The organism is Proteus sp. NMG38-2, from assembly GCF_020640995.1.
In the GTDB taxonomy this organism is placed as follows: domain Bacteria; phylum Pseudomonadota; class Gammaproteobacteria; order Enterobacterales; family Enterobacteriaceae; genus Proteus.
The window spans coordinates 2,305,912-2,421,254 of record NZ_CP085481.1 but is presented as its reverse complement, the minus strand read 5'-3'; the positions used below and the strand labels follow the sequence as shown (position 1 = coordinate 2,421,254).

Annotated in this window: 103 protein-coding genes and 6 tRNA genes (2 of these 109 only partly in view); 68 read left to right on the top strand and 41 right to left on the bottom strand. The window is 36.7% G+C overall.

All coding sequences use genetic code 11. The features are described 5' to 3' along the window. The 4 genes from LG402_RS11535 to LG402_RS11520 form a co-directional block, all read left to right on the top strand. Positions 1–156, top strand: the final stretch of a protein-coding gene (locus tag LG402_RS11535) for a DUF4878 domain-containing protein (protein WP_166540535.1). 252 nt of this gene lie to the left of the window's left edge; only the last 156 of its 408 coding nucleotides appear in the window; its start codon lies off the left edge, out of view; it ends in the stop codon at positions 154–156. Further along, the gene (locus LG402_RS11530; protein ID WP_227335451.1) at positions 153–710 is read left to right on the top strand and encodes a YiiX/YebB-like N1pC/P60 family cysteine hydrolase; all 558 of its coding nucleotides are present in this window, start codon (positions 153–155) and stop codon (positions 708–710) included. The genes LG402_RS11535 and LG402_RS11530 overlap by 4 nt, the downstream gene beginning before the upstream one ends. A gap of 255 nt (positions 711–965) precedes the next feature. Then, on the top strand, positions 966–1,679 hold the full coding sequence (locus tag LG402_RS11525) for an RNA ligase family protein (RefSeq protein WP_227335449.1): 714 nt from the start codon (positions 966–968) through the stop codon (positions 1,677–1,679). After that, complete coding sequence (locus LG402_RS11520; RefSeq protein WP_227335447.1) at positions 1,666–2,802, top strand: AAA family ATPase; 1,137 nt, start codon at positions 1,666–1,668, stop codon at positions 2,800–2,802. Before LG402_RS11525 ends, LG402_RS11520 begins: the two co-directional genes overlap by 14 nt. A gap of 151 nt (positions 2,803–2,953) precedes the next feature. On the opposite strand, the gene LG402_RS11515 is transcribed toward LG402_RS11520, so the two are convergent. After that, on the bottom strand, positions 2,954–3,445 hold the full coding sequence (locus LG402_RS11515) for a DUF4822 domain-containing protein (protein ID WP_109407685.1): 492 nt from the start codon (positions 3,443–3,445) through the stop codon (positions 2,954–2,956). Positions 3,446–4,461: 1,016 nt separating this feature from the next. Between LG402_RS11515 and LG402_RS11510 the strand changes: the two genes are divergently transcribed. The 4 genes from LG402_RS11510 (at position 4,462) to LG402_RS11495 (ending at position 8,575) form a co-directional block, all read left to right on the top strand. Then, the gene (locus LG402_RS11510) at positions 4,462–5,682 is read left to right on the top strand and encodes a PfkB family carbohydrate kinase (RefSeq protein WP_227335445.1); all 1,221 of its coding nucleotides are present in this window, start codon (positions 4,462–4,464) and stop codon (positions 5,680–5,682) included. 27 nt (positions 5,683–5,709) lie between these two features. Then, positions 5,710–6,447, top strand: coding sequence for a glutamine amidotransferase (locus LG402_RS11505; RefSeq protein WP_166540531.1), 738 nt, complete (start codon positions 5,710–5,712; stop codon positions 6,445–6,447). Positions 6,448–6,576: 129 nt separating this feature from the next. Further along, positions 6,577–7,533 carry a DMT family transporter gene (locus tag LG402_RS11500; protein ID WP_166540530.1) on the top strand — a complete coding sequence of 319 codons (957 nt, stop codon included), beginning with the start codon at positions 6,577–6,579 and terminating at the stop codon, positions 7,531–7,533. Positions 7,534–7,543: 10 nt separating this feature from the next. Continuing rightward, the gene (locus tag LG402_RS11495) at positions 7,544–8,575 is read left to right on the top strand and encodes a phosphotriesterase (RefSeq protein WP_166540529.1); all 1,032 of its coding nucleotides are present in this window, start codon (positions 7,544–7,546) and stop codon (positions 8,573–8,575) included. Between the two features lie 108 nt (positions 8,576–8,683). Here the strand turns inward: LG402_RS11495 and glpX are convergent, their stop codons facing one another. Further along, positions 8,684–9,664 (bottom strand): class II fructose-bisphosphatase, encoded by a 981-nt coding sequence (glpX, locus tag LG402_RS11490; RefSeq protein ID WP_227335444.1) that lies wholly within the window; start codon positions 9,662–9,664, stop codon positions 8,684–8,686. 206 nt (positions 9,665–9,870) lie between these two features. On the opposite strand from glpX, the gene LG402_RS11485 reads away from it, so the two are divergent. The 10 genes from LG402_RS11485 to LG402_RS11440 all read left to right on the top strand — a co-directional run bounded on the left by LG402_RS11485 (position 9,871) and on the right by LG402_RS11440 (position 17,579). Continuing rightward, entirely contained in the window at positions 9,871–12,903 is a 3,033-nt protein-coding gene (locus LG402_RS11485; protein ID WP_227335442.1) for a DUF2339 domain-containing protein, read from the top strand. A gap of 97 nt (positions 12,904–13,000) precedes the next feature. Then, a complete protein-coding gene (locus LG402_RS11480) occupies positions 13,001–13,405 on the top strand; it encodes a GFA family protein (protein ID WP_166540526.1) in 405 nt (134 codons plus the stop codon). 197 nt (positions 13,406–13,602) lie between these two features. Continuing rightward, on the top strand, positions 13,603–14,286 hold the full coding sequence (locus LG402_RS11475; RefSeq protein WP_227335440.1) for a LuxR C-terminal-related transcriptional regulator: 684 nt from the start codon (positions 13,603–13,605) through the stop codon (positions 14,284–14,286). Further along, on the top strand, positions 14,270–16,102 hold the full coding sequence (gene uvrC / locus LG402_RS11470; protein ID WP_227335439.1) for an excinuclease ABC subunit UvrC: 1,833 nt from the start codon (positions 14,270–14,272) through the stop codon (positions 16,100–16,102). The genes LG402_RS11475 and uvrC overlap by 17 nt, the downstream gene beginning before the upstream one ends. Positions 16,103–16,157: 55 nt before the next feature. Continuing rightward, complete coding sequence (pgsA, locus tag LG402_RS11465; protein WP_109407677.1) at positions 16,158–16,706, top strand: CDP-diacylglycerol--glycerol-3-phosphate 3-phosphatidyltransferase; 549 nt, start codon at positions 16,158–16,160, stop codon at positions 16,704–16,706. Between the two features lie 141 nt (positions 16,707–16,847). Further along, positions 16,848–16,923 (top strand) — tRNA-Gly (locus tag LG402_RS11460). Between the two features lie 25 nt (positions 16,924–16,948). Further along, a tRNA-Cys gene (locus tag LG402_RS11455) sits at positions 16,949–17,022 on the top strand. 5 nt (positions 17,023–17,027) lie between these two features. Then, positions 17,028–17,114: transfer RNA gene (locus LG402_RS11450), tRNA-Leu, on the top strand. 126 nt (positions 17,115–17,240) lie between these two features. Further along, positions 17,241–17,327, top strand: a tRNA-Leu gene (locus LG402_RS11445). 165 nt (positions 17,328–17,492) lie between these two features. Next, positions 17,493–17,579: transfer RNA gene (locus LG402_RS11440), tRNA-Leu, on the top strand. Positions 17,580–17,630: 51 nt separating this feature from the next. Here the strand turns inward: LG402_RS11440 and LG402_RS11435 are convergent. From LG402_RS11435 to LG402_RS11425, 3 genes are all read right to left on the bottom strand, one after another. Then, positions 17,631–18,800, bottom strand: coding sequence for an iron-containing alcohol dehydrogenase (locus LG402_RS11435; protein ID WP_227335437.1), 1,170 nt, complete (start codon positions 18,798–18,800; stop codon positions 17,631–17,633). Positions 18,801–19,041: 241 nt separating this feature from the next. Beyond that, positions 19,042–19,953: an AraC family transcriptional regulator gene (locus LG402_RS11430; protein WP_227335436.1), complete on the bottom strand. Its 912-nt coding sequence runs from the start codon at positions 19,951–19,953 to the stop codon at positions 19,042–19,044. Positions 19,954–20,121: 168 nt separating this feature from the next. After that, positions 20,122–20,487 (bottom strand): DUF305 domain-containing protein, encoded by a 366-nt coding sequence (locus LG402_RS11425; protein ID WP_109407674.1) that lies wholly within the window; start codon positions 20,485–20,487, stop codon positions 20,122–20,124. Between the two features lie 291 nt (positions 20,488–20,778). On the opposite strand from LG402_RS11425, the gene LG402_RS11420 reads away from it, so the two are divergent. From LG402_RS11420 to LG402_RS11400, 5 genes are all read left to right on the top strand, one after another. Then, positions 20,779–21,564 (top strand): class I SAM-dependent methyltransferase, encoded by a 786-nt coding sequence (locus tag LG402_RS11420; RefSeq protein WP_227335434.1) that lies wholly within the window; start codon positions 20,779–20,781, stop codon positions 21,562–21,564. A 202-nt stretch (positions 21,565–21,766) separates the two neighbouring features. Next, positions 21,767–22,186 carry a hypothetical protein gene (locus LG402_RS11415; RefSeq protein ID WP_227335433.1) on the top strand — a complete coding sequence of 140 codons (420 nt, stop codon included), beginning with the start codon at positions 21,767–21,769 and terminating at the stop codon, positions 22,184–22,186. A 462-nt stretch (positions 22,187–22,648) separates the two neighbouring features. Further along, complete coding sequence (locus LG402_RS11410) at positions 22,649–23,878, top strand: sugar transporter (RefSeq protein ID WP_166540521.1); 1,230 nt, start codon at positions 22,649–22,651, stop codon at positions 23,876–23,878. 133 nt (positions 23,879–24,011) lie between these two features. Continuing rightward, entirely contained in the window at positions 24,012–24,344 is a 333-nt protein-coding gene (locus LG402_RS11405) for an SMR family transporter (RefSeq protein WP_072068325.1), read from the top strand. A gap of 33 nt (positions 24,345–24,377) precedes the next feature. Next, positions 24,378–24,686, top strand: a complete 309-nt coding sequence (locus LG402_RS11400) for a DUF333 domain-containing protein (protein WP_166540520.1) — start codon at positions 24,378–24,380, stop codon at positions 24,684–24,686. Positions 24,687–24,760: 74 nt separating this feature from the next. On the opposite strand, the gene dsbB is transcribed toward LG402_RS11400, so the two are convergent. Beyond that, positions 24,761–25,285 (bottom strand): disulfide bond formation protein DsbB, encoded by a 525-nt coding sequence (gene dsbB, locus LG402_RS11395; protein WP_227335431.1) that lies wholly within the window; start codon positions 25,283–25,285, stop codon positions 24,761–24,763. A 174-nt stretch (positions 25,286–25,459) separates the two neighbouring features. Beyond that, positions 25,460–27,004, bottom strand: a complete 1,545-nt coding sequence (nhaB, locus tag LG402_RS11390) for a sodium/proton antiporter NhaB (RefSeq protein ID WP_227335430.1) — start codon at positions 27,002–27,004, stop codon at positions 25,460–25,462. 233 nt (positions 27,005–27,237) lie between these two features. Between nhaB and fadR the strand changes: the two genes are divergently transcribed. The 5 genes from fadR to LG402_RS11365 all read left to right on the top strand — a co-directional run bounded on the left by fadR (position 27,238) and on the right by LG402_RS11365 (position 34,060). Next, complete coding sequence (gene fadR, locus LG402_RS11385) at positions 27,238–27,957, top strand: fatty acid metabolism transcriptional regulator FadR (protein ID WP_109407668.1); 720 nt, start codon at positions 27,238–27,240, stop codon at positions 27,955–27,957. Between the two features lie 472 nt (positions 27,958–28,429). Further along, positions 28,430–29,734: a D-amino acid dehydrogenase gene (locus LG402_RS11380; RefSeq protein ID WP_166540518.1), complete on the top strand. Its 1,305-nt coding sequence runs from the start codon at positions 28,430–28,432 to the stop codon at positions 29,732–29,734. 13 nt (positions 29,735–29,747) lie between these two features. Then, complete coding sequence (alr, locus tag LG402_RS11375) at positions 29,748–30,860, top strand: alanine racemase (protein WP_227335428.1); 1,113 nt, start codon at positions 29,748–29,750, stop codon at positions 30,858–30,860. A 49-nt stretch (positions 30,861–30,909) separates the two neighbouring features. After that, on the top strand, positions 30,910–33,213 hold the full coding sequence (gene hypF, locus LG402_RS11370) for a carbamoyltransferase HypF (RefSeq protein ID WP_227335426.1): 2,304 nt from the start codon (positions 30,910–30,912) through the stop codon (positions 33,211–33,213). Between the two features lie 94 nt (positions 33,214–33,307). Continuing rightward, entirely contained in the window at positions 33,308–34,060 is a 753-nt protein-coding gene (locus LG402_RS11365) for a MipA/OmpV family protein (protein WP_227335424.1), read from the top strand. A 72-nt stretch (positions 34,061–34,132) separates the two neighbouring features. Here the strand turns inward: LG402_RS11365 and LG402_RS11360 are convergent. The 3 genes from LG402_RS11360 to gapA form a co-directional block, all read right to left on the bottom strand. After that, positions 34,133–35,343 (bottom strand): IS3 family transposase gene (locus LG402_RS11360; RefSeq protein WP_227335422.1). Its coding sequence is split into 2 segments (ribosomal slippage): positions 34,133–35,001 and positions 35,001–35,343, totalling 1,212 coding nucleotides; the frame shifts between segments, so codons are not numbered across the junction. 118 nt (positions 35,344–35,461) lie between these two features. Continuing rightward, positions 35,462–36,346 carry a D-hexose-6-phosphate mutarotase gene (locus LG402_RS11355; protein ID WP_166540514.1) on the bottom strand — a complete coding sequence of 295 codons (885 nt, stop codon included), beginning with the start codon at positions 36,344–36,346 and terminating at the stop codon, positions 35,462–35,464. 114 nt (positions 36,347–36,460) lie between these two features. Continuing rightward, the gene (gene gapA, locus LG402_RS11350) at positions 36,461–37,456 is read right to left on the bottom strand and encodes a glyceraldehyde-3-phosphate dehydrogenase (protein ID WP_036936343.1); all 996 of its coding nucleotides are present in this window, start codon (positions 37,454–37,456) and stop codon (positions 36,461–36,463) included. Between the two features lie 343 nt (positions 37,457–37,799). On the opposite strand from gapA, the gene msrB reads away from it, so the two are divergent. Continuing rightward, the gene (gene msrB, locus LG402_RS11345) at positions 37,800–38,237 is read left to right on the top strand and encodes a peptide-methionine (R)-S-oxide reductase MsrB (RefSeq protein WP_072068316.1); all 438 of its coding nucleotides are present in this window, start codon (positions 37,800–37,802) and stop codon (positions 38,235–38,237) included. 82 nt (positions 38,238–38,319) lie between these two features. Continuing rightward, the gene (locus LG402_RS11340) at positions 38,320–38,601 is read left to right on the top strand and encodes a YeaC family protein (protein WP_036912841.1); all 282 of its coding nucleotides are present in this window, start codon (positions 38,320–38,322) and stop codon (positions 38,599–38,601) included. 106 nt (positions 38,602–38,707) lie between these two features. On the opposite strand, the gene pncA is transcribed toward LG402_RS11340, so the two are convergent. From pncA to sppA, 3 genes are all read right to left on the bottom strand, one after another. Beyond that, positions 38,708–39,352, bottom strand: a complete 645-nt coding sequence (pncA, locus tag LG402_RS11335; protein ID WP_227335417.1) for a bifunctional nicotinamidase/pyrazinamidase — start codon at positions 39,350–39,352, stop codon at positions 38,708–38,710. 22 nt (positions 39,353–39,374) lie between these two features. Continuing rightward, positions 39,375–40,397, bottom strand: a complete 1,023-nt coding sequence (ansA, locus tag LG402_RS11330; RefSeq protein ID WP_109407661.1) for an asparaginase — start codon at positions 40,395–40,397, stop codon at positions 39,375–39,377. A 245-nt stretch (positions 40,398–40,642) separates the two neighbouring features. Next, entirely contained in the window at positions 40,643–42,499 is a 1,857-nt protein-coding gene (gene sppA / locus LG402_RS11325; protein WP_227335412.1) for a signal peptide peptidase SppA, read from the bottom strand. 546 nt (positions 42,500–43,045) lie between these two features. Here sppA and LG402_RS11320 point away from each other — a divergent pair. From LG402_RS11320 to LG402_RS11310, 3 genes are read left to right on the top strand one after another with little or no spacing between them, the layout of a single operon-like run. Continuing rightward, complete coding sequence (locus LG402_RS11320; protein WP_227335411.1) at positions 43,046–43,597, top strand: NAD(P)H nitroreductase; 552 nt, start codon at positions 43,046–43,048, stop codon at positions 43,595–43,597. Between the two features lie 15 nt (positions 43,598–43,612). Continuing rightward, a complete protein-coding gene (gene selD / locus LG402_RS11315; RefSeq protein WP_227335409.1) occupies positions 43,613–44,656 on the top strand; it encodes a selenide, water dikinase SelD in 1,044 nt (347 codons plus the stop codon). 4 nt (positions 44,657–44,660) lie between these two features. Next, complete coding sequence (locus LG402_RS11310) at positions 44,661–46,622, top strand: DNA topoisomerase III (protein WP_166540508.1); 1,962 nt, start codon at positions 44,661–44,663, stop codon at positions 46,620–46,622. A gap of 66 nt (positions 46,623–46,688) precedes the next feature. Here LG402_RS11310 and xthA read toward each other — a convergent pair whose 3' ends face one another. Next, positions 46,689–47,495 carry an exodeoxyribonuclease III gene (xthA, locus tag LG402_RS11305; RefSeq protein WP_227335408.1) on the bottom strand — a complete coding sequence of 269 codons (807 nt, stop codon included), beginning with the start codon at positions 47,493–47,495 and terminating at the stop codon, positions 46,689–46,691. Positions 47,496–47,936: 441 nt separating this feature from the next. Here xthA and LG402_RS11300 point away from each other — a divergent pair, with 441 nt between their 5' ends. Continuing rightward, entirely contained in the window at positions 47,937–48,800 is an 864-nt protein-coding gene (locus tag LG402_RS11300) for a LysR family transcriptional regulator (RefSeq protein WP_166540506.1), read from the top strand. Between the two features lie 30 nt (positions 48,801–48,830). Here LG402_RS11300 and LG402_RS11295 read toward each other — a convergent pair. The 3 genes from LG402_RS11295 to LG402_RS11285 form a co-directional block, all read right to left on the bottom strand. After that, positions 48,831–48,915, bottom strand: a tRNA-Tyr gene (locus LG402_RS11295). A gap of 254 nt (positions 48,916–49,169) precedes the next feature. Continuing rightward, positions 49,170–50,018: a formyltetrahydrofolate deformylase gene (gene purU / locus LG402_RS11290; RefSeq protein ID WP_166540505.1), complete on the bottom strand. Its 849-nt coding sequence runs from the start codon at positions 50,016–50,018 to the stop codon at positions 49,170–49,172. Between the two features lie 38 nt (positions 50,019–50,056). Next, complete coding sequence (locus LG402_RS11285) at positions 50,057–50,530, bottom strand: YchJ family protein (RefSeq protein WP_109407654.1); 474 nt, start codon at positions 50,528–50,530, stop codon at positions 50,057–50,059. A 149-nt stretch (positions 50,531–50,679) separates the two neighbouring features. On the opposite strand from LG402_RS11285, the gene rssB reads away from it, so the two are divergent. From rssB to LG402_RS11270, 3 genes are all read left to right on the top strand, one after another. Then, complete coding sequence (gene rssB, locus LG402_RS11280) at positions 50,680–51,699, top strand: two-component system response regulator RssB (protein WP_227335406.1); 1,020 nt, start codon at positions 50,680–50,682, stop codon at positions 51,697–51,699. A 179-nt stretch (positions 51,700–51,878) separates the two neighbouring features. Next, positions 51,879–52,787, top strand: coding sequence for a UTP--glucose-1-phosphate uridylyltransferase GalU (gene galU / locus LG402_RS11275; protein ID WP_109407652.1), 909 nt, complete (start codon positions 51,879–51,881; stop codon positions 52,785–52,787). A gap of 270 nt (positions 52,788–53,057) precedes the next feature. Then, complete coding sequence (locus LG402_RS11270; protein WP_109407651.1) at positions 53,058–54,065, top strand: NAD-dependent epimerase; 1,008 nt, start codon at positions 53,058–53,060, stop codon at positions 54,063–54,065. Positions 54,066–54,295: 230 nt separating this feature from the next. On the opposite strand, the gene hns is transcribed toward LG402_RS11270, so the two are convergent. Continuing rightward, positions 54,296–54,700 (bottom strand): histone-like nucleoid-structuring protein H-NS, encoded by a 405-nt coding sequence (hns, locus tag LG402_RS11265; protein WP_072068302.1) that lies wholly within the window; start codon positions 54,698–54,700, stop codon positions 54,296–54,298. Positions 54,701–55,209: 509 nt separating this feature from the next. Between hns and LG402_RS11260 the strand changes: the two genes are divergently transcribed. Further along, positions 55,210–55,806, top strand: coding sequence for a thymidine kinase (locus LG402_RS11260; RefSeq protein WP_072068301.1), 597 nt, complete (start codon positions 55,210–55,212; stop codon positions 55,804–55,806). A gap of 1,259 nt (positions 55,807–57,065) precedes the next feature. Here LG402_RS11260 and adhE read toward each other — a convergent pair. After that, the gene (gene adhE, locus LG402_RS11255; protein ID WP_109407650.1) at positions 57,066–59,732 is read right to left on the bottom strand and encodes a bifunctional acetaldehyde-CoA/alcohol dehydrogenase; all 2,667 of its coding nucleotides are present in this window, start codon (positions 59,730–59,732) and stop codon (positions 57,066–57,068) included. Positions 59,733–60,246: 514 nt separating this feature from the next. On the opposite strand from adhE, the gene LG402_RS11250 reads away from it, so the two are divergent. Then, the gene (locus LG402_RS11250; RefSeq protein ID WP_109407649.1) at positions 60,247–60,891 is read left to right on the top strand and encodes a YchE family NAAT transporter; all 645 of its coding nucleotides are present in this window, start codon (positions 60,247–60,249) and stop codon (positions 60,889–60,891) included. Positions 60,892–60,972: 81 nt separating this feature from the next. Here LG402_RS11250 and LG402_RS11245 read toward each other — a convergent pair whose 3' ends face one another. The 5 genes from LG402_RS11245 to LG402_RS11225 form a co-directional block, all read right to left on the bottom strand. Further along, positions 60,973–61,686 carry an ABC transporter ATP-binding protein gene (locus tag LG402_RS11245; RefSeq protein ID WP_227335404.1) on the bottom strand — a complete coding sequence of 238 codons (714 nt, stop codon included), beginning with the start codon at positions 61,684–61,686 and terminating at the stop codon, positions 60,973–60,975. Next, positions 61,676–62,512 (bottom strand): ABC transporter ATP-binding protein, encoded by an 837-nt coding sequence (locus LG402_RS11240; RefSeq protein ID WP_227335402.1) that lies wholly within the window; start codon positions 62,510–62,512, stop codon positions 61,676–61,678. The genes LG402_RS11245 and LG402_RS11240 overlap by 11 nt, the downstream gene beginning before the upstream one ends. Then, complete coding sequence (locus LG402_RS11235) at positions 62,505–63,335, bottom strand: ABC transporter permease (RefSeq protein WP_109407646.1); 831 nt, start codon at positions 63,333–63,335, stop codon at positions 62,505–62,507. Before LG402_RS11235 ends, LG402_RS11240 begins: the two co-directional genes overlap by 8 nt. Beyond that, positions 63,335–64,378, bottom strand: coding sequence for an ABC transporter permease (locus LG402_RS11230; RefSeq protein ID WP_109407645.1), 1,044 nt, complete (start codon positions 64,376–64,378; stop codon positions 63,335–63,337). The genes LG402_RS11235 and LG402_RS11230 overlap by 1 nt, the downstream gene beginning before the upstream one ends. A gap of 76 nt (positions 64,379–64,454) precedes the next feature. Next, positions 64,455–66,020 carry an ABC transporter substrate-binding protein gene (locus tag LG402_RS11225; protein ID WP_227335401.1) on the bottom strand — a complete coding sequence of 522 codons (1,566 nt, stop codon included), beginning with the start codon at positions 66,018–66,020 and terminating at the stop codon, positions 64,455–64,457. A gap of 604 nt (positions 66,021–66,624) precedes the next feature. Here LG402_RS11225 and nirB point away from each other — a divergent pair. The 9 genes from nirB (at position 66,625) to oppF (ending at position 79,038) form a co-directional block, all read left to right on the top strand. Continuing rightward, positions 66,625–69,171, top strand: a complete 2,547-nt coding sequence (gene nirB / locus LG402_RS11220; protein WP_227335399.1) for a nitrite reductase large subunit NirB — start codon at positions 66,625–66,627, stop codon at positions 69,169–69,171. Beyond that, positions 69,168–69,512, top strand: a complete 345-nt coding sequence (gene nirD / locus LG402_RS11215) for a nitrite reductase small subunit NirD (RefSeq protein WP_227335397.1) — start codon at positions 69,168–69,170, stop codon at positions 69,510–69,512. The genes nirB and nirD overlap by 4 nt, the downstream gene beginning before the upstream one ends. A gap of 14 nt (positions 69,513–69,526) precedes the next feature. Then, complete coding sequence (gene cysG / locus LG402_RS11210; RefSeq protein ID WP_227335396.1) at positions 69,527–70,909, top strand: siroheme synthase CysG; 1,383 nt, start codon at positions 69,527–69,529, stop codon at positions 70,907–70,909. A 654-nt stretch (positions 70,910–71,563) separates the two neighbouring features. After that, positions 71,564–73,201 carry an ABC transporter substrate-binding protein gene (locus LG402_RS11205; protein WP_227335394.1) on the top strand — a complete coding sequence of 546 codons (1,638 nt, stop codon included), beginning with the start codon at positions 71,564–71,566 and terminating at the stop codon, positions 73,199–73,201. Between the two features lie 272 nt (positions 73,202–73,473). Further along, complete coding sequence (gene oppA, locus LG402_RS11200; protein WP_227335393.1) at positions 73,474–75,111, top strand: oligopeptide ABC transporter substrate-binding protein OppA; 1,638 nt, start codon at positions 73,474–73,476, stop codon at positions 75,109–75,111. 78 nt (positions 75,112–75,189) lie between these two features. Next, positions 75,190–76,110, top strand: coding sequence for an oligopeptide ABC transporter permease OppB (gene oppB, locus LG402_RS11195; RefSeq protein WP_023581988.1), 921 nt, complete (start codon positions 75,190–75,192; stop codon positions 76,108–76,110). 18 nt (positions 76,111–76,128) lie between these two features. Continuing rightward, positions 76,129–77,037, top strand: coding sequence for an oligopeptide ABC transporter permease OppC (gene oppC / locus LG402_RS11190; RefSeq protein WP_166540494.1), 909 nt, complete (start codon positions 76,129–76,131; stop codon positions 77,035–77,037). 10 nt (positions 77,038–77,047) lie between these two features. After that, positions 77,048–78,034 carry an ABC transporter ATP-binding protein gene (locus tag LG402_RS11185; protein WP_166540493.1) on the top strand — a complete coding sequence of 329 codons (987 nt, stop codon included), beginning with the start codon at positions 77,048–77,050 and terminating at the stop codon, positions 78,032–78,034. After that, positions 78,031–79,038: a murein tripeptide/oligopeptide ABC transporter ATP binding protein OppF gene (gene oppF / locus LG402_RS11180; protein ID WP_036936438.1), complete on the top strand. Its 1,008-nt coding sequence runs from the start codon at positions 78,031–78,033 to the stop codon at positions 79,036–79,038. The genes LG402_RS11185 and oppF overlap by 4 nt, the downstream gene beginning before the upstream one ends. A gap of 94 nt (positions 79,039–79,132) precedes the next feature. On the opposite strand, the gene LG402_RS11175 is transcribed toward oppF, so the two are convergent. Continuing rightward, positions 79,133–81,340, bottom strand: a complete 2,208-nt coding sequence (locus LG402_RS11175) for a hypothetical protein (RefSeq protein ID WP_227335391.1) — start codon at positions 81,338–81,340, stop codon at positions 79,133–79,135. After that, a complete protein-coding gene (locus tag LG402_RS11170; RefSeq protein WP_227335389.1) occupies positions 81,340–82,092 on the bottom strand; it encodes a hypothetical protein in 753 nt (250 codons plus the stop codon). Before LG402_RS11170 ends, LG402_RS11175 begins: the two co-directional genes overlap by 1 nt. A 605-nt stretch (positions 82,093–82,697) precedes the next feature. Here LG402_RS11170 and LG402_RS11165 point away from each other — a divergent pair. Next, entirely contained in the window at positions 82,698–83,597 is a 900-nt protein-coding gene (locus LG402_RS11165) for an endonuclease/exonuclease/phosphatase family protein (RefSeq protein ID WP_166540029.1), read from the top strand. A 72-nt stretch (positions 83,598–83,669) separates the two neighbouring features. On the opposite strand, the gene LG402_RS11160 is transcribed toward LG402_RS11165, so the two are convergent. Together LG402_RS11160 and LG402_RS11155 are read right to left on the bottom strand one after the other, a co-directional pair. Next, entirely contained in the window at positions 83,670–84,827 is a 1,158-nt protein-coding gene (locus tag LG402_RS11160) for a pyridoxal phosphate-dependent aminotransferase (protein WP_166540028.1), read from the bottom strand. Between the two features lie 159 nt (positions 84,828–84,986). Further along, entirely contained in the window at positions 84,987–85,862 is an 876-nt protein-coding gene (locus LG402_RS11155; RefSeq protein WP_166540027.1) for a LysR family transcriptional regulator, read from the bottom strand. 202 nt (positions 85,863–86,064) lie between these two features. Here LG402_RS11155 and LG402_RS11150 point away from each other — a divergent pair, with 202 nt between their 5' ends. Further along, the gene (locus LG402_RS11150) at positions 86,065–86,679 is read left to right on the top strand and encodes a LysE family translocator (RefSeq protein ID WP_166540026.1); all 615 of its coding nucleotides are present in this window, start codon (positions 86,065–86,067) and stop codon (positions 86,677–86,679) included. Positions 86,680–86,741: 62 nt separating this feature from the next. Here LG402_RS11150 and LG402_RS11145 read toward each other — a convergent pair whose 3' ends face one another. Next, positions 86,742–88,784, bottom strand: coding sequence for a choline transporter (locus LG402_RS11145; protein WP_109407622.1), 2,043 nt, complete (start codon positions 88,782–88,784; stop codon positions 86,742–86,744). Positions 88,785–88,993: 209 nt separating this feature from the next. Here LG402_RS11145 and betI point away from each other — a divergent pair, with 209 nt between their 5' ends. The 5 genes from betI to LG402_RS11120 all read left to right on the top strand — a co-directional run bounded on the left by betI (position 88,994) and on the right by LG402_RS11120 (position 95,699). Next, on the top strand, positions 88,994–89,596 hold the full coding sequence (betI, locus tag LG402_RS11140; RefSeq protein WP_109400562.1) for a transcriptional regulator BetI: 603 nt from the start codon (positions 88,994–88,996) through the stop codon (positions 89,594–89,596). A 24-nt stretch (positions 89,597–89,620) separates the two neighbouring features. Next, positions 89,621–91,096 carry a betaine-aldehyde dehydrogenase gene (betB, locus tag LG402_RS11135; protein WP_227335388.1) on the top strand — a complete coding sequence of 492 codons (1,476 nt, stop codon included), beginning with the start codon at positions 89,621–89,623 and terminating at the stop codon, positions 91,094–91,096. Positions 91,097–91,135: 39 nt separating this feature from the next. Next, positions 91,136–92,815, top strand: coding sequence for a choline dehydrogenase (gene betA, locus LG402_RS11130; protein WP_227335386.1), 1,680 nt, complete (start codon positions 91,136–91,138; stop codon positions 92,813–92,815). Positions 92,816–93,181: 366 nt separating this feature from the next. Beyond that, positions 93,182–94,432 carry a cytosine permease gene (gene codB / locus LG402_RS11125; protein ID WP_166540023.1) on the top strand — a complete coding sequence of 417 codons (1,251 nt, stop codon included), beginning with the start codon at positions 93,182–93,184 and terminating at the stop codon, positions 94,430–94,432. Beyond that, entirely contained in the window at positions 94,422–95,699 is a 1,278-nt protein-coding gene (locus LG402_RS11120) for a cytosine deaminase (protein WP_227335384.1), read from the top strand. Before codB ends, LG402_RS11120 begins: the two co-directional genes overlap by 11 nt. Positions 95,700–95,760: 61 nt before the next feature. Here LG402_RS11120 and LG402_RS11115 read toward each other — a convergent pair whose 3' ends face one another. Beyond that, the gene (locus tag LG402_RS11115; RefSeq protein WP_227335382.1) at positions 95,761–96,501 is read right to left on the bottom strand and encodes a hypothetical protein; all 741 of its coding nucleotides are present in this window, start codon (positions 96,499–96,501) and stop codon (positions 95,761–95,763) included. Between the two features lie 289 nt (positions 96,502–96,790). Between LG402_RS11115 and LG402_RS11110 the strand changes: the two genes are divergently transcribed. Then, on the top strand, positions 96,791–97,009 hold the full coding sequence (locus LG402_RS11110) for a hypothetical protein (protein ID WP_036912865.1): 219 nt from the start codon (positions 96,791–96,793) through the stop codon (positions 97,007–97,009). Between the two features lie 2 nt (positions 97,010–97,011). Continuing rightward, the gene (locus LG402_RS11105; RefSeq protein WP_227335381.1) at positions 97,012–97,356 is read left to right on the top strand and encodes a low molecular weight protein tyrosine phosphatase family protein; all 345 of its coding nucleotides are present in this window, start codon (positions 97,012–97,014) and stop codon (positions 97,354–97,356) included. A 112-nt stretch (positions 97,357–97,468) separates the two neighbouring features. Here LG402_RS11105 and LG402_RS11100 read toward each other — a convergent pair whose 3' ends face one another. The 4 genes from LG402_RS11100 to LG402_RS11085 form a co-directional block, all read right to left on the bottom strand. Beyond that, positions 97,469–97,933 carry an HIT family protein gene (locus tag LG402_RS11100; protein WP_109407612.1) on the bottom strand — a complete coding sequence of 155 codons (465 nt, stop codon included), beginning with the start codon at positions 97,931–97,933 and terminating at the stop codon, positions 97,469–97,471. Between the two features lie 171 nt (positions 97,934–98,104). Continuing rightward, positions 98,105–99,082, bottom strand: coding sequence for a porphobilinogen synthase (gene hemB / locus LG402_RS11095; protein WP_072064069.1), 978 nt, complete (start codon positions 99,080–99,082; stop codon positions 98,105–98,107). A 315-nt stretch (positions 99,083–99,397) separates the two neighbouring features. Continuing rightward, positions 99,398–99,760: a hypothetical protein gene (locus LG402_RS11090; RefSeq protein ID WP_006536483.1), complete on the bottom strand. Its 363-nt coding sequence runs from the start codon at positions 99,758–99,760 to the stop codon at positions 99,398–99,400. 697 nt (positions 99,761–100,457) lie between these two features. Further along, positions 100,458–100,679, bottom strand: a complete 222-nt coding sequence (locus tag LG402_RS11085; protein ID WP_036936466.1) for a DUF2594 family protein — start codon at positions 100,677–100,679, stop codon at positions 100,458–100,460. A 263-nt stretch (positions 100,680–100,942) separates the two neighbouring features. Here LG402_RS11085 and LG402_RS11080 point away from each other — a divergent pair, with 263 nt between their 5' ends. The 7 genes from LG402_RS11080 (at position 100,943) to LG402_RS11050 (ending at position 105,675) form a co-directional block, all read left to right on the top strand. Beyond that, entirely contained in the window at positions 100,943–101,827 is an 885-nt protein-coding gene (locus LG402_RS11080; RefSeq protein WP_227335379.1) for an NAD(P)H-hydrate dehydratase, read from the top strand. 142 nt (positions 101,828–101,969) lie between these two features. Next, positions 101,970–102,398 carry a universal stress protein gene (locus LG402_RS11075; RefSeq protein ID WP_036912874.1) on the top strand — a complete coding sequence of 143 codons (429 nt, stop codon included), beginning with the start codon at positions 101,970–101,972 and terminating at the stop codon, positions 102,396–102,398. A 114-nt stretch (positions 102,399–102,512) separates the two neighbouring features. After that, positions 102,513–102,851: a hypothetical protein gene (locus LG402_RS11070; protein WP_109407610.1), complete on the top strand. Its 339-nt coding sequence runs from the start codon at positions 102,513–102,515 to the stop codon at positions 102,849–102,851. Between the two features lie 66 nt (positions 102,852–102,917). Beyond that, on the top strand, positions 102,918–103,355 hold the full coding sequence (locus tag LG402_RS11065; RefSeq protein WP_109407609.1) for a universal stress protein: 438 nt from the start codon (positions 102,918–102,920) through the stop codon (positions 103,353–103,355). 239 nt (positions 103,356–103,594) lie between these two features. Beyond that, positions 103,595–104,017 (top strand): hypothetical protein, encoded by a 423-nt coding sequence (locus LG402_RS11060; RefSeq protein ID WP_227335378.1) that lies wholly within the window; start codon positions 103,595–103,597, stop codon positions 104,015–104,017. A gap of 390 nt (positions 104,018–104,407) precedes the next feature. Then, positions 104,408–105,211, top strand: a complete 804-nt coding sequence (locus LG402_RS11055) for a threonine/serine ThrE exporter family protein (RefSeq protein ID WP_109407607.1) — start codon at positions 104,408–104,410, stop codon at positions 105,209–105,211. Continuing rightward, positions 105,202–105,675, top strand: coding sequence for a threonine/serine exporter (locus LG402_RS11050; protein WP_176694679.1), 474 nt, complete (start codon positions 105,202–105,204; stop codon positions 105,673–105,675). Before LG402_RS11055 ends, LG402_RS11050 begins: the two co-directional genes overlap by 10 nt. A gap of 4 nt (positions 105,676–105,679) precedes the next feature. On the opposite strand, the gene LG402_RS11045 is transcribed toward LG402_RS11050, so the two are convergent. Next, positions 105,680–105,862, bottom strand: coding sequence for a hypothetical protein (locus tag LG402_RS11045; RefSeq protein WP_036912881.1), 183 nt, complete (start codon positions 105,860–105,862; stop codon positions 105,680–105,682). 253 nt (positions 105,863–106,115) lie between these two features. Between LG402_RS11045 and LG402_RS11040 the strand changes: the two genes are divergently transcribed. Beyond that, positions 106,116–107,099, top strand: a complete 984-nt coding sequence (locus LG402_RS11040) for an endonuclease (RefSeq protein WP_227335377.1) — start codon at positions 106,116–106,118, stop codon at positions 107,097–107,099. Positions 107,100–107,114: 15 nt separating this feature from the next. Here the strand turns inward: LG402_RS11040 and LG402_RS11035 are convergent, their stop codons facing one another. Next, complete coding sequence (locus tag LG402_RS11035; RefSeq protein ID WP_109407605.1) at positions 107,115–107,558, bottom strand: methyltransferase family protein; 444 nt, start codon at positions 107,556–107,558, stop codon at positions 107,115–107,117. Positions 107,559–107,908: 350 nt separating this feature from the next. Here LG402_RS11035 and phoH point away from each other — a divergent pair, with 350 nt between their 5' ends. Beyond that, positions 107,909–108,694 (top strand): phosphate starvation-inducible protein PhoH, encoded by a 786-nt coding sequence (phoH, locus tag LG402_RS11030; RefSeq protein WP_109407604.1) that lies wholly within the window; start codon positions 107,909–107,911, stop codon positions 108,692–108,694. A 101-nt stretch (positions 108,695–108,795) separates the two neighbouring features. On the opposite strand, the gene LG402_RS11025 is transcribed toward phoH, so the two are convergent. From LG402_RS11025 to LG402_RS11005, 5 genes are all read right to left on the bottom strand, one after another. Continuing rightward, the gene (locus LG402_RS11025) at positions 108,796–109,641 is read right to left on the bottom strand and encodes a siderophore-interacting protein (protein ID WP_109407603.1); all 846 of its coding nucleotides are present in this window, start codon (positions 109,639–109,641) and stop codon (positions 108,796–108,798) included. Between the two features lie 392 nt (positions 109,642–110,033). After that, positions 110,034–110,417 carry a DUF805 domain-containing protein gene (locus LG402_RS11020; protein ID WP_088495407.1) on the bottom strand — a complete coding sequence of 128 codons (384 nt, stop codon included), beginning with the start codon at positions 110,415–110,417 and terminating at the stop codon, positions 110,034–110,036. A 526-nt stretch (positions 110,418–110,943) separates the two neighbouring features. Then, positions 110,944–111,105: a DUF2474 domain-containing protein gene (locus tag LG402_RS11015; RefSeq protein ID WP_072068259.1), complete on the bottom strand. Its 162-nt coding sequence runs from the start codon at positions 111,103–111,105 to the stop codon at positions 110,944–110,946. Further along, a complete protein-coding gene (cydB, locus tag LG402_RS11010) occupies positions 111,086–112,093 on the bottom strand; it encodes a cytochrome d ubiquinol oxidase subunit II (protein WP_109407602.1) in 1,008 nt (335 codons plus the stop codon). The genes LG402_RS11015 and cydB overlap by 20 nt, the downstream gene beginning before the upstream one ends. Beyond that, positions 112,083–113,417 carry a cytochrome ubiquinol oxidase subunit I gene (locus tag LG402_RS11005; protein WP_166540016.1) on the bottom strand — a complete coding sequence of 445 codons (1,335 nt, stop codon included), beginning with the start codon at positions 113,415–113,417 and terminating at the stop codon, positions 112,083–112,085. Before LG402_RS11005 ends, cydB begins: the two co-directional genes overlap by 11 nt. Positions 113,418–113,547: 130 nt before the next feature. Between LG402_RS11005 and LG402_RS11000 the strand changes: the two genes are divergently transcribed. After that, the gene (locus tag LG402_RS11000) at positions 113,548–114,963 is read left to right on the top strand and encodes a PLP-dependent aminotransferase family protein (RefSeq protein WP_227335375.1); all 1,416 of its coding nucleotides are present in this window, start codon (positions 113,548–113,550) and stop codon (positions 114,961–114,963) included. Between the two features lie 115 nt (positions 114,964–115,078). Beyond that, positions 115,079–115,343 carry the beginning of a HutD family protein gene (locus LG402_RS10995; RefSeq protein WP_166540015.1) on the top strand. 305 nt of this gene lie beyond the right edge of the window, so 265 of the gene's 570 nt are visible here — the first part of the coding sequence; its start codon is at positions 115,079–115,081; its stop codon lies beyond the right edge, outside the window.

The window sequence follows — 115,343 nt, the reverse complement described above, 5'->3', positions numbered from 1 at the left end:
GGCTTGAGTAAAGTTGAAATTATCAGCGTTGAATATAGTGAAGATAAAAATAGTGCGATTGTGACATTAAAAACTAAATTAAAAGATGGTGTGGAAAAAACTCAAGCACAAGAGATGATTAATGTTGATGGTAAATGGAAAGTTAATTTTAAGTGATTACTCGTGCCTTTACTATTTTAATTTTATTCTTAGCGGGTGCATTTTATGCGCTCGCTTTACCTCTTGATTTAAAAAATGGAGATTTAGTTTTTCGTGAAGGTGATGAAGTTATTAGTGAAATAATTAAGCAAGTTGATAGAAGTGGATTTAGTCACGTAGGAATGGTGTGGATTTCAGATAATGGTATTAAAGTGATCCATTCAACACCAAGTGAGCATATAGGTATTAAAGATGGTGTTACCATTGATAATATAGACTTCTTTATTAGTCGAGCAAAACCCAATACTGTTCGTTTTTATCAAGTAAAAGGAAGCGAGGAAGCTAGAAATAATGCCGTAAAGATCGTATTAAAGCGCGTGGGAGAAAACTTTAGCATTTATTCCAAGCAAGGGGTTTATTGTACAGAATTAGTTGCTGATGCATGGCTAAAAGCGGGGGTATCTATTTCAACAGGAACTCAAACATTAGATATGCCGTTTATTTCAGATACTCCTCTTATTTTTCCTGAAAATTTAATTAATTCTGAAAATGTAATTCTTTATCCTCAATAAACGCTATGATTAGCTTCTTTTCAAATCTCTACTAATACAAAGAGACAAATAAATTTGAAGATTAAATATCTAGCTCTTTTTGAAACTTACATGTAATATCCCTCCAGATTTATTTCCTTTCCCTTTTGATTATTTAGGTTGTAGTTATGTAATACGCATTAAGGCACTGAAGTCACGGTGCAGAAACAGAAAATTCACTTACCGAATAACTAGTTAAATTTGGTAGAACCTCTGTTACTTAATGAGTACAAGATAATGAATAATCAATCACAAAAATATGATAGAACCTATCACTATCCTTTTTCACCAGGCACAACAAACGACGATCGTATAAATGCGCAATGGTGGCAGGATATTTGCCAAATAAAACATCTTATCCATACAGAAAAGTTGGATGGAGAAAATAATTGCCTAAATAAAATGGGAGTTTTTGCTCGCTCTCATGCTACACCAACGCAATCCGCATGGACTTCTCAATTGCGTCAACGTTGGCAAATGATGAAAAACGATTTAGGTGAGTTAGATATTTTTGGTGAAAATCTATACGCCATTCATTCTATTGAATATGCACACTTAGAAGAATATTTTTATGTGTTTGCGGTTCGTTATAAAGATAAATGGCTAGGTTGGGAAGAAGTGCAGTTTTATGCTTCTCTGTTTGATCTTCCTACAGTGCCAGAAATTAAATTGCCGGAATGTCGGGATAAAACAGAGTTTGAAAATATGATTGTTTCACAAGCCAAACAGGCGAGTTTTTTTCAATCTCAAGATGTTTTAACACAAAAACCAAGCCCAATGGAAGGTATTGTGACACGAGATGCTCAGTCATTTTCTTTAAATGATTTTTCTCATCGCGTTTTTAAATATGTTAGAAAAGATCATGTAAAAACGGATGTTCATTGGAAAAAAAACTGGCGACGTGCTCCGTTAATCTGGGAAAAAACACAGGGATTTCATGATGCTTCATAAGAAATTACACACTGAGATGTCATGGGAACACCTCTGTGAATTATACGATGAAATTAGTGATATGGCAGGTGTTATGCAGGACCCTATTCATCATGCAGAAGGTGATGTGGCGATACATACACAAAGAGTAATCAATTCAGTTAAATCATTACCTGAATATGGAACCCTGACAGAAAGAGAGCAACAAATTTTATGGATCTCGGCACTTCTTCATGATGTAGAAAAACGTTCTACAACACGGGAAGAAGAGGGGCGTATTATTTCTCCGGGTCATGCGCGTAAAGGTGAATTAACAACACGTTGTTTTCTCTACGAAAAAGTACCTTTAACTTTTGCCGATAGAGAGCAAATTGCAGCTTTAGTTCGCTTTCATGGATTACCTTTGTGGGTAATGGATAAGCCTGATCCTAAAAAAGCATTACTTGCAGCATCGTTAAGAGTGGATTGTTATTTGTTGGCCTTACTGGCTAAGGCAGATATTTTAGGACGAGATTGTGATGATAAACAAGGGCTTTTTGATAAAATTACGTTATTTACACTTTATTGTGAAGAGTTAAATTGTTGGCGTAAACCTGCTCCATTTTCTTCAAATAAAGCCTGTTTTCACTATTTTCATACAGAGAATAGTACTGATTGTAATTATGAGCCTTATCCTGAAAAAGGAAGTGACGTCACGGTGCTTTGTGGGTTACCTGGGATGGGAAAAGATACCTATATTCGCCAATATTGTGCAGATATTCCTATCGTGAGTTTAGATGAGCTACGCCGCCAACATAATATTAAACCTGATAATCGAGATGCTAATGGTTGGATAGCACAACAAGCAAAAGAGCAAGCTCGAGTTTATTTACGAGAGCATAAACCTTTTGTTTGGAATGCTACTAATATTACAAGAAAAATGCGAGATCAGCTGATCTCTTTGTTTTATCGTTATAATGCAAAAATAACGCTGGTTTACATTGAAGTGCCTTATGCTCAATGGCAAAAGCAAAATAATGCAAGGAACGAAGTGGTACCTATTAAAGTAATGGATCGTATGTTAAGTAAATTGGAAGTTCCAACACCAGAAGAAGCACATAAAGTAATTTATTGGATTGAAGGAAAATCACAAACCTTGATTTAATTTAGTGGGTTAATTTTGGTGTTTAGCATCATTCAAATAGTTACATGAGAAGTACGCTATAACCATAAAGCAAGGGCTATTTTGTTTCTACAAAATAGCCCTTTTTCTTGTTTATGAGGGATTTATTGGCAGGTAAAACAACGTATTAAATTTATTTTTTAATATGATGCACAATATCGAAATAGGTGTTGCGATCTTCAGCGTTTGGATAAATACGATAAGTATATTCATCATTTTTAATCGTGATATTTTCTACATCACGGGTAAACAACGTCTTACCATTAGTGTCTTTAGCAACTAAGGTACGTATTTTACCATCATCTGACATAGACCAATCGCCTTGCATTTTCTGTTTACCTTCCGGTGTAAACATAATAAATGTGCCATTAGGATAATATTCAGCAAGGCCAAAATAATTACTCACTTGGGCATTATCTGCGTCTGTTTTATTGCCTTTTTCATCAATCGCCTCGGTCGTTACCCAGACTTTTTCTATCATGAGTTTCTCATAGTTATTTAGTTCTTTTTGAGCTTGAATAACACCTTGAGCTTGCATATTAGTGGATGATGTTGAATTCTCAGCGGCAAAAAGAGAAAAGCTAGCGCTTAATAATGAGATTGCGATAAGTGATTTTATTTTCATTTATATATCCTTATTTTACGTTATACTTTTTGTCAGGAATTTATGTTGTGTCTGACGATATGTATAAATTTAGGCATAAAATGGATGAAGTGCGAGGAAAGAAGTATGACAAAATGTTTCTGATAAAAAGGTTAACTGACAAAAATAATTAGCGATAAATATCGCTCGTGTGGTTTTTTTTAATCTTATTCTCTGATTTTATTCTTATCCTAGTGATAATTACTTCAAACTGGGCGTGTAAAAAACGAATAGTCTTCATTAATGGCAAGTAAAAAAAATAAAATTCCTGTTTGATTTACAAAACAAAATTAAAGTTTGACTAAATGATGTATTAAATAGACAAAGCATAATGGATTTTTTTGATAAAAATCGCTAGAAAAAAATATAAATTCAAAAAATAAGTTTTATTTCTCCTAAAAAAGAACTTTGCTATCTGACTTAACGTAATCAAGATCACAAAAATGAAAGATAGAAATTGAGTATTTTTTTATCATTGCGTTTATATTTCTTAACTAAATCATTTTAATTTATAGAGAGAGAACGATTTCCATGTAAATATAATAATTAAAATCTATTCATTATAAGAATATTGTTAAAATAGCAATCATAAGTATAGTTAATGTATCATCTAGTTCAATTAAATCGTATTTGAATTAAGTAATATTACTTATTTTTATGCAGGGTTAAATTTGTTTTTTTTAACCTATTATCTTTAAAAGTAAATTTTATTTTTTTGTTTTAAATTATATTTTCATTCATAGTAAATAAATAAATTTTAGTATTAAATTTTTTTATGATAAATAAATTAAAAATAAATAATTTATCGAATAAGTTTTTTCTTAAAAAATTAAAATATTTATTAAATAATTTTACTATTGCTGTTTTTTATTTCTGTTTACTTTTGTTTTTCATTTTTTATTTCTGTTTTTTTTTGCTTTTAACAAATAACATATGATTGTAATCACAATCCCATAATAACCAATAAACTAAAGTTGTTGATATAGAGGGAACATTAAATGAAAGCAGAACGTCATAAAAAAATAATTAATCTGATTAAAGGTAATGGTGCAGTAAAAGTTTCTTTCTTAGCGAAAGAACTTGATGTTACCAAAGAAATAATACGTTCAGATTTAAATAAACTAGCTGAAAAAGGAATTATAAAAAGATGCCATGGTGGCGCTTTTATAGAATTTGAAACGTTGGATAAAGTTGCTAAGAAAGAAATCATACAATTTCTAGAGTGTAATGATCAAATTGATAAAAGCGATTTAGTGAATAAAATAGCAATCAATAAAGTATGTGTACTTGGCTCATTTAATGTCGATATGATTAGCTATTTGCCTAGATTACCAGAAGCTGGGGAATCCTTATTATCGAATAAGTTTATCTTTTCACCAGGCGGTAAAGGTTGTAATCAAGCACTCGCTGCAAGCTATGCTGATGCACAAGTGCACTTTATTACCAAAATAGGTACTGATCAATTTAGTGATTATGCAGTTAATTTTATATCGTCTTCAAGAATAAAAACATCAACGATATATCAAACTGAAAATTATCAAACAGGTACAGCCTCTATTTTTGTTTCAGAGGAAAGTGGCGAAAATATTATTTCCATTTACTCTGGTTCTAACATGGATATCTCTGCAGATGAAGTGAAAATACAGAAAGATAAAATTATTGATGCAGACATTATATTATTACAGTTAGAAACGAATATTGAAGCATTAAAAGAAATTATTGCTATTGGAAATGAAAATAATATTCCTATTATTCTTAATCCAGCGCCTTATAACAAAATAGTTAATGAATTACTTCCTATGGTAGATATATTAACACCTAATGAAACGGAAGCGAGTTTATTATCTGGAATAGAAGTTCTGGACATAGGATCTGCAAAGAATGCAGCAGTTTCTATTTATCAACAAGGTGTAAATAAGGTAGTTATTACGCTAGGTAGTAAAGGTTCGTTAGCTTACGACGGATATAAATATATTTATTCACCAGCATATCCGGCAGTGGTAAAGAATACCGCAGGGGCAGGTGACGCTTTTAATGGTGCGCTCGCTGCCTCATTGGCAAAAGGAAAGCAGTTTTCTTATGCGTTACGCTATGCATCAGCTTTTTCATCATTAGCTGTTGAGACGAGTAATGCTTCAGAAATGCCTGAAGATATTAATGTCATGCATCGCATCAATCAAACAACATATTCACAGATTGTCACCCAATCCCCCGAATAAATAATCTTTTTTGAAAGAGGAATCAAAATGAAAATCTTATTTATTGGTGAGTCATGGCATATTCATATGATCCACTCTAAAGGCTACGACAGTTTCACATCCAGCAAATATGAAGAAGGTTCAACGTTCTTATTAAGTTGCTTAAGAGAGAATGGTATTGAAGTCGATTATATGCCTGCTCATACCGTTCAGGTTGCTTTTCCACAAACAGCAGAATCATTGGCTAAATACGATGTCATTGTCATCAGTGATATTGGTGCAAATACGTTCCTTCTGCAAAACGATACTTTTTACAATATGAAAGTTATTCCTAATGCATTGGGATTAATTAAAGAGTTTGTAGCGAATGGCGGCGGCTTATTAATGATTGGTGGTTACCTGTCATTTATGGGGATTGAAGCTAAAGCAAACTACAAAAATACATTACTTGCAGAAGTTCTACCTGTCGAAATGCTAGATGGTGACGATCGTGTTGAAGCGCCTGAAGGTGTATTTGCAAGTGCCGTAAATGCTGAACACGTATCAGTGAAAGGTTTTGGTGAATGGCCAATGTTCCTTGGCTATAACAAAGTTTCAGCTAAAGAGAATACAGAAACTGTATTAAATATTGGCGAAGATCCATTACTGGTATTTGGTCAATTCAAAAAAGGGAAAACAAGTTGCTTTATGAGTGACTGTTCACCGCACTGGGGGAGTAAACAGTTTTTAGCATGGCCACATTATACCGATATGTGGGTCAACATTCTTAATCAAATAGCACGTTAGTTTGAATTAAAAATGACTGTTATAAAAAGTAAAAAGCGCAGAGTTGCAGCTCTGCGCAAATAAAAAATCGATTACTTAAAAAATAAAAAAAGAAATCACTCATAACCAATAATCCAAAAGGAACGTCTTATGAGTACAAAAAATTTATCAGTGCCCTTACTAATGTTAGCAACGGTGTTAGCGGGCATGCTATCACCAATGCAATCTGCGGTTAATGGTGAGTTAGGACACGTTTTAAACGATGGTAACGCTTGTGCAGTTATCTCTTTTGGCGGTGGTTTAGTGGTAATGTTTTTTATCATTATATCGAAAAAACAGTACCGTCAACAATTTGCTTCAATACCAAGTTTAATTAAAACACGTAAAATCCCATTATGGAACTGGCTTGCCGGTCTTTGTGGTGCGATGGTTGATTTCTCTGAAGGAGCTTCGGCAAGTGTATTAGGGATTGCTACATTCCAAACGGCATTAATTTCGGGAATGATATTGTCAGGTTTATTGTGTGACCGCTTTGGTGTGGGTGTGGATGAGAAAAAATATTTCACGCCATACCGTGTATTAGGTGCAGTGTTGGCCGTTGTTGCAACTCTATTGGTTGTTTATCCACAATGGCAATCAACGTCATTTATTTATTTAGCTAGCTTACCTTTCATTGCAGGTTTATTGGCCGGTTGGCAGCCAGCGGGTAACTCTAAAGTAGCAGAAGCAACGGGTTCTGTGATGGTGTCTATCACTTGGAACTTTATTGTTGGCTTTGCTATTTTAGCGATTGTTTTAGTTATTCGTATGGCATTAGGCCATATCACAATTGAATTACCTGGAACATGGTGGATGTATTTAGGTGGTCCTTTAGGACTGATGTCTATCGCATTAATGGCTATTTTAGTGCGTGGTTTAGGCTTGCTGATGTTAGGTGTTGCATCCACAGCGGGTCAGTTATTAGGTTCTGTCTTAATTGATCTGCTATTACCTGCATTAGGCAATACCGTTTATTTAATGACAATTATCGGTACATTATTTGCGTTAGTGGGCGCGATTGTAACCACAATCCCTGAATTTAGAGCCACTAAGTCAGCGAAAGCATAGGAGTAACATGATGAAAGATTATATTCAAACTGTGATGGGCCCCGTTAAAAAAGAAAATATGGGGCTGACATTACCTCATGAACATCTATTTAATGATCTCTCTAGTGTTGTTGATGAACCTTTTTATGAGTTCTCGCATGTATTAGTTGATAAAAAAGTCAGTGCAGATATTCAATGGGGACTAAAATACGATCCTTATTGTTGTTGCGATAACATGGATGAAAAGCCAATTGATGATGTTATTTTTGAATTAAATAATTTTAAAGAATTAGGTGGCGGAACAATTGTTGATGCAACGGGTTCTTCATCCATTGGTCGTGATATTAGAAAGCTAAGACAAGTTGCAGAAATAACAGGAATTAATATTGTTGCATCCTCAGGACTTTATATCGAAAAATTTGAAGGTCAACGTCTTGCTGATGATATAGAAGCAATGGTGAAAATTATTGATGACGAATTAAATGTCGGCATTGATGGTACAGATATTCGTGCAGGAATGATTGGTGAAATTGGGGTTTCTCCTTTCTTTACTAACGGTGAAAAAAATAGCTTACGTGCAGCAGCAATTGCTCAAAATAATAATCCTCATGTTTCTATGAATATTCATATGCCAGGCTGGCAACGTCGTGGTGATGAAGTTTTAGATATTCTGTTATCTGAAATGGGCTGTAACCCGGCTAAAATTTCATTGGCACACTCTGATCCCTCGGGTAAAGATATTGATTATCAATGCAAAATGCTAGATCGCGGTGTTTGGCTTGAGTTTGATATGATTGGCCTTGATATCTCTTTCCCTAAAGAGGGCGCTGCGCCAAGTGTTATGGATACTGTTGAAGCTGTCGCAACCTTAATTGAAAGAGGTTATGGTAGCCAAATTGTATTAAGCCATGATGTGTTTTTAAAACAAATGTGGGCAAAAAATGGGGGAAATGGCTGGGGATTTGTTCCGAATGTATTCCTTTCATTATTAGCTCAACGTGGTATCGATAACTCTATTATTAAAAAGTTATGCGTTGATAATCCAGCAAATTTATTGGCTTAAATCTGAGTTCAAATAAATAACAATAAACATACCCCTTGAAATATTTAGCGGCACCTTAATCGAGTGCCGCTTTTTTATGTCTCAAGGAGTAGAAGACAAACAGAAAAATTAACGTAAATGGTAATTTTCAATATAACGTAGTGAATGAGTTGAACCATTAATCACTAAAGAATGTGTCTGTAGATATTGGGATTGTTGCTTAACACCAGATAAAAGATCTCCAGCCGTAATAGCGGTTGCTGCAAACATCACATCTTGATTACGAACTAATGTATCTAGTGATAATTTGATGTTCACATCAGTTCCCATTTTATGACAGCGAGCAATTTCACTGACAGCAAGTTCTCTATTTTCTGCAGTATTTCCTTTTGCGGTATCACGTGTAATCAGACGAGCTTGCATATCACCACCAAGTGCTTTAGCTATTGCTGCACTAATAACACCTTCTGGAGCTCCGCCAATACCGTACATAACATCAATACTATTATTTGGCATTGTGGCATATAAAGAAGCAAGAACATCACCATCAGGTAGTGTAATGACATTAATCCCTTTGGAACGAAGGTCGTTAATAATTTCGTGGTGGCGAGGCTTGTCTAAAATAGCCAGTGTAAGTTGCTCAACTGATTTATTTAATGTTTGTGCAATAGCATCAAGGTTATATTCTAGGCAGTGGTTCAGATCAATGACACCTGCAGCTTGCTTACCGACAATTAATTTTTCCATATACATATCGGGAGCTTGTAAAAAACTGCCTTCAAAACCTGCAGCTAAAATAGCAAGAGAATTGTTTTCGCCCATAGCGACCATGCGAGTGCCATCAATAGGGTCAACAGCAATTTCTATTTTTTCACCTTTGCCATTACCGACTTGTTCACCAATATAAAGCATTGGTGCTTCATCTATTTCGCCTTCACCAATAACGATTTCACCATTGATATTTAAGCTATTTAAACGTGCTCTCATGGCACTTACGGCAGCATCATCCGCTGCATTTTTATTTTGTTTTCCGATCCAAGGCATGGCTGCAATGGCCGCAGCTTCTGTTACAGAAGCAATTGCGTTAGTTAGTTCGTCATTTAATTTCATATTATGAGTGTGTTTTTTAATACAAATGGAAGATTAAAGGAGTTGATAGATCATACCTTTTTTTTGAAATTGTGTGCTAGGTTTAAATCAAAAGTTCTTGAAATTGATTATTTAGGAATAAACTAAGATAAATCTGTGAAAATTAAAGTATAACTAAGGTTAAGAGATTAAAAATATACGGTGTATTATGCAAAAGGATTAGGTTGATGGATGATTTTCTGACACTCATCGTTACGATATTTGTCGTGGTATCTTTGTATTGGCAATATCATTCCTATACAAATACTAACTCATTGTTGTATCGAATTAAGCAACTTGAAGAAAAGCTTACTGAACAACAAGCTAAATTACTTAAGTTATTAAATAAAAATAGCTCTGCAAATGAGAGTGCAGATCTTGATGATAATAAAAATGAAATAGGCGATTTATCGCGTGAAATAAAAGGAGAGCCAAAATCAACTTCATCAAGTTATCAGCCTAAAACAAGCTCATTCATTAACAAAACAGAAGAGATACAAAATAAGGTTGAAAATAAAGAGCCACCTGTTTATCAACAAGCACAGGTATCAAGAGAAACAACATTCGATAAAGTTTCTCCTAAAGAACAACCTTCGATCGCAGATACTTCTATTAGCAAGGAACTTAATGTAGAAAATCCACACTCCAATAAGTCAACCTTCTCTAAGCAGGAGCAAAAACCTTACCAACCTAAAATTTCAACGAGCCGTTTTGCTCATCATTATCAGAACGAGCCTAAAAACACACCAACTGAAATTTCACCAACTCCACTTACAGAGAATATTGTGAATGTAGCGAGAGCCAATCAATCTGGATCTCAAACAGATAATATAGGTACAACAGCTCAAGCCAGACCCGCATCACAATATAGACCTGCTTTAAATCCTCGACCAAAACGTCAACAAAAATCAATTTTGGGACTTATTTGGAATTGGGTAGTAACAGGAAATCCGTTAGCTAAAATAGGGATGTTATTACTCTTTTTTGGTCTATCTTATTTACTTAAATACAGTATTGAGAATGAACTTGTCTCAGCATCAACACGTTTAATGATGGCTGGCACAGGATGTTTGGTCTTATTAGGCCTCGGCTGGTGGCTTAGAAAGAAAAATCTGATGTATGCACTTATTTTGCAAGGAGGCGGAATAGGTGGGCTGTATATCACTATTTTTGCAGCTACTAAAATTTATGATTTTATTCCTATTGGCATCGCATTAGCCATTCTGGTGTTTATTTGTATAGTCAGTGTTATTTTAGCGGTTCTTCATCGAGCAATTAGTTTAGCTGTATTAGCTTCATTAGGCGGTTATTTAGCACCTGTTTTATTGTCTACGGGCAGTGGCAATTATATTGCATTGTTTAGCTATTATCTTATTCTTTCCATAGGCATTCTTATTATTAGCCATTGGCAAGTTTGGCGTTTATTAAATCTTATTGGTTTTGCTTTTACTTTTGGTATTGGTTTTATATGGGCAATACCAAATTACACTCATGCCGATTATTTACCTTGCCAGCTATTTTTAATTGCAAATTGGTTGATTTTTGGTGTTGCAACGGAACTTTCAACATTAAAAAATAAGCTGAGGCTCAATATTCCTTTTGATGCCACATTATTATTTGGTACACCGTTGATTGGTTTTATTTTCCAACACCGATTAGCGTCAGAATGGGAATACGGCGTTGCTATTGCTTCATCTCTTTATGGATTAGCCTATTTTGCGTTGAGTTGGTTTGTCCTTAAACGCTATCGCGAAGAGGGTAAATTACTGGCTATTGCTTTCTTTATGCTATCAGCCACATTTGCTACTTTAGCTGTACCATTTGCTTTCTCTGCTGAATGGACATCTATGGTATGGGCAATTGAAGGAGTTATGATCCTTGCGTTTTCTGTTTTACAGCAACAAAAGAAACCAGCTATTGCCGGGACTATTTTAGTTGCAGTTTCCTTTGTTCTGTTATTTAACATGCGTGTTATTTCGTTAAGCGATTGGCTAATGTTTATAACACAAATGATTGTTGTATTTGCAGTGGCGATACTGTGGTATCGAGCTAAATTTATTAATATTGATAACCGTACTATTGGATATGTAACACTATTTATTGCTGCGGTGAGTTGGGGATATTGCGTATTCACTTTACAAGAGTATGGCGAATATTGGTTCTCTCCAAGTGTGAAATCCATCACTTTTGCTTTTATTCTTATTAGTTGCTGGGGAATGTATTTCGTAGGTAAAAAAACACAAATTTCTGAATTAGCGAGTTGCTCTGTTTTGTTGTGGCCAATGTCAGCGCTTATTCTGTTAGTGTATATTTTCCTTGCTGGGTCATTAATTGACAATTGGTTAAGTGCCATTGTATGGATAGCAATATTTGTGAGTGGCTTCTATTTACTTAAGGTTAATACGTTATTGCCTACACAAAGGTTAAATAAAGCATTAATTCATGTTATGCATCTTGTTTTTATTGGTTTGTTCTTATTCACTGAAATAATTTGGCTAATAGATACCACTTATCTTTATGTAAGCCTGCATTTTGCCAGTGTTATTTTTTCCATTAGTTTATATATAGCAATAAGCACTATACTTGTTATGAGAGTTAATTGGATTAAAGTATATCTAAATACTTATTTAGTAATAACAGTACCTGTTTTAGCTTTACTCGCTCTTTCTTTAATTTTTGCAAATATGAATAATGGCACTGAAAGTGGTATTAAATTTATACCACTCTTTAATCTGATGGATCTCATGGGAATTGTGGGGATATGGGTTGGCTATAAATTTATTTCAGTAATGAAACAGTCTCCTAAATATCAACAGTTATTACAAAATAACTTCCCATTATACAATTATATTATTCCTGCGATGATTTTCTGGTGGGCTAACGGAGTTTTATTAAGAGGATTAGTCTTTACTACTGATATTGACTGGACAATGTATGAGATCATTAACTCTAAAGTGATCCAAACAGTATTAGCCATTATTTGGGCAATTACTGCATTAGTGACAATGATAATGGCGACACGCAAAAAATCACGTTCAAGTTGGTTTATTGGTGGTGGGTTATTAGCAGTTGTCATCGCTAAGCTCTTCTTAATTGATACATCGCTAAGTAGTGGATTACTTAGAGCATTGGCCTTTATTGGTGTTGCTATATTGATTTTGTTAATCGGTTATTTCTCACCATTACCGCCTAAAAAGCAAAGTCAGAAGACAAAAATGTAGGAAATATTCACGCTTAAAAATACTTATTTGAGAAATTAAATCATGCATATAATCTTAAAAAATTTATGCATGATTTAAAAAGAAGAGGAGAGTATCGATGCATCAAGGCCAATGTTTGTGTGGTGGTGTTAAATTGTCAACCACACGAGATATTTCTGATCTCAGCGCTTGCCATTGCAGTATGTGTTTACGTTGGAATGGTGGTCCTGGGTTTTCAATTGATTGTCAGTCAGATTTGAGTATCGAAGGTGAAGAAAATATCACACTCTATGATTCATCATTATGGGGTGAGAGGGCATTTTGTAAGCACTGCGGTTCTCATCTTTTTTATCATTTGAAAGAAGCCAATATTTATTATGTATCAGCAGGATTGTTTTCTGAAACCAAAGAAAGCAAGCTTACTCTACAAATTTATATAGATAATAAACCTCATTATTATAACTTTATAGAAAAAACACCGATGCTTACAGAAAAAGATATTATGGATATGTTTAATAAATAATATTGGTATTATTTATTAATTGTATACATTTACATTTTTGATTGTAATAAAGGCTCATTTATATGAGCCTTTATTTATATCTGAACAGTTAATAGATTGATTTAATAAAAATAAGATATGGTTGGGGAAAAAACTAGAATGTTAATGAGCAATGCAATATGATAATTAGATATTTAAATAAATACAGATTTTTTAACATGTTAACTGAAAAGGAAAAATTATTGATAAATACAATAATAATAAGTCAGGTTGAGTTATTTAGTTTGGGAATAAAAACACTTCTTAGTCAAATCAAAAAAATCAATATTAGAAATATTATGACTGATGAAACAGAAGCATTCCGCTATTGTCGTCAGTTTTCTATTAACCTTATTATTATCTACTCATCTCCTTCAGTTTCATTAATTGATTCAATAAAAAGGATTAAACGTTCATTCTTATCAATTAAAATTATTGTTATTTCACCTAATACTGATTCCATTTTATCTATACCGCTTCTTCAATTAGGAATTGAAGGTTTTGTGGTCATAGATGCCTCGTGTGAAAATATTCTTCAAGCCATTCGGCAAGTGTGCATTGGCCAGCGTTATTTAAGCCAAGAGCTTGCTATGGATATAGCATTGGCTAAATTACAAAAAGATTTGAATCCATTACATCATTTATCTGAAAGAGAATTGCAAGTGATGTCTATGATAATTAGAGGAAAAAAAATCACACAAATCGCAGATGAGCTAAATCTCAATACAAAAACAGTAAATAGTTACCGTTATCGAATGTTTAGTAAACTTAAAATCTCAGGTGATGTAGAATTAACTCATATAGCAATACGTTATGGGTTAATTGAGATAGAGAGTCATTTACAAAGTGGAAGACAAATTTGACGCCAAAGCATTCTTAAGCCGAGTCACTGATAAACCAGGTGTTTATCGAATGTACGACGCAACAGATACTGTAATTTATGTCGGTAAAGCCAAAGATCTGAAAAAAAGGCTTTCGAGTTATTTTCGTGTGCAAGTAAATAGCCGTAAAACCGAGGCATTGGTTAAGTGTATTGCAAATATTGATGTGACTATTACACATACAGAAACAGAAGCATTGTTGTTAGAGCATAGTTACATTCAGCGCTATCAACCTCGTTATAATGTGTTATTACGAGATGATAAATCTTATCCTTATATTTATTTAAGTGGAGATAAACACCCAAGACTTGCTAGCTACCGTGGTGCAAAGCATGCAAAAGGGGAATATTTTGGGCCTTTTCCTAACTCTTTTGCAGTAAGAGAAACCTTGGCATTGATGCAAAAATTATTTCCTATTCGTCAATGTGAAGACAGTGTGTATCGCAATCGTTCAAGGCCTTGTTTACAGTATCAAATTGGTCGCTGCCTGGCACCTTGTGTGAAAGGTTATGTTTCAGATGAAGAATACGCTCAACAAGTTAATTATGTACGGCTTTTTCTTTCTGGTGATGATACACAAGTGATTGAAGGCCTTGTGGCGAGAATGGAAAAAGCAAGCCAAGATTTACGCTTTGAAGAAGCCGCACGCATTCGTGATCAGATTCAAGCTGTAAGACAAGTGACGGAAAAACAATTTGTTGCCAATATTGGTGATGATCTTGATGTGATTAGTGTTGCTTTTAATGGCGCGATTGCTTGCGTGTATGTTCTCTTTTTCCGACAAGGTAAAGTGTTGGGAAGCCGAAGTTATTTTCCTAAAATTCCAGCAAATACTTCACTTGATGAGGTTGTTCAAACTTTTATTGGTCAATTTTATTTACAAGGAAGTGCTATTAGAACATTACCGACTGAAATTCTGCTCGATTTTAATTTGGAAGATAAAGCGATCCTTTCTGAATCTATCTCATCCATTGCAGGGCGAAAAATTCAAATTCAAACTAAACCTCGTGGTGATAGAGCACGTTACTTGAAATTAGCTAGAACAAATGCAGCAACAGCATTGGCCTCAAAACAAGTCGAACAATCGACAATTTCACAACGCTATGCCTCACTGATGTCTCTTCTTGATATGAAAGAGATAAAACGAATGGAATGTTTTGATATTAGTCACACCATGGGGGAACAAACTGTGGCTTCATGTGTAGTATTTGATATGAATGGCCCATTAAAATCGGAATATAGACGTTATAATATTAGTGGTATTACTCCTGGTGATGATTATGCGGCGATGAATCAAGTACTCACTCGACGTTATGGTAAATCATTAGAAGAAAATAAAGTTCCTGATATTATCTTTATTGATGGTGGTAAAGGGCAATTAGCACAAGCAATAGAAGTATTTGCTTCTCTGGATGTTGATTGGGATAAGTCACACCCTAAATTAATTGGCGTTGCAAAAGGGAGTGATCGTAAAGCAGGACTTGAAACCTTGTTTTTTGTCCCGGAAGGTGAAGGTATGGCATTACCTTCTGATTCACCTGCATTGCATTTGATTCAACATATACGTGATGAATCGCATCGCCATGCAATAACTGGGCATCGTCAACGTAGAGCGAAAGTGAAAAATACTAGCTCATTAGAGTCTATTGAAGGTGTGGGGCCTAAACGTCGTCAAATGTTATTGAAATATATGGGAGGGCTACAAGCTTTACGAGATGCAAGTGTAGAAGAAATTGCGAAAGTCCCCACAATTTCGACAGCATTAGCAGAAAAAATATTTAATGCGTTGAAACACTAAGTGTATTGATGCACCATATTAATAACTCTCACTTTTCTAGGTCGTGTAGAACGCTATGCAACTAAATATCCCAACTTGGCTAACTCTATTTCGTGTCGCTTTAATCCCATTCTTTGTTTTGGTGTTCTATTTACCATTCAAAGATGCTCCATTAGTATGTGCTATTATTTTTATGGTAGCCGCTGCAACTGATTGGTTTGATGGGTTTTTAGCACGTAGATTGAAACAAACTACTCGCTTTGGGGCTTTTCTTGACCCTGTGGCAGATAAAGTAATGGTTGCAACAGCACTTGTTTTAATTACAGAGTATTATCATGAGTGGTGGATAACTTTACCAGCAGCAACCATGATCGCTCGTGAAATAATTATCTCTTCATTAAGAGAGTGGATGGCAGAATTAGGGAAACGCAACAGTGTTGCTGTTTCTTGGATTGGAAAAGTGAAGACAACCGCACAAATGGGATCATTAGTTGTGTTATTATGGCGTCCTACGGTTGAAGCTGAATGGTTTGGATTTGCATTATTGTATATCGCAACCGTGTTGACTTTCTGGTCAATGTTTCAATATTTGAGCGCTGCATGGTCAGATTTGCGTGAAGCTTGATCGAAATGACTGAAAATTCACCGAACAGTCAAAAAGATGCAAATATAGTGTTGACTAGATTCAGGAAATCAGTAGAATGCAACGCATCGAAAGGCACAACGGTTTACAGAAATAAATAAGTAAATCAGCAAGTTCGGTAAAGCGGGAATAGCTCAGTTGGTAGAGCACAACCTTGCCAAGGTTGGGGTCGCGAGTTCGAGTCTCGTTTCCCGCTCCAATCTCTTATGAGATTGAGCAGTTGAGGCGCGTTGGCAGAGTGGTCATGCAGCGGATTGCAAATCCGTGTACCTCGGTTCGATTCCGGGACGCGCCTCCATTAATGCCCAGGTGGTGAAATCGGTAGACACAAGGGATTTAAAATCCCTCGGCTGTAAGGCTGTGCGGGTTCAAGTCCCGCCCTGGGCACCATCTCTTTTAGATAAAGAGTTTGGTGCAAAAGAAAAGTCCATTGTGAATGGCATTGTGTAGCAGTTAAGTCGTCCATACCAGTATTTATCTTAATTATAAGAATTTACGGACGCACCACAGAATTTAGCCCAGGTGGTGAAATCGGTAGACACAAGGGATTTAAAATCCCTCGGCTGTAAGGCTGTGCGGGTTCAAGTCCCGCCCTGGGCACCATATAAAACGCGGACCTCAACTTAGGTCCGTTTTTTCTTCCACTAGCAGCAAGTTAGTGAAAGAAAAGTAAAAGATTAAAGTTAGTGATTTTAGAAGTAAGTGCTTTAAATTTATTTGTTACCTTGTTTATTAACAATATTATCTGTAACAGATAAATACAATTTGGCCCAGGTGGTGAAATCGGTAGACACAAGGGATTTAAAATCCCTCGGCTGTAAGGCTGTGCGGGTTCAAGTCCCGCCCTGGGCACCATATAAAAAAGCGGACCTCATTGAGGTCCGTTTTTTTTGTATTTAAATCGTATTAAAAACAGTCCTCTAAGATAGTAAGCACATCTTTAGTTGTTAACTTTTTATAACCTTTACCAATAATTGTTGTGGATTGAGCAATACTTGGTAGCATTTCTTTTGTCGCACCTAGTGCTTCTAATGAAGTTACTATACCGCACTCTTTTGTGAAGCGTTCAAGTGCATCAATACCTTCAAGTGCAATTTGATCTTGATTTTTACCTTCAGTAGAAATTCCCCATACTTGAGTAGCAAAGCGTACAAACTTTTCAATGCCGAATTTATAGATAAAACGATAATAAGGCAGAGAAATTGCAGCAAGCCCCATTCCATGAGCACAATCGGTATAAGCGCCTAATTGATGTTCAATCATATGAACTTGCCAATCTTGTGTTTTTGAAAGCCCTGTCAAAGTGTTTAATGCCAGAGTTGCATTCCACATCAGATTACTTCTTGCTTCATAATCAGTTGGGTTTTTAAGTGCGATACGCAAATTATCAATAGAAGATTTTAATAAACTTTCAATTAAATAATCGGTTGTATTTGCGCCTTGATCTGAAAAGTATTGTTCCATCAGATGGGACATTGTGTCATATACGCCACTCACCATCTGATACTGAGAAACTGTAAAGGTATATTCTGGATTTAAAATTGAAAATTTAGGAAATACATTGGCTGGAAAAACACGGCCAATTTTATATTTTGTTTCTTCATGCGTAATGACTGAACCGCCATTCATTTCAGAGCCTGTTCCTACCATGGTAAGAATTGACGCGACAGGAATAATTTTATTTTCAATTTCTTGATATTCAACCCAATACTTTTGAAAAGGATCTTCATTTTCACAATAAGCAGAAACAGAGATGCCTTTGGCACAATCAATAACGGAACCTCCACCCACAGCTAAAATCAAGCTGACATTATGTTCACGCACTAATTGAGCACCTTCCATCATTTTTGCATAGGTTGGATTAGGCATAACGCCAGATAACTCAACTACATTTTTTCCTGCATGTTTTAGTATTGCCATGACCTCGTCATAAAGGCCATTAGATTTGATAGCATTACGGCCATACATCAGCATGATGGTTTCGCCATAATGTGATAATTCATCATTTAATTTAGCAAGAGAGTTCTTACCAAAATGAATGGTTGTCGGATTGTAGTAAGTGAAATCGAGTTGCATTTTGATATCCTATTGCAATATTAAGTTGATAGCTATCCCGTTGAAGTATAGTTTATTTTTCAACATCAAAAGATATGGTCTTTTTTGGGGTGATATAAATGCTATCGTTTTCGCATTTAGATATGAATGTCCGATCTTCTTAGTCTCTTGCCTATTTTTCCAAAAAACTAAAAAAATGATAATAAATAATATAAATAGACAATAATGATAAAACGATTGGGCTTATAAAAAGTGATTGTATTCAAACATTAGTAGATTCTTTGAGCATTTTAATATCAGTTGCAGGAGGTGCTCCAAATAATCGGCTATATTCACGACTGAATTGAGAAGGGCTTTCATAGCCAACACGAAATGTTGTTGTTATTGCCCCTAAATTTTCAGTTAACATTAATCGTCGAGCTTCGTTGAGGCGAAGTTTTTTCTGAAATTGGAGTGGTGTCATTGATGTCATTGTCCGAAAATGAGTATAAAAAGCAGATTTACTCATTCCTGTATATGAGGCTAATTCATTGATATTGAGTGGTTTTACAAAATTGTTTTTTAACCAATCAACGGCTTTTGATATTTGATGGCTATGACTACCCGCAGTAACGATTTGATTTAATCGCTCACCTTGCTCTGTTAGCAGCAAACGATAAAAAATCTCACGTTTTATACCTGGAGCAAGAATTTTAATACTATCAGGGGTATTAAGAAGATCGAGTAAGCGAATAAATGCATTTAATAGAGGCTCTGATAATTCACCAATTGCAATCCCTTTTTGAGCGCTTGAATTTAAATTAAATATTAATTCACTATCGACGATCAGTTGAGATATTTCTTGTAGATCTAATTCCATTACAAGCCCTAAAAAAGGTTTATCCTCACTGGCTTTCATAATATTTGCCATAACGGGAAGATCGATGGAAGAAATTAAAAAATGGTTGGCATCATAAATAAAACTTTCTTCCCCTAAAATCACTCTTTTTTCACCTTGAGCAATTAAGCATATACCTGACTTATGTGTATGACTGGTAATAGATGTAGGGGAAGTCCAGTGTGTTAGTGCTAATCCTGGAATTTGGCTATCAAAATAATGTGTATTATGAGTCCATTTTGCAATTTGCATGGCAAGTCTTTGGGTTAATAATGCCATGTTTTCTCTATTATTCATGTGGACTCCATACAGGGTAAAGCGAAAAATATTACTCCAATAGTAAAATTATAATGTATGAGATGAATATTAGACAATTATTTGATTTAGCTTGAATAGGAAATTTGGCAGGGAATATTAAAAATAAAACCGGCTATGATCTAAAAGATCATAGCCAATAGGAATCTATTACTTATTAGTTTTATTCTTTTCTAACCATTTTTGCATTTGTTCAATTTCAGGGCCTTGAGCATCAATAATGGCTTGAGCTAGCTTGCGCATTTCAGGATCTGTACCATATTTCAATTCAATTTTAGCCATATCGATAGCGCCTAAATGGTGGGCAATCATACCATCAGCAAAAGCAACATCTGCATTATCTGTGTTCATTCCTTTTGCCATATCAGCATGCATTTTATTCATAGATTCATTGAGCTCTTTTTGCATTGGAGAGCTATTATGTGATGTATCCATATTCATATGTGTATTGTTTGCCATTGCGCCAAAAGAAATAGCACTCATTAAAATAATAGTGGCAGGTAAAATCTTTTTCATAACAGTTTCCTTTACTTTATCGTGAAATTGTTATCACTCTAAAGATTCCCCTTAGGGGAAGGTCAATGTTGTTATCCAAAGTTTAATATTCTTTACTTTTAATGACGTAATTACAGAGTAGTTTATTTAACTCATTCTATTTCAATAAATTTCATCTTACATTTAAGAATTTATTTATTGTGCACTTTAAGATTTTATTTATAAAAAAACGAGAAAAGCAATGATAACTATTCCCATCAAATGTTTTTTATTATAAAGTTGCATTATTAATGCAACTTTATGGGTGGCAATATGGAAACTCAAACAACAACACAATCTATATCTCAAGAACAGTCAAAGGCAGGGCATACTTTTTTAGCTAGTTTAGGAAAAACACGCTTAAGACCGGGTGGTGTGGAGGCATCTGATTGGTTAATTAATAACGGGCATTTTACAACCTCAAGTTATGTTTTAGAGATTGCTTGTAATATGGCGACAACGTCAATTGAAATAGCACAAAAATATGGTTGTCACATTATTGCGATTGATATGGATGAAAAGGCATTAGCTAATGCACAACATAATGTTGAAAATGCGCAGTTATCACATTTGATTCAGCTAACAAAAGCCAATGCCTTATCTCTGCCTTTTCCCGACAATAGCTTTGATATTGTTTTAAATGAAGCGATGTTGACAATGTATGCGGATAAAGCCAAAGCTAAATTAGTAAAAGAATATTATCGTGTTTTAAAACCCGGTGGTTTGTTATTAACACATGATATTATGAAAAAAAATAATGATGTAGATAAAGATAATTTAATTGGGGTCGTAAAATCGAACGTGGCTCCTATGTTTAAGCAAGAGTGGCATGACTTGTTTGCTAATATTGGGTTTTCAGAAGTAAATATGAAATCAGGCAATATGAGTCTAATGTCACCTACAGGTTTAATTCGTGATGAAGGTTTACTTAGAACCGCAAAAATAATTAAAAATGGGTTGAAAAACAAACAGAATAGAGAAAGGTTTCTATCCATGTTTCGTTTTTTTAGAGAAAACCGCCATAATTTAAATTATATTGCGTGTTGCTCTAAGAAATGATTTTTATCAAGATAAATTTATATATGATTATAAGCACCTACAATTAGGTGCTTATTTTTTATAAAAATAAAATAAGAATAATTAGAACTGTATACCTCAGTAATAAAATGTAAAAAATAAAAAGAATCGTAATCCAGATTGAACCTGAATTATTTAAACTATATATATTAAAAACAGAGATAACTAATATGTGGAGTTAAAGATGAAACATATACTCATTATTGCAGGGGGGCTTTTATCACTGACAATCATGTTGGCTATTTTTATTGCCATTTTAATGGTGTCTGTCTTTAAAGAAACAACAGCTGAACTTTGGAATGAAGGCCGTGAAGTCATTGAAAATTCATCATCAAAAATGAGCGAAACTATTTCTACGGTAGAAGCAAAACGCGATACACTTATGGTTGTCTATAAGTCAAAAGAGAATAATGGTAGTTGCCAGCAATTAGCTCAAAAGCTAAATGAGGTTGATCATGCACTTTCTAATGGGCATTTAATTTTGCCTCGTCCGGCAGTAGAACAAATAGCTACCATTAAAAATGCTTTTGATGAATCAACTTCGCCCACAAGAAACATAGCTTGCGAGCAAGCAATTCAAGTTATTGATAATTTAAGTCAGTAATTACTATATCCTTCCTATTTTTATTCGTTTTTCATATCAAATATAAGAATATTTTTAATAAATAAATTAATATTTCTTATCTTAATTCAATGAATATACTGCGTATTTTTACTCGGATTTGTTTGTTTTTATTATTTTAATTAGATTGCGAATGAGATATTTATATCTGCAATCTTTGTATGCTTAGAATATGTTAACGTTAAAAAGAAGTTGCACTAGGGATTTAAAGTCATGAGATGAATATGCTAAAATTGATAGCTGATTCGCTTTAGCTACAAAGTTTAGTCATAATTTGGTTTGTTTTTTGTTTTTAAAAAACACATTTTTTGTATTTATGCCATTTTTTTATTACCAATAAACCTAAACTTTTTAGAGTAAGTGGACAAAGCGCGTTACATGAAGGCTTATATTATAAAGCAATGATATATACATCAATATTATTTAAGAATGCATCGACTAATTATGAATATCGCAACACCAAACATAAATGAAGTAAGCCGCCAAACAGCGTGGGTCAGGGTAATAATATTGTCGTTTGCAGCTTTCGTTTTTAATACAACAGAATTTGTTCCTGTTGCTCTGTTAAGTGATATTTCTGAAAGCTTTGGAATGATCCCAGCTCAAACAGGTTTAATGATCACAATATATGCTTGGGTGGTTGCTTTAATGTCGTTACCATTAATGATAATGACAAGTAAAGTTGAACGCCGTAAGTTACTTATTATCTTATTTATTCTTTTTATTTTAAGTCATATTTTGTCTGGTTTAGCATGGGATTTTAACTCGTTGATTGCAGGGCGTATAGGCGTTGCTTTTTCTCATGCAGTTTTTTGGTCTATTACTGCCTCATTGGCAATTAGAGTCGCACCTCCTGGTAAACGAGCACAAGCATTAGGTTTATTAGCAACAGGAACAGCATTAGCTACGGTTCTCGGCTTACCTATTGGGCGTGTTGTTGGGCAATGGTTAGGATGGCGTGCAACCTTTATGGGAATTGGTATTTTAGCTTTAATTACCATGTTTGCATTAATGCGTTATTTGCCTTTATTACCCAGTGAGCATTCAGGTTCATTAAAAAGTGTACCTGTATTATTAAAACGCGGGCCATTAATGGGGATTTTCCTGTTAACAGTTATTGCCGTTACTGCACATTTTACGGCTTATAGTTATATCGAGCCTTTTGTTATTGATATTGCAAAATTAAATCAAAACTTTGCTACGTTAGTTTTACTTATTTTTGGTGGTGCTGGTATTATTGGCAGTGTGCTATTTAGTCGTTATAGTGCCAAGTTGCCAACATCATTTTTATTTTTTGCACTAATTTTACTTACTGCTTGCTTAAGTTTATTAATGATAAGTAGCCAAAATTTAACGACATTCATTGTGTTGATTATATTTTGGGGGATTGGTTTTATGTGTATCGGCCTTGGTATGCAAGTTAAAGTGATTGATTTAGCTCCCGATGCAACAGATATCGCGATGTCTATTTATTCTGGTATTTTTAATATTGGCATTGGTGCAGGGGCTTTGATTGGTAATCAAGTTATCTTACATGCGGGTATGCCAAATATGGGTTATGCAGGAATGATATTAAGCATTATTGCTGTTATTTGGTGTGGCTTTATTTTTAGCCGTTATCGCGTTTCTATGGGGGGAAAGCCCCGTAAAAAGAATCAGCTTCATCAACACTAAATAAGTATTTTTATTTTAAAAGGCATCTATTCAATATGAAAGATGCCTTTTTTATTTGTTGTAGATGAATATCCTTAATATGGCTTGTGATAGAATTCACAAAATTGACTTTATATAAGATTAAGGCGAAAAAATGAATGGATTAACTTATCTAATGTTGGCGATTATATCGGAAGTGATTGCGACAACAATGTTAAAAGCCTCTGAAGGCTTTAGTCGATTATATCCATCAATTGTTGTTGTCATTGGCTATTGTTTTTCTTTTTGGGCACTTTCTCAAGTGGTAAGAGTTATGCCTTTGGGTATTGCTTATGCAATATGGAGTGGTTTAGGGATAGTGTTAGTCTCTGTTGCGGCAGTTTTTATCTATCAACAAAAACTTGATTTACCTGCCATTATTGGTATGGGATTGATTATTGCTGGTGTTTTAGTCATAAACTTACTCTCAAAAAGTGCTTCACACTAATAGTGAATAACAGCAGACATTAGGGTGCCTTTGATGCAAAAAAAATTTAAAACAACATGTTATCTGTTTATGTTAGTTGGCTTTGGTTTTATTGCAGGATGCAGTAGTTCAACCCAGACAGAATATTCATCAACACAAGCAGTGAATAAAAGCAGAACAATACCGACAACAAGTCTTAGTGTTCCTTTAGATGAATCGGCTAAGGCAACATGTGTTTTTTCAGGAGGGATACCTTCTTTAAACTATGAATTACATGGTGGGCAGACACCTGTGTGTCAGTTTGCTAATGGTAAACGCTGTAGTGAACAGGCTTTAATTGAAGGTGCTTGTATTCCAGGTTAGAACTATTTAGTCAATGTTGAAGTTTTATTTTTCGACAATAAATAGCCCTTAGTGTGTTACTAAGGGCTATTTTTTTATTCTTTTGATTTAAAAGAACTTGTGATTTGGCTCATTAAGACCAATAGACCCACAACAAAATAAGCAGAGAAAATAATTAGCATCCACTGAGGCATTTCTAATGTTAAGAATTGCCATTGGCTGACAGAGCAGTCACCCGTTGCTTGGAATACAGCAGGGAACCAATTTTGTAATGCAAACCAAGAAGGTAATGTGACAAAGAAGTCACATGTTGCAAAAGGTGATGGATTAAGAATAAGTTGCGTATGCTCCCAAGCCAATTCAATGCCTCGGTAAGCTGAATAAAGCCATAAAAAACTACCTGCCATACGCATGAGTGCCATTTTGGGTGCGCTTACACCAATAAATGCGGCAACTAATATTCCTAATACTGCGATGCGTTGATAAACGCACATCACACAAGGCATTAATTCCATTCCGTACTGAAAATACAATGCAGCACCTTCAAGACCTATTGCTGTTAATGCAAGCAATAGCCATGAAAAACGGCGTTGTGACCAGTGACGAAGAGCAGTCAGCATAATAATGTCCATTTAAATATTAAAATAAGTGTCTATTTTGCCCAAAATTCAAGTGCAAAAAAAGTTAAAACCTGTTATTTCACAAATATTTACATTCAACCTTCTTTTAATGAAAAAAATAGGACTTTTATCAAGTAAAAGTCCTATTTATGTGGTGTAACTGTAGAACTATTGTTATGGAATAGCAACTAAGCCTATTTCATAAAACCAATGTGTTGTAGGAACTAGCCAGAATTCAACCGCTAGTAGACCAAATAATGTCATTACAATAGTATATGGCAGAGCCATTATTACCATTCGTCCATACGATAAACGAATAAGTGGAGATAGCGCAGAGGTTAATAAGAATAGGAATGCAGCTTGGCCATTAGGTGTGGCAACAGAAGGTAAGTTTGTACCTGTATTAATAGCAACACCAATATGTTCATATTGTGATTGACTAATTAATCCATCTTGTAAGGCCGTTAAGGCTTCGCTGATATAAACAGTACCCACAAAAACGTTATCTGAAATGGCAGACAATAGACCATTAAACAGATAGAAGAGAGAGAGCTGTGAGGACTCTGAAGCTTGGAGAACAAACTGAATAATTGGGCCGAATAATTGTTGGTCAATAATAACTGCAACAATTGAGAAGAAAACGGTCAATAATGCAGTGAAAGGTAAGGCTTCTTCAAATGCTTTACCGAGCGCATGCTCTTCTGTAATACCACAAAATGTAGTCGCAAGAATGATAACAGATAAACCAATAATACCGACTTCTGCTAAATGAAGAGCTAAAGCAACAATTAACCAAACCCCAATTAATGCTTGAATCATCAATTGTGCTTTTTCTTGAGAAGTGCGTTTTTCACTGTTTTTCTTATCGTATTCAGTTAAAACTTTACGAACTAAATCAGGTAATTCAGCACCATAACCAAAAAGCTTAAAGCGCTCAACCAAATAGCACACAGCAAGGCCTGCAAAGAAAACAGGAATTGTTACAGGTGACATTCGAATAAAGAAAGTCACAAAATCCCACTCTAAATGTTTTGCAATAATCAGGTTTTGCGGTTCACCTACCATGGTCATTACGCCACCTAATGCAGTACCTACACCAGCATGCATCATTAAGCTACGTAAGAAAGCACGGAATTGTTCTAATGTTTGTTTTTTCTCAGCGGTATCAATAAATCCATCATTATTTAGCTCTGTTCCTGCTTGGTTAGAGGCGAAATTATGATAAATAGAGTAGAAACCGAGAGAAACACTGATCACAACAGCGATAACGGTTAAAGCATCTAAAAAGGCAGATAAAAATGCACTTGCGAAGCAAAAAGCAATAGATAACATTCGTTTAGAACGAATGGATAAAAGCAGTTTGGTAAAAGCAAAAAGTAATAATTGCTTCATAAAATAGATACCCGCAACCATAAAGACTAAAAGTAAAATAACTTCAAGGTTGTTGGCAATTTCATGACCAATTTGTTTTGGGCTAGTCATTCCAATAATGACAGCCTCAATGGCAAGTAGTCCTCCTGGTTGTAATGGGTAACACTTTAACGCCATAGCTAGAGTGAAAATAAATTCTACAACTAATAGCCAACCGGCGACAAAAGGGTCAACAAAGAAAAAAATCAGTGGGTTGATAATTAAAAAAGTAAGAATAGCAAGCTTATACCAATCGGGAGAGTTTCCCATAAAGTTCTTCAGTAGTGCTTGTCTTATACTCATATCCATTAGGTTTCTCATCCTCCAAACAGAGATTTTAAGCGCAATCATGCGCGATCTAACCATAGTACGCGTTAATTGCTGTGAAATTAAGCGCGTTAGTAATAATAAATTGATAAAACAACATCAGGTTTTATGATGCCACTCACTATTTAATGATGGTTGAGCTATATCAAAATTCCGCATTCTGATATTATCTTTTTCATTATTAGCAGAAAAATCGCTTCGGAAGAAATAAAAATATGGTTATTAAGGCTCAAAGCCCCGCAGGTTTCGCGGAAGAGTATATTGTTGAAAGCATCTGGAATAATCGTTTTCCCCCTGGTTCTATCCTACCAGCGGAACGTGAACTATCTGAATTAATTGGTGTAACAAGAACCACATTAAGAGAAGTATTACAGCGTCTTGCTCGTGATGGATGGTTAACGATCCAACATGGAAAGCCAACAAAGGTAAACAATTTCTGGGAAACATCTGGCCTTAATATTCTTGAAACTGTAGCTCGTCTCGATCATGATCGTGTACCGCAATTAATTGATAATTTATTGGCGGTAAGAACTAATATTTCAGCTATTTTTATCCGCACTGCGTTTAGAAGCAATCCTGAAAAATGTATTGAAGTTTTAAACCATGAGCTTACTACTGAAAATAGTGCTGATGAGTTTAGTGAACTGGATTACAACATTTTTCGTGGCTTAGCTTTCGCATCAGGCAATCCAATTTATGGCCTTATCCTCAATGGTTTAAAAGGTCTGTATACGCGTGTTGGTCGTTACTATTTTTCAAATATTCAAGCCAAAGAGCTTGCTTTAGCATTCTATAAAAAATTAGCTGCATTGTGTGAACAGAAAGATGTTGAGCATGTAATGGAGTGCGTTCGCCAATATGGTAAAGACAGTGGGATTATCTGGCAAAGCTTGCAATCACCACTCCCTAGTGATTTGGAAGAAATTAAACGCTAATTTTTGCGGTTTTTGTCATAATAGAAAAAGCCAGTATCCTCATTGATTTGTGATACTGGTTTTTTTATGCTTTTAAAAAACAAAGTGTCATATTTTAGGCAATGCTTTAAATAGGCTAATTTTAGTAAAAAGAGTTACCAAAGTTAGTTAATTAAAAAATTATAATCTAATGTTTTTGCTATATTTGGTTTTTAATAAAACTCACACTCGGGTTTTCTACGGATTAAATTCTCATCAAAGTAAATTAATTTATTAACAAATATTCTTATAATTTATATATAAAAAAATATCTTGTTGATTTTATTTGTTAATTTGACAATTCTCGTTAAAAATTACTTATTCAATATTAGCCAAATGTGACTTAACTCTAAAATTTGCTTTTTTATTCGCCTAGATGATTATTCTATATTGGCTTTTTGTGTATGGAATATTATTCTTATGTTATATCAATGTAAATTATTGGAGTCTTGCCATGAAAGTGATCATCTTAGGTGGCGGCGTTATTGGTGTAACAAGTGCGTGGTATCTTGTGCAGCAAGGGCATGAAGTCATTGTTGTTGACAGACAAAATAGTGCAGCAGAAGAAACCAGTGCGGGTAATGCTGGTCAGATATCGCCAGGATATGCAACCCCTTGGGGCGCTCCGGGTATTCCATTAAAAGCAGTAAAATGGATGTTCCAGAAACATGCACCTTTAGCCATTAAACCGGACGGTTCACTTTTCCAATTACGCTGGATGTGGCAAATGTTACGTAATTGTGATGCATCACATTACACTATGAATAAAAGTCGTATGGTGCGCATTGCTGAATATAGCCGTGATTGTATTCGTCAGTTGCGTCAAGATACGGGAATAGAATATGAAGGGCGCCAAGGGGGAACTCTTCAACTTTTCCGTGATCAAAAGCAATTTGATAATGCCGCCAATGATATTGCTGTCTTAAAGCAAGAAGGCGTTGCTTATGAATTATTGACGGCAGAGCAACTTAAATTCGCAGAGCCTGCATTAGAGCATGTTAGTCATAAACTCACCGGTGGTTTGCGTTTACCAAATGATGAAACAGGTGACTGCCAAATTTTTACGAAAAAACTCGCTAAAATGGCAGAAGACGCGGGTGTTACATTCTTATTTAACAAAGAAATCAAACATTTGTTATTTGATGGTGATAAAGTAGCGGGCGTTCAATGCCATGATGGATTACTTACTGCGGATCATTACGTTGTCGCAATGGGTTCTTATTCAACGGAATTTCTGAAAAATAAAGTCGCCATTCCTGTTTATCCGCTTAAAGGTTATTCACTCACGATGCCGATTATTGATGCTTCAAGAGCACCAACATCAACTATTCTCGATGAAACCTATAAAATAGCAGTAACTCGTTTTGATGAGCGAATCCGTGTTGGTGGAATGGCAGAAGTTGTTGGTTTTAATTTGAATGTTTTAAAATCGCGCTGTGAAACATTAAAAATGGTTGTACAAGATCTCTATCAAGGTGGTGGCGATATAGAAAAAGCCACATTCTGGACAGGACTAAGACCTATGACACCAGATGGTACGCCTATCGTTGGGCCAACGGCTTATCGTAATTTATCTTTAAATACGGGGCATGGCACATTAGGTTGGACGATGGCATGTGGCTCTGGGCAATTATTAGCTGATTTAATTTCAGGGAATAAACCTGCGATTGCTGCTGATGATTTATCGGTATTTCGTTATATCGATGGCTTTAATACTAAATTGCTCTTACCGGGGCAAAAGCTTGATGCTGCTTATTAATTGAGGAAAAAACATGTCCAGACCCACAAAAGTAACTATTAACCTCGATGCATTAAGCCATAACCTGTCTGTTATCAAAGAGAGAGTAAAAGGTAGCAAAGTGTGGTCTGTTGTGAAAGCAGATGCTTATGGGCATGGATTATCCTGTGTTTGGCCAGCATTGAGTCATACGGATGGTTTTGCATTAATTGAATTAGACAAAGCCATTATGCTAAGAGAGCAAGGATGGGTTGGCCCCATCCTTTTACTTGAAGGTTTTTTTAAACCTGAAGATGTTTATTTATTAGAACGTTATTCTCTAACAACAACAGTACATTCTGATTGGCAATTTGATGCCATAGAAAAAGCACAATTAGAACGCCCCATTAATATCTATCTTAAACTTAATAGTGGAATGAATAGATTAGGTTATCGTTCTGATGGTTATCAACAAGCTATCACCCGCGCTAAAAGCATCAATAACATTGGTTCTATTATTCAAATGTCGCATTTTGCTAATGCAGATACAGGACTGAATATGGATGCGCAAAAAGCGGTAATTAATCAAGCGATGGTCAAAGAATTACCTCGATGCTTAGCAAATTCGGCAGCAACGTTGTTTAACCCTGAAACATATCAAGATTGGGTGCGACCAGGCATTATTTTATATGGTGTTTCGCCTTCGGGTGTTTGGCAAGATATTGCTGATTTCGATTTACAACCCGTAATGACATTTAATAGTGAGATATTAGCCATTCAACAAGTGAAAAAAGGTGAGCCAATAGGCTATGGCAGTCGATATATTGCTGAGCGTGATATGCGAATAGGGGTTGTTGCCTGTGGTTATGCCGATGGTTATCCTAGACATGCGCCAGATGGTACACCAGTCATTGTTAATGGGCATAAAACACAATTAGTAGGGCGCATTTCGATGGATATGTTAACCGTTGATGTTACGGATTTCCCCGATATCAATTATGGTAGCCCAGTTGAATTATGGGGTGAACAACTACCTGTTGACGATGTTGCAACGGCCTGTGGCACTATTGGCTATGAGTTACTGTGTGCAATAGCGCCTCGAGTTACAGTTGAAGTGATGATAAATTTACCTAATTCCACTTTTTCTGATCTAAATGAAAGTTGTTGATAATCACTAAACTAGAATAAGCTTAAATTTATTTTGATTTGGTGATCCTATGAGTAACGGCATTGCATTGCGTGTGAAAGGTAAGGTTCAAGGCGTGGGTTTTCGTCCATTTGTTTGGCAATTAGCCCATCGTTTTGGTTTATTCGGGCAAGTGAGTAACGACAGTTTAGGTGTATTGGTGCATTTAACGTCTTCACCTAAAAATACACTTTTTATCGAAGCACTAAAAGCTGAATGCCCTCCATTAGCACGCATTGAACGTATAGAAGAATCACCCTATCAATGGGAACAGTTACCGACAGACTTTATTATTGTAAAAAGTGGTGGCGGTGAAATGGATACACAAGTGGTACCTGATGCCACGACTTGCAAAGCATGTATTGATGAACTGTTTGATCCCCAAAACCGTCGTTTTCATTATCCTTTTATTAACTGCACACACTGTGGACCTCGTTTTACTATCATAAAAAAAATGCCTTATGATAGGCCATTTACCTCGATGTCTGAATTTCCATTTTGCCCTGAATGTAAACATGAATATGAAGATCCTGCAGACAGACGATTCCATGCTCAGCCTAATGCGTGTCCTGTCTGTGGGCCTTATATTTGGCTTGCGAATGAGCAGGGAGAAGAGTTTGCAATCAAAGAATTTGCATTAACTCAAGCCTGCGAAGCGTTACTTGCTGGAAAAATTGTTGCTGTTAAAGGTATTGGTGGTTTTCATTTAGTATGTGATGCACGTAATAATGAGAGCGTTGCATTACTACGAAAACGCAAATACCGACCTGCGAAGCCATTAGCTGTGATGATCACTGGAATTGATCAAATTAAAGAAGATAATCAAGATCCTGATTTTCTTCCAACCGCTATCCAAACTCTGCAAAGCACTGCAGCTCCAATTGTATTAGTCCCTAAAACGGTTGCGCCTAAACTTGCGGAGCTTATTGCGCCAGGATTAACTGAAATTGGTGTTATGTTGCCAGCCAATCCATTACAACATTTATTAGCGCGCGGCACGAATATTCCACTGGTTATGACATCAGGAAATGCATCTGGTCACACTCCTGCATTAAGTAACGAAGATGCTTTAATGCAGCTTCACGATATTGCTGATCTATTCTTGATGCATAATAGAGAGATTATACAGCGAGCTGATGATTCATTAGTGCGTATTGAAGATAAGCAGAGTGTTATGATCCGCCGTTCTCGTGGCTATGTTCCTGATGCTATTTCATTACCTGACGATTTTGAACCACAACCCTCAGTGCTTGCAATGGGGGGGGATCTCAAAAATGTATTTTGCTTATTACGTCAGCATCAAGCCATTATGGGGCCTCATTTAGGGGATCTTGATGATTTAAGTGTACGCCAACAACTGATGAAATCATTAGATCTTTTTCAGCAAATTTATCGCTTTACGCCTAAAGCAATTGCGGTAGATGCACATCCTAATTACATTAGTCATCAACTGGGTAAACAATTTGCTCAAGAACAAAATATTCCTCTCATTGAAGTTTTTCACCATCATGCGCATATTGTTTCTTGTCTAGCTGAACATGGACATACCCATCAGCAAGGTGCTGTAGTAGGCATTGCACTTGATGGTTTAGGCTATGGGCAAGATGGTTCTTTATGGGGGGGAGAATGCCTACGGGTGGATTATCAAAAATCAGAACGAATAGGTGGGCTTCCTGCAGTTGCTATGCCTGGGGGAAATTTAGCTTCGATTCAACCTTGGCGAAACTGGTTCGCACATTTAGCTACTTTTTCTAAGAATTGGCAAGGTAGTGTTATCACCCAATTGATACCTAGTAATGATTTGCAAATATTAAGTAAGGCAGTAGAACGTGGTTTAAATTCGCCTAAAGCCTCTTCTTGTGGGCGTTTATTTGATGCGGTTTCAGCATCATTAGGATTAGCTCCTAAAGAAATAAGTTGGGAGGGTGAAGCAGCCAGTTACCTACAAACAGCAGCATTAGCGTGTCAAAAAGAAAAACAAACGGAAATTATCAAGCAATATGGGCATTTAATGCCTATAAAGAATAACTTGCTTGAACTGTCTGTTTTTTGGTCGCAATGGGAAAGTGTGAAGCTCAATGTCAGTGAAAAGGCGTGGCTATTTCATTATTTATTAGCTGAAAGTTTAGGCAATATTGCATTGCAATATGCCGATGAACATCAGATTGAGACCGTTGTACTTACGGGCGGTGTGTTAAATAACACATTACTCAAACATATGTTTAAGAAAAAATTAAACAATAAAAAAGTACTAACCCCTATGATGTTGCCCGTTGGAGACGGTGGTATTGCATTAGGGCAAGCACTGATTGCTACACATTTAATGCAAAACTAAAATAATTATAGGTAAAATAATATCGGTTCTAGTTAATTGTGACTGAAATTGGTTTTTGGTTGCTACTTTATTAATGACAATATGGAAAATCATCGTGAGTAATAAGAAGATTATCATTTCTTTAGCCGTTATTGCAGGACTTAGCACACCAGCAGCATTTGCTGGAGAATGGTCAATTGGTGGCTCAGTCTTAGCACAAGTCACTCCTTATAAAGGGGCTAAATCAAAAGATTATTTATTACCCGTGCCACAAGTTAACTACCAATCAGAAAATTTCTATTTTGCGACATTAGCCGCAGGGTATTACTTGTGGAACACACCTAAAGATAAACTTTCTGTTGATTTGCACTATTATCCTCAAGCTTATAAACCAAGTGATAGCGATGACGAGCAAATGAAAAAATTGAATCGTCGTCGTGATACTATGATGGGGGGGTTTACTTATAAACACCATGAATCATGGGGTAGCTTAAGAGCGATTGTTTCTGGTGATATGCTGGGTAAAAGTAATGGTATTATTGCTGATGCTGCCTATTTATATCCTTTCGAATTAGGTAATTGGTCTTTCCAACCTGGTGCGGGTATTGTTTGGGAAAACAAAAAGCAAAATCGTTATGCGTATGGTATTACTCATGCAGAATCACAGCGTAGTGGTTTAGCTGAATACACACCAAATGATAGTTGGAGACCTTATTTCGAGATTTCTGCCAACTACAAATTTGCTGAAAAATGGAACTTCTTTGCTATGGGGCGTGTTGACCATTTACCAAGTGAAGTTAAAGACAGCCCAATGGTGAATAAGTCTGTAACTGCGATTGTGTGGACTGGTGTGACTTATACATTCTAATCAATGTCTGTATGACGCTATAGATATTTTAATAGGCTATTTTGACTAGTCCTGATATAAGTTGACAACTTTTCAGGCATAAAACGCTCGATGTACTTCATCGGGCGTTTTATAGTTTAACGATAAGTGTGGCCGTTTTTCATTATAGAGTTGAATTGATTCTTCTACTAATTTTCTTGCTTGTTCCAGATTACTCGGTTTTATCAGTAGATACTCCATTTTTAATATTCCATTAATTCGTTCTGCTAAGGCATTTTGATAACAATCATACCCATCAGTCATAGAACATTGAATATTATGCTCTTTATGTATCTCCTGATATTCCGAAGAACAATACTGTATCCCTCGATCTGAATGATGGATTAACGAAGTTGTCGAAGTCCGTTTTTTTAACGCCTGAACCAACGATTTCTTCACTGAACTTGTTTTCATATTGTTATCTAAATGATATCCCACGATTTTTCGTGAATACGCATCCGTAATTAAACTTAAATAAGTATCACCTTCATGCGTCGATAAATAGGTAATATCTGCCACCCAAAGCTGTTCTGGTTGTGTGGGGATAAACCCTGACTTAATTAAATTAGGATGCCGATGAAAACGATGATGGCTTAAGGTTGTTCGATGATAAGCCCGTTTATTAGGCACCAGTAACTGATGTTCTTTCAATAAAGAAAATAGCCGATCACGACCAATAACCATCTGTTTTTGCTTTAAAATAAAATGTAATTTACGCCCACCCAGTCGAGGTTGTAAGACTCGTTCAGATTTAACAACATCAATAATGGCCGAATCTGCTTTCTTTCGTTCCTCAGTTCTATCCAGCCTCTTGTAATAAGCCTGTCGGCTGATCTGCATAAAACGGCAAGCAATTGTTACGGTGAGGTTTTTAACCGTTTTTTCTTTAATAACTCGGCTTTGCGCTTTTTTGACAAACGAACTCCAAAGTCTCTATCCATGACTTTAACCACAGCTTCGAAAAAATCGGATTTAAGCCGAGCTTCTTCAAGTTCCTTTTCAAGGATCTTAATGCGTTGTTCCGGCGTTTGTTGTTCAGAAGATTGGGTCATAGCTGAACCTCTATAAAAAGTATCAGGGGTACCGTTTGACCAATCTAACCTACCATGCTTACGAAGCCAAACTAAAACAGTAGAGCATCCTTGTATACCATAGTGATCTTGGGCTTGTTTATAGGTTATTTCGCCTTTTTCAACTTGGTCAACAAGCTGTAATTTAAAAGCGAGAGAATAATCGCGTTGAGTTCGTTTAGTGATTGGTTTCATTACATTCTCCAATTTCAGATTGGAAAAGTGTCAACCTTATTTAGGACGGGTCATTTATGACAAAAAAAGCTTCGATTTAAACCTCGAAGCTTTTTTATTTGTAATATGTGAATAATATTTATTTTTCAGCAATATTTTTACGAACACGTACTACCAGAGATAAACGACCAGGATGCACATTGTCTGGTTTTAATGGTTTATGGATACGTGCAGTTTCTACACAAGCCATTTTACGATAGCCGCCTGCACTCATATCTTTCATTGAACTTGCAAGCTCTGCGCCGGGGTTCCAGCACACCACATCACTATGGTGATAATGATGAACTTCAATTGTGCGATCCCAACCATCATCATGAATAAGATTAAAATCGTCAGGCTCTGTGTAAAGCCTGTCAGTGCGTCCATTAAAATGTAATGCGGTTTCATCAGTATAGACTTCTTTGTCCGCTACAGTGTCAATGTAGTGGCCTCCTAATCCGGTAACGGAGACATTATCAATATCACTCACATTAAAATAAGAGTGAAGGGCAGCTGTTGCTTCATAATCACCGTAAGATTCTAATTCTACTTCACAAGTTGCCCCTAATTTAAAACGAGCAATTAAAGTAAACGGATGAGGCCAATATTTTTGTGTTTGTTGGCTCTCTTTTAGTGTCATTGTAATAAGTACGCCGTCATCTTGTTCTGTGTGAGCGCTAAATTCCCAAGGTAGAATACGTGCAAATCCATGACTAGGTGTACCTGCTGAAGCGAACCAAGGCCAGCAAATAGGGATACCGCCACGAATGGCAACACCGGGAGTGAATAGAGATGCTTCACTGAGCCAAAAGACAGGGTGTTCTTGTGCTGGTTGCCAAGCAATTAAATGTGCACCTTGAAGGCTAATAGCTGCTCGTACTTTAGGATGTGAAATAACAAGGATAGGAAGTTCACCTAATTGCCGACGACTTAAATAAGGTGATATTTGTTCAATAATCGGCAATGAAAATATTTTCTCGTTCATTATCTTTTGGCCTTCTGTCACTGACTATTTCAATACAATAAACTGACTGGCTGGAAAATAAAAGAGCCACCTAAAAGGTGGCTCTAAGCAAAATCTTGATTTACTAGGCTCTAATTATTTAGAGATATGAGAAATCAGATCCAGAACTTTGTTTGAATAACCAACTTCGTTGTCGTACCAAGCAACTAATTTAACAAAGTTGTCGTTCAGAGCGATACCTGCTTTAGCATCAAATACTGAAGTCAGAACTTCGCCATTGAAGTCAGTTGAAACAACTGCATCTTCAGTGTAACCCAGAACGCCTTTCAGTTCGCCTTCAGCTGCTGCTTTGATAGCATCACAGATTTGTGCGTAAGAAGCTGGTTTTTCCAGACGTGCAGTCAGGTCAACAACAGAAACGTTAGGAGTAGGAACACGGAAAGACATACCAGTCAGTTTGCCGTTCAGTTCAGGAATAACTTTACCTACAGCTTTAGCAGCACCAGTTGATGATGGGATGATGTTTTGAGAAGCACCACGACCACCACGCCAGTCTTTTGCAGAAGGACCATCAACAGTACGTTGAGTTGCAGTTGTTGCGTGAACAGTAGTCATCAGACCTTCAACGATACCGAAGTTGTCGTTGATAACTTTAGCTAAAGGCGCTAAGCAGTTAGTAGTACAAGATGCGTTAGAAACAATATCTTGGCCTGCGTATGATTTATGGTTTACGCCCATTACGAACATAGGAGTGCTGTCTTTTGAAGGACCAGTCAGAACAACTTTTTTCGCGCCAGCTTGGATGTGTTTACGAGCAGTTTCGTCAGTTAAGAACAGGCCAGTTGCTTCTGCAACAACGTCAGCACCGACTTCGTTCCATTTCAGATTTGCTGGATCTCTTTCTGAAGTTACGCGGATGGTTTTACCATTAACAACGAGGTGGCCATCTTTTACTTCAACAGTACCGTTGAAACGGCCATGAGTTGAATCGTATTTCAGCATGTATGCCATGTAGTCTGCGTCTAACAGATCGTTAATACCTACGATTTCGATATCTGAACGTTCTTGAGCAGCACGGAAAACGATGCGGCCGATACGACCAAAACCATTAATACCTACTTTGATAGTCATATGTATTCCACCAGCTTTAATTTAGTGAATTAAAAAGTTGCTTCTAAAGTTACCAAAACCGCGCCAATCGTCAAGCGGAATCGTGTCAATAATTGCAAAAAATCAATTAAAAAAACACTTTTCGCTTAAAGATTGGTCGTTTTAGCTAAATGTTACGCTGTGTATTATCGGGATCAACGCCGATAAATGAAGTTACCTTTGCTCCGTTATGTGAAATTCATCACATTTCAAAAACTAAAGATTACTCTTGATGATTTTAGACTATATTTTTCAGATTTGTTGTTAAATCTTTGTTATTATTCACTGTTGTTTTAAAAAGCATTTTTCTGAGCACGAGGTCGATATGGCAGATAATGAAAAGAAAGTGAATATTTCAAGCAATAACAATCACCTTGATTTATCAACACTCAATGAAATGCAACGTTATGTGACGCAACAACACGGCACAGAGCCTCCGTTTAGTGGTAAGTTATTACATAACCGTCAAACTGGGATTTATCACTGTTTATGTTGTTCTGCTCCTTTATTTTATTCAGATACAAAATTTGATGCAGGATGTGGCTGGCCTAGTTTTTACCAACCTGTTAACAGTGATGCGATCCGCTATATTGATGATTTTTCTCATAATATGAAAAGAACGGAAATACGTTGCCAGCAGTGTGATGCACATTTAGGTCATGTCTTTAATGATGGCCCTGCCCCTACAGGGGAGCGTTATTGTGTTAATTCAGCTTCACTGTCATTTACAAACAGTGAGACAGGTGAAGAGCAGAAAGGTTGATAGCCATTAAATTAACAAAAATATAACAAATGAAAAAACGATTCAGCCATTTTAAGTGATGATTTAGCTTATGGAGCAATCAATGGAAGTTAATGAACTTATTTCGATGGTAACCCCTGAAATTTACCAACGTATTTCCACCGCAGTTGAATTAGGCAAATGGCCTGACGGCGTTGCATTGACTGATGAACAAAAAGAACATTGCATGCAGATTGTTTTATTATGGCAAGCAAAAAATAACCACACACCTGAGCATATGACAGTAGGCACTAATGGGCAAATTACCATGAAGAGCAAACAAGAATTAAAAGCTCAGTTTCAATCTGAACGTTTGGCAACGCTAACGCCAATGGATGATGACTAAAACATATGGTGAATGGATAGAATTAATATAAAAAGGGCTACTTATTAACTGAATTGGTTAAAAATAGCCCCTTTCTGATTTTATGAAGATAAAGAAAGTAACGAACCTATTGATTGTTACGATTAAGCCAATGTGCTGAATCTATTAATGTCGCTCCCTTTGCTTGCATCTCTTCTAGCGCTACTTGGCTGTCATTATCTTGAATATTGACACCACGGCAACCGTCAGTAATAACAGATACTTGATAACCTAACTGTAAAGCATCCATGACTGTAAATTTAACGCAGTAATCAGTAGCAATACCAAGAATATAAAGATGTTTTATATTAAGCGTTTGCAAAAGGGTATGTAAGCCTGTTTGATATTCATGGTCGTTATCAAAAAAGGCACTATAGCTATCAATAAGGCGGTTTTGGCCTTTGTAAATAATATGGTTAATCAGTGTGTGATTGAGCTCAGGATGAAATTCAGCGCCGTGAGAATTTTGTACGCAATGTACTGGCCACCAAACTTGAGGTAACCCGTTCAGTTTCCCTATTTCACCTACAACAGTACCTGAGTTTTCAGCAAAACTAAGATGATCGGCAGGATGCCAATCTAAACTTGCAATAATTGGGCTTTTAGTTCGCTTGAAACCATTAATGAGCTGATTAGCTGTTTGAATAACCATCTCACTCTCGTTAACAGCTAAAGCACCCCCTGTACAAAAATCGTTTTGTATATCAACCAGTAATAGCGCAGAGTTTTTCACGAAAGTTGCCCTTTTATTAAGCTTAGTCGTTATCGTTTAATGTCATTTCACCGCGAAGGTTTTGTTGCATTAAGCGACAAATTTCAGTGTAATCATATTGTTGGCTAAGGAGATAATGCAGTTTAGTTAATGTTGCCTCAAATGTCATATCATAACCACTAATAACGCCGACTTCAGCTAAGGCTTGACCTGTTGCATAACCTTCCATATTCACTCGACCAGAAATACATTGTGTAAGATTAATAACCACAATGCCACGCTCTGTTGCTTCGCGCAGTGTAGAAAGTAAAGCAGGGTGTGACGGCGCATTACCCACGCCATAAGAACGTAATATTAATGCTTTCACGGGCTGCATCAGAATATTTTTAACTATTTCATCTGAAAGGCCTGGGTAAATGGTGACAACACCAATGGGTTGAGGCGTAATATTATGCGCAATAAATTCTCCTTTTCCTTTTGGAAATGAATTAATTTTAAATTGCTTAATATTAATCCCTGCTTCTAAAAGAGGGGCGCTATTCGGTGATGCAAACGCATTAAAACCATCTGCATGTGCTTTTACTGTGCGGTTACCGCGATACAGTGTGTTATTAAAGAAAAGTGCGACTTCATTAATTGGATGATGTGCAGCTAAATAGAGCGCATTTAATAGATTCGTTTGTCCGTCAGAACGCAAAGCTTCTAAAGGAATTTGAGAGCCAGTGACAATAATGGGTTTACTGAGATTCTCGAACATAAAAGAGAGTGCTGAGGCTGTAAATGCCATGGTATCAGTACCATGAAGAATAACGAATCCGTCATAGTTATGATAATTATCATTAATATCATCAGCGATAGATTGCCAGTCTTCAGGTGTGATATTTGAAGAATCAATTAAAGGAAGGTGCTCTTTGATTGTAAAATCGGGCATCTCTTCACGATGGAATTCTGGCATTTTAGCTAATTGGCGTTGTAAATGCCCTGATACAGGAATATAGCCATGTTCAGAATGTTGCATACCAATAGTACCGCCAGTATAAACAACGTAGATTGATTTCTTTTGCATCAGACAAAGCACTCTTATTAAGCTGTGAGAAATACCTGATTATAGGGAGTTTGTAGAATAAAAAAAGGAAAGGGCGCTAAAAAAAAGAAAATAGAAACTATCTAATATCTGCTTTAAATCATTGTGTTAAAAATTGCTTGAATACAAACGAACAAAAAGTATTTATCAGAAGATTATTCTACCAAAGGCCAGAAAAATAGAGGAATACACCCACTCTATATGAGCAGGTGTATAGATTGAAAAGATTATTGAATATCACCACAAGATAAACAATACGCATAGCGATTTAGCGGATCGTTCATATTGCGATAAAACTCAGTCTGTGTTTTAACTTCTTTTAAAACAGGTGCTGGCAAATAAGCTTGTAATGGATCAGGAATAAGCGCTTTTGCGTTAGAGGATAAACTCATTATGATCTGTTCTGACAGACTTAATTCAGGTTTCATCCAATCAACAACCGGTTGATCGATTTTTGCCATTTTAGCAACTGTATCAATAGCATCATCAAAATCACCAAACTCATCGACTAAACCGACATTTTTTGCATCTATTCCTACCCATACACGACCTTGAGCAATCAGATCAATTTGAGCCGGTGTTTTCTTCCGTGATTCAGCGACTAAATTAAGGAAAGTCTTATAACCACTTTCGATATTTAGCTGTAAAAGCTCTGCAAACTCTTCCGGTAGCTTATTAGTGACAGATAATCCGGCTAAGGGTGAAGTTGTGACGCCATCAGTATGAACACCAATAGACTCTAAGCTGTTTTCAAACGTATTAATAACGCCAAAAATACCAATAGAGCCTGTTAATGTTGAAGGGCTAGCAATAATCTTATTTGCAGGGGTTGAGATCCAATATCCGCCTGATGCAGCCATGCCACCCATTGATACAACCACATGTTTTTTCTGTTGTTTAAAAGCAGCAACTTCACTGCGTATTTGCTCTGAAGCTGAAACACTACCACCAGGGCTATTTACACGTAATACAAGCGCTTTAATGTTCGGATCTAAACGTGCTTGGCGAATTTGATTCGCAATAGTTGAACCACCCGCTGAGCCAGGGATGCTTTCACCATCAATAATGGCACCTTGGACAACCACTACGGCAATATTTCCTTCATCACTTGCAGGCAATGAAGAGGTTAGCGTATCGGCATAATCATAAATGCTGATATTGTTAAATTGCTTATTCTCTTTATCCCACTGGAAGGTTTCTGTCATATCAGCTTCAAATTGAGCGTATGAGCTTACAGAATCCACTAATTTACGATTTAGCGCATAAGTTGCGTTATCCCCATCTGCTTTGCGCAGCTGAGCAATCATCTCTTTTGCACCTGGGAAAACATCTTCTGTGGTAATACTACGGTTTTCGGCAACTTGGGTTAAATATGCAGACCACAGCGCATTAACTAAACGTAATGAAGCTTCACGAGACTCTGCTGACATATCATTGCGCATTAATGGCTCAACCGCAGATTTATACGTTCCTACGCGGAAAATATGGGTACTAATCTTTAAATTTTCTAACAGTGTTTTGTAATAGAGGTTTTGAAAACCAAAACCGTAAACACCCACCCCACCTTGGGGCGTGAGATAGACTTTATCGGCATAAGAGGCGAGGTAATATTGAGACTGGCTGTAATAACCACTTACTGCAAAAATAGGTTTACCTGTCTTTTTAAACTCATTAAGCGCTTTACCAATATAATTTAGTGAAGGTTGATCAGCACCTGCGAATTCATCAAGTTTTAATACCATTCCTTTAATTTTCGGATCTTGAGAAGCTAGGCGTAGCGTATCAACAACTTCAAATAAGGAGTTTTCTTGAAGTTGGCTACTTGATACACCTAAAAGCTCACGTCCAACTTCACCTAAAGGGTTTTGTGTTGCGGTTTGGTCAACAATCACACCTTTAAGATCAACAAGAAGGGCGCCTTCATAATCAACTGGTTTTTGTGCTTCTTTGGTGATTAAGAAAATACCAAAGACCATAAAGAGAAGGAAAAAGAAAATAACGTTTAAGATTAATTTCCTGATAAAGTTAATGGCTTGCCAACTAAATTTTAATATTGCGCCGATTAACTCCATAATTTTATTCATATTATCTCCACATCATGTAAAGCTAAATTTTAATCCTAAACAGTCATGCTAGAATTATTGGTAAGCAGGCTACATCCACATAATCTCATACTATTAAAACAAAATATGTTGTTAGCAATAGAGGGAATAGCAATAACAATGAAGGAATATTCTAATATAGCTCTTATTGAATGTCTGTCATTGATTTTTAGGAAACCATTAATGATAACCTTTTGTTTAAGGTGTTATTAAGCAAACATTTATCTTACGTGAAAATATCTAAAAAATGTCACATAAAAAGGCATCAAAGTAATATAGGAAATAGTCGAATTACAAAGGAAAGTAGGTTCAAAATAAGTTTAAATTAACTTAGGTAAGTTAAGATTAATCATTTTGTGAACAATAAATTACGATTAAATAATCATACAACTGATTTTTAGAAAAATTCCCGCCTAAATCTGTGGATGGTGGTAATATAACAGTTTGTTATACTGCGAATTGATAAGAACTGTCCATCCCCATAAGAATGGGATCTTGCTAAAATAAAATGCTGACAGGAGAATAAAAATGGATGCATTAACACTGCTTTTGAAACGCCGTTCAGCTTCTCGACTGACTACTCCAGCCCCCGATAGTGAAGCCCTTAATACTATTTTACAGGCGGGTATGCGCGCGCCTGATCATGGTGCACTTAAGCCTTGGCACTTTATTGTGATGCAAAACGAAGGCATTGAGCGTTTTAGCCAATTACTGCATAAAGCGGCTGTTGTGGGTAATTTAGGGCCAGAAGTTGAAGAAAAAGCAAAAAATGCACCTTTTCGTGCCCCTTTGATCATCACAGTTATTGCAAAAGTGAAAGATCATCCGAAAGTGCCTGAATGGGAACAAGTGGTTGCTGCTGGTTGCAGTGTACAAGCAATGCAAATGGCCGCTGTTGCACAAGGATTTGGGGGAATTTGGCGTTCAGGCTCTTGGACTCATGATGCAGTCGTAAGAGAAGGACTTGGCTGTGGTGAACATGACCAAATTATTGGCTTTCTGTATATAGGTACACCAGCCTTAAAAGCGCCAAACACGGTTTCTCCTGCCGACTTAACTGATTTTGTGACTTATTTTTAAAAAGGATGGCATGTTATGTCTGAAGCAATTCGTTTAACACAATACAGTCATGGTGCAGGCTGTGGTTGTAAGATCTCGCCAAAAGTTTTAGAAACTATTTTGCACAGTGAGCAAGCTAAATTTCATGATCCTCATTTACTCGTGGGTAATGAAACCAAAGATGATGCTGCTGTTTATGATTTAGGAAATGGCACCGGTATTATTAGTACCACAGATTTCTTTATGCCTATCGTTGATAACCCTTATGATTTCGGGCGCATCGCTGCAACGAATGCTATCAGTGATATCTTTGCCATGGGTGGAAAACCCATCATGGCAATTGCTATTTTGGGATGGCCTATTGATAAATTGGCACCTGAAATTGCACGTGAAGTGATTGAAGGTGGGCGAGCCGCTTGCCAAGAAGCTGGAATTTCACTGGCTGGTGGACATTCTATTGATGCACCAGAGCCTATTTTCGGACTTGCTGTAACGGGTGTCGTTCCTGTGAGCAAAGTAAAGAAAAACAGTGAAGCGAAAGCCGGATGCCAGTTATTTTTAACAAAACCTTTAGGCATTGGTGTGTTAACAACTGCTGAGAAAAAAGGTTTATTAAAACCAGAACACCAAGGTTTAGCAACAGAAATGATGTGCCGTATGAACAAAGCTGGTGCTGATTTTTCTGATATCGAAGGTGTTACTGCAATGACCGACGTTACAGGGTTCGGTTTATTAGGTCACTTGAGTGAGATTTGTGATGGCTCTGGTGTGCAAGCTACTATTCATTTTTCACAAGTACCAAGATTGCCAGAAGTTGAATCATATATCGAAAAAGGTTGTGTACCAGGAGGTACTGGGCGCAATTTCGAAAGTTATGGACACTTGATTGGTGAAATTACTGAAATGCAACGCAAATTACTTTGCGACCCACAAACTTCAGGTGGCTTATTATTAGCTGTATTACCTGAAGCTGTAGAACAAGTTAAAGACGTCGCGGCTCGTTTTGATATTGAACTAACCTCTATCGGTGAGTTAACTGAGCCAGTGGCAGGAAAAGCGTTGATTGAAGTGATTAACTAACGTAATGAGATTATTTATTGCAGAAAAACCCAGCCTTGCTCGTGCTATTGCTGATGTATTGCCAAAACCCCATAAACGGGGTGATGGCTTTATTCTTTGTGGTGATAACCAGTATGTGACATGGTGTGTTGGTCACTTGCTTGAACAAGCTGAGCCGGATGCATACGACCCGCGGTACGCCCGCTGGTCGTTAGATGATTTGCCTATTATTCCAGAAAAATGGCAACTCAAGCCTCGAGCTGATGTTAAAAAACAGCTAGAAACAATCAAGACACTACTTAAGCAGGCAAAAGAAGTGATCCACGCAGGTGACCCCGATCGCGAAGGCCAGTTGTTAGTCGATGAAGTACTTAACTATTTAAATATCAGCGAAGACCAAAGAAAGCAGGCGCGTCGTTGCTTAATTAATGACTTAAACCCAGCTGCTGTGACGCGCGCTATTGATAAATTACGTTATAACCATGAATTTATTCCATTATGTGTATCGGCTTTAGCAAGGGCAAGGGCTGACTGGCTTTATGGAATAAATATGACTCGAGCATATACGCTCTTAGGCCAGCGCAATGGTTATCAAGGCGTATTATCTGTAGGGCGAGTACAAACACCAGTATTAGGCTTAGTGGTTCGTCGTGATGAAGAAATTGAAAATTTTGTGCCTAAAGATTTCTTTGAAGTAAGAGCGCACGTTGTGACACCTGCAGATGAGCGCTTTACTGCAATTTGGCAGCCTAGTGAGCATTGTGAACCTTGGCAAGATGAGGAAGGGCGATTATTAAACCGAAAACTGGCAGAGCATGTTGTTGAGAGAATTAAAGACAAACCTGCCAATGTAACGGATTATCAAGATAAGCAAGAGTCTGAAATAGCACCACTTCCTTTTTCACTTTCCGCATTACAAATTGAAGCGGCAAAACGCTTTGGTTTAAGCGCACAACAAGTCTTAGATACCTGTCAGCGATTATATGAAACACATAAATTAATCACATATCCCCGTTCTGACAGTCGTTATCTCCCAGATGAACATTTTGCAGGTCGTCATGCGGTGATTAATGCCATTAGCGTGCATGACGGAAGTTTATTACCGCAAGAAACCTTAGATATTGATAAAAAGAATCGTTGCTGGGATGACAAGAAAGTGGATGCGCACCACGCCATTATTCCAACAGCAAAAACAGGTAATATTTCGTTAAATGAAAACGAAAAAAATATTTACTATCTTGTTGCTCGCCAGTATTTAATGCAATTTATGCCTGATGCGGTTTATCGCAAATGCGTGATTGAACTTGATATTGAAAACGGTAAATTTATTGCTAAAGCTCGATTTTTAGCTCAAGCAGGTTGGCGTGTGTTATTAGGTGCCAAAGAGCAAGATTCGGAAAATGATGGTTCTGCATTACCTATAGTAAAAAAAGGTGATGAACTGTTGTGTGAAAAAGGTGAGATTGTTGAAAAACAAACACAACCTCCAAGGCCTTTTACAGATGCAACATTACTTTCAGCCATGACAGGTATTGCGCGCTTTGTTCAAGATAAAGAACTTAAGAAAATCCTAAGAGCGACGGATGGATTAGGTACTGAAGCGACAAGGGCGGGCATCATTGAATTACTGTTTAAACGTGGTTTTTTGCAAAAGAAAGGACGAGCCATTAATTCAACGCCAGCGGGTAGAGCATTAATTCATGTATTGCCAGATATGGCAACCTTACCGGATATGACTGCACATTGGGAGTCGATACTCACACAAATTAGTGAGAAACAATTTAAATATCAAGATTTTATGATGCCATTAAATAACACCTTGATAGAATTGATTACTCAAGCGAAACGTCGCCCGAATATTCAAGCTTTCAGAAATCTTCCTGCGCCAGCGCATAATAAAAAGCGCAAGACAGCAACTAAAGGAAGTAACAAAGCAAGCGCCACAAAAAATAAAGCGCAGAGTAAAGAAGCTGCGACTGATAATTAAGCCATAAATAAAAAGCACTTCCTTAAATAATAAGGAAGTGCTTTTTTGAATAATGATTAAAGACGATTAGATTTTAAATTCAGCCCATACAGGGGCATGATCGGATGGTTTTTCCATTCCACGAATATCGTAATCAATTCCTGTTGAAATACAATTATCCGCTAAACAACGACTGGCTAAGAGTAAATCGATACGTAGTCCACGGTTGTCATCAAATCCTTTAGAACGATAATCAAACCACGAGAATTTATCATCTGTTTCAGGATGTTGTTGGCGGAAAGTATCTGTTAATCCCCAGCCCATCAATGTTGCCAGCCATTCACGCTCTTCAGGTAGGAAAGAACATTTCCCTGTTTTTAACCAGCGTTTCATATTATTTTCGCCAATGCCAATATCTTTATCTGTTGGGCTAATATTTAAATCACCCATAATAAGCACTGGGGAGGTTGGTTTTAAACTGGTAGTTAGGTAATTTTGTAAATCAGCATAGAATTTTTCTTTTGCTGGAAATTTAGTTTCATGATCACGACTTTCACCTTGAGGAAAGTACCCATTCATTACAGTGAGTAATCCTGCGGGTGTTTCAATATCTGCCATGATCATTCGACGTTGAGCATCTTCGTCATCGCCAGGAAAGCCTTTACGTATTGCAACAGGTTTTGCTTTTGTTAATAAGGCAACGCCATAATGTCCTTTTTGGCCATGATAAAAAACATGGTAGCCCAAAGATCCCACACTTTCTAATGGGAACATATCATCATGAACTTTCGTTTCTTGAAGCCCGATAACGTCAGGTTGGTGTTTTTCTATGATAGCTTCAAGTTGGTGAGGGCGAGCACGTAAACCATTAATATTGAAAGAGACAAATTTCATGTGACTGTAACCATTTATATATTGAATAATAGGATGCCTTATACTATCAGGATCATAAAATGAATGTAAGTAAATCACTTAAATCATGGCACGGCTTATCAATAGAAAAATAAAATCAGATAAAATAAAGAGCAATCAAAGAAAGTACGATAAATTAATAAAAATAGTTAATTGCATAATAAAAATTATTAATTAAACAAAGTAGAAACATAAACTAATCTTTGATAGAAGAATATAAGTATTATTATTCTTTATATGTAAGGAATAATGACATAATAAAAATAGCATTGCGGTTATAAATTGTATTCATTAAAAGGAGGTAAGGAAATATTTATATAAAACTATATTTATATAAAATTAATTTTTAAATTAATTAATCTATATTTACATTAAATGAATTAATGAAATTATTTGTTCAACACAGCAAAGGAATGGTGAATTATGTTTTTTTCTCGTAAATTAGAAGCCTTTATGGCCGTAGTTGAAAATGGTTCATTAAGTAAAGCTGCTCGTGTCATGAATCGAACGACACCTCCAGTTGCTAAGTCTATAAAGGACTTTGAGGCAGTATTGGGAAAGCGTCTATTTAAGCGAGAGAAGTTTGGTATGAGCTTAACGCAAGAAGGGCTTGAACTTTATAATGATTTAAAATCACTTTATCTTCAGGAAAAAGAGATAACAAAAAAACATACCACAGGTATTATTAATAATAGTATTCATGTTTATTATGATTGGGGGAAAAGCCAGTATTTAACACAACTTTATCAGGCAGCTAATAAAAATTATTCACATATAAATATAATGCGATTCTCAAAAGAAAACTTTGATGAAATACCCGACTATGATGGAAATACATTAATATTAAGTTCAGAGAAAATTATTAGTGAAAGATTTAGTCTTATTCATAAAATAGACAATAAATATCTGGGGATTTGTTGTCAGCAAGAAGTTGCTAATAGTGCTAATAAGAATATTGATAAACTCTTAAGTGAAAATATTTGGTTATGTGATCCCGCATTATACAAAACAGCTAAAATAAAAAAATTAGAGAATGAAATAAGAGATGGGGGAAAATCTGTTTGCGTTAGAATGATGGATGATCTTAATTGTTGTTTACGTTTTATTCAAACGCACCATTCTCTTTTATTTACAGATGAAAACCCATTGAAAGATGAGTATGACGGAGAGCTCTGTTTTATTCCTTTAACTCAACCTACAATACTGTACAACTGTTATATTTATAAATCTAAGTATCATTCAAGCGTGTTGAATCGTTTTATTGATTTGATTGGAAAAATGGGATAAAAAATCTATTGGGATGAAGCTAAGAAGAGATGGTGGTGGGAGAAGGATTCGAACCTTCGAAGTCTGTGACGGCAGATTTACAGTCTGCTCCCTTTGGCCGCTTGGGTATCCCACCAACATTAAATTGTTCTGCTGTCCGTGACAGCGGGCGCAATAATACCAAATACCGAAGATCTGTAAAGCGCTATTTTGCTAAAAGTAGATCGTTTGCTGTAAAAATGTGCGTATTGTTCAGCTTTTGCGCTCTATCGTATTGATTTTAAGCAAAAACGTGAAAATTAATAGAAGATAAAACAAACCGCGATATGTTTTGTATCGCGGTTTATTTTTAGATAACTACAATGTATTCAATATTCATGGTTTGAGAACTTATAAAATAATTGTTCTGTTACCATAAACGAAGACACGTTGTGAAAGTACCCAATATAAAGCATGGCTAAGTACATTTTTCTCAACATCACGACCAGCTCTCATCATATCTTCTGCAGAAAATGTGTGGTCAACGTTAATTACGTTCTGTGTGATGATTGGGCCTTCATCTAAGTTATCATTTACGTAGTGAGCTGTAGCACCAATGATCTTGACTCCGCGCTCGTAAGCCTGATGGTAAGGGCGAGCACCAATAAAGGCCGGCAAGAAGGAGTGGTGAATATTGATAATTTGATTTGGGAAGTTTTGTACAAATGCAGGTGTTAATACACGCATGTATTTTGCGAGTACAACATAATCAGGTTTGTATTGATTAATTTGTGCAATTAACTTTTCATCATGTTGATCACGGGTTAATCCTTCATGACTAACAAGATGGAAAGGAATATCAAATTGCTCTACTAAATGTTTTAACGTGTCATGATTACCAATAACAGCGGCAATTTCCACATCCAGATCGCCAAATGCGCTCTTCATTAATAAATCGCCAAGGCAATGTGCTTCTTTGGTCACCATAACCACAATGCGACGACGACCTGCGGTATTCAATTCACGTTGAGAACCTTGCGGTAATGCATCATCTAAATCAGCAAGAAAAGTTTCATCATTAAAGATACCTTCAAGCTCAGTACGCATAAAAAAGCGACCAGTACGATGATCAACAAATTCACTATTTTGAACAATATTTAATTGATGCTTGTAGCAAATATTGGTGATTTTAGCGATAAGTCCTTTTGCATCAGGACAAATAGTACGCAGTATTTTTTTTTGAGTATTTGGGTGTTGCATGTATGGATAAATCCTTTCTTTTACTTCTGTGTTTGCAATTATTTGATGTTATTTTCACAACATTTTTTGTATTTACGCCCTGAACCACAAGGGCAGGGATCGTTTCGTCCCACTTTCGGTTTCACACCGTCAATATAAAACCAACAGCCATCTATTTTTAGAAAACGAGAGCGTTCATGTAAGTACTGTTTATCATCGGCATTTCTTTCAATAAAGCAAGCCGAGAATTCAACGTATGCCTCATTTTTATTTGTGCTCGCCTGCAATGAGATAATATTGAGCCCAAGCCATTGCGTATTTGGAAAGCCTGAAGTTAATTCATCGTGCAAGGATGCAACACGGCAAGAGGGGTGCCACGTCTTTATTAAGTAATCAGCATTATGTTTAACGAACGCGCTATAACGCGAACGCATTAATGCTTCTGCTGTTGGGGCATTTTTTTGCCCCGAATGGTAAGGCTCACAGCAATCAGAGTAGAATAATTGGCTATTACAGGGGCATAAATTCGACAAAATAATGTCCTAACTCACGTTATTAGTATGACGATTTCCCATAGATTGAAAAAAGTAATGATTGAGAATAATTAACGTCAATGTTGAACTAAACTAGTAATGTATCGCTAATTTATCAGCATGTGAAACGATAGTTACTGGAGTAACCAATGAATAAAGCCTTAGTGGGTAAAAAAATCTTGATAATTGATGATGAGGTTGTTTTTCGCACTATGCTGACGGAATACTTCTCACATGAAAAAGCGTGTGTTTATACAACCGATAACGGTAGCCAAGCATTATCTTTATTAGATAAGGGATTATTACCAGACCTTATTTTATGTGATATTCGTATGCCGGTTATGAATGGCCCTACGTTTTTGTGTCACCTTGAACAACGTAAACTTGCTATTCCTGTTATTGCTATTTCATGTACAGATAATATGTCTGAAGTAGATGATATGTTGCGCTTAGGGGCGCAAGAAATTTTTCTTAAGCCAATAATACATCTCGATAAATTAAAACAAAAAGTTATTGAAGTATTATGCCCAGGTTTTTTTGAATCAGTATTAATAGAAGGTATACATTTAGAACCTCTTTGGAATAGCTTGCGAAAAGATACACATTATATTCAGTCGTTCATAAAACAGATGCAACCTCAGGTTAAACAAGTTGTAGCGGGATATTGTGTTAATTATCGTCAGTTAAATGATATTGCTAAAATGGGATTGTTATTTGATATTGCTGCCTTATCAGAAGATCAAATTATTTTTTATTGTGTTGATATATCACGGGATGACGAAAATGGGCTTTTGGTCGCTTTACTCTTACGAGTTGTATTTAATGATGTATTAAAATCGTCAGAAAAAAATCGTTCCCTTCCAAGTATGTATAACATGTTGAATAAACTTAATAAAATGCTGAATGAAATAGGTGTAAAAGGGCAGTTTCCTATCACTTTAGGGTATTATCATACACAGAAAAAAAATATATTATTGGCATCAGCAGGATTACGAGCTGAAATAAAAACAGAGAGCAAAAAATTCGAATTGAATAGCGGTGTTCCTTTAGGTACTTTGCAACTTTTATATATTAACCAAATAAAATGTGAAGGAACAAACTGGCAATGTAAAATTTGGGATAATACGAATCAGATTAAATTAATGTTTTCCCCTATCTATAAAAGTTAAATTTAGATTAAATAAATACAGAATATCGTGCATATATTAAACATAAATGAAGAACTATCTCAATTAAGCGGTAGGGCTCTGTTTATCCTTAGATATTAGCTGGTATACTCTGGCGATTATTTTTTTATGTACCCATTCATATTTAAAAATAGAACGGTACGAATTGCAGGAGAAGTATAATGTCATCAGCAGTGCGTAAAGTTAGAAAAGCGGTGATCCCTGTTGCTGGATTAGGTACAAGAATGTTACCTGCAACTAAGGCAATTCCGAAAGAAATGTTGCCTGTGGTTGATAAACCACTTATTCAATATGTGGTTAATGAATGTATTGCAGCAGGTATTAATGAAATTGTCCTTGTCACACATTCTTCTAAAAACTCCATTGAAAACCATTTTGATACCAGCTTTGAATTAGAAGCTATTTTAGAAAAACGAGTTAAACGCCAGCTATTAGAAGAAGTACAAGGTATTTGCCCAAGCCATGTCACTATCATGCAAACTCGTCAAGGGATCGCAAAAGGATTAGGTCACGCTATTTTATGTGCAAAACCTTTAATTGGTGATGAGCCTTTTGCCGTTATTCTGCCTGATGTCATTTTAGATAGATACAGCGCAGATTTAACCAAAGTTAACCTGAAAGAGATGCTTTCCCATTTTGAGCGCTCTGGGGCAAGCCAAATTTTAGTTGAACCAGTACCCGAAGATGAAGTTTCTAACTATGGTATTGTTGATTGCATGGGAGAACAATTATGCCCAGGTGATAGCAAACCAATTACTCGTGTTGTCGAAAAACCGAAGAAAGAAGAAGCCCCTTCAAATTTATCTATCGTGGGCCGTTATGTGTTATCTGAAAGTATTTGGCCATTATTGGCAAAAACAGCGCCAGGTGCGGGTGATGAAATTCAGTTAACTGATGCGATTGCGATGCTGATTGAAAAAGAAGCCGTTGAGGCTTATCACCTACAAGGGAAAAGCCACGATTGTGGTAATAAATTAGGGTATATGAAAGCATTCGTAGAATATGGTATACAGCACGAAGAGTTTGGTGAAGATTTCGCACAATGGTTAAAATCATTAAAAGTAGAGTGAAATGACTCTGAGTGATAATCATTTTGTATGGTAGCTTTTATTGTATGATTCTTGCGAATACATCGTATTTTATAGGCAGATGATTTTGTGAGAAATGCTAGATAAAGTGATCACAAGAGATTAAGGTATGGCTCAATGCAATCATGTATTGAGCCATACTGATTTTTGTAAAGTATGATAATGTTAAGCGTTATGATGTTTAATCAAGGTGATATTAAGCATGATAACGTTGACGTGAATAATAATTAATTGGGTTATTTGAGTGATAATATGAAAATATTAGTAACAGGTGCTGCGGGGTTTATTGGCTCTCATTTAAGTCAGCGTTTAATTGAAATGGGCTATCATGTTGTTGGAATAGATAATCTTAATGATTATTATGATGTACGCTTAAAAGAAGCTCGATTAGCTAAATTACAACAGTTAGAAAAGTTTCAATTTGAGAAAGTTGATATCGTTGATTCAGCAAAAGTGGCTCAATTATTTGTAACTCATCAGTTTGATCGTGTTATTCATCTAGCGGCTCAGCCTGGAGTACGCTATTCAATTGAAAATCCAATGGCCTATATTGATGCAAATATTGTCGGTCATATTAATATATTAGAAGGATGTCGTCACAATAAAGTAGGGCATCTTATCTATTCCTCTTCAAGCTCTGTATATGGTTTAAATCAAAAGCAACCGTTCTCAACGGAAGATAGTGTTGATCATCCTGTTTCATTATATGCAGCAACTAAAAAAGCCAATGAGCTAATGTCTCATAGTTATTCGCATTTATATCAATTACCCACAACTGGATTACGATTCTTTACCGTATATGGTCCTTGGGGTCGCCCAGATATGGCATTATTTAAATTCACAAAAGCAATGCTTGCTGGTGAACCTATTGATGTTTATAACGGCGGAAATATGACACGCGATTTCACTTATGTCGCTGATATCGTAGAGTCAGTTGTTCGTTTAATTGATATTGTTCCTAAAGCGGATGAAAGCTGGACAGTAGAAAAGGGCGAGACATCGTCTAGTTCTGCACCTTATAAAATCTATAATGTAGGTAATGGGCAACCAACAAAACTAATGGATTTTATTAAGGCAATTGAAAAATCATTAAATATTAAAGCAAAACTAAATTTAATGCCGATGCAAGATGGTGATGTCCTTTCTACCTGCGCCGATTGCCAAGATTTATCTCAGACTACCGGCTTCTCACCAAATACAAATGTAGAATACGGTGTAAAACAGTTTGTTGATTGGTATTTAAGTTATTATAAAAACTAAAGTTGTTGACTTAATAGAAACGAATAAAAAAGGAGCTATAAAAGCTCCTTTTCTATTATAAATAAAAGTCAATAATGTGATTTTCACATTCTCTATTTTTGTTTCCCAACCTTATATACAAACAACATCAGCACATATTAAAATTAAACGCTTGTTTAATATCAGGGGCAAACAAGAAAATACCCTTTTAAATAATTAAAAGGGTATTTCAAATAGAATATTGACTTAAATTAGATAAGGAAATCTTCTAATGATTTGCCTTCTTCGTCAATTGCACGTTTGATTACAGCTGGTGTACGACCTTGGCCTGTCCAAGTTTTAGTTTCACCATTTTCATCAACGTAAGAATATTTAGCTGGACGAGCTGCACGTTTAGCACGGCCAGTTTTATTAACGGCACTTGCTTCAAGTAAGTCTGTTGGGTCAATACCGGCTTCTTCTAACATTTCACGGTATTTTTGTAATTTCTGAACACGCTCTTCTTCAGCTGCTTTTTCTAATGAGAATTCTTCACGACGCTCATTAACGACAACTTCGAGCTTTTCCAGCATTTCTTCTAAAGTTTCTAAAGAAGTTTCTCTTGCTTGTGCGCGGAGAGTACGGATGTTATTTAATATTTTTAAAGATTCGCTCATTTTCCTGGTCTCAAATAAATGTTGTTGGCTGATGTAATACTAATAATAGATTGCTATTTAAATTTCTGCAATACCTAAATACAAACCTTACGTAAAATTTCTTTTTTTTAAACTATTATCTCAACGAAAAAAATAATAAATGTTGAGGTATCTTTAGTCAATAAAGGAAATATGAGTAAGGAAATGCATCTTTTAACGGATGATAGCGCTAATGTAAAAGAATAGAAAGCTTTGTTCATTTTTTTATAATAACGGACTTTTTTATAAAAATGAGTTGGGGTTAACTTTCATACTTTAATAAACGTATATCAAGGCGTGTTTTAATATGTTAAGTACTTATTAAAGCTATTTATTTTTTAGGCAAAAATTAGCATTAACAATGAGTCTCATCTTTGAATGGTATATCTAGAATAGAAATAAAGGTAATAAATACTTGTTATTGATAACTTGCAGACTGTTTATGTTAGACTGTCGCCCGTGAAAATAAACACTATTTAAGGAGAGAGCTGATGGCTCAGCTTTACTTTTATTATTCAGCTATGAATGCTGGAAAATCAACATCTTTATTGCAATCCTCTTATAACTATAATGAGCGAGGAATGCGTACATTGATTTTTACAGCGGCTATTGATACACGCTTTGCAAAGGGAAAAATTAGTTCAAGAATTGGCTTAAGTGCTGATGCATTGCTCTTCAGTGATGATATGAATATTCGTGATGTTATTGTTGCTGAGCATAACAAACAACCTATTCATTGTGTATTAATTGATGAATGCCAATTTTTAAGTAAGGCTCATGTAGAACAACTTTGCGAAATAACGGACACCTATGATATTCCAGTTCTTACTTATGGTTTAAGAACAGATTTTAGAGGTGAGTTATTTACAGGTAGTGCTTATTTATTAGCGTGGGCAGATAAGTTAGTAGAGCTTAAAACAGTGTGTTACTGCGGTAGAAAAGCAAATAAAGTATTACGCTTAGATGATAAAGGAAATGTGCTGAGCGATGGTGCTCAAGTTGAAATTGGCGGAAATGAAAAATATGTTTCAGTTTGCCGTAAGCATTATACTCAGGCAACGCTAAAAGGGAGTATTGAACAAGAGTAACCTTTTTCATTTCCCTCTTTTGCGTATTTATAATGATGAAAGAGGGATTAAAATTAGTATCCAAATAAAAGCTTATATTACTTAATACTAAAAAATGTTTATCTATTTTTTAAATTTAGCCAATTTATTGGCTTTTTTTATATCAAAAATTGGCCATTCTGGTGTCCTTATGTAAAGAAATATTCTTTTTTTAAGAGAAAATTTATTCATTTCATAGATTTCATTATCATTAATCAAAAAAAACATAATCAAATATACGTAGGGTGTCTATTTTGTGATGCTGACATTGTTTTTTACAAATGATAAGACGTAAAAACATTTGATATACTAATATTATTCATAGTTTAATAAAATTGAATAAAGATAGTCATAATGGGCTATAAATCTATTTCTATTATCTATGCTTAACATAATGAAACATTTATATCGAGTCTCATTGGTGGCGCTTATTGGTTCATCTGAATCATTATCTAATAAATAAAAGATCTCACTCTATGAATTTTAATACAAGAAAGGAATTGCGCTTTTTATACTCCTAAAGGAGTAAGTCAAACCGTTAAGTGTACGAATAGCGACCTTTTGTCAGGTTATTACTTTATCAATACGCATACAGTATTTTGATAATATTTTATTGAAACTATGTGCTTTATAAAGTGAATGTTATTAATAACGTTGATGTGGGAATATTTTATATCAATATATTTTGATCGTTATTTAAAAGCTAAATGGATCGAAATGTTCATCTTTCTTCTTTTGTCTAATGAGAATAAAACTCACAGTGGACGAAAAACGGTGGTCTTAGTTTTAAAATATCTTTTTAGATCCATCCGATAAAGATAATTAGTTTAAAATAAAATTATTATGCTAACTAATGAAGAAGGTGAGGAGTTAGACGAGCGCTGTAACCTACACAGGCGGCTTTTTTTTGGATGGCTAATGCAAAGGGGTGGATGAAAAAGAAAATGGCTTAGCACTTCATTTAAAGCCATATAGGCTTAAACATCCAAAACCTTATTTTTAATAAAAAAATAATAGATGTTGGTTAAGGATAACTACTTATATTTTGTGGTTAAAAAATCGCTAAGCCACGATCAGTGGTAAAACAAAATTAAAAGGCCTGATCCCGATTGAATATCGAAATCAGGCCTTACAAGCCGTTTTATTAAAAGTGCCCAAATTTATAAGGGCACTTCATTAGCAGATTTTTATTAACAATAAATAATCGAATTTGAGGATCTGACTAACACAGAGTGTCTCGATTATTTTTTACTGCTTTTTTTAGCTGGTTTTGATTCTTCCTTTACTTCCACAACAGGATGTTCATTAAATTCACGACCGTAGTAAGAATCTAATAATAGTTGTTTCAGTTCAGAGATCAGTGGGTAACGTGGGTTAGCACCAGTACACTGATCATCAAATGCATCTTCAGATAACTTATCAATTCTTGCTAAGAAATCACTTTCTTGGACGCCTGCTTCACGAATAGAAGATGGAATACCTAATGAAGATTTCATTTCTTCTAACCATGCTAATAATTTTTCAATCTTAGCCGCAGTACGATCACCCGGTGCAGAAAGCTCTAAGTGGTCAGCAATTTCTGCATAGCGACGACGAGCTTGAGGGCGGTCGTATTGGCTAAATGCAGTCTGTTTTGTTGGGTTGTCATTTGCGTTATAACGAATAACGTTTGAAATTAATAACGCATTAGCTAAACCATGAGGAATATGGAATTCAGAGCCTAATTTATGCGCCATTGAGTGACAAACACCCAAGAATGCGTTTGCAAAAGCAATACCAGCAATAGTTGCCGCATTATGAACACGTTCACGAGCAACTGGGTTTTTAGCACCTTCATGATAACTTGCTGGCAGATATTCTTTCAGTAGTTTCAATGCTTGCAGTGCTTGTCCATCAGAATATTCGTTCGCTAATACAGAAACATAAGCTTCTAATGCGTGAGTCACTGCGTCTAAACCACCAAATGCACACAGTGATTTAGGCATATTCATAACAAGGTTTGCATCAACAATAGCCATATCAGGTGTTAATGCATAGTCTGCTAATGGGTATTTTTGACCAGTTTCGTCATCAGTTACTACCGCAAAAGGTGTTACTTCAGAGCCAGTACCCGATGTTGTGGTGATAGCAACCATTTGTGCTTTCACACCCATTTTTGGGAATTTGTAAATACGCTTACGGATATCCATAAAGCGTAGTGCTAATTCTTCGAAATGAGTTTCTGGGTGCTCATACATAACCCACATGATTTTTGCAGCATCCATTGGTGAACCACCACCTAATGCGATGATCACGTCAGGTTTAAAGCTGTTCATTTGTTCTGCGCCTTTACGCACAACACTCAATGTTGGATCGGCTTCAACTTCAAAGAAGACTTCTGTTTCAACACCAAATTTTTTCAGTACACGAGTTACTTCATCGACATAACCGTTATTGAATAAGAAACCGTCGGTTACGATAAAGGCGCGTTTTTTACCGTCACTCGCAATTTCTTCCAGTGCGATAGGTAAACAGCCACGGCGGAAGTAAATAGATTTAGGAAGTTTATGCCACAACATATTTTCTGCTCTTTTCGCCACGGTTTTAGTGTTGATAAGGTGTTTTGGCCCTACGTTTTCTGAAATGGAGTTACCACCCCATGAACCACAACCTAAGGTTAGAGAAGGAGCAAGTTTAAAGTTGTATAAGTCACCAATACCACCTTGAGATGCTGGAGTATTGATTAAGATACGAGATGTTTTCATTTTATCGCCAAAATAGGCAACATGTTCAGGGCAATTATCTTGGTCTGTATATAAGCAAGATGTATGACCGATACCACCCATTTCAACTAATTTTTCTGCTTTATGTACCGCATCTTCAAAAGTTTGAGCGTGGTACATTGCTAATAGTGGAGATAATTTCTCGTGAGCAAATGGTTCTGCTTCGGTTGTTTCTTTTACTTCACCAATTAAAATTTTGGTGTTTACAGGCACTTCAATGCCAGCCATTTCAGCAATTTTTGTTGCTGGCTGACCTACGATAGCCGCATTTAAGTTACCGTCTTTTAAGATGATATCTTGAACAGCTTTTAATTCTTTGCCTGTTAGCATATAACCGCCGTGAGTTGAGAAACGCTCACGAACTTGTTTATAGATGCTATCAACAACGATAACAGATTGTTCTGACGCACAAATTACGCCGTTATCGAAGGTTTTAGACATTAAGATTGATGCTACAGCACGTTTGATATCTGCTGAGTCATCAATAACAACTGGTGTATTACCCGCACCGACACCGATAGCAGGTTTACCTGAACTATATGCTGCTTTAACCATGCCTGGACCACCTGTTGCTAAGATCAGGTTGATATCTTCATGGTGCATTAATGCGTTAGAGAGGGCGACTGATGGCTCATCAATCCAACCAATAATGTCTTTTGGCGCACCCGCAGCGATAGCTGCATTTAAAACGATTTCTGCAGCGCGATTTGTTGCTTCTTTAGCGCGTGGGTGTGGCGAGAAAATAATACCGTTACGTGTTTTTAAGCTAATTAATGCTTTAAAAATCGCAGTAGAAGTTGGGTTAGTGGTCGGTACAATACCGCAAATGATACCAATAGGTTCAGCGATAGTCATTGTGCCGTAAGTCAGATCTTCAGATAAGATCCCACAGGTTTTTTCATCTTTATATGCATTGTAGATATATTCGGAAGCAAAGTGGTTTTTAATTACTTTATCTTCAACGATACCCATGCCAGATTCTTTCACAGCCAATTTTGCCAGAGGAATACGGGCGTCAGCGGCAGCTAATGCAGCAGCGCGGAAAATTGCATCAACTTGTTCTTGAGAGAAGTTAGCAAATTCACGTTGAGCTTTTTTTACACGAGCAACCAAATCATTGAGTTCAGTAACGTTAGTTACAGACATAAAGAGACTCCTGATAAAATGTTAAATTTTTTAAGCAAATTAGCCGTTTTGATCATCATTAATAAGAATAGTCTAGATAGATGACATCGTACTTATTTCAGTAATAATAATTAGAGGCCCTAATTTGCTTAAAAAACTTAAAAAAAACAACAATAAACATAAATATATTTTTAAAGTTACTCTCTTTTTTCGAATGATAACAGCTTACCATCTTTCTAATTAATTAACGTGATATATATCACAAAATTGATAAGCTGACACCTTTCAGCAAGGTGTTAAATGAGAATGAGAAGCATATGTAAAAAATCATCAACGATTTTTTTGTCGTACCCAATATTTCGATATAAAATTAAACCACTAGGTTTTTATCAGATTGCAAGAGAATATTTTAGGTAAAAACTTGTTAACTAATAGAATTAACTGGTTTATTGATTTAAAGTAACGCGGATTTTTTAGAGTTACTCTATCTTTTATAGAATAATTCGCATGTTTATTAGCCAAGAAGGGGCTTTTCATGGGGTCACTGCTGGATTTATCCGGTTATATTAAGTTTTTTGTGGGTCTTTTTGCGATTGTAAACCCAATTGGTATTTTGCCTGTTTTTATTAGTATGACGAGTTATCAAACGGATGCGGGGCGAAACAGAACAAACTTAATTGCAAATGGCTCCGTTGCAATTATTTTGGTTTCATCTCTGTTAATTGGTGATTCTATACTGAGTATTTTCGGTATTTCTATCGACTCGTTTCGTATAGCAGGAGGGATGCTGATTGTTACAATTGCCATGACCATGATAAATGGGCGTTTAGGGGAAGATAAACAAAACAATCAAGAACGAAACGAATCCGCCGTACGTAATAGTGTTGCTGTTGTGCCTCTAGCGTTACCATTAATGGCAGGGCCTGGGGCAATTAGTTCTTGTATTGTGTGGAGTTCTCGCTGGGAAGGCTTTACTAACTTTTTAGGATTAGCTGCAACCAGTATCTTTTTTGCATTTTGCTGTTGGTTGCTTTTTCGTAGTGCAACACTGTTAGTGAAATACTTGGGACAAACGGGAATTAATGTGGTAACCCGTATAATGGGATTATTATTAATGTCTTTAGGTATTGAGTTTATTGTGACCGGTTTGCGTTCTATTTTTCCGGGCTTATTAGTTTAAATATCGTCAACACAGTCGCATTTTTAAAAATCGCAGTATTTTTTGAATACTGCGATTTTTTATTGCATCACTTCTTCTATGTTAATCAAGACGATGAATTCCTTTTGATAACGCATCTCTATCATAGTGTTGAGTCAATTCGCCATTTTCCATTAATGCGGCTCTATCAGACATATGAGCAATCACATCGGCATCATGACTCACTAATAAATAAGTCATATTATGCTGTTTTTTTAGAGTATTAAGCAGATTTAAGATCTCGGCTTGTACTGACATATCCAATGCTGAAGTTGGTTCATCTAATAATAACAATTGAGGTTGTAGCAAAAGGGCTCTTGCAATGGCAACTCGTTGGCGTTGCCCACCAGAGAGTTGATGAGGATAACGACTTGCCACATCCGCAGATAAGCCGACTTGAGCTAATGCCTGTTCAATTGTGCTGTTATCAAAAGAAATTTGATGAATTTTCAAAGGCTCAGAAAAAGCACGCTCAATACGGTGTTGGGGATGTAAAGAGGCATAGGGATCTTGAAATACCATCTGCACATTACGGCGCAATGCGCCTTGAAAACGTTGTTGTGGTTTAATGGTTTGCCCTAAAAGTGACATGTCACCTTGCCAATGGGGCAATAATCCAGCAATGACACGTAAAACAGTCGATTTTCCACAACCAGAACGACCTATCAAGCTAAAGGTTTCACCTTGTTGGACATGTAAGTTGATCCCTTTTACAACATGCTTTGCTTGTTTGCCTTTCTCAAATTGAACATGTAAATCATGAATATCAATTAGCATGATGCTGCCCCTTGAAATTAAGCGTCCTATCTAATACTGGCAATTGCGTGCCATAAGTGCTTGCATTAGGTCTACATGTCCAAAGTGTACGCGTATAAGGATGTGTGGCTGTCGGTAATGCTTTCGCATTGAGTTCATCCACTTGTTCGCCTTGGTACATCACCATGACACGTTCACAGTATTCAGCAACGAGAGGCAAATCATGGCTAATGAGTAGTAGACCCATCTTACGCAGCTCACATTGAGTGGTAATCAGTTCAAGAATTTGATGGCGTAATTGGACATCAAGGGCTGATGTTGGTTCATCGGCAATTAAAATTGTTGGGTTATTAATTAGTGCAATAGCAATCATTGCCCGTTGTCCCATTCCTCCTGACAATTCACCGGGATAGCGGTAAATACTCTGCTCAGGAAAGCCAACAGACAACAGCATTTCGATAATCAATTGACGCCTATCTTGGCGTGAAAGTGTTTGATGGCGTTTTACCGTCTCTTCCACTTGCTGATAAATGGTTTTTACTGGATTTAATGCGTAACGGGGATCTTGCAATACCATCGAAATAGTATTACCTCGAGTGTTATTCCATTGGCGCGATGAAAAATTCAATAGATTATTTCCCATTAAATTGAGTTGCTCTGCGCTAACTTTTCCTGGTTGACGTACAAGTCCCATTAATGCGCGGGCTGTCATTGATTTTCCAGAGCCTGATTCACCCACCACGGCTAAACGCTCTTGGCCTAAAGTGAAAGAGACGTTATTAACCACTCTTGCCGTTGGATAATCTATGCAGAGTTTTTTCACTTCAATTAAAGGTGTTTTATTCATGGGTATCTCCCAATATATCCCGAAGCCCATCACCTAATAAATTAAAGGCGAGACTACTGATCAAAATTGCTGTACCCGGAATAGCGGCTACCCACCATTGGTCAAAAATAACGGGCATACCTTCTGCTATCATTGCTCCCCATTCAGCCATAGGAGGGCGAGCACCTAATCCAAGAAAACCCAGACCTGCGGCAGCAAGAATAATCACCGCCAAATTAAGGGCTAAACGCACAATGGCTGATGGTAAGCATAGAGGTAAAATATGTCCCCATAAAAGTCGAACACCTTTTATACCCATCATTTCAGCCGCTGCAAGGTAATCACTATTGCGCAAATGTTGAATTTCACTGCGAGATTGTCGTGCATAAGCAGGCCATGCTGTTAAAGCCAGTGCTAATGCTCCATTAAGAAGGCCAGGGCCTAACATTGCTACAAAGGCAAAAGCTAGGATCAATGAAGGCATTGACATCACAACGTCAGTGAATCGCATTAAAATACGTTCAGTCCATCCACCGTAATAACCCGATAAAATCCCGATCAACAACCCCAATGGTAAGGTGATGATAGCCACCAATCCCACCAAACCTAGCATTGGGCGTGTGCCATAAATAATACGGGAAAGGATATCTCGCCCATAATTATCTGTACCTAACCAGTGTTCAGCGTTGGGTGCTAATAAGCGTTGGGCTGCATGTTGCCAATTTGGATCGTAAGGGGCTAACCAAGGTGCAAAAATAGCAATAATCAACAGTAAAATAAGCAACGATAAACCGATAAATGCGGAAGGCGAACGCGCTATTTTTCTTAAAAATGAAGGTGACATTAGCGGAGCCTCGGATCAGTCAAACGAATAACGATATCGGTCATATTATTAATAAAGACAAAGCATAAACCGATAATTAAAGTACCGCCCATAATGGCTGTGGTATCACCCGCAAAAAGTGCAGTTGTAAGATATCGACCAATTCCCGGCCAAGAAAAGACCGTTTCTGTTAATACCGCACCTTCTAACATACCAGTATAAGACAGGGCGATTATGGTCAGTAATACACCACGAATATTGGGTAATACGTGATAAAAAAGAATACGTAACTCACCAATACCTTTTGCTCTTGCTAAGGTGACATACTCTTTATTCATTTCGTTTAAACAGGCAGAACGAGTTAAACGAGTAATAGAGGCAAGGGCAAAATAAGCTAACAGAGAAACGGGCAAAATAAGATGTGATAACGCGTTAAAAAAGGCATCTTTATCACCCGCTAATAAGGTATCGATTAACGCAAAGCCTGTTACAGGTTCAATCGTAAATTGATAAATATCGTCTAATCGTCCAGGGCCTGCTGTCCATTGCAGTGTGGCATAGAAAATTAATAACAAAATTAAACCTAGCCAGAAAATAGGAACAGAGCTACCTAATAGCGTCAAAATGCGTAAAACAAAATCGAGAGGTGTACCGACAAAACGAGCACATAATACACCAAATAAAATGCCTAAACTGGTACCAATAATCAATGCAACTGTTGCTAACTCTAAAGTGGCGGGGAAAGTCGACAATAAATCATCAAGAACGGGTTGACCCGTTGATGTCGCTGTTCCCAAATGCCCTTGTAATAACGCTTCTACATAGTGAAAAAACTGCATATAGAGAGGTAAATCCAGCCCCAATTCATGTTTGACTTGGTTATAGGTTTCGAGGCTCGCATGATCACCAACAATTTGCAGAACAGGATCAACAGGGGAAAGAGCAGAAAGCGTGAAAGTAATTACAAGAAGTCCAAAAATCGTGAGTACTAATGTCAATATTCCTTGAGCAAAAGTAATTAACTGACCTTTTAGACGAATAGGTAACGTCATAGCAGTATTCATACAGCAATAGCCTAGTAAAATGGCAAAAAATAGACCATCCACAATAGCATGACTGTGGATGGTTTCAGGAAAAATATTACTTAGTTACTTTGTCATAATAAACCATATCTGCATTTAGGCCTTGGGCATAACCTTTAACATTATCGCGCATAACGATTTGGTTTTTACCTTGGTCGATAAACACATAAGGTGAACTACGTTGTAACTCTTTTTGCATTTCAGTATAGAGTGATTGACGTTTTGTTTTGTCTGCTTCATTTAGTGCAGTCAATGTTTGTTGGCTTAGTTCAGGGATTTTCCAACCATTTAACCAAGCAACAGTATTGGATTGTCCATCGTTATAAGCAAAGGCACTCGCATTTGAATGCGCATCAAAATAGTCTGGGATCCAAAAACGGATCGCAGCTTGGTGTTGTTTAGCGCGTACGCGGCTATACACCTGGCTACCTGCCGCTGGTAATAAATCAACTTGTACACCTGCTTGAGCAAAGCTTGCCTGAATGGATTGCGCCACCGTAATGTAAGGAACTTTGTTCTCAACATCCAATGTAAAGCGAGCATTGGTAATGCCTGCTTTGGCTAAAATTGCCTTCGCTTTTTCGGGATCAAAGGTGAATGGATTATTTTTTAATGCACCCGGTAAACCTACTGGCAAAAAGCTTTGGTGAATAAAATACTGACCACGCATTAGATCTTCAGTAATGCCTTTGTAGTCAACTAAATAACGAGACGCTTCCCAAAATGCGGGGTTACTAAGTGCAGGGTTTCCGCTGGCGGTATTAAAAGCCATATAAACTTGTTCTGCGGAAGGAATATTTAAGATTTGAATACCGGCTTTGCCAGCCAGTGCCGCGGTTTGGTCAGTACCCAGTTCGCGTGCGATATCTGCATCACCTTTCTCAATCAGTAAACGACGTGATGCTGGATCAGGTACGTTTTTAATAATGATATTCGCCATTTTAGGCGCGCCAGTTGGTGAGAGAGGGTTAGCTTCTAACACAATCGCTTGACGAGGTTGATAAGCACGCATTTTGTATGCGCCACTTCCTGCTGAGTTCATTTTCAGCCAGCTATTTCCAAAGTCATTATTTTTAATATGAGCAGAAACCAGCTTTTCATCAACGATAGAAGCAATCGGGGTTGAGAGGATATTTAGCACAACATCAGGGCTAACATCGGCGGTCCAACGCACTTCTAATTCATTATCACTGACTTTTTTCAGCAGTGAATTAATGTTATCTGTTTTCCAACCTAAGACATTTAAAATAAAGGCAGGTGATTTATTCATGGTGATCGCACGCTGATAAGAGAAGATAATATCTTCAGGGCGAACGGTGTTACCAGATGCAAATTTTGCATCAGGTTTAATTTTAAATACGATAGATTTTTGTTCAGGATTGGCTTGCCAGCTTTCAACTAAAATCGGTTCATTAATCTCAGGATTATCACGATTAGGTTGAACAATACGCTGATATAAGCTAGGTACAGTTTGAATACTAGACAGTTCATTACTTTCGGCGGGATCAAGGCTGACAATATCATCAAGCCCTTGTACCACAATTAATGTATTCGCGGGTGTTGCTGCAAATGCTGGTACGGAAAGGGCACCCACAACGAATAATGATAATAATTTTGCTTTCATGAGACGCTCCCTGAAACGGTGTAGCTAAAGTCGTTATGTCAATAACTTATTAGAGCGTGTTAGCCTTTTATGGTCAATTTTTATTCGAATTAAAAGCATTTTAGGCAAGGCGATAAACACTAGCCTAGTGAACTAAGCTAGTGTTTATCAACGCAGAATAAAATGAGTAAAACGTCTTTTAATCGAACCTGTAAGGCAGCTTTCAACACTTGTTTTTATCTTAAGTGGACATTGTTAATGGCAATCAATGTCCATACTCGTTGAGTCGTTTGCTTTACTCGGTTTTCTTGCTGTAAAAATAAGCAAAAAAGGTTAACACGCTCTAATTATTATTACTTTGTGAAATTAACTTAGGCAAAACGTGACCGATGCGCAAAGTTTTAATTACGCTTACATATAACGCTTGGTTATAAGCAACCAAGATTAATTATGGTAGAAGAATAATTAACCGCAAGAAGATGAGAATTAAATACTCCTTTAGTAGTAACTCGTTGACTATTAAGTTGTAGTAGCTGAATTGATTAAGCTATGTTTGATATTCATCAATATTCCTTATGAGTGGTTTCGTATTTTAGCCTTAGAAATCTTTAAATCTGAGGCAAAAATGAGCAAGAAAACACTCGCAATCATCGGTAATGGTATGGTGGGACACCGTTATATCGAAAAGCTGATTGATAAAGGTGGCAATGAAGAATTTGATATTGTCGTCTTTTGTGAAGAACCTCGCGTTGCATATGATAGAGTCCATCTCTCCTCTTATTTTTCTCATCACACTGCTGAAGAGCTCTCTTTAGTTAAACAAGGATATTATGAGAAACACCAAATAGAAGTATTAATTGGTGAACGAGTAATAACCATCAATCGTGAAGAAAAAGTGGTACACACCAATACAGGGCGTTGTGTTAGTTACGATAAGTTAGTGATGGCAACTGGCTCTTATCCGTGGGTTCCTCCAATTAAGGGAAATAACTCACCGGATTGCTTTGTCTATCGAACTATTGAAGATTTAAATGCTATCGGATCTTGCGCACGCATTAGTCGTAAAGGCGCAGTAATTGGTGGAGGACTTTTAGGTTTAGAAGCCGCTGGTGCGCTAAAAAGTTTAGGTATCGAAACTCATGTTATTGAATTTGCACCAACCTTAATGGCGGAACAACTTGATACATTAGGTGGGGAGCAACTTAAGCGAAAAATAGAGCGTATGGGGGTAAAAGTGCATACCTCTAAAAACACACAAGAAATATTATCGACAGGCGAAAGTGCACGAAAAACACTGCAATTTGCAGATGGTACTTCTCTTGAAGTTGATTTTATTGTGTTTTCCACAGGTATTCGTCCGAAAGATAAACTGGCTCGTCAATGTGATTTAGACATTGCCCCAAGAGGAGGCATTGTTATTAATGATTACTGCCAAACAACAGATCCTGATATTTATGCCATTGGTGAATGTGCATCTTGGCAAAATAAAACCTTCGGTTTAGTAGCGCCGGGCTACAAAATGGCACAAGTTGCCGTTGATAATTTATTAGGTCATCACTCTGTCTTTCAAGGAGCCGATTTAAGTGCAAAATTAAAACTTCTCGGTGTCGATGTTGGCGGTATTGGTGATGCTCATGGGCAACAAGCAGGGTGTCGTAGCTATATTTATTTGGACGAAGGCAAAGAAATTTATAAACGCCTGATCGTGAGTGAAGATAATAAATACTTATTAGGGGCGGTATTAGTGGGAGATACTGAAGATTATGGCAATCTTCTACAGTTGTCACTCAATACTATTGAATTACCAGAACACCCAGATAGCTTAATTTTACCAGCACATGCAGGAAGTAAGCCTGCAATCGGAGTTGATTCCTTACCTGAAACAGCGCAAATCTGCTCTTGTTTTGACGTTACAAAAGGCGACATTATTCAAGCAATTGAACGAGGTTGTCATACAGTTGCTGCCATTAAAGCGGAAACTAAAGCAGGTACAGGGTGTGGTGGTTGTATTCCTCTTGTGACTCAAGTCTTAAATGCAGAATTAGCCAAACAAGGTATTGAAGTTAATCACCATCTTTGTGAACATTTCCACTATTCTCGCCAAGAGCTTTATCATCTTATTCGTGTAGAAGGACTAAAAAGTTTTGATGAGCTGCTGAAAAAACATGGCCAAGGCTATGGTTGTGAAGTGTGTAAACCTACAGTGGGTTCATTGCTTGCCTCATGTTGGAATGAGTATATCTTGCGTGATGATTTAGTTTCTTTGCAAGATACTAACGATAACTTTCTCGCGAATATGCAAAAAGATGGGACTTATTCCATTATTCCTCGCTCTCCTGGTGGTGAAATTACCCCCGCTGGTATTATCGCTATTGGGCAAATCGCTCAAAAATACAATTTGTATACCAAAATTACTGGCTCGCAACGAATGGCAATGTTCGGTGCGCACAAACAGGATTTACCTGCCATTTGGGAAAAATTAATTGCAGCCGGTTTTGAGACAGGCCATGCCTACGCGAAAGCATTGCGTATGGTAAAAACGTGTGTAGGTAGCAGTTGGTGTCGTTTTGGTGTTGGCGACAGTGTTGGTTTGGGGGTTGCGTTAGAGCATCGTTATAAAGGTATTAGAACACCTCATAAGATGAAATTTGGTGTCTCAGGCTGTACCCGTGAATGTTCTGAAGCACAAGGCAAAGATGTCGGTATTATCGCCACCGACAAAGGCTGGAACCTCTATTTCGGTGGAAATGGTGGCATGAAACCACGCCACGGAGATCTCTTTGCATCGGATCTTGATGAAGAAACCTTAGTACATTATATCGACCGCTTTATGATGTTTTATATTCGCACGGCAGATAAGTTACAACGAACGTCAGTATGGCTAGATAATTTAGAAGGGGGTATTGAATATTTACGTGATGTCATTATTCACGACAAGTTAGGCTTAAACACACAGTTAGAAAAAGAGCTGAAAGCCTTACAAGAACGAGTTGCTTGTGAATGGAAAGAAACGGTTGATTCTCCAAAAGCATTAAAACGTTTTGCCCACTTTATTAATAATTCAATGCCTGATCCGACAGTGCAAACAGTAAAAGAACGATTTCAACATCGTCCAGCACGTTTACATGAACGTATTGATATCAAATTGGTCACTGAGGAGGCGCAATCATGAGCCAATGGATAGCGGTTTGCCAAATAGATGATATTACACCGGGGACGGGTGTTTGTGCGCTGGTGGAGCAAGATCACGTTGCCATATTTCGCCCTTATTCTGATGCGCGTTTATATGCGTTAAGTAATATCGATCCCTTTGCACATTCTAGTGTTCTATCTCGAGGAATAATTGCTGAACATGAAAACGAGTTGTATATCGTTAGTCCACTAAAAAAACAGCATTTTCGTTTAACGGATGGTTTTTGCCTTGAAGATAAGAATTTCTCGATCACTCATTTTGATGTCAAGGTTGAAGGTAACACCGTTAGCGTACGCAGCCGTAATAGATCATCTCAATAAATAGGGGAATGAATATGGATTACTTTCCAATATTCTGTCAGCTTAAAGATAAACCTTGTTTATTAGTGGGAGGCGGTGAGATTGCTGAACGTAAAGCCAGATTGCTTATGGAGGCAGGCGCTGATCTTTCTGTCATCGCTCCTTCGTTTACAAGTCAGTTTATGCAATGGCACACCGAGCAAAAACTAAACTGTGTCACAGGGCTATTTACGGCTGATCATCTGTCTGGTAAATGGCTTATTATTGCAGCGACAAATAGCGAGCAAGTGAATCAACAGGTTTTCCAAATAGCAACAGAAAAACAGATATTTTGTAATGTGGTTGATTCACCAGAGCAAGCCAGCTTTATTATGCCATCTGTCATAGATCGCTCTCCTATTATGGTGGCGATTTCATCGGGCGGAAAAGCACCTGTACTCGCTCGTATTTTGCGAGAAAAAATTGAGCAACTTCTCCCTAATTATTTAGGTGCGTTAGCACAACTTGCCGGAAAATTACGTGAGCAAATAAAACAGCGTTTTTCATCGATGAATGCCAGACGTTATTTTTGGGAGCAATTTTTTGCAGATAAATCATTACAAGCCGAAATAGAAGCGCAAAGAGACGACGGTATCCAGCAATGTATTAGCGCACTGTTATCTGAAAATCAGCAACCTCAAGGCAGTGTTGTTTTAGTCGGCGCAGGGCCGGGTGATGCTGGGCTAATGACGATTAAAGGTTTACAGCAGTGTCAGCAAGCTGATGTCGTAGTTTACGATAGATTAGTGTCTGATGAGATTATGGCTCTTGTTCGTAGAGATGCACAACGTATTTATGTTGGTAAGCAAGCAGGTTTTCACTGTGTTCCTCAAGATGAGATCAATCAAATTTTAATCAAAGAAGCTACTGCAGGAAAACGAGTAGTGAGATTAAAAGGAGGTGATCCCTTTATTTTTGGTCGAGGCAGTGAAGAGTTAGAAGCTTTAATTGAACACCGTATTCCATTCTCAGTGATCCCCGGTATTACGGCAGCATCAGGCTGTACAACTTATGCAGGTATTCCTTTAACGCATCGAGATTATGCGCAAAGCGTCCGTTTTATTACAGGACATGGTAAAGGGTTAAATGAAGCTCAGTGGCAATGTATTGCGCAAAAGAATCAAACATTGGTTTTTTACATGGGATTGAGTAAAGCTCATTACATTCAGCAAATGCTACTCAGTCAAAACATGTGTGCGACGATGCCTGTTGCTATTATCGAAAAAGGAACATTAACAGCACAAAAAGTGATTGTTGGGCAATTACATCAACTAGCACAGATGGCAGAAACAATGGAAAGTCCAGCGCTGATTATTGTGGGAGAAGTCGTCAAATTGAATGAGAAGCTACAATGGTTTCAATCAAAATCGGCTAACTAGCTGAAAAAATTTGAAGGTGTCGTTATAAAATAAAAAACCTCTTTAATATTACATATGTATATTAAAGAGGTTTTTTTCATCTAATACATAGAAACGGAAATGAAAATATTTTTTATTTTTATTTCAATTAAACATTTAGATTAAATTTTAAAAATAAACAATAAAAGTGAATATTTAATAATCTATAAATATTTTTAAATTAGAATTATTATTCAGTCTAAAGATGAATTTATTGTTATTTATAATTAATTTCAAAAAGAAATTCTTTACAAACGAAGCATCATAAAGTTCTGCGAGTCGGTTAAAACCCATCCTAATTATATTAATTTTGTGAGCTAAGTAGGTTTTCTATCTATAAAACTTGCATGATGTTAATTTAATGTTTATTTGTTGTTTTGCCTCTCTCGATATGTATTTTTTATTTTCTCAAGATAGAACGCTAGAGGGCTCAATAAAGTTAAGTGATAAGAATACCGCATTAATTGACAAAATTTACGATAAGTGTAAAAAAGAAGGGTGTTGTTATCATTTTTTATCTCGTTAATATCAGCAAATATCTAAGAGCCACAAATATTACAATCAAAATTTAACAACGATACCTAACGTTAATTGAGCGACCCCGCTATAAATTATTGTTTATTAGGAGAGGTACCCATGAAAAATAAAGTTACGTTAAAAACAGTGTTTCCACTCAGTATTATGTCACTTGTCTTAACCTCCTTTTTTTCTCATGCCGTCACTCTTCCTGAAGGTACTATTCTGGCAAAGCAACAAAATATTGTAATTAATAACGGAACTGAAGTTTCATCTCTTGATCCGCATAAAGTAGAAGGCGCACCAGAAACTAATATTATTTTAAATTTATTAGAAGGGCTGACTTATGTTGGACCGAATGGTGAAAGTATGCCGGGCGTTGCACAACGCTGGGAAACAGATGATAACAAGGTGTGGACATTCTATTTGCGAGAAGATGCAAAATGGAGTGATGGTTCTCCAGTTACTGCTGAAGATTTTGTTTATAGCTGGCGTCGAGTCGTAGATCCTAAAACCGGTTCACCTTATGCCAGTTATCTCGAATATGCTTATGTTGAAAATATTACAGATATTCTTAGTGGCAAAAAATCCCCTGAAACATTAGGTGTGAAAGCGATAGATCCTCACACTTTGCAAGTCAATTTAACCAAACCAATTCCTTATTTAATCGATATGGTCAGTCACACACCGTTGAAACCCGTTAAAAAAGAGATTGTTGAAAAATATGGCGTGAATTGGACTCGCCCAGAAAACTTTGTTGGCAATGGTGCTTATGTTATTGAAAATTGGGTTGTGAATGAAAAAGTGACTTTAAAGCGTAATCCACTTTATTGGGATAATAAAAATACCATTATAGAGCAAGCCACATTTTTGCCAATTAGCTCAGAAACTAGCGATATTAACCGTTATCGTAGTGGTGAAATTGATATTACTAACAGCGCTATTCCTCCAGTTCTTTATAAAAAAATGAAGCAAGAACAGCCTGATAATTTACACGTTACACCTTATCTATGTACCTTTTATTATGAACTCAATAATAAAAAAGCCCCTTTTGATGACGCCCGCGTTCGGGAAGCTGTGAAATTAACACTTGATAGGCAAGTAATTGCCGAAAAAATAATGGGGCAAGGGCAAATCCCTGCTTATTCTTTTACACCCTCTTTTATTGGTAATGGTAATTTTAAGCCACCTAAATGGGCATATTGGACACAACAACAACGTAATGAAAGGGCGCGAGAGTTATTAAAAGAAGCCGGATTTGATAGTAAAAATCCGCTGACTTTTACATTGCTTTACAACACATCAGATCAAAATAAACAGCAAGCTATTGCAGCCGCATCAATGTGGAAGAAAAGTATTGGCGCTAATGTCACGTTACAAAATCAAGAATGGAAAACGGCGCTAGAAAATCGTAATCAGGGCAATTACCAAGTTGCGAGAGCAACATGGTGTGCAGATTACAATGAACCAACTTCATTTTTAAACTCATTTCTTTCTAAAAGTAGCCTAAATACGGTCTTTTATGAAAATAAAGCCTATGACGACACATTAAATAATGCACTACTTGCACTCGATAATGGTGCTCGTCATCAACTCTATCAACGTGCTGAAGCCTTGCTAGATAAGGATTCAGCGATAGTACCTGTTTATTATCGCGTCAGTGTTAGATTAGTCAGTCCAAAAGTAGGTGGATTTACAGGTAAAGACCCCTTTGATTATACGGACTTAAAGCGCTATTTTATAAAGGTAGATAACTAAAACTGGTAAATTATCGGTATTCTATAGTTATGTACGATTTAAATGATTAAAAGTGACATTAACGGTAGTAAAAAATAAAAAAGCTACACAAAAAAAGATAACGGCATAAAAAAATTATAATGTTATCAGGCAATTAAGCACTGATAGCAATTAAGTAAGTTTGATTTATTTTTTGTAAAAACAATAAGTTGTGTAAACCGTTCTAAAACACAACTGAACATCACAGAATGGTTGTCTAACAACCAACTCACTAACTGGGAGTATTTTATAAGATGAGTAATTTAACTAAAAAGAGTGCGTTGGCGATTGCAATAAGCGCAATCTTTGGATTGTCAGCGCTAACAGCTAACGCTGCGGTTGTTCCAGATGGGGTGAAATTAGCTGAAAAACAAGTGCTTGTACGTAATAATGGTTCTGAACCACAATCGCTTGATCCTCATAAAATCGAAGGTGTGCCCGAATCTGCATTAGCTCGTGATCTTTTCGAAGGTGTGACAATAGTTGGCCCAGATGGCGAAATTTTACCAGGTTCAGCAACTAGCTGGGAAAATAAAGATTTCACCGTTTGGACATTCAAAATTCGTGAAGGCGCTAAATGGTCAAATGGTGAGCCTGTTACAGCACAAGATTTCGTTTATAGCTGGCAACGTTTAGCTGATCCTAATACTGCATCTCCTTATGAAAGCTATCTACAATATGCACATATCGTGAATATCGACGATATTATTGCGGGTAAGAAAAAAGCCACAGAATTAGGTGTTAAGGCATTAGATAACAATACATTAGAAATTACTTTATCTGAAGCAGTGCCTTATTTACCAAAATTATTAGCTCACTCCTCCATGTCGCCAGTTAACCAAAAAGTGATTGAAAAATTTGGCGAAAAATGGACACAACCAGCTAACTTCGTCGGCAACGGCGCTTATAATTTGAAAGACTGGACAGTCAACGAACGTATTGTTTTAGAGCGTAGCCCAACATATTGGGATAACAAAAGTACCGTTATTGATAAAGTTACGTTCCTACCTATCTCATCAGAAGTCACCGACGTAAACCGCTATCGTGCGGGTGAAATCGACATGACATATAGCAATTTACCGATCGAACTTTTCCAAAAACTGAAAAAAGAGATCCCAGATGAATTGCGCATAAGTCCATATTTATGTACTTATTATTATGAAATTAATAATGAGAAAGCACCGTTTAACGATCCGCGTGTTCGTGAAGCACTTAAGCTTTCAATGGATAGAGATATCATCACTTATAAAGTAAAAAACCAAGGTGATATCCCAGCTTATGGCTTTACCCCTCCATTTACTGATGGTATTAAAGAGAATAAACCAGAGTGGTTTGCGACTTGGACTCAAGAACAACGTAATGAAAAAGCACGTCAATTGTTAGAAGAGGCGGGCTATAACAAAGCCAATCCACTGAAATTTAAACTGCTGTACAACACTTCTGATCTTCACAAAAAAGTAGCCATTGCTGCCTCTTCAATTTGGAAGAAAAACTTAGGTGCAGATGTATCTCTTGAAAACCAAGAATGGAAGACGTTCTTAGATACTCGTCACCAAGGAACTTATGATGTTGCTCGTGCCGGTTGGTGTGCAGATTATAATGAACCTTCTTCATTCCTGAACATGATGCTGTCTTACAGCAGTAACAACACTGTTCACTATAAAAACACAGAATTTGACGCATTGATCAAAGAGTCTTTACGTGTGAAATCTGATGATGAACGTGCCGCTATTTATCAAAAAGCTGAAGGTGTATTAGATAAAGATTCGGCTATCGTTCCACTTTACTACTATGTAAACACCCGCTTAGTGAAACCTTATGTTGGGGGTTATTCAGGTAAAGATCCATTAGATAATTTACATACTAAAGACTTGTATATTATTGCTAAGTAATCGGGCGAGGCCTTGTCTTTTTAAGGCAAGGTCTTTTTATCGTCACGCCTGAATAGGTTTGTGTTATAGGAACGGGCAATGCTCAAATTTATTTTTCGTCGCTTTCTGGAAGCGATACCGACTCTATTTATTCTAATAACGATTTCGTTCTTTATGATGCGCTTAGCGCCGGGTAGCCCTTTTACGGGTGAAAGAAAACTCCCGCCTGAGGTAATGGCAAATATTGAAGCGAAATACCATTTAAACGATCCCATTTATAAGCAATATTTCGATTATTTAATTCAGTTATCGAAAGGGGATTTAGGGCCTTCTTTTAAATATAAAGACTACAGTGTAAACACCTTAGTCGGTAAAGCATTCCCTGTTTCAGCTAAATTAGGGCTGTCGGCATTTATTTTTGCCGTAATTTTAGGTGTGGGGGCAGGCGTGATAGCGGCACTGAATCAGAACACCAAATGGGATTATACCGTCATGACTTTTGCCATGACGGGGGTTGTAATACCGAGTTTTGTTGTCGCACCACTGTTAGTGCTCATTTTCGCTATTACCTTAAGGTGGTTACCAGCTGGAGGTTGGAATGGTGGCGCGGTGCAATATATGTTGTTGCCAATGATTGCATTATCACTTTCTTACATTGCTAGCATCTCGCGTATTACCCGTAGTTCAATGATTGAAGTATTACACTCAAACTTTATCAGAACGGCAAAAGCGAAAGGTTTGCCGATGAAAAGAATTGTACTGCGTCATGCTTTAAAACCTGCGTTGCTACCTGTTATCTCTTATATGGGGCCTGCATTCGTCGGTATTATTACGGGCTCAATGGTGATTGAAACCATCTTTGGATTGCCGGGTATCGGACAACTTTTCGTTAATGGCGCTTTAAACCGAGATTACTCACTAGTATTAAGTTTGACCATTATCGTAGGTGCATTAACGATTTTCTTTAATGCAATTGTCGATATTTTATATGCTGTTATTGATCCGAAAATTCGTTATTAATAGACACTGGAGCGCGTTATGTTATCACTGAAGGAAAACAGCGAAGCTCTGGGGAATTTCTCGGAGCAGCTAGATATTGAAGGTCGTAGTTTATGGCAAGATGCTCGTCGTCGTTTTATGCACAATAAAGCTGCGATCACGAGTCTTGTGTTACTTTTCTTTATTTTATTATTTGTTATTTTTGCCCCAATGTTATCGCCATTTGTTTATGACGATACAGATTGGGAAATGATGTCGATGGCACCTGATTTTGCCTCTTCTCACTATTTTGGCACTGACTCATCAGGCCGCGACTTATTAGTACGGGTTGCGATTGGTGGTCGTATCTCATTAATGGTTGGTATTGCGGCAGCCTTTGTTGCGGTCATTGTTGGCACACTTTATGGCGCAATGGCGGGTTATATTGGTGGGCGTGTTGATTCAATTATGATGCGCTTACTCGAAATATTAAACTCATTCCCATTTATGTTCTTTGTTATCTTACTGGTGACATTTTTTGGTCAAAATATCCTACTGATTTTTGTTGCGATTGGGATGGTATCTTGGCTCGATATGGCGCGTATTGTAAGAGGACAAACCTTAAGTCTAAAACGCAAAGAATTTATTGAAGCGGCATTAGTCTGTGGTGTGTCATCACGCAATATTGTGTTAAGACATATTGTGCCTAACGTATTAGGCGTGGTGGTGGTTTATGCCTCTCTATTAGTGCCTAGTATGATTTTATTTGAATCCTTCTTAAGCTTCTTAGGTTTAGGAACACAAGAACCATTAAGTAGTTGGGGCGCACTATTAAGTGATGGTGCAAACTCAATGGAAGTTTCTCCTTGGTTGATACTTTTCCCGGCTGCATTTTTAGTTATCACACTGTTTTGTTTTAACTTTATCGGTGATGGCTTACGTGATGCATTAGACCCGAAAGATCGTTAAGGAGAACAAAATGATAAATACAACAAACAAGTCGTTATTAAGTGTTAAAGATCTCAGCGTCACTTTTGGTACCGCAGATGGTGATGTCACTGCCGTTAATAAGCTGAATTTTGAATTATCAGCAGGTGAAACCTTAGGAATTGTTGGTGAATCGGGTTCAGGTAAATCGCAAACAGCATTCGCATTGATGGGATTATTAGCGAAAAATGGCCGTACAGCAGGTAGTGCCAATTTTAATGGTCGTGAGATCTTAAATCTTCGCCAAAGTGAATTAAATAAAATGCGCGCTGAAGAAATATCCATGATATTTCAAGATCCAATGACCTCATTAAATCCCTATATGAAAGTGGGCGCGCAGCTGATTGAAGTATTAATGCTACATAAAGGCATGAGTAAAAATGATGCTTATGCGGAATCTGTGCGTATGTTAGATGCCGTAAAAATGCCTGAAGCGCATAAACGAATGAGTATGTACCCTCATGAATTTTCAGGCGGGATGCGTCAACGTGTCATGATTGCAATGGCATTGCTGTGTAAGCCTAAACTGTTAATTGCAGATGAACCAACAACAGCACTTGATGTGACGGTTCAAGCACAAATCATGACACTGTTAAATGAGCTTAAAAATGATTTAAACACTGCAATTATTATGATCACCCATGACTTAGGGGTTGTTGCAGGGATTTGCGATAAAGTATTGGTAATGTATGCAGGGCGTACTATGGAGTACGGGAAAGCGCGTGATATCTTCTATCAACCCTCACACCCTTATTCTATTGGGTTGCTACAAGCCGTTCCGCGTTTAGACGGTGAAGATGAGCGACTAGCGACCATTCCGGGTAATCCTCCTAACTTATTGCGTTTACCAAAAGGTTGCCCATTCCAACCACGCTGTCAGTATGCAACAGAGCAATGTTTGTCGAATGAGCCTGAATTAGCGCAATTTGCACAAGGGCGATTACGAGCCTGTTTTAAAGCGGTGGAGGAATTGGTATGACGCAGGCCACATTACAAGATAGAAAAGTTATTCTTGAAGTGAATGACTTAAAGGTTTATTTCGATGTTCAAGATAATAAGCAGTGGTTTTGGAAAGCGAAAAAAAGTCTAAAAGCTGTCGACGGTGTCACACTGCGCCTATATGAAGGTGAAACCCTTGGTGTTGTTGGTGAATCTGGTTGTGGTAAATCGACGTTTGCGCGTGCCATTATTGGTTTAGTCAAAGCCTCTGGTGGAACTGTCTCATGGTTAGGTAATGATTTACTGGGAATGGGGAATAAGCAATGGCGAGATATTCGCCAAGACATTCAGATGATTTTCCAAGATCCGCTGGCTTCCTTAAACCCAAGAATGACGATTGGCGATATCATTGCTGAACCATTAAAAACTTATCACCCTAAAATGAAACAGGCACAGGTGGTTGAAAAAGTGAAAGCAATGATGATGCGGGTTGGATTATTGCCAAACTTAATTAACCGTTATCCTCATGAATTCTCAGGTGGGCAATGTCAGCGTATTGGTATTGCGCGTGCGTTAATTTTAGAACCAAAATTAGTGATTTGTGATGAACCTGTTTCAGCATTAGACGTATCAATTCAGGCTCAAGTAGTGAACTTGCTGAAAGATATTCAAAAAGAGATGGGATTATCTTTGATCTTTATTGCGCATGATCTGGCAGTGGTAAAACATATTTCCGATCGTGTGTTGGTGATGTATTTAGGACACGCGGTGGAATTAGGGACTTATGATGAAGTTTATCATCATCCATTACACCCTTATACCAAAGCGCTGATGTCAGCAGTGCCTATTCCTGATCCCGATAAAGAGCGTAACAAGCATATTGATTTATTAGAGGGGGAATTACCTTCTCCGATTAATCCACCATCAGGCTGTATATTCCGTACACGTTGTCCGATGGCTGATGAAGAATGTGCAAAAACACGTCCTTTATTAGAAGGGAGCTTCCGCCACGCAGTCTCTTGCTTAAAAGTGGATCCGCTTTAATGTAATCAATAAGTATTGATAAGAGAAGAAGTCCGTTTGAATAAATTCAAGCGGACTTCTTATTTTTAAGATTTAGAATATTGAGCATTTATTGTTATTTTTTCTTTAACGGGTTTTCGATGATATCTGGCATTTTTGGTAAATCTAATTCACCTTTTTCCATATAGATATCTAAGCCACTTAGCCAATCCGCATATTTTCTTAACTCATCCATCTTTTCTGGGCTTCTGCCTATTTCACAATAACCTATAGGTAAATCATAAGTGACTACGCGACGAAGAAACAGTGAATTTCTTGGTAATGTACCATGGTCGGTAGGGCGTTGATTATATTCACGAATACGAGTTCTCATCTCTTCTACGGTTTCATATTTCTTGGTGGCATTTCTATCTTGTGGGTCTAGCAATACATTACCTTGGAGTACTTTTCTCTCTTCTGGGGTGAGTTCAACCCAAATACGATGTTGATAAGAATAGAGATCTTTATAGAAGTAATATTCGGCATCTTTGGGCTCATAGCTCCTATTTTTTGGGTTATATATTAATTGTCCATAACCTTGACCTAAAGGTATCTTTTTTTTCTGTTTATCAGCATCTATATTAATTTCAGGGATTGGTTTTTCCTCTTTTTTTTCTATTACGGCAAAATCTTCATCAAAGGTTGCCAGTTCGGCGGGTGTAATAGGATGAGGTACTTCAGGGGCATTAATATTTAATGAGATATTAGCAGAAGGAGCTGGCCAAGCTAAGCCATCTAACGTTTTAGTATTGCTGTCCCAAAAAATATTCCCGTCACTAAATTGGCCATATTCATTGGTAAATATTGTGTGTGGATTAGGCTTTCCACCACAGGGTGTATTACGCGCTAACATTCTGATATAAGGCGGTTGTTCTAGATTGAACAGAGGATGATGCGTGGTTTGTCCTTTTTGAGTGATATTAGGAAGTGGACACCAACCAATACTTTGTAAAGGTGATGAACCCATTACACGGTCATGTGGGTTACAATAAATATAAAATTGCCCATGATTATCTCTTTCCTTAATCATTTCACCTCTAGCTAATTTTTCCTTATTGTTTTCCCTATTTTTTTCAATATTTCTTTTATCACTCACATCCAGTTTTTCTCCTTTATAGATGACGACATCAGGGGTCCAGCTTTTTTCATCGTCACTGAGTCCCACCACTAATCCTGAATAACTACAGGGGGATGATTTTAATCTATTTTTGTTTTTTGCAATCTTATCAATGATCGCTTCTAGTGTGGCTTCACGCTGGGCTTGGTCAATATTTTCATTGTAAACATAAGAGTAGCTATTTAAGAATTTATCTTCGGTAGCATAGGGAGAGTTTAGAACAAAGAGGCTATCAGGCGCATCAAGTGCCGCAGCCGCCAACGCTATCATGGTACCTTGGCTGTGTGAAATAACTGTCACAGTATCATAAGGATTGTTATCACGTATTTTTTTGACTAAATTAGCTAAGCGTTTTACGGCATGGGCATAATAGCGGCGAGGGGGGGATTTTGTTAATAGTCGGTCTGATTCAGGGTTAAAGGCCTGTACATTATAAGGAATAGGCATTGGGATCACCGTCCATAACATCGCGAGATTGCTAAAGCCATACTCACTCCATAAACTGACTAAATTATTACAGCCATTTTGAAACGGTCCACCGCCCCAGAAAAAAGGGCCTTTATGTTTAATTTTTTCATTAATAAAGAGGCATTTTTTACGGTAAGGCAGGGAATGGTATTCTTGTACAATATTGTATTTTTTTATATCTTCGGGTGTCCAATATTTTTCATCTTTATGACTGTATTCAGGATTAAGTATTTCATTAACTAAGCGGTGATAGCTTTCTCCTGCTTTATTTTTTAGTGGAATACAGTATTGACCTAAATCATCATCCGTTGCACGGTATCCCCAGTAAAAACGGATCACAGGGGAATTACCTAACTTTTTTAATGTTCGAATAGGCTCTTTATAAATATAGTGACTATTATCATAATTTTTTTCATCTAAGATAAATTTGGGTTGATAGTATATATTTTCTTTTAACTCATAAGCAGTATTAGTTAAATTTAGTCGTTCATTTAAACCTTTACAGATATCGACTTCAGCATCGTTATACCATTCTCCCTCTGAGTTCACCCCATGAACAAAAATAATAATCCCAGGTAAATGAGGTTTCACATGAATTTCTCCACCAATATTGGCAGCATGAGTGATAGAACGCCATTCTTGACTGCCATCAAGGCACTCTTTAGGTTTTAGCCAACGAGTTGAATTACTGTTACTCATCATTTTTCCGCCTGTGAAATAGGGTAAATAGAGGGGGCGCTGCAATCAAAACGGGTTTGTCCTGAAGAGGTTTTTAAATTATTTGAAGGTATTTCTTCGTCACCTACATCATTATGGACATAATTAGAATCAGTAGGATCAAAATAAAATTTTCGCCACCACGGTTTGGCTAATTCATCATTAATTTCTCGACGGCTAACTGAAGTCTTCCCTAAATAAAACCCCTCATTGGTGACGATAATATCAAAACTAGCCGATCTGAAACCAGGATAATCTGTATTGCTACCAAATCCGCCATTTGTGGGTCTAAAGGTTTTGCCACCATCAAGGGTGACAAGGATCGCGTTAACACAACCCCATTTAGTGCCTGCGCATTGATCTGTTCTTCGACTCAGTACCGCAGGGAAAATTAAAGCATCATCGCGTTCAGTTGCCCAAATAAGGCGTCCTTGGTATAAACAAGCTGATCCGTATAATATTTCTTGATGGATATTGTTTTTTGTATTGTTGTAATAAGTGATCCCTTCTCGCCTTTCATTATATTTCTCTAAGGTAAAAAAACGATGGTCATCAATACGATAAATCACGGTGGGAGGGCCATAACTTTTAATTTCTTCGTCAATTAAACGCTGTTGTTCGGCTCTATCTTGTTCCGCTTTAATCGCGGCTTTTTCTTTTAAGGATAGACAGCCAGTTAATAACGAGGCACTTAAAATAAACAGTAAGGGAAATTTCAGTTGATGTAATAACATGGGTTATCCTTTTCGTGATGCTGATTCAATAATATTGCTGTCCTTGGTGGTTATAACCATGTTTCAGAAAAGGATAAAAAAGATCTTATTTATTCATTTTTAAAGATAATAAAATTTATTTGTTGTCTTTAAACTGAAAGTTATATTTTTATTCGATAATTTTAGTTATAGCAAGCAAGGTGCTAATTATCAATGTGTTGATTTTATTCTTAAGAAGAAATTCACAAAAAATAAATTTTCACTCCAGTAATAATACGTAATCCAAATTAATGTCATTAGTCTTTAATATATTGAATTAAAATATTAGAGATAGTAAATGTCATTGTTTTCATTTTAAATAATAAATTAAAAATAATATTAAGTATTTATGACGTGATGGAATACTATTTGAAAATTAAAAGTAAATAAAATTGGTACTATTTTATAGTGATATTATTATCTGACTAAACCTACCCTTTAGCTCTAAGGGCTTTTAATGCCACAATATCAGGTTGATTTTTTGCATCTCGAAATAACTTTGTGGATTGTATCACTGCGTCATATTTTCAGTGTGATAGTTTATTGTTGACCATCCATTAGCATTCTGTTTATTTTTCGGGGAAATCATGAAAAAAAGTGCAATATCTATCCTAGTCAGCACTGGTGTATTACTGTCATCAATGGCAGTAGCGAATACCACAGGATCAGAAATCCTTGCTGTACAATCAGGCGGTACACCCAATAAGGTGTATCAAAATAATAAACCGACATTGAAAGTAGCTACCTATAATATCGGTAAAAATGAAGTTTCAGCGGATGTCACCAATTTTGACAAGCTTAACCAAGCAATCAAAAATATCGATGCAGAAGTCATTGTTGTCACTGAAGTTGATAATAAAACGGCACGTAGTAAAAATATTAACCAGCTTGAAGAGTTAGCAAAAGCCAATAATATGCAGTTTGCTTTTGGCAAAGCGCTCGATTTTGATGGTGGGCAATATGGTGTTGGTATTTTATCAAAATACAAAATTGATAAATCACAGGTCGTTAATCTGCCTTCAGGTAATGCAGAACAACGTATTGTTTTATTATCACAGATTACTAAACCAGGGTTTGATTCACCGATTATTATTATGGGAACACACCTTGATTGGCAAAAAGATCCCACTATTCGTATCGGTCAAGTAAGACATATATTAGATGCTGCAATTGGCGATACAGAGACAAGCTTTGATAATATTTCAACATCAATAAAAATATTGGCAGGTGATTTTAACTCTACTGCCAATGAGCAACCAATCCAAGAAATTAACTATTTTTGGAACCCTGTTGAAAAACCAAATAGTGATAAACGTACATGGCCAGCAATTAATCCAGCCATCGATATCGACCATATCTTTACCTTTAAAGGTCAGGTTTGGGATATCAAAAATATGACCATCCCACAAGATTCAGCAACATTTAAATGGTCAGATGCAAGTGATCATCTTCCTGTTATTGCAGAACTAGAGTTACAAGAACAGTAATAAATAAAAACGCCCTCGATATTATTTTCAAGGGCGTTATTCATCAACCAATAAAATAAGCATTAAATCAGATTAAATCCAACCTTTAGCTCTAAAGGCTTTTAATGTAATGACGAAATAGCTCATTTCTTCTGGTGTGCCTAAAGTTAAACGACTCCAACCAAAAGCAGGTGGAAATTCACGGCCGACCATAATATTCGCCTCTTTCATTCTATTTTGATAGGTTTTTACATCGCCTTTAACTTTATGGAATATAAAGTTTGCATGAGAAGGTGCGTATTCAATATTCAACTCTTTTAAGGCATCCACGACCATCTGACGTGAAACATCAATCGATTTACGGCTATATTCCACATAAGCTTTATCTTTCAGTGAGGCTAATGCGGCAACTGCACCTGCAGTATTAGTATTATCAATAGAAACAAAGGCATCAATTTGTGAGATTACTTCTGGGACGGCAACGCCATAACCTACACGTAATCCGGCTAAGGCATAAATTTTTGAGAAAGTACGGGCGACAATCAGATTTTTATATCCTGCAACAACTAACGAAATTGCACTGATAAATTCAGGTGTTGAAACAAACTCAGCGTAAGCTTCATCAATAATAAAAAAGACATTCTCTTTTGCTGATTTTACCCAGTTCGATAATTCTGAGGTAGGCGTTAGCATTGCTGTAGGGTTGTTTGGATTACATAAGTAAACCATGCTAATACCATCAAACTCCTGTGCTTTTTTTTGCATAGTAGCTAAATCAAAAGCCAGAGTACTATCAACAGGAATTTTAACGATTTTTACCCCTAAAGGTTCTGCATAAAGCTCGGCATAGTTAAATGTTGGATCAGGAACAATAAGTTGAACCGCTTTACCTTCTTTTTGAGCTTTGTTGGCTACAAATTGAACGGCTGCTTGAATTGTCTCAGATGAGCCATTACCCAAAGTGATATGTTTATCTGAAAGTTTAAATTCTTTCCCTAATTCGCTAATTAATGCGCTACGTGCATCATCTGGATATCTAAATGCATTAGGTAAGGCATCAATAATTGCTTTTTGAGCGTTAGGCGACATGCCTAATGAGTTTTCATTAAAGTTAAGTAATAGCGGATTTTCTGCGTTAAAAACCAATTTGTTTTTCAATGATTCATTGGCATAAGCAGAGCTAACAAAAGAACTTAATGAAAGACCCCCAATCACTAAGCTTGATGATGTTAAGAATGAACGACGATTCATGTGATGTTTCCCAGGTAAATTATTCTATGTTTTATTAGTTCTCATAGATTACTAAAAAAAAGATAGAAGTAAATAAATATGATAAAAAAATAATTATTTATTCATCTTGTTCTTATGGGAGCAAACAGATAGTCGAGTATTTTTGAGATAAAAATAGGATTATCCCCGTGATCTTTCAGTCTCTATTGCACATTTTTCCGCTTCAGCAATGAGCCAGTTTTTAAACTTATCCTGCTTTGAGTCGTGCATGATTTCGCTTGGAGAGAGCAAGTAGTAGCTTGAGTTATCTTTAACAAAGCCATGTGTGGCGATAAGTTGTTGATCTTTTAATTCATCTTGTACCATAAGAAAAGAGGCAATGGTCGTACCTAACCCAGCAAGGGTAGCCTGAATAGCAAGATAAAAATGCTCATACTGACTAGTATGGGTATAAGTAGATTGTATACCTGAATATTGATACCAATCTTGCCAAGCTTGGGGGCGAGAGAGCGTTGTTAATTGCTTATTTGAATGATGGATATTATTAGACTTTACAACAGCACCTATTTTTTCATCACAAATCTTGGTTGCATAAATATTCTTGCTCCAAAAAAAATCATTTCGTCTAAACGCTAAATCGACACCTTCTTTATTAAAATCAATTGCACCACCAGCGGCAACTAAGTGCAACGTGATTTCAGGGTGTAACGCATAAAAATGAGAAAGGCGCGGAATTAGCCATTTCATGGCAATAGTAGGTTCGCATGAAACCACTAACACGGGGTTATTTAAAGGAGAGCGCAAATGGGTGACGGTTTCTTCAAGTTGTTCAAATATTGCTGACGTTGTTTTATATAAATACTGACCAGCTTCATTTAAATAAACTGCACGATTACGGCGTTCAAATAAAGCAATGCCTAATTCATCTTCTAATAGCCGTATTTGTCGGCTTACTGCACTGTGTGTAACATGAAGTTGCTCCGCAGCACTGACAAAACTGCCTGTTTTTGCCGCGCTATTAAAAAAACGTAAGGATGTTAAAGAAGGCATTTTCATAAAAATAAGCCATAAAGTGAGTAATAAAATAGACGATTAAAAATTACAGATATACTGCAAGATAAATCGCTTTTTATTTTTAGTCAAATTAGCAAAATAGAGAGGTTAGGTGGATTAAATAAGTTTTTTATTCAAATAAAATCTTATTTTATGTCACTTTTTATTACATGTAATCAACTCAAATGTGAAAGTAAGGAAAGAAATGAGTGAGCTAATTGCTGTCGCGATGATCACAATATTGGCGGTTATTAGCCCGGGCCCTGATTTTGCTATGGTGACAAAAAATAGTTATTCCTATGGTGTGAGAGTTGGGCTGATTACAGCAATCGGTATTGCGATTGGTGTTCAGATCCATGTCTTTTATACTGTATTTGGTGTTTCTTTTATTATTACAGAGTCGCCGACACTTTTTTTTATAATGAAATTATTAGGGGTGGGGTATTTAATTTATTTAGGCTCTAAGTCATTAACGAATAAAACACAATTGACGGTTGAGAATGCGGTAAATTCGGCCCCTAGTGCGTTTCAGGCATTACGTGTTGGTTTTTTAACGAATGCACTAAACCCTAAAACGATGTTATTTGTTATTGCGCTGTATACACAAGTGGCTAATTTGAGTAATCCACTCTGGATAAATCTTTCTTATGGTATGTTTATCTCTGTTGCTCATTGGGTTTGGTTTAGTTGTGTTGCGTTATTTTTCTCTACGCCTTTATTACGCACAAAAATACTTTCACATCAAAAAATGGCAGATAAAATTATTGGTGTGTTATTAATTCTTTTAGGTATAGGGCTATTGTTTATTTCAGTGAAGTAGAAAATTAATCAAATGAAAAGGAGATCAAATAACGATCTCCTTTTTTTATTTTAAGTTACGATTTAATTTGACTCAGGGAAAGTTAATGTCGATCCTGGAGCTTCACGACTAAGATGAATAAAGTTCAGATGTTTTTCATATTGGTCTAAAATATCAGTAATTACCTGTTCTTTGGTGTAATCCATTAAGTCATTTCCTTGGGTACCTTCCCATAAATAGGTTTCTAAACGGTAATAATCTGATTTACCTCGACGAGCACGATAAGTGAATGCTGGTACTGAATATTTTTGTGGCCAAATTTGATAAATAAAATTTTGCTCTTGGTCAAGATCGACCACAAGCTCTAAATGATGTAAACGTTCATTATCTTCAATTGGATAATAATTGAATTCAACTTTTGCTCCACGTAATAAAAGTTCTTTAGCCACATCTTGCATTGCTGGCATACAGGTTAAATCTAACATGCGTTGTGTATAGGTCGTTCCTGGGAAATTCATAACCCGCCCTAAACGCTGTTTCCAATTCATCGTAGTATTACCATAAAGTGGTGCTGGCGCATTGGTATTTAGCGAACTAACACGTCTAAAATCTTCGACTTTTAATGATTTATAAAGTCCAGCCATAATAAAGAAAATAACAAAGCTAAAGGGCAATCCCATTATTATAGTTGTGTTTTGTAAGGCCGAAATACCATCCGCCATTAACATACCTAACGTTAATAAACCAATAGCAATAGACCAGAAAATGCGAAGCCAATTGGGGGCGTCGTTATTAACATGGCTTAATTGAGAGGTGAAATTGCCTAATACTAATGAACCAGAATCGGCAGAAGTGACATAAAATAATAATCCCGTAATTGTGGCGACAGAAGCCGTTAAACCAAAACCGGGATAGAGTTCTAATAATGAATAGAATCCTTTTTCGGGTGCTTCTAATACTGTTTGTGCGAGTGCTTTATTGCCATGGATCACTTCATATAAAGCGCTATTCCCAAAAATGGATAACCATAACAGTGTAAAAACAAAGGGAATAATTAAGGTACCTATGACGAATTGTCGAATTGTTCGTCCTCTTGAAATACGAGCTAAAAAGAGTCCAACAAAAGGTGACCATGCAACCCACCAAGCCCAGAAAAACAGTGTCCAGCTATTCATCCAATCCGTTGGTCTATCAAATGCAAAACTATTTAATGTCATGCCTAAAAAACGATTAGTGTAATCACCGACATTTAATACCAGTGCATTTAATAAAAACTCAGTATCACCTGCAAATAAGATAAATAAAATAAGCCCCAATGCGAGTAATACATTTAATTCAGATAAAATCCTGATCCCTTTGTTAACGCCCGATGTTGCAGAAATAACGGCCATAATAACAGATAATAGAATTAATCCGCCTTGAACGCTCAATCCTTGGGGTAAATCAAAAAGAACTTTTAGCCCATAATTAAGTTGTACAACACCAATACCTAACGTTGTTGCAATACCAAAAATGGTGCCTAATACCGCAGCAATATCAACTGTATGACCAATTGGGCCATAAATACGATTTCCAAAGATAGGATAAAGTGCAGAGCGTATGGTTAATGGCAAATTGTAACGATAGCTAAAATAGCCCAAAGCGATACCAATAAGTGCATACATAGACCAGCCCGTCAGGCCATAGTGGAATAAAGTCCACACCATCGACTGACGGGCTGCTTCTATTGTTTCACCTTCGCCGGTTGGCGGTAACATATATTGTGTAATCGGCTCTGCTACAGAGAAAAACATCAAATCAATCCCAATACCGGCTGCAAATAACATCGCAGACCAACTTAAAACACTAAATTCAGGTTTTGATTGTTCAGGCCCTAATTTGATATTTCCAAAACGAGATGTGGCAACAAAAATAACAAAAACGATGTATAACGTTGCTGCTAATAGATAGTACCAACCAAAGGTTTTTGATACCCATCCCAGTGTTGCCACAATCCATGTATTTGCTGTTTCTGTCATCAAAATAGTGAAAAAAGAAAACGCTAAAATCAGCGTTGCTGAAGCGAAAAAAACGACAGAATTGAGCTTGTCTTTCTGTGGTTTTTTTGTGCTGTTAAGAGTTGTCATCAGAAATTCCAAAAAATTATTTACCTAAAAGTTAAAAGTTGCATTCTTTGTTAACTAATTGAATTAGTTGCAAAGATTCAAATTTTCACAATATCCTCCTATATCTAAATGTAAATTAATTGTGATAAACAATAGTTAATATTGATTGAATGTTCAATTAAAAAAACGTTTAATGAATGTGTTCAATGTATTTTTTAGGTCTTTAAAACATGCCGAAGATAGGAATGCAGTCGATACGTAAACAGCAATTAATCCAAGCAACGTTAGCAGTGATTAATGAGGTTGGAATGCAAGAGGCGAGCATCGCATTGATAGCTCGAAAAGCCGGTGTTTCTAACGGCATTATTAGTCACTACTTTCGTGATAAAAATGGATTGTTGGAAGCTGCCATGCGCCATATCCAGTATCAATTGGGTTTTGCGGTGGCGATACGTTTAAGAATGTTAAGCGATGCAACACCTAAGCTACGTATCCAAGCTATTGTTGAAGGTAACTTTGATACTACTCAAACCAGTGAAGCGGCAATGAAAACATGGCTAGCATTTTGGGCAAGTAGTATGCATCAGCCTAATTTGAATCGTCTACAAAAGGTCAATGATAGAAGGCTTTATTCCAATTTAAGTTACGAGTTTGGGCGCGTTCTTACTAAAGATCAAGCACGTTTGGCTGCGAAAGGTTTAGCCGCATTAATAGATGGTTTATGGCTACGAAGTGCGTTAAGTAATGCACCATTCTCTCTTGAAGAGGCCAAAACCATTACTAATGAATATATCGATATGCAACTGACAAATCGGAGTCAAATAAAGACTTAAGAAACTAATAATAAAGGAGAAACTATGCCAAACCCACCGTTACATAAACTCTATATTCATGGTGGATATGTTGATTGCGCACAACCGGAGTGTGAACAATTTGAAGCGATTAACCCAGCTAATGGCGAAGTGATCGCCCATTTACAGTCTGCAAGTGAAGAAGATATCAATTGGGCTGTAGAGAGCGCAAAACAAGGGCAAAAAATTTGGCGTGCGATGACGGCTATGGAACGCTCTCGAATTTTACGACGCGCTGTTGATATTTTACGTGAACGTAATGATGAATTGGCTCATTTAGAAACCTTAGATACAGGCAAACCGCTATCTGAAACACGCTATGTTGATATTGTGACGGGCGCTGATGTTTTAGAGTATTACGCAGGTCTTATTCCTGCACTTGAAGGAGAGCAAATTCCACTTAGAGAAACCGCTTTTGCTTACACTCGCCGCGAGCCATTGGGAGTTGTTGCTGGTATCGGTGCATGGAATTACCCCATTCAAATAGCGTTGTGGAAATCTGCACCTGCACTTGCCGCAGGTAATGCAATGATCTTTAAACCAAGTGAGATGACTTCATTAACAGCATTAAAACTTGCCGAAATATACACCGAGGCAGGGGTGCCAAAGGGCGTTTTTAACGTTGTTACAGGAAAAGCGAATGTGGGGCAATGGTTAACACTGCATCCTGATATCGCGAAAGTTTCTTTTACTGGAGGAATTGAAACGGGTAAAAAGGTGATGGCAAATGCGTCTGCTTCAAGTTTGAAAGAAGTAACCATGGAACTTGGTGGAAAGTCACCTTTAATTATTTTTGATGATGCAGATTTAGATACCGCTGCTGATATTGCGATGATGGCGAATTTTTATAGTTCAGGGCAGGTGTGTACCAATGGCACTCGTGTCTTTGTTCCTGAAAGATTAAAACCTGCATTTGAAGCGAAAATTATAGAGCGCGTATCACGTATTAGGATCGGCTCACCTCTTGAAATGGACACCAATTTTGGCCCACTGGTCAGTTTTCCTCATCTTGAAAAAGTCTTGAGTTATATTGAGTTAGGCAAAGCTCAAGGGGCAAGATTACTTTGTGGTGGTCATCGTTTATTAGAAGGAAATTTTGCTCAAGGTGCTTATGTTGCACCTACTGTTTTCACAGATTGCACCGATGATATGAATATCACACAAGATGAAATATTCGGTCCTGTGATGAGTATTCTTAGTTATCAAACTGAAGATGAAGTGGTTTTACGCGCAAATAATAGCGTTTATGGTTTGGCCGCAGGTCTTGTCACCAAAGATCTCACAACAGCTCACCGTGTTATTCACCAATTGGAAGCCGGAATTTGTTGGATCAATACATGGGGCGAGTCTCCTGCAGAAATGCCAGTTGGTGGCTATAAACATTCTGGTGTGGGACGTGAAAATGGGCTTGTTACACTACAGAATTATACTCAAATAAAATCTATTCAAGTTGAACTTGGGGAGTTTTCATCCGTTTTTTAATCCATTCTTTTTTTAATGACTGAAACAGAGGAGATAACAATGGTCTATGACTACATTATTATCGGTGCTGGTTCAGCCGGTAACGTTCTTGCTACCCGCTTGACAGAAGATCCTGAAGTTACTGTGCTGCTCCTTGAAGCTGGAGGTCCGGACTACAGGTTCGATTTTCGTACACAAATGCCAGCGGCATTAGCCTATCCATTACAAGGTAGGCGATATAATTGGGCTTATGAAACAGAGCCTGAACCTTATATGAATAACCGACGCATGGAATGTGGCCGAGGGAAAGGGCTTGGTGGCTCATCATTAATTAATGGTATGTGCTATATCCGTGGTAATGCGATGGACTTTGATGGTTGGGCTAAATTACCTGGCCTTGAAGAGTGGGATTACTTAAGCTGTTTACCTTATTTTCGTAAGGCAGAAAGTCGAGATATTGGCGCTAATGATTATCATGGTGATAAAGGTCCTGTAAGTGTGGCTACGCCGAAAAAAGGCAATAATATCTTATTTAAAGCAATGATTGAGGCGGGTGTACAAGCAGGATACCCAAAAACGATTGATCTTAACGGCTATCAGCAAGAGGGTTTTGGCCCGATGGATAGAACCGTCACACCTAAAGGTCGTCGAGCAAGTACAGCAAGAGGCTATCTTGATCAAGCAAAAGTGCGTAAAAACTTGACGATAGAGACACATGCAACGACTGATATTATTGAGTTTGAAGGTAAAAATGCAGTGGGTGTCCGTTATTTTTCAGGCGAAAATACCACACCTCATCGTGTTAAAGCCAATCGAGAAGTATTACTTTGCGCGGGTGCAATTGCTTCGCCCCAAATTTTGCAACGTTCTGGTGTTGGGCCTGACAAAGTATTAAACGAATTTAATATTCAGCCAGTACATGTATTACCTGGAGTTGGGGAAAATCTGCAAGATCACTTAGAAATGTATTTGCAGTATGAATGTAAAAAGCCCGTTTCACTTTATCCTGCTTTAAAATGGTATAACCAGCCTAAGATTGGTGCGCAATGGCTATTTCAAGGAACAGGGATCGGTGCAAGCAATCAATTTGAAGCGGGGGGATTTATTCGCTCTAGCGAAAAGTTTGCGTGGCCTAATATTCAATTCCATTTTCTACCCGTTGCCATTAATTATAATGGCACCAATGCAGTAAAAGTGCATGGTTTCCAAGCTCATGTAGGCTCTATGCGTTCACCCAGTCGCGGGCGAGTAAAATTAGCTTCTACAGATCCTCATCAACATCCCAATATTTTATTTAATTACATGTCCACAGAACAAGATTGGGAAGAGTTTCGCTCCGCTATCCGTATTACGCGAGAAATAATGGCACAACCAGCATTAGATGCTTATCGTGGCGAAGAAATTAGCCCAGGTAAACATATTCAAAATGATGAACAACTTGATGCTTTTGTTAGAGAACGTGCTGAAACAGCATTTCATCCTTGTGGCACATGTAAAATGGGAACGGATGAAATGGCAGTTGTCGATGGGGAAGGTCGAGTACACGGCATAGAAAACTTAAGAGTTATTGATGCATCTATTATGCCACTAATAATCACTGGGAATTTAAATGCGACTACAATTATGATTGCAGAAAAGTTAGCTGATAAGGTGAGAGGAATTAAATCTTTACCTAAAAGTCAGGCTAAATATTATATTGCAGGTGATCAAGCTGCAAGAAAAACGAATCTAAGCCTATAAATCAGGGCAGACAAAAGAGGAATATAAATTCCTTTTTTGTCTTTTTATCATTATTTTCTCTTTGTTGATATTGAAGTTATATAAAAATAATTTATATAAAATCTAAGTATTCAGGAAAAAATATGATTAATTTTTATCATAAGTATTTCTAAATAAAATCGCTTTATAAAAGAAATTCAAAATAACGAGATAAATTCAAGTAAAACAACAATTTTTCTGCCATTTCTGTGATGAATATCAACACTCCATAACTGAAGCATTCCATTAATTATAATAAACAGACGACGAAAACGTTTGCATAATATTTTTATGCAGATAGAATTCGTCAGATTTTTTTGGCCTGGTGAAATTAATAGGGGGGTTAAAGTGTCTCAGGACAACAATTATAGTCAGGGCCCAGTGCCCATATCCGCAAGAAAGGGTGGATTGGCGTTAACCTTTGTGATGTTGGGATTAACGTTTTTTTCAGCCAGTATGTGGACTGGCGGCGCTCTTGGTACTGGTCTTTCCTTTAATGATTTCTTCCTCGCAGTTCTAATTGGTAATCTTCTTCTTGGTATCTACACCGCATTTCTTGGTTTTATTGGTTCAAAAACAGGTCTTACTACTCATCTCCTCGCGCGTTACTCTTTCGGTATTAAAGGTTCTTGGCTTCCCTCATTTTTACTCGGTGGTACTCAAGTTGGTTGGTTTGGTGTGGGGGTGGCAATGTTTGCCATTCCGGTAGGAAAAGCCACTGGTATTGATATCAATCTTCTTATCGCCATTTCCGGCATTTTAATGACCATCACAGTATTCTTCGGTATTTCTGCTCTCACTATTCTCTCTATCATCGCAGTTCCTGCTATCGCTATTCTCGGAAGTTACTCTGTTTATCTTGCGGTACATGATATGGGGGGACTTTCGACACTAATGGCGATAAAACCGGCTCAGCCATTAGATTTTAATTTAGCGTTAGCAATGGTTGTTGGATCGTTTATTAGTGCGGGTACACTGACTGCTGATTTTGTCCGCTTTGGACGAAACCCTAAAGTTGCTGTCATTGTCGCCATTATTGCTTTCTTCTTAGGAAATACCTTGATGTTTGTCTTTGGTGCGGCTGGTGCGGCTTCACTGGGAATGGCAGATATTTCTGATGTGATGATTGCGCAAGGATTATTACTTCCGGCTATCGTGGTGCTAGGTTTAAATATCTGGACAACGAATGACAACGCGTTATATGCATCAGGATTAGGTTTTGCCAATATCACTGGTTTATCAAGCAAAAAACTTTCAGTAATAAACGGTATCATTGGTACGCTGTGTGCATTATGGCTTTATAATAACTTTGTCGGTTGGCTTACCTTTTTATCTGCAGCAATTCCACCAGTAGGAGGTGTTATTATTGCAGATTATCTGATGAATAAAGCACGCTATAACTCCTTTAATGTTGCTACAATGCAATCGGTTAACTGGGTAGCACTACTCGCTGTTGCCATTGGCATTATGGCAGGGCATTGGTTACCGGGTATCGTGCCTGTTAATGCCGTGTTGGGGGGAGCAATAAGTTACGCTGTGTTAAATCCAATATTAAATCGTCGTACAGCTCGACAAGCGGAGATAAGTCATGCTGGGTAAAAATATCGAACAAATTAACCATGCTCGTCTAGTTGGAAAAGAAGGTTTATGGCGCATTACGCTAAAAAATAACAAAATTGAAGCCATTGCATCTCAACCTGAAAATGATTTTCATCCTGATGCCTTAGATGCTCAAGGCGGATTGGTTCATGCGCCTTTTGTTGAACCTCATATTCATTTAGATACTACACAAACCGCAGGGCAACCGAACTGGAATCAATCAGGTACGTTATTTGAAGGTATCGAGCGTTGGGCAGAACGAAAAGCATTGTTAACACATGATGATGTTAAACAACGTGCATGGCAAACATTGCAATGGCAAATTGCTAATGGTATTCAGCATGTTAGAACACATGTGGATGTTTCAGATGCTTCACTCACAGCATTAAAAGCAATGTTGGAAGTAAAAGAAGAAATAAAACCTTGGGTTGATTTACAAATAGTCGCTTTTCCTCAAGAAGGTATTTTATCTTACCCTAATGGTGAAGCTTTATTAGAAGAAGCATTAAAGCTAGGCGCAGATGTTGTCGGTGCGATCCCTCACTTTGAATTTACGCGTGAATATGGTGTTGAATCTCTGCATAAAACCTTCGCTTTAGCACAAAAGTATGATCGTTTAATAGATGTTCATTGCGATGAAATTGATGATGAACAATCGCGCTTTGTTGAAACTGTTGCGGCTTTAGCCCATAAAGAAAATATGGGTTCAAGAGTGACTGCAAGTCATACAACCGCAATGCATTCTTATAATGGGGCTTATACTTCACGTTTATTCCGACTATTAAGAATGTCTGGCATTAACTTTGTGGCGAATCCTTTGGTTAATATTCACTTGCAAGGACGCTTTGATACTTATCCAAAACGTCGTGGTATTACTCGCGTAAAAGAGATGCTAGAAAGTAATATTAATGTCTGTTTTGGTCATGATGATGTCTTTGATCCTTGGTATCCATTAGGCACAGCAAATATGCTCCAAGTCTTACATATGGGATTGCATGTTTGCCAATTAATGGGCTATGGCCAAATTGATAAGGGATTACAGTTGATTAGTCATAATAGTGCTAAAACATTGGCGTTAACGGATTATGGTGTTGAAGTAGGAAATAGTGCAAACTTTATTATTCTGCCAGCAGATAACGGATTTGATGCTTTACGTCGTCAAGTACCTGTGCGTTATTCTATTCGCCAAGGTAAAGTTATTGCACAAACAGAGCCAGCAAAAACAGAAATTATGTTAGATAAGCCAACTCGAATTACTTACAAGTAATTTTTAATTTATCTTAATAATGGATCAGTAAATAATAACTGATCCATTATCACCAAATTTTTTATCGCCAAATATAATCCGAAAAGGCCAACATAATCACAGGGGTAGCGATCACATCTGCCACAAGCGTGAGTGGGGTAATGATAATATTACTAGCTAAATTACCTGGTTTAAATGAGTTGCTCTTTTCATAAGTATACAGTTCGACTTTATAATTTTCGTTTAATTTGTCTTTCAATGTCGCAGGCATTTCCATAACGTCTTTCTGGAATACATATCCTTTGATAGGTATTGTTTTCACCCATGAACTGTCATCAGAATTACGTGTTTCTTTAAATCCTAAATTTTTTAATACTTCTGTTTGTTTGTCAGTTAATGTGAATTTTTTACTGATATAAACATGGTAATTTTCTTTAAATTCAATGACATTATCATTTTCTTTGGTAAGTTTTAGTCTAATGATACCTTCAGAATTATCAAATGCTTTCAATGGGATTGTTTTAATGATTTCATTTAATTGCATTAGTTCATCAGCACCTTGAGTTAGTATATAAATATAATTTTCACCTAAGAACCCATACCCAGATCCTGGTAATTGAATGGGCGCTAGATTTTCATTATTTTGATTATATTTAACTCTGAGATTTTTATATTCAAAAGCACCTACTATATTATCATTTACACTGGCCTGTTTTTTGTATTCTGAACCTACGACAGGATTACTATACCAAACAGCACCTGTTACACATCCAGTGGTACTTAAAATTAATAAGCTGAAAAAGAAGAATACTATTTTTTTCATTTTTTATTCTCGAGTTAAATTTATTCAATGATAATAGATTAAACCAGTTAGTTATTTAACACCATGGTTACTGTGTTCATTATTCTCTTTTTATATTAAATGTTCAGTATAATATTTTGTTTTTCTATTTTTAAATAATATAATTTAATTATTAAGGATAATTGCGTATAGAGACAAAAGATATCTTTTATTATTAAGTTTAGAATTTTATTTTTATCATGTATTATACATATGGTTAGACCCTCTCCGTATTACTGCGGCTGCTATCCCTTTAATCTGAGAGGTTTTTATGTCTACACAAAGAGATCGTGGTTGGCGCCAATGTGTTAACCGCAAAAATAAACATCAAGAAATGGGGTGTTCACGAGTGATGTTTAAACCAGAAAAAAAATGGTCTAATTTATATACTCGATCACTCAAAATGACCAGAGCTGCACAACTAGGAATTGAATATCCAAGAATTTCTCGTAGTCAGCGTCGATTAAATGCATTATCTGATAGTGAGTAATAATGAATATCTTATTTATTTGCAGTAAAAACCAATGGCGAAGCCCAACCGCTGAACTATTGTTTGCAGATAGAGAAGGAATTAATACACTTTCAGCAGGTACGCGCAAAGATGCGCAATGTGTTGTTGATAATGAATTGCTAAAATGGGCTGATTTAGTGCTTGTCATGGAATCTAAACATTTAAATCGTTTATCTGCACATTTTCCTGCAACCATGCGCTATAAAAAAGCCCATGTATTGGGAATACCTGATAATTATTGCTTTAATGATCCGGCATTAATTGAACTCCTTGAACAGAAAGTTCAGCCTTATTTACCGATGGAAGCAAAGCTTTCAACTAAATAATTTATTTATCTTGATCAAAAACGCTCAACTTAAAATATAAGGCTGAGCGTTTTTTTATATTTGAAAGCTTTGAGTATAAAAAATAAGTCAAATTTTTATTTGTTGTATTTATTTATTTATTGTTTTTTCTGATCAAGGCTGCTAATTGTGCAAGCTCTTCATCACTCGCACGTTCAAAATCGTGAGATGAAAGATAACCCGGATATTTATCAAAGAAAATCTTCTGCTTATTTTCAATAGGTGCCCATTTAGTCATATCACCAGTACCATGCATTGGACTAAGTTTACTATGAACATGATCAACACCAAAGCCTTCAAAAAACATTCCTGAACGAGACACATCAGGGAATGTTTTATCCAAGATTTTAGCAACTTTTTTGGTCGCAATAACGAGTAAGGCTAAGGCTTCATCGCTTAAATCAAACGCATAACTTGGATAGTGTTTTTTAGGGATAACAACAGTAAAGCCTTTGGTATTAGGAAATATAGAGAGAAAAGCGAGGTGGTGATCATCTTCCCAAATTTTATGGCAAGGTGCTTTTCCCGCTACGATTTGACAGAAAATACAGTTATCCATAGTAGCCCCATAATAAAATTACTCGTCATATTTCAAAGTGTAGCGTTGTTGCCTAGCTACACCTTGAATTATTTAGAGCATCTTCAACAAGTTGTTTACTGTATGTACACAAATGAAACATTGTGTATAGCTGTACCTTATACACCTTAGATCATTTTGAGCATAAGATGATTAAAGTAGGTTTCTTTCAGCTAAATCAAGTGCAAAGTAAGACAGAATTAAATCTGCTCCTGCACGTTTAATTGAACCTAAAGTTTCCATGACCACACGATCTTCATCGATTGCACCAGCTAATGCCGCAAATTTAATTTGGGCATACTCACCACTGATTTGATAAGCAGCTAAAGGTAATAACGTACGTTCACGTACATCGCGAATAATATCTAAATAAGCGCCTGCAGGTTTTACCATCAGCATATCAGCGCCTTCTTGTTCATCAATTAATGATTCACGGATAGCTTCACGGCGATTCATTGGATTCATTTGATAAGTTTTGCGATCACCAATTAAACGAGAGCCTGCAGCATCACGGAAAGGACCATATAAGGCGGAAGCGAATTTAGTTGAATAAGAGACAATGCCTGTATCACTAAAGCCTGCTTTATCAAGTGCTGCACGAATGGCGGCGACTTGTCCATCCATTGCTGCAGATGGAGCGATAAAATCTGCACCAGCTTGCGCGGCTGCAACAGCTTGAAGACCTAAATTATAGATAGTTTCATCATTATCAACATGTTCACCATGTAAAACGCCACAGTGACCATGTGAAGTGTATTCACAAAAACAAGTATCAGACATCACAATCATTTCTGGGACTGCATCTTTACAAATACGAGACATACGAGAAACTAAGCCATCACTTTTCCAAGCATCACTCCCAGTTTCATCAAGATGATGGGATACCCCAAAAGTCATGACAGTTTTAATGCCAGCTTTGGCAATGCGTTCAATTTCATAAGCAAGACGCTTTTCAGGAATACGAACCACACCCGGCATACTTTTAATAGGCTGATAATCATCAAGCCCTTCTTCAACAAAAATAGGCAGAGCGAGATCATTTTTAGTTAAGGTTGTTTCTTGAAAGAGAGCGCGCAGGTTTTCTGACTGGCGTAGTCTTCTTAAACGCTGGATGGATTGTTCGTTGCTCACAATATCTCCTTTTTATGGCCAGTACTAACAAGTATTTACCGAGGTATTATAAACCTTAATATTGATAGATAGATACTCTATAATTGATACTCGTCATACTTCAAGCCGTAGCGTTGTGACTGGATCCATTCGTATTGTATGCTCCTAGTGATTCCTCGAATTATTTAGAGTATAGAGAGTTAGTTATAGAGAAAGAGAAAAAAGCAAGGGAAAAGCAAAAGGTAAGAAGAATAAGTGATGGAGAGGGCGAAATAAAAAAGAGCAGGATAATTTCTACTCTTTAAATTGATTACTACTCATTTCTTAATGAGAAGATTATTTTTTTTGCTCTTCTAATGCAGAGATCATTTGAATTTTACAAGCTGCAACAATTTGAGTTAGGCCTTCTTGGAATTCTGCTCGAGAACCAATTTCAGCTTTTGCATCACGTAAAGAGTTAACAACTTCGATAGTGCCTTCAGTAAATTGTGCTTCAGTTGCTTCTAATTTTGCAAAATCAAATTTCTTTGCATTTAAAGAGGCTACTGCATCTTTGGCAATTTTCTCTGCTGGCTCTTTTGTATCATAAGCTTTAATTGAGATATCTTTAAAGGTATCGCAGTAATCATCAGCCATTTTTGTTGGGTTAGCGAAAGCAACTGCGGGCAATAATAGCAGAGATAAGAGAAGTGGTTTCATTTTAGCCTCATGTTTATTTTTTGGTACGTACTCATTGAGTGTAACATATAAACAGGGATGACGATAAATCAGAATAAGTGTAAAAAATATAAAACGTTAATTTTTTTAATCCGATTGAATTTAATTTCATAGCTATAATTGTGTTTAAGGACAATAAGCTAGCTTTTTATTTTCAAAGGAAAATTATAATTAACAATAAATAAAATAACATAAATTTAATAATATTAGGATTTATCTTTATTTACATTTTATGATGTTGGTTTTTATTTACGTTAATAATAAAAAATAGAGAATTAAATATAAAAATAAGGATAAAATGATAACCTATTAATACTAAGTTAAACTTAATTTACTGTATTCTATAGGTTAATTTGCAATCACCGCACTAAAGGTATAAGATTTTTTATCTTCTTCTCTAATTCAAATAACATTAAAAATTCTTAACAAAAAGAATCTATTATTCAGATTGTTAGCTAAAATAATGAATAAACAAAATAATTATCATTTAAAAAATAGGAATAAAAGAGAAAAAAATCCCCTCTATAAAGATAGAGGGGTAGCTAAATGAATAAAGAATGGTTTATTTCGAGATTAAGTATATAGAAATTTAAAACTAATTTTTGTTTATTTGTGCAGCACAAAAAGTTCAGAAAATAGAATAAAAATATGTACTAGTACCCAATCCAAAATAAATCAATTATTGGCGATAAACAGTTTTAATTTGGCTAATAGTATTACGGAATGTCTCTGCTTGTTTTTCGTCATCAACTTCTGCAATCGCGCGTTCAATATTTAAAATAATACGTCCTGCATCTGCTTGGCCTAATGCTTTTAACATATAAGTGACAAGAGTTTTTAAGCAAGCCACTTCTTCTGCCAATGTTTCAACATCTGCTTGTGTTTTAAATTTTTCGTTCATTATCTACTTCCTTTGTGTTTAATTGGCCAATGATATCAAATTAGGCCGATAGAATAGCAAAGTCTTGATGAGGGATGAATAGTATAGCCTTAAGCATTTTATCAGATTGGGATCGTTAGAGTGACAATTAGGCAAAATAGTAAGCTCACACATTTACTTACTAAAATCACGCTATACTTTGAATATCAATCGTGAAGGAGAATTTGTATATCTATTGCGATTAATAATAAGAAAAAATGCAGGAAATGGTGGAGGAGAATAAGATGAAAAAAGAGCAACTATTACATGCAATAACACATTACCCTGCACTTTATCAGCGTAAAACAGGAAATACACATAAAGGTACATTTGGAACAATTGGTATTATTGGTAGCGCTGAAGGAATGAGTGGTGCCATTGTCTTGGCTGGTAAAAGTGCATTAAAAGCGGGCTGTGGAAAAGTTTTTCTTGGTTTCGCACAGTTACAACTTCCTCTTCCTTTTATTGATAGTGCACCAGAACTCATGCTAAAAACAGCGTCTGAGTTAGTGGATAGGCAAGATATTTCTGCTTGGGCGGTTGGTTGTGGATTGGGGTTGTCAGCAAATTCTGAAAATATTTTATTAAATGTATTAGCTCAGCGGAATGAAAATCAGCCTTATGTTTTTGATGCAGATGCGCTAGTGTTGATGGCAAAATTAAAATCACAAATCTCACTTAATCAACATTGTGTATTAACGCCACATCCCAAAGAAGCCGCTATTTTACTTAATTGTACATTGAGTGATATTCAAAATAACCGAGAACAAGCAGCCAAAGAAGTGACAAAACTTTACCACTGTTGGGCAATAATCAAAGGACAACATACAGTTATTACTTCTCCTACAGGGGAGATAATAATTAATAGAACAGGTAACAGTGGATTATCAACAGCAGGAAGTGGGGATGTATTAACTGGTATCATGGGGAGTTTTTTAGCGCAAGGAATGGTAATGTCTGATGCAGTTAAAAGTGCGGTTTGGATACATGGTATAGCTGCCGATATTTTAGTTGAAAAAGGTATTGGACCAATAGGCTTAACAGCTTCAGAATTGATTGATACTGTCCGCGATGTTCGTAATCAAATATGGGCGAGAACACAAAAACATAATGCCGATTATTTTGAATAAGATCTTTTGTTTTTTCGTATAACGTATTAATAATTAAAGTAGGTTTATATTAAGATTAGATTGTTTTTAGTTAATTCACTCACAGTAATCTTTGGGTTATTGCGGTAGGATTAAGGTAAATGGAGAGTTGAGAGGAGTTATTATGTATAAAACGATTTTAGTGCCTATTGATATTGTAGAAGAAGAGTTAACCAGTAAAGCAGTACGACATGCAGTGTATTTAGCAAAAGAAACGGGAGCTAACTTACATTTAATTCATGTTCTTCCTATCTCTTCGGCAATCATTAATGCTTATTCACTGGGTTATCCAGAAATTAAAGATAAAGCGACAGTGAAAGCAGAAAATGATATGCAAATGTTGGTAGATTCGGTGGATTTACCTGCTGAAAAGGTCGCTTATACGGTTACTTTTGGCTCACCTCGTGATGAGATTTTAGTTACAGCAAAAGATATTCAAGCCGACTTAATTGTCATTGGCTCACGTAGACCTAATATTAGCACTCATTTATTAGGCTCTACAGCTGCAGGCGTAGTTCGTTACGCTGAAATTTCAGTGCTAGTTGTTCGTTAATATATTCATTAATATGCTATGAGTATTCCTCGTAGCATATTCTTATTTTGCGTAGTTTATCTTATTTATTTAATAAGCCATTTATTGAATCGACACTCTATAGAGTGAATAAGAATGGAAAAATTTACCCAAGAACTTTTAAGGCTCGATCATTTTATTCTACGCATCTTACGCTATTATGTAATAGGCTCTATTTTCTTTTTTTTAGGGTTATTACCCGGTGTATTAGGATTCTATTTAATTGAAGGGCATAGCTTTATGGAGTCCGCATTAAATGCAATTTCTATGCTGAGTGGACAACCTGTAGAGCCAGCACCTGCAACCCCAACAGGGCGCTTTTTTATTGCAATTTATGGATTGTTTCTTCAGTGTGTTTTTATTTTATCAATTGGGCTGGTTGTCACACCGTTTATTCATCGACAATTGCATAAATGGCATCTTGAGGAAGATTAAATAAGCAAGCTGTGGGTTTAACGCTACAATAATAAACAGACAATAATCTGATAATGAGGAGTTGCTATGTACAAGACAATTCTAGTACCTGTTGATATTTCAGAAGATGAGTTAACAACAAAAGCCTTACAACACGCAGTTTATATTGCCAAACTAGAAGGGGCGAAACTGCATCTTTTTCATGCTATTCCTGATATTTCACGTTTTTCTATTAGCTATAGCTATCACTATGACATGTTAAGTTCTTTTGCCAACAAAGCACTTGAACGTGTACAAGAACAACTGCAAGAATTAGCTAATAGTATCGATTTGCCTAATGAACGAGTTGAGTATTCAGCCGTATTTGGCTCTGCAAGAGATAAAGTTTTAGAGCTAGCTGAAAAAATTAATGCTGATTTGATTGTGATTGGTTCACGTCGTCCAAGTATTTCAACACACTTATTAGGTTCAAATGCGTCAGGTATCGTTGCTTATGCTAAGCAATCTGTTTTAGTTGTCCGCTAAAATTTCTCATAAAAGTAAAAATAGTAAAAGCTCCTAAATTATTTATTTAGGGGCTTTTTTGCTTTAGTTTATAAAAAATTATTTATTATTTTGGATATACATTTTCACTTCAATACTAGATAAAAAATATAGATAGGGCGCAATTGTTTATTAATGCGGTTTTTATGCAAACATAAGGAACTTCATTGATTGAGAATGATAGGCATTCTAAAGTAGAGACTGTTATTTTTTAATGAGAGATGAGTATTATGTTGAATAACCAAAATTTTGTTGTCATGGATGTTGGACAATTTCCTGTTGTTACTATGAAAATATTCCCAGAAACTTTGGAAGATGCCAACAATTGGACAGCTGAAATGGATGTAGTACTAAACGAAAAGAAAAAATTTGTTTTGGTATATCCGTCCATTAATAAAAAAGAGAAAGAGCATAAAAAAGAAGATATGGAAGGGATGAAAGCAGTAAGACGCTGGCTAAAAGAGGGTAAGGCACTTCTTAGTGAATATTGTGCTGGTATGATAATGACTGCTGATCCACAAAAAAATGATAAAGAGCAACTGGTACAACTCTCTTCTGTTATTTCAGCTGTTTATGGTGTTCCCGTATTTGTTGCAGAAACTCTGGATGAGTCGTATGTTAAAGCTAATGAGTTGGTTGCGTAATTAAACTTCATTATAAAATGACGAAAAAGCTATTTGAGGTGCCAGCGATTTTGGCACCTTTATTATTTTATATACTCGTCATACTTCAAATTACAGCGTTATAGACGACGGCGTCTATTAGCGCAAGTTATATACCATTGCTCGTATCCTAAAAGCGCTACTTATTGGCTAGCTATACCTAGAATGATTTAGATCACATATTATTTAATGGTTTTTTCTAAAGAAGAAATCTACGAATGAGCGAGTGAGTAAATAAAGATTGATCTACCTACTGCCTTAAATATTTTATTTGTTCATAATAGTATTGAAAGATAATAGAGCGAAAAATGAGCTATGCTGATAAACTTTATATTAGCAATGGCTCGTTTGTGATTAAAACTAAGGCATGGTATGGATAATGAGATAATGGCGGACTGCACTGCCATTTCACAAGATAAACAGCGTGAAATTACCAAGTTATGTATTCAAACTGCGTTATTGCTATTGCAACATGGCGCAGAAAGTATGCTGGTTGAACAGCTTTCAACCCGTTTAGGTTTAGCTTTAGGTGTACATCAAGTCGAAAGTGCAATTTCTGCTAATGCCGTTGTATTAACGACGATAGTTAATGGACATTGCCAGACATCAACACGAAAGATAGTTGATCGTGGCATTAATATGCATGTTGTGACAGAAGTTCAGCATATTGTTATTTTAGTTGAACATCACCTTGCAGATATCCATGAAGCAAGAAAACGCTTTGAGCATATAAAACCATTACGTTATCCACGTTGGGCGATTATTTTTATGGTTGCCTTATCTTGTGGCTGTTTCTCTAAATTAAATGGTGGCAATTGGGATGGTTTTTTAGTTTCAGCTATTGGTGGCGGTCTTGGTATGTTTGTACGCCAAGTATTAACGCATCGCCAAATGAATCCACTAATTAATTTCTGTATTACCGCTTTTGTTGCCACATCTGTTTCAGGTTTATTATTAAAACTCTCTTATTTTCAAACAACCGCAACTATTTCAATGGCCGCCAGTGTTTTATTACTGGTTCCCGGATTTCCTTTAATTAATGCTGTTGCTGATATGTTTAAAGGTCATGTTAATACGGGCTTAGCGCGTTGGGCAATGGCAACAATGTTAACATTGGCAACCTGTTTAGGGGTTATTTTAGCCATGGCAGTATGGGAGTTAAGAGATTGGGCATAATAACGATTATTCTTACCCTTATTGAAGATATGATTTTAGCAGCCATTCCTGCGGTGGGTTTCGCAATGGTATTTAATGTACCTTTACGTGCTTTAAAATATTGCGCGTTATTAGGGGCAATAGGGCATGGCTCACGTACTGTACTGATTATGAGTGGAATGAATATTGAATGGGCAAGTTTCTGTGCTGCAATTTTAGTCGGTTGTATTGGCATTCAATGGTCACGTTGGTGGCTTGCGCATCCTAAAGTTTTCACTGTCGCGGCTGTTATTCCAATGTTCCCCGGAATTAATGCTTATATCGCGATGATCTCTGTGGTGAAATTAACACAAATCGGTTATAGCGAGGAGATTTTTGAAGCTTTAGTTACTAATTTCCTTAAAGCTTCATTTATTGTCGGTGCGCTCTCTATCGGGCTATCCTTGCCGGGATTATGGTTATATCGCAAGCGTCCGAGTGTATAATTTCTTACATCGCGTGTTGTAGTGAATTTAATGTAATATCCAGTTCATTTTTGTCAGAAATAATAATTTGAATTCGTAATTTGTTTTCAGACTCCAAACTTGCATGCGCTTTAACATCTTCGTTATTCGCATGCTTTTTTGTGATCTCGACTAATTCATCCATCAAATTCAGCATATTCTCATTCATTTTTAAATTTCTCCAAATCATTGATGGACTAAACCATAGCAAATCCCTTTTGCGTTAATGTCGAGAATAACGGCTTTTTCTATTCCCATTCACGCTTATTGTTTTATTTTTTACATAAAAAATAGTAAGAAAGATTGCCCAAAATAAATTTAAAAAAGGTAAAATAAAGAAAAATAAAAATAAGATTATCAGTTGGTTATTAAAGATAATTCTTATTGGGTTTAATAAAATAAAGCGTAAGGCAGATACCACTTTGAGAAAAATATTACACTATACTGCGGTTGTGTTGGGTTTATTTATTTTTACATTAAATGTTCAAGCACAAGCGCCAGAAAATTTTACAAAAGCAAAAGAGATAGCAAAAGAACGTATCTATTATGATCAAAATCAAAAATCACAAGGAACGATTTATTGTGGCTGTGATTGGGAATGGGTAGGGAAATCAGGTGGTCGTGTTGATTTAGCTAGTTGTGGCTATCAAGTAAGAACACAACAAACAAGAGCTGCACGTATTGAGTGGGAACATATTGTTCCTGCATGGGTGTTTGGGCATCAGCGTCAATGCTGGCAAAATGGAGGAAGAGCTAATTGTGTGAAAAACGATCCTGTGTTTGGCAAGATCGAAGCTGATTTACATAATTTAGCGCCTTCTATTGGTGAAGTTAATGGCGATCGTAGTAATTTCAGCTTTGGGCAATTACCTGCTCAAGCGTCTTACCAATATGGCCAATGTCGTAGCCGTGTTGATTTTGCTTCACGCACCTTTGAGCCTCGTAATGAAGTGAAAGGTCAAGTAGCAAGGGTCTATTTCTATTTACATGACCGCTATAACCTCTCAATGTCACGTCAGCAACAACAATTATTAATGGCTTGGGATAAGGCTTATCCACCAACGGTATGGGAAAAAGAGCGTGATAATCGCATTGCTCGTGTCGTTGGATATCATAATCCTTTTGTAACGGGAGAAGTGAAGTGGCAATTAGGACATAAAAATAGTGGTGCCGGATTATCTGCAACAAATAATGCACCTGTCACTAAAGCTAAAACTGAAACACCTAAACAAGTAAGTACAGCACAATCTGAAAGTATTAAGGGTAATATAAATAGCAAGATTTATCATTTTGCCCATTGCTCTGGTTATAAAACCATGTCAGATAAAAATGCTGTCTTCTTTAAAACAGAAAATGAGGCTATTGAGGCTGGTTATCGTTTAGCAAATAATTGCAAACAGCCTTAAGGGTTATTATTGAGATTACATCCAACGACGAACGTGGCGACAATATTGTTGCCACGCTTGTGGAAATAACTCACTTAAGATCTTTTCTTCACGTACTATCGTATAGCGATCAGTAATAAAGTAAAACGCAATCGCAGCACCCAAAAATCCCCAATTACCAAAAATAAAAAACAGTCCAATACTGATATCCAAAAAACCGAGATACATAGGATTACGGCTAATTTTATAAGGGCCACTTGTCACTAATTGTCGAGGTGTGTGATTGGGATTAGGAGATGTTTTTTGTTTAATAAAAAATGAGAGGCAATAAAAAAGCCAGATCCCAGAAGTCGTAATCGTGAGTAAACCTAAATAAAAAAAGAAACCCATATTCAGAGAGCCTGAATGAAGTTCAAAACCAATAAATGGAATTAGGTTAAGTAGTAACCAATAAATAAAAGGTAATCGTAAGAAATTCATTTACTCCCCCTAAAATAACATTTATTGTTATTTTTATGTTAAGTTCATCTCGTTATAGATCGACTCAGTATTGAAAATATTTTTCTTTTGTCATTATACTGTCATAAAGCTTCGTTAATTTTCACTCTAACTCCATGATGGGGAATATGAATGATAGAAGCAATGGAAATATCTCGTTACTCACAGAAAACCGGCAACAACCGTTCATTGATGTTTAATGTTCAGGATTGTGACCGGTTTTTTTGTTTTCTGCGACTAAACAGAGTCTGAAGGGGACTCATCGGTAAGCGAATGGAATACAAATAGAGATGTCGATGACTTTTTGAAGACTAACAAGGGTAAATACCACTATGAGTAGACAAAAAGCAGCAACACGTTTACGCCGAGAAAATAAACGCACCTCACGTAAAGAACAACGTAATGGGGCGCATCGAGATAATGTTATGGTTTTACCAGGATTTGGGGATATTGATACCATTGGTATGGCGAGAGAAAAGCGTGATGAACGCTTGTTATCTCCTCGCAATGAAGTACAACGCCAATATATGAATGCAATTAAACATCAAGATCTTATTTTCGCTACAGGGGAAGCAGGGTGTGGCAAAACCTTTCTCAGTACTGCAATGGCTGCCGATGCCTTAATTAATAAAGAAATAGAACGTATTATTGTTACTCGACCAGTGTTGCAGGCAGATGAAGATCTTGGGTTTTTACCTGGTGATATTGCGGAAAAATTCGCACCCTATTTTCGTCCTGTCTACGACGTATTAGTGAAACGTTTAGGCGCTTCATTCTTACAGTATTGTTTACGTCCTGAAATTGGCAAGGTTGAAATTGCACCTTTTGCTTATATGCGAGGTCGTACTTTTGAAAATGCATTTGTTATTTTAGATGAAGCACAGAATGTTACTGTGAATCAAATGAAGCTATTCTTAACTAGAATGGGTGAGAATGTCACTGTTGTGGTAAATGGAGATATTACACAGTGTGATTTACCTTCTGGTGTACCGTCTGGATTAGCGGATGCTCTTATTCGATTTGAGGCTAATAGTCGAGTAGGTGTGATTAAGTTTATGCAGGAAGATTGTGTGCGATCTACATTATGTCATCATGTATTAGCTGCTTATAATGATTAAATTGGGCATAAGAAATTTTTTATAAAATAAAAAAGGCTGCATATTATTGAGGGAGTTAATATGCAGCCTGTACAGCCAACGTTTAATCTTTAATTTATTGCTTAGCTTACGTCTTCATTATCCATAACATGGTGACGTTCAGCGTGATAACCTTCTTCGTCATAACCAAAACGCCAATAAGGAATGGCATAAATTAAGCTACGATCATAACCGTTATCACGACGAATATGACGTCTTAATGCACGAATAATTTTGTCTTCACCTGCAATCCAAAATGCCACATCTTCAGCAGGTAATTCCCATGACATAAATTCATTAATTAAGTTTTCAGTTTGTTCTTCAACTGAGCCAATCAGCCAGATTATTTCTAATCCATTAGGACGTTTAATTTCTTGACGATGCGTTTCGTCTTCTACTCGGATAACGACTTTTCCTTGAACATTAGGCTGCATGGTTTCAATTAAAGCCATTAAAGCAGGTAATGAACTTGGATCGGCTGCCATATAGTAATGTGACGCAGGGGCTAAAAGGGGATCAGGGCCACCTGGATTAGTGATCCCAATGTAGTCGCCTTGCTTAGCATTTAGTGCAAAATGAATAGCTGGGCCAACATCGTCATGAACGGCAAATTCAATGTCTAACTCTTTTTGCTCTGGGCGAATAGCACGAACACTATAAGTTCGTACAATCGATCTTGGTTCGCCTTCAGGCCATTTAGGGCCTTTTTCAGAAAAACCCGGTACTGTAGGCTTCACTTGACCTTCTAATGGTAAAAATATTTTTAGATGTGCGCCCGCTGTATCAGCAGGGTAAGTATCTAAATCATCACTAGTAAAGGTAATACAGCGCATTCCTGGCGTGACATCAGTAATACGTTTTACTTGAACTAGGCGAGGAGGCGCTGGTTTATAAATGTTTTTTTCTTGAGGTGTTTTTTGGTTACTCACGTTTTTTTACCTGACTCATTTAATTGTTTTTTCGATGTAGATATTATCATTTTCAATTAATAATGATAGTCATTATCAACATTAACTTTGATTTAGTAAAGTGAGGTGTATGTTTTACTTATCATTGTGTGATTAGGCTCAAATTACGATAAAGAAAAAAACTTAAAAATCAATGTAATAAGCTTGTGGTAATAATTCAGAGGCATTAATTAGAGAAATTAGAAGAAAATAAAAACACTAAAATACAATGTGGTAGGCGGGGGCTGGTATTATTTTATTTGAAGAAAGAAATAGTTTTAGATAGTTGAAATAAAGGCAGAAAAATCAATTAATACAGTGAGTAAACTTAAAATAGTATACTCACTGTATTTTTATATGACGCCAGTAATAGATTAAGCTTTAGGATCTGGGCCAAATCTGTTGTCGCCTTTAGTTCCTTCTAGGCACATAAAGACAAAAACAATTAATCCACCAACAGCAGGAATAAATGCAAGTAAGAACATCCAACCTGATTTATCTTGGTCGTGGAAACGACGAATAGTTACAGCAAGGCTAGGTACGATAATAGCTAAAGAATAAATACCGATAATAATACCTACAATCGAACCTAATGAACTCGTTTCACCAGTGTTCATGTCTATTGATGACATTAAAATAGCATATAGAACAGTAATGATAATGGTATTTACCAGAGTAAACATCCAATATTCTTTTCTGCGAGCACGACCTGAAAAGTTAGCGTAATTATTTTTAATGACTTCCAAATACCAATTCATGACTTCATCCTTAATTTAGTAGCAACAATACGTAAGCCTAGTTTAGGTGATCTTTCTTAGCAATTAAGATAATTCTAAATTATCAAAATATATTTTTTAAAAAGACATTATGGTCATTCCCTCTATTTCATAGGGATATAAGCTTAATTTTTAAGTTAATCAAATAGGTAATATCTAAATGATGCACAATATACGTCTTTATAAACTAATACAGGTGTGGAGTGCTAAGCGGCGGGTATCATAATTACTTTAGAAATTGAATTCAACAAGTACTCTATTTTATTTCTAGTGAAGATGGCTTTTTATAGGATTTTTTATATCTTTATTTATCGTCATAACAGAATAAAAAAGATTTTATCCCTTACTATTAATCAAAAATGATGTATTTATAGTTATTTTATCAATGCGTTTGATTTAATTTTAGTTAATTATGGGAAATAAGAAAGGGCTAAAATAATATCAGCCCTTTGTGTTTATTTTACCGTTGTGCGGTACTATGTTTTATATTGCTGTGTGTGTTTTGCCTTTACTTCACTTTCATTCCCGCAAGCGTCATTAAGAATCGAAAAAGAGAAGAAACCGCAAATAAAGCTAAAACACTACAAAACCAAATTGTAATTAGCCAGCCCCATTTTTTTAATAATGAGGGTTTGCTTTGTATTTGTGGATCAGTGATAGCCTTCTTCATAATTGGTTTTTCCTCTGAAAACGTAATAACTCCAGAATGTGTAAACGAGAATAATTGGAATAATAAAGAGTGCGCCAACTAGCATAAATCCTTGGCTTTCTGGTGGTGCAGAAGCTGCTACAAAACTCACGGCAGGCGGAATAATGTTAGGCCAAATACTGATGCCTAATCCGGCAAAACCTAAGAAAATTAAAGCCAATGCTCCAAAGAAAGGAAGATAATGTCCTTGTTTTTTTATCGAACGCAAAATCAGCCATGAGCTGTATAACACTAAAAGTGGAACGGGCAAAAAGAAGAACAAGTTAGGTAACGTGAACCAGCGTTCAGCAATGGCAGGTTGTGCTAGTGGCGTCCATGCACTAACAACAGCGATCACAGCAAGCATTACCAGTGTCAGTGGTTTAGCAACTTTATATAAATTTTGCTGTAAATGGCCTTCGGTTTTCATAATTAGCCAGCCACATCCTAATAAGGAGTAGGCGATAACTAAACCAAAACCACAAAAGAGTGCAAAAGGCGACAGCCAATCAAAATAGCTACCTGCAAATGTACGATTAACAACAGGTAGACCTTGAACAACGCTACCAACGACAACGCCTTGCATAAAGGTTGCTAGTATTGATCCGAAAATAAAGGATTTGTCCCAAAAGCTTTTGTGACTGTTATCTGCTTTAAAACGAAATTCAAAGGCAACACCACGGAAAATCAGCGCGACAAGCATTAAAGTTAAAGGCATTGCTAATGCATCAAGAATAACAGCATAAGCAAGCGGAAATGCACCAAATAATGCAGCTCCCCCCAAGACTAACCATGTCTCGTTACCATCCCACACTGGGGCTACGGTATTCATCATTAAGTCACGATCTTGGTCGCTTTTAATAAATGGATAGAGCATACCGATACCGAGATCGAAGCCATCCATTACAATATACATTAATGTACTAAATACGATGATGATGAACCAAATAACGGGTAAATCAATTCCCATGATGAACCTCCGAAGTACCTTTACGGATCAGTCTTAACATATAGGCATATCCAACACCGAACACAGAACCATAAACAACAAAGAAGATCAGTAGGCTTATACTCATATGCATTTCACCATGAGCAGAGACGGCGTCTCGTGTTCGCTGTATGCCATAAACAACCCAAGGCTGACGACCTACTTCTGTTGTAAACCAACCTGCAAGAATAGCGATAAGACCTGATGGCGCCATTAAAAATGTTAAACGTAAGAAGGTCTTAGATTCATAAAGTCTCTTTTTATATCGCAGCCAAGTTCCCCAAACACCCACTAAAATCATTAACATCCCTAGGCCAACCATAATGCGGAAAGACCAGAAAACGATAAGTGAATTAGGTCGGTCTTCTTTAGGGAATTCTTTTAATGCCGGAACTTGTTTTTCTAAGCTGTGAGTTAAGATCATGCTGCCAAGATAAGGGATTTCTATCTTATATTTCGTTTCTTCAGCATCCATATCAGGCATACCAAAAAGAATTAACGGTGTTGCTTCACCCGGTTTATTTTCCCAATGGCCTTCAATAGCAGCAATTTTTGCAGGCTGATGTTTTAAGGTATTTAAACCATGGACATCACCAATGAGTGCTTGAATTGGTGCTAAAATTAAAATCATCCACAAAGACATTGAAAGCATCTTTTTCATTGCTGATGTTTTATTGCCTTTAAGGAGATGCCACGCTGCAGAAGCTGCAATAAAGAAAGCAGAAGCAAGGAATGCGGCAACACCCATATGAGCGAGACGATAAGGGAAAGAGGGGTTAAAAATAACCGCAATCCAATCTACGGGTACAACTTGGTTATTAATGATTTCGAATCCTTGTGGTGTCTGCATCCAGCTATTTGATGCCAAGATCCAAAACGTTGACATCAATGTGCCTAATGCCACCATACAGGTTGCGAAAAAGTGAAGTTTTTCACCCACTTTATTCCAACCAAATAGCATTACACCCAAAAAACCCGCTTCTAGGAAGAAAGCGGTAAGCACTTCATAAGTCAGCAAAGGGCCTGTAATTGAGCCGGCAAAGTCAGAAAAAAAGCTCCAGTTGGTTCCAAATTGATAGGCCATAACCAAACCAGAGACAACACCCATAGCAAAGTTAACAGCGAATATTTTTGACCAGAAATGAAATAACGCTAAATAATCCTTATTGCGAGTTTTTAACCATAAACCTTCCAATACAGCTAAAAAACTAGCCAGTCCGATAGTAATTGCGGGGAAGATAATATGAAAAGAAACTGTGAACGCAAATTGGATACGCGCCAAATCGAAGGCACTTAACCCAAGCATAAAAACCTCGTTTTATTGATATGTAAATTGCAGGTAAATCGTGTGGATTAGTAGACCATATGACAGTAAGCTATAATAGTGACAATAAGTTTAAAAATGACTATAACAGTTTTGAGGTGAACAGTTTTATATGACTCGATATGAACAGCTTGCAGCGCAAATACGCCAGCAGATTGAAGATAATATCTGGCAATCTGGCGACCGTTTACCTTCATTGCGGGATACGGTAAAACAATCAGGTTTAAGTTTAATGACTGTTTTACAATCGTATCAGTTATTAGAAAGCCAAGGATGGATAACCGCGCGACCACAATCAGGTTATTACGTTGCGCATCGTAATACACGCTTTGGTCAAGTGACAGCCAGTAAAGGACTACACATGAGTGAAAATGTTGAGATTAGTACCTCCATTTTTAATGTGCTCCAAGCATGTAAAGATCTTGAGATTATTCCTTTTGGTTCAGCATTTCCCGATCCTAGTTTATTTATCCAACCTAAACTCAGCAGTGCATTAGCATCGGCAGCAAGGCATTTAGCACCTCAAAGTTCAGTAATTAATTTACCACCAGGAAATGAAAAGTTACGCCGTAACATTGCACAACGCTATGCATTGCAAGGCATTCACGTCTCTCCAGATGACATTGTTATTACTGCGGGTGCAATGGAATCATTGAGCTTTAGTTTACAGGCTGTAACCGAACCAGGTGATTGGGTTGTGATTGAATCACCCGCATTTTATGGCGCGTTACAAGCTATTGAACGTTTACGTTTAAAAGCCATTGCGATTCGAACAGATCCTGTAACAGGAATTTGTTTAGATGAACTCGAAAAAGTAGTGGATCAATACGATATAAAAGCGTGTTGGTTGATGAGTCATTGCCAAAACCCATTAGGTGGAACAATGCCTGATGAAAATAAAATAAGGCTGGTGGAGATATTAGCGAAAAAACAGATAACGTTAATTGAAGATGATGTCTATGGAGAACTCTATAACAGTCAAAAGGCACCAATGCCAGTAAAAGGCTTTGATAAAACGAATAGCGTATTACATTGTGCTTCTTTTTCTAAATGTTTGGCTCCAGGCTTTCGCGTAGGTTGGGTTGCTGCAGGAAAACACGCAACAAAAATACAACAGCTACAAATGATGAGTACAGTTTCTGCGAGTATGCCGACACAGCAAGCCATTGCGGACTACCTATCTCAAGGAGGCTATGATACGCATCTTCGTCGATTAAGATTATTATTAGAACAAAGGCGTTATCGTATGTTACAAGCCATACAGTCACATTTACCTGAAGATGTAAAAGTGAATATTCCGACAGGCGGATATTTTCTCTGGCTAGAATTTGAATCAACATTTGATGCAAATAAACTGTATCACTTTGCATTGGAAAGAGGGGTCAGTATTGCACCGGGTTCTATGTTTTCCACCAGCTCTCAATTTAACCATGCCTTTCGTTTAAATTCTTCTTTTCAATGGAATAGCAGGACAGAAAAAGGAATGGAAATTATCGGTGAAGGATGTAGAAAATTACGACGTAAATAGCGGACGTTAGCGCACATTTTTAAAAGTTATATATTGATTTATGAACGGTAATCTCCAATGATTAATTCTTAACCTCATTATCAGACTGACTAGCCAGATATTGCAGGAGGACACAATGAAGCTACGTTGTTTTGATCAACAAGAGTTACCGTTTATTCCATGGAGTAATCAAAAAGGCACAACCCAAGAAATTGTGTGTTGGCCAGTGAATAATGATTTTTCATGGCGAGCGTGTTTAACATCTATCGAAGATAATGGCTCATTAGGGCAGTTTCCTGATATAGAACGGCAAATGGTGCTATTAGAAGGCAATGGACTTAATTTAAATAGCGCGGGATTCCTGAGTCACTCTGTCACTGATCCTTATCAACCTTTTGATT

Bases quoted from the DNA above. Each gene is read 5' to 3' on its own strand.
- LG402_RS11525 (WP_227335449.1), top strand. From the start codon at position 966: ATGAATAATCAATCACAAAAATATGATAGAACCTATCACTATCCTTTT.
- LG402_RS11520 (WP_227335447.1), top strand. From the start codon at position 1,666: ATGATGCTTCATAAGAAATTACACACTGAGATGTCATGGGAACACCTC.
- LG402_RS11515 (WP_109407685.1), bottom strand. From the start codon at position 3,445: ATGAAAATAAAATCACTTATCGCAATCTCATTATTAAGCGCTAGCTTT.
- LG402_RS11510 (WP_227335445.1), top strand. From the start codon at position 4,462: ATGAAAGCAGAACGTCATAAAAAAATAATTAATCTGATTAAAGGTAAT.
- LG402_RS11505 (WP_166540531.1), top strand. From the start codon at position 5,710: ATGAAAATCTTATTTATTGGTGAGTCATGGCATATTCATATGATCCAC.
- LG402_RS11500 (WP_166540530.1), top strand. From the start codon at position 6,577: ATGAGTACAAAAAATTTATCAGTGCCCTTACTAATGTTAGCAACGGTG.
- LG402_RS11495 (WP_166540529.1), top strand. From the start codon at position 7,544: ATGAAAGATTATATTCAAACTGTGATGGGCCCCGTTAAAAAAGAAAAT.
- glpX (WP_227335444.1), bottom strand. From the start codon at position 9,664: ATGAAATTAAATGACGAACTAACTAACGCAATTGCTTCTGTAACAGAA.
- LG402_RS11485 (WP_227335442.1), top strand. From the start codon at position 9,871: ATGGATGATTTTCTGACACTCATCGTTACGATATTTGTCGTGGTATCT.
- LG402_RS11480 (WP_166540526.1), top strand. From the start codon at position 13,001: ATGCATCAAGGCCAATGTTTGTGTGGTGGTGTTAAATTGTCAACCACA.
- LG402_RS11475 (WP_227335440.1), top strand. From the start codon at position 13,603: ATGTTAACTGAAAAGGAAAAATTATTGATAAATACAATAATAATAAGT.
- pgsA (WP_109407677.1), top strand. From the start codon at position 16,158: ATGCAACTAAATATCCCAACTTGGCTAACTCTATTTCGTGTCGCTTTA.
- LG402_RS11435 (WP_227335437.1), bottom strand. From the start codon at position 18,800: ATGCAACTCGATTTCACTTACTACAATCCGACAACCATTCATTTTGGT.
- LG402_RS11430 (WP_227335436.1), bottom strand. From the start codon at position 19,953: ATGAATAATAGAGAAAACATGGCATTATTAACCCAAAGACTTGCCATG.
- LG402_RS11425 (WP_109407674.1), bottom strand. From the start codon at position 20,487: ATGAAAAAGATTTTACCTGCCACTATTATTTTAATGAGTGCTATTTCT.
- LG402_RS11420 (WP_227335434.1), top strand. From the start codon at position 20,779: ATGGAAACTCAAACAACAACACAATCTATATCTCAAGAACAGTCAAAG.
- LG402_RS11415 (WP_227335433.1), top strand. From the start codon at position 21,767: ATGAAACATATACTCATTATTGCAGGGGGGCTTTTATCACTGACAATC.
- LG402_RS11410 (WP_166540521.1), top strand. From the start codon at position 22,649: ATGAATATCGCAACACCAAACATAAATGAAGTAAGCCGCCAAACAGCG.
- LG402_RS11405 (WP_072068325.1), top strand. From the start codon at position 24,012: ATGAATGGATTAACTTATCTAATGTTGGCGATTATATCGGAAGTGATT.
- LG402_RS11400 (WP_166540520.1), top strand. From the start codon at position 24,378: ATGCAAAAAAAATTTAAAACAACATGTTATCTGTTTATGTTAGTTGGC.
- dsbB (WP_227335431.1), bottom strand. From the start codon at position 25,285: ATGCTGACTGCTCTTCGTCACTGGTCACAACGCCGTTTTTCATGGCTA.
- nhaB (WP_227335430.1), bottom strand. From the start codon at position 27,004: ATGGATATGAGTATAAGACAAGCACTACTGAAGAACTTTATGGGAAAC.
- fadR (WP_109407668.1), top strand. From the start codon at position 27,238: ATGGTTATTAAGGCTCAAAGCCCCGCAGGTTTCGCGGAAGAGTATATT.
- LG402_RS11380 (WP_166540518.1), top strand. From the start codon at position 28,430: ATGAAAGTGATCATCTTAGGTGGCGGCGTTATTGGTGTAACAAGTGCG.
- alr (WP_227335428.1), top strand. From the start codon at position 29,748: ATGTCCAGACCCACAAAAGTAACTATTAACCTCGATGCATTAAGCCAT.
- hypF (WP_227335426.1), top strand. From the start codon at position 30,910: ATGAGTAACGGCATTGCATTGCGTGTGAAAGGTAAGGTTCAAGGCGTG.
- LG402_RS11355 (WP_166540514.1), bottom strand. From the start codon at position 36,346: ATGAACGAGAAAATATTTTCATTGCCGATTATTGAACAAATATCACCT.
- gapA (WP_036936343.1), bottom strand. From the start codon at position 37,456: ATGACTATCAAAGTAGGTATTAATGGTTTTGGTCGTATCGGCCGCATC.
- msrB (WP_072068316.1), top strand. From the start codon at position 37,800: ATGGCAGATAATGAAAAGAAAGTGAATATTTCAAGCAATAACAATCAC.
- LG402_RS11340 (WP_036912841.1), top strand. From the start codon at position 38,320: ATGGAAGTTAATGAACTTATTTCGATGGTAACCCCTGAAATTTACCAA.
- ansA (WP_109407661.1), bottom strand. From the start codon at position 40,397: ATGCAAAAGAAATCAATCTACGTTGTTTATACTGGCGGTACTATTGGT.
- sppA (WP_227335412.1), bottom strand. From the start codon at position 42,499: ATGAATAAAATTATGGAGTTAATCGGCGCAATATTAAAATTTAGTTGG.
- LG402_RS11320 (WP_227335411.1), top strand. From the start codon at position 43,046: ATGGATGCATTAACACTGCTTTTGAAACGCCGTTCAGCTTCTCGACTG.
- selD (WP_227335409.1), top strand. From the start codon at position 43,613: ATGTCTGAAGCAATTCGTTTAACACAATACAGTCATGGTGCAGGCTGT.
- LG402_RS11310 (WP_166540508.1), top strand. From the start codon at position 44,661: ATGAGATTATTTATTGCAGAAAAACCCAGCCTTGCTCGTGCTATTGCT.
- xthA (WP_227335408.1), bottom strand. From the start codon at position 47,495: ATGAAATTTGTCTCTTTCAATATTAATGGTTTACGTGCTCGCCCTCAC.
- LG402_RS11300 (WP_166540506.1), top strand. From the start codon at position 47,937: ATGTTTTTTTCTCGTAAATTAGAAGCCTTTATGGCCGTAGTTGAAAAT.
- purU (WP_166540505.1), bottom strand. From the start codon at position 50,018: ATGCAACACCCAAATACTCAAAAAAAAATACTGCGTACTATTTGTCCT.
- rssB (WP_227335406.1), top strand. From the start codon at position 50,680: ATGAATAAAGCCTTAGTGGGTAAAAAAATCTTGATAATTGATGATGAG.
- galU (WP_109407652.1), top strand. From the start codon at position 51,879: ATGTCATCAGCAGTGCGTAAAGTTAGAAAAGCGGTGATCCCTGTTGCT.
- LG402_RS11270 (WP_109407651.1), top strand. From the start codon at position 53,058: ATGAAAATATTAGTAACAGGTGCTGCGGGGTTTATTGGCTCTCATTTA.
- hns (WP_072068302.1), bottom strand. From the start codon at position 54,700: ATGAGCGAATCTTTAAAAATATTAAATAACATCCGTACTCTCCGCGCA.
- LG402_RS11260 (WP_072068301.1), top strand. From the start codon at position 55,210: ATGGCTCAGCTTTACTTTTATTATTCAGCTATGAATGCTGGAAAATCA.
- adhE (WP_109407650.1), bottom strand. From the start codon at position 59,732: ATGTCTGTAACTAACGTTACTGAACTCAATGATTTGGTTGCTCGTGTA.
- LG402_RS11250 (WP_109407649.1), top strand. From the start codon at position 60,247: ATGGGGTCACTGCTGGATTTATCCGGTTATATTAAGTTTTTTGTGGGT.
- LG402_RS11245 (WP_227335404.1), bottom strand. From the start codon at position 61,686: ATGCTAATTGATATTCATGATTTACATGTTCAATTTGAGAAAGGCAAA.
- LG402_RS11240 (WP_227335402.1), bottom strand. From the start codon at position 62,512: ATGAATAAAACACCTTTAATTGAAGTGAAAAAACTCTGCATAGATTAT.
- LG402_RS11235 (WP_109407646.1), bottom strand. From the start codon at position 63,335: ATGTCACCTTCATTTTTAAGAAAAATAGCGCGTTCGCCTTCCGCATTT.
- LG402_RS11230 (WP_109407645.1), bottom strand. From the start codon at position 64,378: ATGAATACTGCTATGACGTTACCTATTCGTCTAAAAGGTCAGTTAATT.
- LG402_RS11225 (WP_227335401.1), bottom strand. From the start codon at position 66,020: ATGAAAGCAAAATTATTATCATTATTCGTTGTGGGTGCCCTTTCCGTA.
- nirB (WP_227335399.1), top strand. From the start codon at position 66,625: ATGAGCAAGAAAACACTCGCAATCATCGGTAATGGTATGGTGGGACAC.
- nirD (WP_227335397.1), top strand. From the start codon at position 69,168: ATGAGCCAATGGATAGCGGTTTGCCAAATAGATGATATTACACCGGGG.
- cysG (WP_227335396.1), top strand. From the start codon at position 69,527: ATGGATTACTTTCCAATATTCTGTCAGCTTAAAGATAAACCTTGTTTA.
- LG402_RS11205 (WP_227335394.1), top strand. From the start codon at position 71,564: ATGAAAAATAAAGTTACGTTAAAAACAGTGTTTCCACTCAGTATTATG.
- oppA (WP_227335393.1), top strand. From the start codon at position 73,474: ATGAGTAATTTAACTAAAAAGAGTGCGTTGGCGATTGCAATAAGCGCA.
- oppB (WP_023581988.1), top strand. From the start codon at position 75,190: ATGCTCAAATTTATTTTTCGTCGCTTTCTGGAAGCGATACCGACTCTA.
- oppC (WP_166540494.1), top strand. From the start codon at position 76,129: ATGTTATCACTGAAGGAAAACAGCGAAGCTCTGGGGAATTTCTCGGAG.
- LG402_RS11185 (WP_166540493.1), top strand. From the start codon at position 77,048: ATGATAAATACAACAAACAAGTCGTTATTAAGTGTTAAAGATCTCAGC.
- oppF (WP_036936438.1), top strand. From the start codon at position 78,031: ATGACGCAGGCCACATTACAAGATAGAAAAGTTATTCTTGAAGTGAAT.
- LG402_RS11175 (WP_227335391.1), bottom strand. From the start codon at position 81,340: ATGAGTAACAGTAATTCAACTCGTTGGCTAAAACCTAAAGAGTGCCTT.
- LG402_RS11170 (WP_227335389.1), bottom strand. From the start codon at position 82,092: ATGTTATTACATCAACTGAAATTTCCCTTACTGTTTATTTTAAGTGCC.
- LG402_RS11165 (WP_166540029.1), top strand. From the start codon at position 82,698: ATGAAAAAAAGTGCAATATCTATCCTAGTCAGCACTGGTGTATTACTG.
- LG402_RS11160 (WP_166540028.1), bottom strand. From the start codon at position 84,827: ATGAATCGTCGTTCATTCTTAACATCATCAAGCTTAGTGATTGGGGGT.
- LG402_RS11155 (WP_166540027.1), bottom strand. From the start codon at position 85,862: ATGAAAATGCCTTCTTTAACATCCTTACGTTTTTTTAATAGCGCGGCA.
- LG402_RS11150 (WP_166540026.1), top strand. From the start codon at position 86,065: ATGAGTGAGCTAATTGCTGTCGCGATGATCACAATATTGGCGGTTATT.
- LG402_RS11145 (WP_109407622.1), bottom strand. From the start codon at position 88,784: ATGACAACTCTTAACAGCACAAAAAAACCACAGAAAGACAAGCTCAAT.
- betI (WP_109400562.1), top strand. From the start codon at position 88,994: ATGCCGAAGATAGGAATGCAGTCGATACGTAAACAGCAATTAATCCAA.
- betB (WP_227335388.1), top strand. From the start codon at position 89,621: ATGCCAAACCCACCGTTACATAAACTCTATATTCATGGTGGATATGTT.
- betA (WP_227335386.1), top strand. From the start codon at position 91,136: ATGGTCTATGACTACATTATTATCGGTGCTGGTTCAGCCGGTAACGTT.
- LG402_RS11120 (WP_227335384.1), top strand. From the start codon at position 94,422: ATGCTGGGTAAAAATATCGAACAAATTAACCATGCTCGTCTAGTTGGA.
- LG402_RS11115 (WP_227335382.1), bottom strand. From the start codon at position 96,501: ATGAAAAAAATAGTATTCTTCTTTTTCAGCTTATTAATTTTAAGTACC.
- LG402_RS11110 (WP_036912865.1), top strand. From the start codon at position 96,791: ATGTCTACACAAAGAGATCGTGGTTGGCGCCAATGTGTTAACCGCAAA.
- LG402_RS11105 (WP_227335381.1), top strand. From the start codon at position 97,012: ATGAATATCTTATTTATTTGCAGTAAAAACCAATGGCGAAGCCCAACC.
- LG402_RS11100 (WP_109407612.1), bottom strand. From the start codon at position 97,933: ATGGATAACTGTATTTTCTGTCAAATCGTAGCGGGAAAAGCACCTTGC.
- LG402_RS11090 (WP_006536483.1), bottom strand. From the start codon at position 99,760: ATGAAACCACTTCTCTTATCTCTGCTATTATTGCCCGCAGTTGCTTTC.
- LG402_RS11085 (WP_036936466.1), bottom strand. From the start codon at position 100,679: ATGAACGAAAAATTTAAAACACAAGCAGATGTTGAAACATTGGCAGAA.
- LG402_RS11080 (WP_227335379.1), top strand. From the start codon at position 100,943: ATGAAAAAAGAGCAACTATTACATGCAATAACACATTACCCTGCACTT.
- LG402_RS11075 (WP_036912874.1), top strand. From the start codon at position 101,970: ATGTATAAAACGATTTTAGTGCCTATTGATATTGTAGAAGAAGAGTTA.
- LG402_RS11070 (WP_109407610.1), top strand. From the start codon at position 102,513: ATGGAAAAATTTACCCAAGAACTTTTAAGGCTCGATCATTTTATTCTA.
- LG402_RS11065 (WP_109407609.1), top strand. From the start codon at position 102,918: ATGTACAAGACAATTCTAGTACCTGTTGATATTTCAGAAGATGAGTTA.
- LG402_RS11060 (WP_227335378.1), top strand. From the start codon at position 103,595: ATGAGTATTATGTTGAATAACCAAAATTTTGTTGTCATGGATGTTGGA.
- LG402_RS11055 (WP_109407607.1), top strand. From the start codon at position 104,408: ATGGATAATGAGATAATGGCGGACTGCACTGCCATTTCACAAGATAAA.
- LG402_RS11045 (WP_036912881.1), bottom strand. From the start codon at position 105,862: ATGAATGAGAATATGCTGAATTTGATGGATGAATTAGTCGAGATCACA.
- LG402_RS11035 (WP_109407605.1), bottom strand. From the start codon at position 107,558: ATGAATTTCTTACGATTACCTTTTATTTATTGGTTACTACTTAACCTA.
- phoH (WP_109407604.1), top strand. From the start codon at position 107,909: ATGAGTAGACAAAAAGCAGCAACACGTTTACGCCGAGAAAATAAACGC.
- LG402_RS11020 (WP_088495407.1), bottom strand. From the start codon at position 110,417: ATGAATTGGTATTTGGAAGTCATTAAAAATAATTACGCTAACTTTTCA.
- LG402_RS11015 (WP_072068259.1), bottom strand. From the start codon at position 111,105: ATGAAGAAGGCTATCACTGATCCACAAATACAAAGCAAACCCTCATTA.
- cydB (WP_109407602.1), bottom strand. From the start codon at position 112,093: ATGGGAATTGATTTACCCGTTATTTGGTTCATCATCATCGTATTTAGT.
- LG402_RS11005 (WP_166540016.1), bottom strand. From the start codon at position 113,417: ATGCTTGGGTTAAGTGCCTTCGATTTGGCGCGTATCCAATTTGCGTTC.
- LG402_RS11000 (WP_227335375.1), top strand. From the start codon at position 113,548: ATGACTCGATATGAACAGCTTGCAGCGCAAATACGCCAGCAGATTGAA.